This is a genomic window from Collinsella aerofaciens (genome assembly GCF_015558785.1).
Lineage (GTDB): Bacteria > Actinomycetota > Coriobacteriia > Coriobacteriales > Coriobacteriaceae > Collinsella > Collinsella aerofaciens_P.
On the sequence record NZ_JADMOP010000001.1, the window covers coordinates 1 to 115,343 of the forward strand.

Below are 115,343 nucleotides of genomic sequence, written 5' to 3' on the forward strand. Positions count from 1 at the left end.
GCCTGGGGTCCCTCATATACGGCCCTCCCGTCTCCTGCGCCCCTCCCGGAACTGTCCACATCAGTGTAGCCAATCCAAGCTGGCCCGCAGGGTCGTGGAGGCCGGGCGTTCGTGCTCGCTCACCACCGCCGTCCTGGAGGAGTGGTCGAGGCTCGGCACCCCGAAACAGGTGGAGTACCTGGCGGGCTACCTCGAGGCGGAGAGGTCCAGCCGCGAGGCCTCGAAGCGCGCGACGCTGCTCAGGCGCTGCGCGCTGCCGGCGCCCAAGACCTTCGACGGCTACGACTGGTCGGCCGTGTCGTGGCCGGAGGGCATGGGGCGCGAGTCGCTGCTCGCGCTCGACTTCGTCGAGCGCAGGGAGGACCTCGTGCTCATGGGCGACGTCGGCACCGGCAAGACGCACATGGCGTCGGCCCTCTGCGCGCTGGCGTGCGAGAGGAGGCTCGAGGCGCGCTTCTTCACGGCGTCCTCGCTCGTGATGCGCCTGAGGCGCGCCCGCGACGACGGGAGGCTCGACCGTGAGGCCGCGCTCATCGGCAAGGCCCGCCTGCTCGTCATCGACGAGCTCGGGTTTCTCCCGCTCGACGCGGACGGGGCGAGGCTGCTCTTCCAGGTCTTCGCCGACGCATACGAGAGGCAGTCGGTGGTAATCACCACGAACCTGGAGTTCAGCAGGTGGGGGTCGGTGTTCGGGGACGACCAGATGGCCGCCGCCGTGATCGACCGCATCGTCCACCACGGGAGGCTCGTCCAGTTCCGCGGCGAGTCCTACCGCGTCCGCCACGCCCTCATGCAGGAGGGCTAGCCGCTCAAAAATCGTGCGCGCTTCCGATGCTCAGGCTGCTCAATTTCCGATGCTCTTTTTGCTCAAGCCCTCTTGACGAAACACAGAAACTAGAAGATCTTTCCGATTCGCGGCTGTTCATGCTTGTAGAGCATCTAAAACAATAGGATGTTATTCTGGAATATGCCGGGTGCGTGAACTTGCCTGTCTTAGCCTTAATAAGGTATAGGGGAGTTTGGCTCAGGGGTTCCGTCTTGTTCTTCAGCGCAGTATTGTGGGACAGATTTGCTGAGATTGGCGCCTTACACCGCAGAGCGCACGGAAGGCTCTCGATTTGTGTTCTGGCCCCAGAATACAGGGCCTGATACTTACCAACTGTGGCATGGATGTAACATCTGTAGAAATCAACCCTTTTGTTGTCGACCTTTGTAAGAAAAACACTGCCATCAACTCTTTGGATGACGAAACTAGGGTGCTTGAGGGGAGCCTTTACTCCCCTCTGAGAGATGACTCATGTTTTTCGCTTGTCGTTGTGAATCCTCCGTTACTGCCGATTCCGGATGAGATTCCTTATCCCTTCGTTTGAGATGGAGGACAATCGGGTCTGGATAAAACACTTCGTATTCTTAAGGGTGGCGATACGCATTTAGAGAAAAACGGTAAATACTGCTAATAGGGGTGACGACGATGGTGCAGGGGCGACCCGCGATGCTCTCATCAATACGTCGGATACTTGGGAAATCAGGTCTAGATGCATGTATGATGATGCTGTGTGGCTATTCAATTAATCCGCGTTCCGAATGGGTGCAGGGTATAGCTGCGACATCGTATGCTTTTGACCCGGCGCGATACTCAGATATTTCTGAGGCGGTTGACGAAGTTTATACGCACTATGCCGCGCAAGGCGTTTCGGAAGTTTGCACATCTACGTTACGGGCTTAGGTTTCTTCAAGCGAGCAGGCCGGTTGCGTTATTTCGAGCGATTTTTCTAGTCTAGACGACAAAAGGCAAAGGATTTGATGGGTATAAAACGCGGACGTTTGTGGGCGGATGCTCAAATCTATTGTGGCAATCGGGCGGTTGAAAAAGATATTTCAACCGCCCGATTGCCAGGTTCGTCGGAGGAGATGTCCGATTCCGACTCTCTTGTAGGAAGAGCTTGAGATCGTATTGGCCCAAGGCAATCTTAAAGCAGTCTCATTGGCAAATCTTCGCTCCTGTTGTGTTGAGGTGTAAGGTATCAGTGATTGATGTTTTGTGGCGGGTAGATTGGGGCCTTCCTTGATTCGATGCGTTCTCTCGAGGTTCATCAGAGCAAAAGGGGCTTTCGTCTTCATTGCTATCACGGTGATTGGAACCGCTCTCTCCTATGCCATGCCATACGTGAACGGGAAATTCTTAGATTTTCTTCTCGGTAACCGCAGCGAAAGAGACGCCGTACTCTTCGCGCTCCTGGTTGCGTCAATAGGAGTTTTCTCCACCCTCTTTACTTATTTTGCAGGAACACTTTCCATTCGCATAACCACGAGACTTTCCTTTGATCTTCTCAGGGAGGCCGTCTTGCGTTTTGAAAGAGACGATTACTTGGTGAGTCGGACCATCGATCCAGCCTATACAACGCAACGGATTATTTCCGACTCCAGCGTGGTCTCATCCTTCGTTTTGGCGAATTTTATCAGTGCGCCGCTGTCCATTGTAGCCATTCCCATCGTATTGCTTATCATATGGTCAATTGATTCAACTCTCGCGGTGTTTTCCATCATTCTCCTCATCGTGTATTTCTGTGTAATTACTGGGTTGAGGAAACTTTTGTATAGGGTCACGTATGAGAAGAAAGAGGCGGACAGCGCCTTTTACGCCGCAATTGCATCGCAGCTTAATCAGATTCTCAACATTCAACTGACATCTTCGTACGGCAAGAGCGAACAAGCGCTCGACGCTGGGTTTAAGAGCTATTTTCCCAAAGTTTTGCGCTCCGGAAAGCTATCATATTCTCTGACATCGCTCGATGGTCTTTTCGCAGCGTTGTTTCAAGCGGTGATACTTGTTGTTTCCGGAGTACGAATCATTAACGGAACTATGTCAATAGGCGAGTACACTATCATCGGTACATACTTCGCGGTTCTCTTTAAGACTTTGAAAAGTATGATGTCATTGTTCAAATCCTATCAAGATGCCAAAGCATCATGGGATAGGACGGCTATCGCGACGAGAGAAAAGGAGAGATCGGGGTGGAATCGGACCGATTTAGCTAAACTCGATGAAATAAATGACATTTCGGTATCTGATTTGGAATTCTCGGTTGCCCTTCCAGACGGATCTGTCCGAGAGGTCCTCGGCGGGTTTTCTTTCAAGTTTTCCGGTCCTGGTACATATTGCATAGTTGGGGAAAACGGAAGAGGCAAGACGTCACTTCTTTACTTGATGCTCGGGCTATACTCATCGAAAGGCAAAGTAAAATACAACGGCGTGCCAATCGAAGAATGCGACTTGGATTACATACGTGCGAGAGAGATATCGTGCTGCCCACAGTCGTGCTTCGCGCCGGACGAAACGGTGAAAGAGCTGTTAGAGTATTTCGACACGCCCTTTTCTTCCTATCACCGGGGTGTAGATGGCCTACTTTCGCTGGAAAACAGCGTGAAGGAGTTGCTCGGGAAACGTTGCTCCGCGCTTTCGGGCGGTGAGCTGCGCCGAGTGTACTTATGGTCGGCGATTTCACGCAAGTCGTCAGTTTTGGTACTCGACGAGCCCACGACTGGGTTAGACGCTGTAAGCCGCGCCGAGCTTGCGGCCTATGTTAAGCGCAACAAGCAAAGCCAGCTGATCATCGTTGTCTCTCACGATGACGAGATGGTCGGCGCGGTAGAAGGGGTAGTGGATTTAGGCAGCATGTACCAGGGTAAATGATGACAAGTGTAGTGCTACCCAACTGGCAGAGATAACAAAAAGGCGATGCAGATGCACGTAGCATTCAGGCGGTTCGGACTCGGTGCCTTCACGCCATCGCAACGCTTTCAGATATAGTTCTCGTTCTCTTACTAAAGGAAACTTTAGTCTACGTCATCTTGTCGAGACAGAGGTGAAGCGAAGTGTTGTCGCGACGTATCTTATTCCAGGTGGCTCAGTATCAGCGTGAGAATCGCACCAAAGTGTACTTACGATTCTCGTGTCCCACGGACAACATGAGCTGAGCATTGAGGTTCCACCCTTTGCTGCAACTACACGGGGTTGGACGGCAATGAATATGCCGGGCCGCATACCACGCGCAGCGGGGGTCCATGTCCCAGTATGTTGCCTACAGCAGCCTCGATGTCCACGCACACATCATCTCTGCCTTCGCGTTCAATCCATTTGCCGGAGAGTGCGAGGGTTGCCAGGCCGTAGAATTCGAGCCGAACAAATGAAATGCGGTATCAGCGCATAGGATTAAACTGACGATTGCTTTGCACTGAGAATACGCTTGGAAAGCCGCTATGGGTGGCGGCCCGGGTTAAATAGAGAAGCCCGTCTGATCACTTTCATGTGGCGAACGGTCGGGCTTCTTATTCCACTTGCCAATGCTCGGCTCATATTGGAAGAAAGCTACGCTAATGTTTGCGTGACACTCCTATTTTCTCCGAAGAAAGAGTCGGATAATGAAGAATAGAATTAAAAAAGGTGCCAGATATAACGCAAGTATAAAGGCTAATCCAACGAGACCTTGCAATAATGGCATAACTCCTCCCAGACACTAGATTTTGGTATTTGTTCCCATCTTATTCTGAATTGGACCAAATAGTTCCTAGCCACAAAACTACTCGTCAACTGGATCGCACCAATCTGCTGGCAAAACACAGCTTGATTCTTTATCGACATAGCACCAATCCGCAACAGGGCACTCGGCGATGTCGTAAAAATTGCATATATCAACTCCAAGACAACAAGGCTCAACGGGAGGATGTTCATTTGAACCAACAGGATGGATATGCTTCATAACAGCTCCTCACCTTAATCCAATTAGAGACTACGTTTGATCAATGCCACAGTGATCTACAACGCAGATGCTGCCGCCATCCATGTCATAGTCGCAGTAATCGTATGCACCACAGCCATCTGCTTTATCATAAACAGTACAGATGTCAGTAATGCCCAAGAGGCAGTCAAAAGACATCGGCTTCACGCCTGCCTCGTCGCCACTTCCTGGATTAATCGGATGAATATGCTTCACGACTACCTCCCTTTGAGTGCAGAAAAACCTCAATATTGTGTATAACAAACCAAGATGTCTAGTTCACCATATTTCTAGAATGGTTTCGGCGAACGTAGCAATAAGCTTCGCAGACGGTAATCAGAAGAACGAACACCTCCACAATGGTGACAGCAATGCGCTGAACCGCTTATTCCGATACAGTAGCTTCTCGTTGATTTTTCTCCTGCGAAGATGAGTGGCGGGAAATAAGGTCAAAAGCCATCTCGTAGCACATTTTTCTATATTCACATGATGCAGGGTGTAGACTCTTGGGCAAGTAGCCGTGCTCGTCTGCAGCCTCCCAGCTACAGCCCCCACCACAGAAAGACCGAGCCCAACAGTCCGTACAGTCAATTCTTTTTTCGACACCCTGACTCCAGTTTTCAATATACCTAGTTTCGTCAATTCCGGTGACGATGTTGCCCATTTTGAATCGCATCATCCCGACAAACCTGTGACAGGGGTATACGTCCCCTTCGGGAGTCACGGAAATAAAACGCCTGCCAGCCCCGCATCCGACAAAGGCGATCCTGTTGCTCATAATCAAATCAACTGCAGTTTTCAATGTTCTAAACAAGGGCTTTTCCCCTTGATCAATCTGTTTGAGATATTGATCCGCCAAATCTATTAGGCCCGCCCTGATTTTGTTTAATGAGTGTTCGTCGAGTTTGATATTCTCATCGAATGAGCTCACGGGCGAGAAGTAAATCCTTCTGAAGCCCATCTCTTTAAACTGAAGATAGTCTTCAACAAGGTTACAGTTATTATTTGTTAAGGTCGCTCTTGCGCCGAAGGGGAACGACTCGGAAAAACGACGAACGTTTTTGTCGATATCGGAGAAAGAGCCGCCTCCCGTCTTGTACGGGCGCGATGCATCGTGCTTGCATCCTGTACCATCGAGACTAATCAGAACAGAAAACCCGTGCTCCTTGAAAGAATTCACAGCAGTGTCATTCAAAAGCGTTCCGTTGGTCGTAATAGAATAGGTAAAGTTTCTATTGGGGTATATTCTTTTTGAATAGTCGACCGTTTTCCATATCAGCGGCTCGTTAATCATGGGTTCCCCACCAAAAAAGACGATCGCAAGCGTTTCGTTTTCCGATGAACTTGCGACGAGGTAGTCGACCGCCTTGAAGGCTATCTCGTCTGTCATCAGCAGAGGAGACGTTCCATAATCTCCTTTACCGGCAAAACAGTAACTACAACCAAGGTTGCATGCATGTGAAACGTGGAGTTCGATGGATCTAAGTTTTCGAGGCGTGTCTTTTGTTAAGAAAGTCCGCTCAGACAATCGTTGATACTCATCAATGTCGTCTTCAAGTTCTGCTATGGTCGTTTGGTCGTAGCCTTTCGCAGCAAGTGACTTTGTTAGCAACTTCGAGTTGACCGTTCTTCCCGATGCTTCAAATATGCGAAGCGCATCTTCTGATGCTTGGTCAACCTGAAAGCAATTGCGAGTGACCTCATCGAAGCAGTAACGACGATCACTTACTGAGAAAAAATGCATACGTTCCTCAATTTCATGCTGGACTGGCACTAACCTTGTTTATTGTTGCGCAGCTATAAAAAACCACCAGCGGGGATTCGGTGTGCGGCCCAATCGGACTCCCAAAAGGTTCTATTTGAGACTGGCAAGCTTTGTGTTGTTGGCACTTCGACAGCGCTCTTTATTCCAACATGGAGCCTCGCAGTTTGAGTCGACTTGCCTCTGGAAGGTCCGATCTTAACTTGATTTAGGATGAAAACAGATTACAGGCGCGCTCCTCTAGAAAGAAAGGAAACCAATCGCCGCCTTTCGCCAGGAAAGTTTTTATAGCCCACCTCGAGCAAAATGAAAGATGCGAGAGCGATTGGGGAACAACGCGAATCTCCCCTTTTGGGTGGGAGCGAGCCTTCAGCCACCGGCGAACGACTCGCCCTGGTCAGAATCTGGAAGTGGTGCCGGGCCGCTTGGGCCTCCCCGGTGACTTCGTGGGGCTTACCTGCCTGACGTCGAGGAGTACATCCGCAAGATTCGTTCCCTATGCCGTTTGCTCTCACGCCCGCCTTGGTTCCAAGTCGGGCGAGCACGAGGTCGCGCCGGCGCATCCGCTGGGACTGCTGCGCGTGCAAAACGGCTACGCGGTGAGCGTCCCGCGCTGGATTCAGCCGAGTGAGGAAGGCGTCGAGATCGGCGCGCTGGCAACGGGGGAGGGCGGCATCACCGATGTGGGCGATGACGTTTCGGCTCGCCATGCCCACGTGTGGTGCGATGACCAAAATGTCTGGTACGTTGAGGACCTGTCGTCCACCAACGGAACCGTGGTGGTAAACGGCGCGACGAACGTCTGCACCCAGGTCGAGCCCGGCCGCTCCGCCCAGCTCAACCCCGGTGACGAGCTCAAGCTCGGAGAATCCACAACCTACGCCATCCTCCTCGGCGCCCTCTGACTCATCTCCTAAATAAGTTGCGGTGAAATAGGGGCTGTTTAAGGCTACGGCCGGCAAAAACAGTTCCTATTTCACCGCAGCTGCCATTTGGTCCCTCGGTGACGGAAGGATCAATTTTGCCCTTGATGGTCACTCGAGGTAAACCTTTACCGCCCGCCTATATTTGTCGAAATTACACTTGACGGCGGGGTACAATAAACCCGCATGCGGATTTCCGTTGCGGGCGCCTCCCATCGCCGGGGCGTGCCCGGGAGCATCCGGCATGCGGCCTTTGCGGCGCTCGGTCATGTGCAAGACGGGCGGTCGGGTCTGTGGGGCGCATCAGCTGTCCCTCGCCTCGGCATGTCTTCTCTCCACGCCACGTACCTGCTGCTGAGCCTGCCTGCCAGATGATTGGAAGCAACAGCGTAAATCCCATCACGCCAACATCCCGGCGATCGCCGGGGCCTGTATACCTATATGAGAGGAGAGGGGTATATGGCGCGTAAGTTTAAGTCTATGGACGGCAACGAGGCGGCCGCATATGTTTCGTATGCGTACACCGAGGTAGCGGGAATCTATCCCATTACGCCGTCCAGCCCGATGGCCGACCATGTCGACCAGTGGGCGGCCCAGGGTCGCAAGAACATCTTCGGCACCCCGGTCAAGGTCGTCGAGATGGAGTCCGAGGCAGGTGCAGCCGGTACCGTTCACGGTTCGCTGGGCGCCGGTGCTCTGACCACCACCTACACGGCTTCTCAGGGTCTGCTCCTGATGATCCCGAACATGTACAAGATCGCGGGCGAGCAGCTCCCGGGCGTCTTCCACGTCTCCGCGCGTTGCGTCGCTTCCCACGCCCTGAACATTTTTGGCGATCACTCCGACGTCATGGCCTGTCGTCAGACCGGCTTCGCCATGCTCGCCGAGGGCAACGTCCAGGAGGTCATGGACCTCTCGCCGGTGGCTCATCTTGCCGCCATCGAGGGTAAGACCCCGTTCCTTAACTTCTTCGACGGCTTCCGCACCAGCCACGAGATCCAGAAGGTCGCCATGTGGGACTACAAGGATCTGGCCGAGATGTGCGACATGGACGCCGTCCAGGCTTTCCGCGACCACGCGCTCAACCCTGAGCACCCGCACACCCGCGGCAGCCACGAGAACGGCGATATCTTCTTCCAGAACCGTGAGGCCTGCAACAAGGTCTACGACGAGCTTCCCGCCGTCGTCGAGGGCTACATGAAGAAGATCAACGAGAAGCTCGGCACCGATTACGGCCTGTTCAACTACTACGGCGCTCCCGATGCTGATCGCGTCGTCGTGTGCATGGGCTCCTTCTGCGACGTGCTTGAGGAAGTCATCGACTACCTCAACGCTCACGGCGAGAAGGTCGGCCTGGTCAAAGTTCGCCTGTTCCGTCCGTTCTCCATCAAGCACTTTGTCGACGTTCTCCCCGAGACCGTCCAGAAGATCGCCGTCATGGACCGTACCAAGGAGCCGGGTTCTATCGGCGAGCCGCTCTACCAGGACGTCGTCTCCGCTCTCTACGAGGCTGGCAAGACGGGCATCAAGGTCGTCGGCGGCCGTTATGGCCTGGGCAGCAAGGATACGCCTCCCGCGTCCGCGTTCGCTGTCTTCGAGGAGCTCAAGAAGGACGAGCCCAAGCGCGAATTCACCATCGGCATTGTCGATGACGTGACCAACCTGAGCCTGCCCGAGGCCGAGGATGCGCCCAACACCGCAGCCCCCGGCACCATCGAGTGCAAGTTCTGGGGTCTGGGTGGCGACGGTACCGTCGGCGCCAACAAGAACTCGATCAAGATCATCGGCGACCACACCGACAAGTACGTCCAGGCCTACTTCCAGTACGACTCCAAGAAGACCGGCGGCGTCACCGTCTCACACCTGCGCTTTGGTGATTCTCCGATCCGTTCGCCGTACTACGTGACCAAGGCCGACTTTGTTGCCTGCCATAACCCCAGCTACATCGTTAAGGGCTTCAAGATGGTCCGCGACGTCAAGCCGGGCGGCACCTTCCTGGTCAACTGCCAGTGGAGCGACGAGGAGTTCGCCGAGCACATGCCCGCCGTGGCCAAGCGCTACATCGCGAACAACAACGTCAACGTCTACCTGATCGACGCTATCGACCTGGCCGCCAAGGTCGGCATGGGCAAGCGCACCAACACGGTGCTCCAGTCCGCCTTCTTCGCGCTGGCCAAGGTCCTGCCCGCCGAGGACGCCCTGCAGTACATGAAGGACGCGGCTACCAAGTCCTACATGAAGAAGGGCCAGGCCATCGTCGACGCCAACCATAAGGCCATCGATGCCGGCGCTACCGCCTTCCGTAAGTTCGAGGTTCCGGCCGACTGGGCAACCGCCGAGGATGCCGCTCCCGTCGAGCTCTCCGAGGAGACCAAGTCCGCCATCGCCCAGCAGGTCAAGAACCTGCTCGAGCCCATCGATCGCATGGATGGCGACAGCCTGCCCGTTTCCGCCTTCGTTGGTTGCGCCGACGGCCAGTTTGAGCTGGGTGCCTCCGCATACGAGAAGCGCGGCGTCGCCGTCGTCGTTCCCCACTGGGACGAGACCAAGTGCATCCAGTGCAACCAGTGCGCCTACGTGTGCCCGCATGCCACCATCCGTCCGTTCGCGATGACCGAGGACGAGGCTGCCGCCGCGCCCGAGGCTACCCGCACGCTCGACGCCATGGGCCCCAAGGCCAAGGGCATGAAGTTCACCATGGCCGTGTCCCCGCTCGACTGCATGGGCTGCACCAACTGCGTCAAGGTCTGCCCCAAGGGCGCCCTCGAGATGGTTCCCACCGAGCAGGAGATGGACCAGCAGCCCGTTTGGGACTACATTGTCGAGAACGTCTCCGAGAAGAAGGAGCTCATCGCGGCCAACGTCAAGGGCAGCCAGTTTAAGCAGCCCTACCTGGAGTTCTCGGGCTCCTGCGCCGGCTGTGCCGAGACCGCCTATGCACGTCTGGTGACCCAGGTCGCCGGCGACCGCATGTTCATTTCCAACGCCACCGGCTGCTCCTCCATTTGGGGCAACCCCGCTGCCACCGCTCCTTACTGCAAGGACAAGGACGGTCACGGCCCGGCGTGGAACAACTCCCTGTTCGAGGACAATGCCGAGCACGGTCTGGGCATGGCCGTCGGTTACGAGGCCGTCCAGAAGAAGCTGATCGCCGCTACCCAGGACATCATCGCTGCCGATGGTCCGTCCGATGAGCTCAAGGCCGCCGGCCAGGCTTGGATCGACTCCGTCAACGACGCCGAGGCCTCCAAGACCGCTGCTGCTGCCTACGTCGCCGAGCTCAAGAAGTGCGGCTGCGATGCTTCCAAGGCGATCCTCGCCGACAAGGCTTACCTCACCAAGAAGTCCTTCTGGATCTTTGGCGGCGACGGCTGGGCCTACGACATCGGCTTCGGTGGCCTGGACCACGTCCTGGCTTCCGGCCACAACGTCAACGTCTTCGTCTTCGACACCGAGGTCTACTCCAACACTGGTGGTCAGGCCTCCAAGGCCTCGAACCTGGGCCAGGTCGCTCAGTTCGCCGCTGCCGGTAAGGTGACCAAGAAGAAGTCCCTGGCCGAGATCGCTATGAGCTATGGCTACGTCTACGTGGCGCAGGTCGCCATGGGCGCCAACCCGGCTCAGACCCTCAAGGCCATCCATGAGGCCGAGGCCTACGACGGCCCGTCCCTCATCATCGGCTACAGCCCCTGCGAGATGCACTCCATCAAGAAGGGCGGCATGCAGAACTGCCAGGCCGAGATGAAGAAGGCTGTCGAGTGCGGTTACTGGAACCTCTTCCGCTTCAACCCCGAGGCTGCTGCCGGTAAGAAGTTCTCGCTCGATTCCAAGGAGCCCGCGGGCGGCTATCAGGAGTTCCTGATGAACGAGGCCCGTTACGCTTCGCTGACGCGTTCCTTCCCCGAGCGCGCCGAGGAGCTCTTCAAGGAGAACGAGCAGGCCGCTATGGACCGCTACGCTCACCTGCTGAAGCTCAAGACGGTGTACAACGAGGCCTAGGTCTCCCACCGCAGGATCTGAGGGCTGACCTTCGCGGACGCCCTCGGACATGAAAGAACCCCCGCTGCGCACTACGTGCGGCGGGGGTTCTTTCGTCCTGCGGAGTGTCCGCGAAGGTCAGCCCTCAGATCCTGCTACGACTACGTCCTCGGATTGTGGGGGCGGATGAAGGACGTGGTTGTGGGGGCCTTTTGTCCCGGTCGCTGCTTCGCGGCTTTGCCGCGAAGCCTCGCGCCACTTTGGGGATGGATGGGGGACTTGGCTGTTGCCGCCTTTTCGGAGCCCTTCTTTATTCCTTATGCTGGATGAAAAGCCCCTTGTTTTTGCAGGGGTGCATACTCGACTTATAAGTGCATAGAATCTCGTATAGCGCGAGTAAGATATTGCGCTGTCCGTTTTGTGTTTAGCAGAGATGTAGTTTGCATAATCCGACATAATCCTCGCTGCATTTAAATAAAGTTGCACGTAAATGGCGTAGATATGTCTGAGCTGGTGTTCTGTACGCTGAGCGGACAAAAACGACCGTTCACCGTTCCGCTATTTTCAAAATGAATAAAATGAGCGATAAAGAGAATATAAACCTTAATAAACTCGCGTATCGCACGGACGCGGGTTATTAATGGGTTGTAGGCCTTTTACAGAAAGGATTCCAGCAATGTCTAAGCCTCTTGGCAAGCCCGATCGTATTGTCGTCGCCCTTGGCGGCAACGCCCTCGGCAACAACCCCGTCGAGCAGATCGAGGCCGTGAGCAACACCGCCCATGCCCTCCTCGGCCTCATCGAGCAGGGCAACGAGATCATCATCACCCACGGCAACGGCCCGCAGGTCGGCATGATCCAGAACGCCTTCGCCGCCGCCCACGACGCCATCGGCACCCCCGAGATGCCGCTGCCCGAGTGCGGCGCCATGTCCCAGGGCTACATCGGCTATCACCTGCAGCAGGGCATCGGCCGCGAGATGCACAAGCGCTATAAGCGTTGGCACGCCGCAACCGTCGTCACCCAGATCGAGTGCGACCCGGACGATCCTGCGTTCAAGAACCCGACCAAGCCGATCGGCCCCTTCTACACCGAGGAGCAGGCCAAGGAGTTCATGGCCGAGGATCCTTCCAAGGTCTTCGTCGAGGATTCCGGCCGCGGCTGGCGTCGCGTTGTCGCTTCCCCCGATCCCAAGAAGATCGTCGAGGCTGACTCCATCCTCAACCTGCTCGACAACGAGTTCATCGTCATCGCCTGCGGTGGCGGCGGCATCCCCGTCGTCCGCGACTACGAGAACAAGGGCTGCTACAAGGGCGTTCCCGCCGTCATCGACAAGGACCTGGGCGGCGAGCTGCTGGCCGAGGACTGCGACGCTGACGTTCTGTTCCTGCTGACCGCCGTTGAGCATGTCGCCATCAACTTTGGCAAGCCCAACCAGGAGGAGCTCGAGGACATCACCGCCGACGAGGCCGAGCGCCTGGCCGACGAGGGCCAGTTCGGCAAGGGTTCCATGGAGCCCAAGGTCCGCGCTGCCATCAAGTTCGCCCGTTCCCGCAAGGGCCGCACCTGCATCATCGGCGCTCTGGACAAGGCCGCCGAGACCATGGCCGGCCTCTCCGGTACCCGCATCCACGAGTAGCCTCTACTCCATTGCCTCTCTCGTGGGCGCCGGGCAAGGCGCCCGCAAACTAGCCTCTCTTCATGAGCCCCGCAGTCCGCTCCGACTGCGGGGCTTTTGCTATTGAGGTAGCTGTTCATGAAACCCGGCACTTGGGGACGTTCCCTTTCTGCCGGCAGCTTGGGACAGTCCTTAAAGGTAGCTCCTGACAGCTGGGAATGGGCCTATTCGTCCGCCCATGAGCGGCATCCGCAAGGGCTGTCCACAGTGGCTGGTCATTTATGTCTGTCCCCAATGACCACTCATTTAAGTCTGTCCCCAATGACTAGTAGGGGACGTTCTTAAATGACTAGTAGTAGGCCCACATGGCTTCGACTTCGTTGAGGACCTCTACGACGCCCCAGCGGCGGGCGCTGCGGCTGGCCGAGTTGGGGTCGTAGACGCCAATCTGGTTGGCATCGTCGATGCCGTAGAGCACGATGTAGTGGCCTACGTTGGTAAACGTACCGGGGCGCACTGCGGCGATGACGGGCGCACCCGAGCGAAGTGCTTGGGTAATCGATTCGCGATCGTTATAGAGCTGTGTTCCGTTGAGCCCTAGCTGCCACGCACCGCCTGTCATAAACGACCACTCGGTGGCACCGGTGGGGGCGTAGTTGCCGGCTTCGGCCAGTGCGCATATATCGACCGGCGTCTTATCGGTGTGGCCGGTCTTAAAGATATAGACCATGGTGAGGCAAGTGGGACCGCAAGCGTTTTCGCGAATAGTGCCACCGGCATAGGGCAGCTCCGACCATGCGGGGTCAATTTGGTAGATGTGGGGCATGGCGCCGGCCTGCCATTGCGAGCGTGGGGTCGAGAACGCAAAGGAGTAACCGGGCGCGACGGGAGCTTTAAGCAGCTTGTCCTCGGCAGTGGGCTCAAGACCGGCTGATCCGTGGGAGATACAGGATCCCAAAAACACAAAGACGAGGCAGGCGGCGATGGAGCAAAGCGCAAGGCGTAGGCGGCGGGCCGGAAGCGCGTGGCTTGTGGTGTGCGACGCGGGGTGAGGGGCGGAATTGCCGCGATCGCGTTGAGGTCGCGAAAAGGAGCGCTTGACGTAGTAGTCGGTCTTACGGCGATCGTAGCGGCGTGGTTGCAATGTGTCGGTCTGACGTTGGCGTGTGCTCGTACTCACGCGGTCTGACTGCTGCACGGTACGGCTTTGCTGCCGCGAAGAAGCCCCGGGCTGCTCTTGGGGGCGCTGCGGGTTGTCGTTGTCGGAGGTGCTTCTGGGCGTTGGCGTGGTGCGGCCGGCAAGGCGCACGCTTTGTGGCCGTTGGTCGCCGTCATTGTATCCGTATGCCATTCGAATCACCTTGCCTCATATGTAACTTGTCTATCCTACATAAAAAGATGCACGACACATGGGTATGTGCGCCAAAAGCCTGACAAATGGTATGAACGTTGCCGCGCCGCGCGCCAAGCGTCACGGCAACAGGTATTCAAAAGCAGACAAGATGAAAGCGTCCAAGACGAATGACGTCTCCCGCCGTTCGTCCCAAAAACGGTGCCGCTCGTTTTGCAGTTCTGCCTTCGGTCGAGCTACAAGCGGCGCTGCTGTGCCAAGGCCGTATCTTAAAGCCACGAAATAAAAGCGCGCGGCAAAACAGACCGCGCAAGGGGTGACGTCAAGGGGCGTCAAAAAGGAAAGGAGGGGAACAATGGCGGACAAGAACGCAGAAGTTGCAGTCGAGGATAACGGCGGCATGAAGAAAACGCTCTCGCTCTGGAACTTCTTCACCATCGGCTTCGGTGCCATCATCGGTACCGGTTGGGTTCTGCAGGTCGGCGACTGGATGGTCGTGGGCGGCGGTCCCGTTCCCGCTATGATCGCATTCCTCTTGGGTGCAATCTTCCTCGTGCCCGTCGGAGCTGTTTTCGGTGAGCTCACGGCTGCTATCCCCATTTCGGGTGGCATCGTCGAGTATGTCGATCGTAGCTTTGGCCGTACGCTGAGCTACATCACCGGATGGCTTTTGGCCCTGGGCAACGGCATCCTGTGCCCGTGGGAGGCCATCGCCATCTCGACCCTCGTGTCCGAGATGTTCGGTAGCCTGCCCGGTCTTGAGTGGCTGCGCGCCGTCAAGCTCTACACCATCCTGGGCGCCGACGTTTACCTGTTCCCGACGCTGATCGCGCTCGGCTTTGCAGTCTACGTCATCTTCCTCAATTTCCGCGGTGCCAGCTCGGCCGCCAAGCTCCAGGCCTTCCTGACCAAGGCCCTGCTCTGCGGCATGCTGCTCGCCATGGGCGTCTCGCTGTTCACCGGCTCGCCGGACAACGCCATGCCCGTGTTCTCCCAGGTCACCGGCGCTGGCGGCGGCAAGGCCGCTACCGAGAGCACCAGTCTGTTCGCCGGCATCGTGTCAGTCCTGGTTCTGACTCCGTTCTTCTACGCCGGCTTCGACACCATTCCTCAGCAGGCTGAGGAAGCAGCCGAGGGCCTCAACTGGAACAAGTTCGGCAAGATCATCTCCCTGGCACTGCTGGCCGCCGGCGGCTTCTACATGGTCTGTATCTACTCGTTCGGCACCATCCTCGACTGGCATGAGTTCGTTAAGAGCCCGGTTCCCGCGCTCGCCTGCCTCAAGGGCATCAATATGCTCCTGTACCTGGCCATGCTCGTCATCGCAACGCTTGGACCCATGGGCCCGATGAACTCCTTCTACGGCGCCACAAGCCGCATCATGCTCGCCATGGGCCGCAAGGGCCAGCTGCCCGAGCAGTTCGCCGAGGTCGACCCCAAGTCCGGCGCTCCCAAGCTCGCCTGCGTCGTTCTGGGCGTCATCACCGTCGTCGGTCCGTTCCTGGGCAAGAACATGCTCATCCCCCTGACCAACGTGTCGGCTCTCGCCTTCATCTTCTCCTGCGGCATGGTCGCCCTCGCTTGCCTGCGCATGCGCTTCACCGAGCCCGACCTGCCTCGTCCCTACGAGGTGCCCGGCGGCAAGTTTGGCATCGGCCTCGCTATCGCTGCCTGCGCCATCATCATCGGCCTGCTCGTGATTCCGTTCTCTCCCGCTTCCCTCAACATGGTGGAGTGGAGCATCGTGATCGGCTGGTTGGCTATTGGCCTGGCCCTCATGGCTTTCACCAATTCCCGCAAAAAGTAACGCCTAGCCGGGGCGGATCAGGTGCGCGGGCCCCTCTCTTCCGCGCACCGAACCCGGCACCACTTGGGTAGCTTTGTGAGGCCTTAACCCAACACGGTCTCGCCCACTATATGGATCCATAAGGAGGAACCATGTCCACTAAGTATGCAATCGTTGGCGGCAAGCTCATCGACGGTACCGGTGCCGAGCCGGTCGAGAACTCCCTCGTTCTCGTCGACGACAACGGCAAGATCGAGTACGCCGGCGCCATGCAGGACCTTCCCGAGGGCGTTGAGGTCATCGACGCCGCCGGCAAGACCGTCCTTCCCGGCCTGATCGACACCCACCTGCACTTCTCGGGCAACTTGACCGACGATGACACCGACTGGGTCATGCAGCCGCTCCTCGAGAAGCAGGCCGTCGCCGTCAAGCAGGCCTACGACTGCCTCACCCACGGCCTCACCACCGTCTGCGAGATCGGCCGCTTTGGTATCCAGATCCGTGACTGCATCGACAAGGGCGTCTTCAAGGGCCCGCGCGTTCTGGCCACCGGCCTTGGCTTCTGCCGCGTTGCCGGCCACGGCGACTCCCACCACTGCAGCCAGGAGCTCAACAAGGAATCGCACCCCTGGGGCGATCAGGTCGACGGTCCTTGGGATCTGCGCAAGGCCGTCCGTCGTCGCCTGCGTGAGAACCCTGATGCCATCAAGATCTGGGCTACCGGTGGCGGCATCTGGCGCTGGGACTCCGGCCGCGACCAGCACTACTGCTCCAAGGAGATTCAGGCTGTGGTCGAAGAGGCAAAGATGGTCGGCATCCCCGTGTGGAGCCACTGCTACAACAACCACGCCGCTGCCTACGATTCCGTTCGCTTTGGCTGCGAGCAGCTGATTCACGGCTTCGATATCGATGAGCGTACCATGGACCTCATGGCCGAGCAGGGCACCTTCTTCACCCCGACGATCGCCTTCCTGCCCACCTGGTACGCCACCTATCCGCCCGTCTACGTCCCCGAGCTGCACGACAAGTACGAGGGCACCCTGGTCGAGAAGGAGCTGCAGCGCAACTACGACTGCCTGCGCGAGGCCAAGAAGCGCGGCGTCGTCATGACGATCGGCTCCGACTCCTTCTCCTTCGTCACCCCGTACGGCACCTGCTCCATCGAGGAGATGTACGAGTTCGTCGACAAGATCGGCTTCACCCCGGTCGAGACCATCACCTGTGCCACTCTCAACGGTGCCAAGATGTGCCACATCGAGGACGAGACCGGTTCCATCGAGGCCGGCAAGTGCGCCGACCTGCTGGTCGTCAACGGTGACGTCGCCGCCGACATCCACGTGCTCAACACCGACAACATGGACGTCATCATGAAGGACGGCTGGATTGTCGAGGGCGGCACCTTCGGCGAGGCAAACAAGTACAGCGCCTAAGCTACCGTTCATCGATGGCTTGATGTAAAACACAGTATTTGATGCATAATGCAATGGAGAGGGTCGCTTGCGGCCCTCTTTATTGCTATGGGGTGCGTCAGTAAGAAGGAGATGACGGTGGATCTCAATAGGCTGATTCTGGGCAAGAGCTACAACTCTACCAAGGTCTTTCGTACCGCTCAGCATGTGGTTCAAGCCATCTTGCTCGGTATTGTCGTTCCGCTGCTTATCCTGCTGCTCATCTGGGATCTAACCGATAATCCCAATCCCGTTCCGGCCGTTGTTGTCATTGCCGGCTTGGTCATGCTGTGCTTCTTCTTCTCGTACGTCTTTGTCGTTCCCGACGACCTCACATCGAGCGCAACCGACCGCACGCTCGCCATCGCTTCAAAAATATTCGCCTACACGTCGCGCGGCCTTACGCCCGAAGCTGCCCTGGGCGCCTCTAAGATCATCCTGTCCGAAACGATCGCCTCTGCCATCTGCTTTACCGACGGCAAGCAGGTGTTGGCAAGCTGGGGCGAGGACTCGGCAAAATGCCCCGCGGGCACCCCGGTGGTGCTGCGGACTACGCTCAACGTGATCAACAGCGGTGAGCAAAGCGTGTTCTCGCGCGATGCCTCGACCGAGACAGGTGGCTACTTTCCGCGCCTGCGCGCCGGTATTGTCGCACCGCTTACCGTGCGCGGGCATTGCGTGGGCACGCTCGAGCTGTATTATCCCCGTCTGAGCAGCATCGATATGCGCCAGACGGCGCTTGCCTCGGGCTTTGCCGACCTCATTTCCACGCAGCTTGCGAGCTTTGAGCTCGAGCGCCAGGACGAGCTTACGGCCCGCGTGGAGCTGCGCGCCTTGCAATCGCAGGTCGATCCTCATTTTCTGTTTAACACCATCAGCACCATCGTGTCGCTCGTTCGAACCGAGCCCGACAAGGCGCGATCGCTGCTGATCGACTTCTCCAACTACTATCGTCAGACGCTTTCTGATTCCGATACGCTCACCACGCTCGAGCACGAGGTGGAACAGGGCACTCGCTATATCAATCTTATGCAGGCTCGTTATGGCGACGGCCGTCTGCGCATCTCGGTCGATATCGACTTTGAGGTGCGCGATTGCATGGTGCCGCCGTTTATCTTGCAGCCGTTGCTCGAAAACTGCATCAAGCATGCGCAGCGCGAGACCGAGCCGCTTTCTATTCATGTTAGGGCTTTCGAGACCGATGACGGTTTGGAGATCATCGTCGAGGACGATGGCATCGGTATGAGCGAAGAGGTCTGCGCGCATCTGTTTGAGCAACATCGCCTGGAGGAGCCCGAGAGCATTACCGCCGACGGCTCCGTCAAGCGAGGTTGCGGCCTGGCGCTCTTCAACGTGCTTCAGCGCATCCATTTCTTTTACGGAGAAGATTCCGGCATGCGCGTGAAGTCCCAGGAGGGCGTGGGAACGCAGGTCATCGTCGAGCTGAACGGCGAGCCGCATGAGCCCGCGCCGTTGACGGCGTAGCACGCGATTGGATTGAGAGAAAAAGAGGGGAAGCACATATGTCCGAAGGCTGGAACATCTTGGTGGTTGATGACGAACCTCCCATTAGGGCTGAGCTACGCTATCTGTTGGAAAAGGATACGCGTGTGGGCCAGATTGCCGAGGCGGGCAATGTCACCGAAGCCGTGGAGTCGATTCTGTCGAACAAGCCCGACGTGCTGTTTTTAGACATTACCATGCCCGGTCGCTCGGGAATTGAGCTTGCCGAGACGCTGCAGAACCTAAAGACGCCGCCGGTGGTTGTGTTTGTGACGGCGTTTGCCGAGTATGCGGCTGATGCCTATAACCTCGATGCCGTCGATTATGTCGTCAAGCCGGTCGAGGACGCACGCCTGTCAAAGGCACTCGACAAGATCGAGGCAGCCTTGGGTGTCCGTCGTGTTATCCACGCTCCGCGCCAGCCTTTGCGTCTGACGGTGGACCGCGGGGGCAAAAAGGTGTTCATTCCCGCCGCAGACGTCTGCTACTTTGAGGCGCGTGCCGATTTTTGCAATGCCATCTGCGCCGAGGGAACGTACCTGATCAATGAGTCGATCTCTTCGCTCGAGCGTCGCTTGGTCTCCGAGGGCTTTATTCGCGTTCATCGCAGCTATCTGGTCAATTTGGAAGACGTGCACAATGTCGAGATCGGTTCCACGGGTCTTATGGAGCTCAGACTCGATCGCGTAACCTCGACGGTGCCCGTGTCCCGCCGTCGCGCTGCCGAGGTTAAAGCACACTTGGGGCTTGCGTAGACGGTCTGCGTGCCGTCGTTTACCATCGCAGGTTTGGCATGGGCGCGCGGTGGGCATAATGGGTGGCATCGAATGAAATCGAAAGGATCATTATGCCCGCGCTTATCACCCATCATCTGTTTGGCGAGGAAAGCATCGACCGTCTTCCGCAGGGCGTCATCACGTCCGATGAAGAGCGCATTGCCTTTATCTTGGGCAACCAAGGCCCCGACCCGTTTTTCTTTCACATTCTGACACCGCGTGTTTCCGACTGCACGCTGCTGGCGCAGGTCATGCATCGGTCGCGCATGTCTCGTCAGTTTGCGTGCCTGCGCGACGGCGTGTCGCATCTGCTGCCGCGCGACGCCAGCTTGGGTCGTGCCTTTGCGCTGGGCCTGCTGTCTCATTACGTGCTCGACCGCAACGCTCATCCCTTTGTCTATGAGCAGCAGTTTGGCATTGTCGAGTCCGATTCAGAGCTTGAGGATTCGAGCAGTCAGGTCCATGCCGTGATCGAGAGCGACCTGGATGTGCTGATGCTGCAGCTTAAACGCGATGGCGCTACGGTTGACGATTACCCGCCGGCGGGCGAGATCGTCACCACTGATCGCATCAATCGCGTGGCCGGCGTGCTGATGAGCTATGTTGCCGGACGCGTGTACGGCATTGACATTCCGGCGGGGGAGTACGGTGCTGCCGTTGCCAATATGCAGCGACTTTACCGCGCGATTGAGCCGGCCGGCTCCGCAAAGACGCGCGCGATCTCGCTGGTTGAGGGCTTGGTGCACGATTACTCGCTGCTCGACGGCCTTGCTCATCGCGTGACGACGGAGTTGCCCGAGCGCACCGGTAACCTGGGCCATCTGACATGGAAGAATCCCTTTACCGACGAGGTCTCGAACGAGAGTTTCCCCGAGGTCTTTGATCGCGCGCTGGGCGATTACGAGTGCACGGTCGCACGTTTTATCGAGACCGGTGACATGGATGCCGTGACCAGTCACGTCAACTACAGCGGTCGCGTGCTCAATGCCGATGAGGAGTTCGACCGCGAGGAATAGGGCCCGTGCGTGCCCCTTTGCCGAATCCTTACCGGCGGTTCTGGACAATTGGGGTACGATGAACTGACTGCATATCGGGCGAATACGAAGGGTCCCTGTCCATGAAATACACCAAGCTCGAGCGTAACTGGGTTATGTATGATGTGGGCAATTCGGCCCTCGTGCTGCTCAATACCTCGGTGGTGCCCATTTACTTTAACGCCATCAATACCGGCGCTTCCTCGGCCGACCTGGTGGTCGCCTGGGGCAATGCACAGACGATCGCCTCGCTGGTCATCGCCATGCTCATGCCCATTCTGGGCGCACTTGCCGACTACGCTGGCAACAAAATCAAGTTCTTCTTGGGCTTCTTCCTCACGGGCCTGGTTCTTTGCCTGGCGCAGGCTATCCCAATGTCCGCCATGGCATTTTTGACCGTGTACGTGCTGTGCACCATCGGCCTTAACTCTTCTATGACGTTCTACGACGCCATGCTGCCCGACGTTACCACCGACGAGCGCATGGACGCCGTGTCCAGCTCGGGTTATGCCTGGGGCTACATCGGTTCCACCGTGCCGTTCGTCATCTGCCTGGCGCTCATCATGGGTGGCCCCGCTCTTGGCGTCCCCACCATGCTGGCAACGCGTCTGTCTTTTATCATCACTGGTGCCTGGTGGCTCATCTTTACCCTGCCGCTCATTCACACCTATAAGCAAAAGTATGGTCGCGAGCGCGGTCCCGAGGACACCATCGGCCACATCGTTGGCGGTGTGTTCTCCGAGGTCGGACACACCATGCGCGAGATCGCCCACAACAAGACCGTGCTGGTCTACATGATTGCGTTCTTCTTCTATATCGATGGCGTCCACACGGTCATTTCCATGGCAACCAGCTACGGATCGGCTTTGGGCATCGATTCGACCCAGCTGGTACTGGCGCTGCTCGTTACGCAGTTCGTGGCCTTTCCGTCCGCCATCATCTACGGCAAGCTCGCCGGACGCGTGGGCACGCTCAACATGATCCTGGTGGCGGTCGCCGCCTACATGGGCATTGTGCTGTTCGCCGCGTTCTTCCTAAAGACCGCCTTTGAGTTCTGGGTGCTTGCCATTATGGTCGGCCTGTTCCAGGGCGGCGTGCAGGCGCTCAGCCGTAGCTACTTTGGTCGCATTATCCCCAAGGAAAAGTCCAACGAGTACTACGGCTTCTTTGACATCTTTGGTCGTTATGCAAGCGTCATGGGTACCTTCCTTGTGTCGGTCGTTACCTCGCTGACCGGCAACCCGTCGCTGGGCGTCCTTTCTATTGGCGTGCTGCTGATCGTTGGCTTTATGCTGCTGGTTCGCCTGTCCCGCATGACTCGGGCAGCAGAGCATGCCGCATAGGAGCGAGCGGCTATTGTGCCTGTCCACGGTACTCTTTTGGGGTTATCCGCAATAAACATTGCGACTTGCGAGCAATGATTTGCCCAAGTGGGTATGATGGAATCAGCTAGGTCGCGGGGCGTCGCCTGTGTTTGGCGGCGTCCCGTTTTTGTGTTGCAGGGAGGGTAAGGCATGAACGCCACAGTCGTGATTCCAACGTATTGGGCGGGCGATGACGCTTGCGCAAACGCCCCTGGCACCTATGACCATTCGACGCGACTCAACGCCGACAATCCCGAACTCGACCGCTGCCTGGCCTCGCTTGAGCAGGTACGCGACATCCCGCGCATCATCCTTTTGGTGGTCTGTCCCGTTTCTGCCACAGCCGATGTGTCGCTGCGCGTGCGCGAGATTGTCGACGCGCATCCCACGCTCAAGGTCACCGTTGTCACCAACACCCAGGCCTCGCGCATCGCAGACCGGGTTGCTCAGATCGCGCCCAAGGGTTCGGGCGAGTGCGTGAGCCTGCGAGGCTACGGTGCCATCCGCAATATGGGGCTAGCCTGCGCCGCTGTGCTGGGGCATGACGCGGTTATCTTCTTGGATGACGATGAGACTGTCATCGACGCCGACTTTATGAAGCGCGCGACCTATGCGTTGGGGCAGCAGACGCGTCAGGGCTTGCCGATCTTGGTCAAGAGCGGCTATTTCTACGATCGCGACGGCTCGCCGCTGGCTCCCACGGACAAGGCGGGCATCTGCCATCGTTGGTGGACCAAGCGCATCGAGTTCAACCGTTGGATGAAAAAGGCGCTTTCGGGCACCCGCATCTCGCGCTCCAACTACGTGTGCGGCGGCCTGATGGCCCTGCACGCCCGCGCCTTTACGCGTGTGGCCTTTGACCCGTTTATCACCCGCGGCGAGGACTTGGATTACCTCTTTAACATGCGCATGTTTGGCTACGACGTGTGGTTCGATAACGAGTGGACCGTGCGCCATCTGCCTCCGGAGTCCGAAAAGCGCTCACCGCGCTTTATGCAGGATGTATACCGTTGGTACTACGAACGGGCCAAGTTGACATTCGCCGCGCATCAAAAGGAGCTCATTCCCGTTACGGCGGCATCGCTCATGCCCTACCCGGGCCCGTGGATTTCGCGCGAGCTCGACGACCGCGTGCGCAAGACCGCTATGGTCCGCAGCGTGTTTACCCGCGAGCATGAGGGCTACCTGCGCATCTGGCGCCATGGTATCGGCGAGGCAAAGGCCTATGCGCGCCAAAACGCTGCAAGCTACCTGCGTTTCCAGAGCTTTTGGCCCAAGATCATGGACGGACTTTGGCGTGACGCACAACTGATCAGTATCCTGGAGGGGGCCGAATGATCGACCGCCGCGCCCAGCGCGATAGTTCAATATCAATCTTTCGCATCATTGCCGTTGCCTGCGCCATTTGTGTGCTGGTGTACTTTATTTTTGCCTTGGTGACCGGTATCGAGCCGATCGCCACGGTGATTGCCTGCGCGCTGCTGTGCATCTTTCTGTGCATCTTTATCTTTTTGACGCTCAATCCCGATTCGGTGCGCTCCCAGTACACCGAGGAGACGCTCTCGGTGGCCTCGGCCATGCTCGAGGACATTAAGGGCGGTCTGACGCAGGAGTCGGCGCGTTTGGTGTGCCGGCGCATTTTGCCCGAGACGCGCGCCATGACGGTGGCCATCACCGACGAGGACAACGTGCTTGCCTGCGCGGGCGAGTTTGAGGAAAAACTGCTGCCCGATACTCCCATCCACACGCTTGCCACACGCTACGTTATCGAACATGGCATCGTGCAGTCGTTCAACCGTATGGTGGATGTCGTGGGCTCGGACGGCTCGCACAACCAAGTCCCCGCCGGCATTATCGCCCCCATCAAGGTGGGCGATCGTACCGTCGGCACGCTCAAGTTCTACTACAAGACCCCGCGCGCCGTCGACCGTACCCAGTATGCGCTTGCCTCGGGCTTTGCCGAGATCTTGTCCACGCAGCTCGCCATCCACGAGCTCGAGGTGCAAAAGGAACTCACGGCGCGCGCCGAGGTGCGTGCGCTGCAGGCGCAGATTAACCCGCACTTCCTGTTCAACACGCTGAACACCATTGCATCGTTTACGCGCACCGACCCGCTGCGGGCCCGCGAACTGCTTCGTGAGTTCTCATCGTTCTATCGTGCCACGCTCGACAACTCGGGATCGCTTATTCCGGTCTCGCGCGAGGTCGCACAGACCAAGCGCTACCTTACCTTTGAGAAGGCCCGCTTTGGCGAGGACCGCGTGCTTGCGACGTTCGATGTGTCCGAGGACGTGGAAGATACGCTGGTGCCGGCGTTCGTGATCCAGCCGATTGTCGAGAACGCCGTACGTCATGGTATGGGCGATGACGACGCCCTGAGGATCGACGTGACCGTTCACCAAGACGGCGAGGATGCAATCTTGATTGCCGTGGCCGATAATGGCGTGGGCATGGATGAGGGTACCGCCGCCAGACTGTTTGACGAGCGTTCTGCCCGTCCCGACGCCAGCTCTCCCCAGGGTGGCGGCGCCGGTGTGGCCATGCACAATATTTCGGAGCGCATCCATCGCTTTTATGGGCCGCACTCCTATACGCGTGTCGAATCGGCGCCGGGCAAGGGCACCAAAGTGCTCCTTCATCTTGATTTGTCAGAGAGCATCTTTGACATTCAAGAGTAAAATAAAAGGCTACGGGCTCAACGTCATGCGACGGATGCCCGGCGTAGTTAGTTGACGAAAGGTTTTATCCCTATGCTGCGTGCGATGATTGTGGATGATGAGGCGCCGGCTCGCTCGGAGCTTCGCTTCCTGCTCGAGCAAACGGGCAAGATCGGCACGATCACTGAGGCGTCGAGCGTCCGCTCCGCCATCGAGATGCTTATGGAAAGTCGCGTAGATGTCGTGTTTCTCGATATCTCGATGCCCGGTGCCTCGGGCCTGCAACTTGCCGAGGCGCTGCATAAGCTCAAAAATCCGCCGGCGATCGTGTTTGTGACTGCGTATAGTGACCATGCGGTCGAGGCATTCGACGTGGATGCCGTCGATTATCTGATGAAGCCGGTCGAGGAAGCTCGCTTGGATCGCGCGATCGAGAAGGTCATGCAACGCACCAAGCCGGTTACGGACAGCAAGGTGACCATCGAGCGTATCCCGGTGGAAAAGGGCGGCCGCAAGGTGCTCATTCCCGTGGACGACATTCGCTTTATCATGGCCAAGGACGATTACTCCTGCATCTATACCGTCGATGATCGCTTTTTGTCGACGACCTCGCTGGCGCAGTTTGAGGCCAAGCTCTGCGACTTTGGCTTCTTCCGTGTTCACCGCCGCTATATCGTCAACTTGGCGTGCGTCACGGATGTGGAGACGGTGCCCTCGGGCGCCATCCAGCTGGGCATTACGGGCGTCGACGAACGCGTGCCGGTTTCGCGCCGCCGCGTCGTGCCGCTCAAGAAGGCTCTGAGTCTCTAGCACACTGGCCCCGCAGCCCTGTAGACCCATCGTCTGCGGAGCCGTGGGGGCTTTTTGTATATACGTCGAATCGGTTTTGCAGAAGGGATCCCATGAACAGTGCAAGCGCCAAGCGCATCGACATCATCTCGGACACCCACGGCTATCTTTCGCCCGCGCTTCTGGACGAGCTCAAGGGCGCAGATCTGATCATCCACGCCGGAGACCTCACCTCAGAGATGGATTACGAGCATCTATGTACCATCGCCCCCGTGCGAGCGGTCCTAGGCAACAACGACTACTACCGCGACTACGGCCCGGATGTAGACCGTCTGGCCCTCTTCACCTACGAAGGCCTCAAATTTGCCGTAGCCCACTACCGCGAAGACCTTCCGGTGGGATCCGTAGACGTAGCCATCAACGGCCACACCCACGTAACCAAAGAAGCCCAAGTGGGTCGTTGCTTAGTCCTCAATCCGGGTAGCGCCAGCTACCCCAGAGGCACCCGAGGCCCCACCATGGCCAGAATGCTCGTCAAAGACGGCAAGATCATAAGCACTAAGTTTATTGACCTAGAGTAATCACAACAAAAACGGGGGATGCAGATGCGTCCCCCCGTTTCCATTTGAGCCAAAGGCGGAAGTTCAACAAGATCCATCAGACCAACCCCGCCGAGGAGCATGCGGGCTAGCCGCGCAGCGGCGCACGCCCGCAAAACTGATTGAACAATGTGACGGCAGGGAGGGTCTCCGGGGCTGAGGGCGGGGGTTAAGTTTGTCGCGAGTTCCGCACGCAAAGGAAAGCACTTAATGTGCTTTCCGTCTTGCGCAGGACTGTAGAGCAGCAAACTCAACCCGCGCCCGCCGGCCCCGGAGACCCTCCCGGAGGGACCGAAAAATTTTTTCAAAAAAGTTGTTGCGCGCCGGACAGACTTCTGTGTATACTAATCCCCGCAGCGCACGCGAGCGGAAACAAACGCGAACGACTGCCTGGGGAGTTAGCTCAGTTTGGTTAGAGCGCCGGCCTGTCACGTCGGAGGTCGCGGGTTCGAGCCCCGTACTTCCCGCCAACGCAATTAAAGCCACGTCTTCGGACGTGGCTTTTTGCGTTTGATGCACTTTGTTTCGATAGAACGATCGCCCTGGTGCATCTTCGCCCAGAATCCTCGCGCCTTCGGGAACGCAAGTAAAATCCAATAAGTATATCTGTCTGAACAACAGCTTTGTTGCGCAACACCTGTTCAACGAGACAGGGGGTTAGGTTATACTAAATTGCACTGTGCGCCGCATCTGATGCATTTCGCTCCAAGCGCGGCATTCAGTGGATATCCGATTTACCATTTGGATGTCCTGGCGGTCATTTAGCGTCTCGACACAAGCTCGGCCCCGGAGCTCGTTCGAGCTGTTCGTATTCCTTGAAAGGGGAAAAATGGACATATCGAGGAAGACTGATTACGCCCTTCGTATGCTGGCGATGCTTGCCGAGGATCCAGAGTGCTTACTTTCTGTTCGCACCGCTGCCGAAGAGGTCAATGTTCCGTATTCGTTTGCCCGCTCGATTCAGCACGGTTTGGTCCAGGCCGGTATTGTGGAGAGCCTGCGTGGCGTCCACGGTGGCATGCGTCTCAAGGTCAGTCCGGACGACGTCACTATCCGCCAGGTCGTCGAGGCCGTTCAGGGTCCTATGGTTATGAACGATTGCACCGCGCCCGATGGTGACTGTGCGCGCATGGGCGCGTGCTGCTATCATCCCCTGTGGGCCGGAGCCCAGGCGTTGATGCGCGACTACCTCGATTCCGTTTCGCTCGGCGACATCGTCGCTCACCGCCAGTTCCCGGCCGTCGATCCCAAGTTCGCCGACCGCGAAGCGTTTCCCGAGTACGCCACCTGCGCGTGCGCTTACCGGGAGGAATAGCGCCGCATAAGGAGCATAGCCATGATTCAGGACCCCTTTCGTTCGATGATTCGTTCGGAAGGGGTCCTGCGTTATCGCGACCTTCCGTGGCGCCGCACACGCGATCCGTACATCATTTGGCTTTCTGAGGTCATGCTGCAGCAAACGCAGGTGCCGCGTGTGGAGGCGCGCATGCCGGTGTGGCTCGATCGTTTTCCGACTGTGCAGGCGCTTGCCCAGGCCGCGCCTTCCGATGTTTTGGACGCTTGGCAGGGCATGGGCTACAACCGACGCGCTCTGGCGCTTCATGGGGCCGCTCAGCGCGTTGTAGAGGACTGGGACGGGGAGTTTCCGCGTGAGACGCGTGACTTGGTCGCTCTGCCCGGCATTGGCCCGGCAACGGCGCAGGGCATCCGTTCGTTTGCGTTTGATCTTCCAGGCGTGTATCTAGAGACCAATGTGCGCACGGTCTTTTTGCATCATTTCTTTCCCGATGTGCCGGCCGTTCCCGATCGCGAGCTGGTGCCGCTGATTCAAGCCGCCTGTCCGGCGGCCCCTGGTGCGGCGGCGGATGAGATTGCGCCCTTTGCCGTGCCTCAAGACGATGCCGACACGCCGCGCGCATGGTATTACGCGTTGCTGGATTACGGCGCGTATCTTAAAAAGACGCTGCCCAATCCGTCCAGGCGGTCGGCGGGCTATAGTCGTCAGTCCAAGTTTGAGGGCTCGCGTCGCCAAAAGCGCGCCCACATTGTGCGCATGCTGCTGGCGGCGCGCGATGGACAACCGGCAGGTATTACGCTCGATGAAGCCGTTGCAGGCGTTAACGAGATGGAGACGGCAGCCGGCCGAGAGCCGGTCGAGCGCGAGCTGGTCGCAAGCATTCTTGCCGATCTGGAGCGCGAGGGCTTTTGCGGCTCCGAGGGCGATCGTTGGCTGAGTGTGTAGCTCACTCGAATCTGAAGAACGGGATTGTAAGGTTTAAATTCTCGGCATGAGGGCATCCTTAAAGCAAGGCCGCTCAAAGTCTGTGGGCGGCATGCGTTGAAGGGAAGTACACCTATGGATTTTGAGAATTCCCAAACCAAGAAGAACCTCGAGACCGCTTTTGCCGGTGAGTCCCAGGCACACACCAAGTATCGCTACTATGCATCCAAGGCCAAAAAGGACGGCTACGTTCAGATCTCGAATATTTTTGCCGAGACGGCGGGCAACGAGTCCGAGCACGCCAAGCTGTGGTTTAAGTATCTGCACGACGGCGCCGTTCCGGGCACTCTGGACAACCTGCGCGACGCCGCTGCGGGCGAGAACTACGAGTGGACCACGATGTACGACGAGTTCGCCAAGACCGCCGAGGAGGAGGGCTTTGTCGAGATCGCCGAGAAGTTCCGTGGCGTCGCCGCCGTCGAGAAGGCCCACGAGGAGCGCTACAACAAACTCGTCGAGCGCATCGAGTCGGGCGAGGTGTTTGAGCGTGAGGGCGTGAAGGTGTGGAAGTGCCTGAACTGCGGGCACCTGCACGTTGGTGCCGAGGCGCCTGAGGTGTGCCCGGTGTGTAACCACCCGAAGGCGTACTTTGAGGAGCAGGTGGTGAACTACTAGCGCTTGGCGCTGGCGTGAGCTGGGCCGGGAGGGCCGGACTACCTTCCCTCCTCGCTCACGGCTTCGCAGGGTCGCGTTGAGGGAAGGTAGTCCGGCCCTCCCGGCCCGCTTTGGTTCGTTGCGTGCTCGCTACAGAAAAGCTGATAACTAAGTTTGTGTGCCGCCCCTATCGGGGCGGCACGTTTTTGTATGGGGACTGGTTGGGACGGCACCGTTCATGGGTGGGGTACACTGGGTGGCGACTTTTAGTTTATCTACTACCTGATGGGGTGTTTTTGTATGGGTAAGAAGTCTCGGGCTCGGGTTGCTGCGGCGGGAACTCGCAAGGATCCTGGTCGTCGGGTTGCCGAGGGTAAAAAGGTCGATCGTGTCGAGAAGGACAAGAAGGTTGGCGCGCATGCTCATCCTGAGTGGGCGCCTCACCTCAATACGGCTAGCGAGGATCTGACTGCTAAGTTGTTTACTCTGGTCGAGGTTATCTTGGGCGTGGTGCCCGTGGTGGTCATTGGCTTGTTCTTGGCTTCGAAAGATGCCACGAGTGTCGATAAACTCACCGATGTCTTTTCTCAGGACCCCTCGATGGTGGTTACGTTTATCTCTGCGTGCCTGCAGCCGTTTGTGGCGTACATGTTGTACATGATTTATCGCAAATACTGCGAGGGCGACGCTGGTTTTGCCGCCGGCAACCTGATCGGTCTTTTGTGCTCCGAGATCCTACTGCTCAATATCCCAGGCGTCATCGGTATGGGCATCTTGCTGTGGCGTGTTTGGCGCAACGTCGCCCCGCACTTTGAGAGCTGGTTGTTTGAGCGTCGTGCAATGGGCGTGCTGGCAGACATTGCGGGCTCGCTCGTGATTTTAGCCTTGGCGTTTATGTGCGCCACCGCCGCCCGCGGTCTCGCGGGCATGTAGTCTGTCCTCACCGACCACGGAGCGCAGGGCAACTGCTGGTTTCACCGCTCCGGACGTCAGACCCGCGGCGCATCCCTTTCCCTCTCGCTCACGGCTTCGCAGAGTCACGCGAGGCAAAGGCATGTGCCGCGGGTCTGACGACGCGGGCTTGCCAACGAGTTTTGGCTAATAGATTGGTTTGTGTGCCGCCCCTTTGGGGCGGCACTTTTTGTGTGGGGTCCCGGTCTCCACAATTTTCGTCAAGCTTTTGGTTAGATTTTGGTCAGTTGGCGTAAGGGTGGAAGGCCAAAAGATTGCTGGCGAAAAAAGCTCAGAGAAAGTGCTGGTAGGGGAGTTGTTGAGCTTTTCGACAGCTTTTGAGCAAAAGAAACTTTGTGGCTATTGCCGGCGATTGCGTTGTCGCGGTCATGGCGGTGCGGGATGCTGGTCGTAAGCGTCGAACGCTCCGATTTTGGAGGCCAACATGGACCTGTTTCTTGAGACCCCACAGCAACAAGCCGAGCGCATGCTGCGGCAGCAGCGGCGGCTTATAGAGATGCAAATGCAAGGGGTTGCCAACCAGGCGCCCGTGCAAAACGTCGTGCCCGCTGCTGTACCTGCAGCCGTGCCCGGGTGCGAATCGGCACCAGAGGCCTATTCCGTACAGCAAGATTCATATGCGCAGGAGCTCGCGTTCGACAAGCGTCGTGCGCGTCGTCGCCGCGTGGGCCAGCGCCTGCGCACATTGGCGATGATCGTGCTCATCCCGTTAGGGCTTGCGGCCATCTTTCTGGCGTCGTATGTCCTCACGTGCATCCTCAACGGCGCATCGCCCAACGAGGTGCTCCAACATCTGTCAGCCCTCGGCCAGCGCCTAGGCGATGTCGTAACAACCATTCGTGCCGGCTGGGAGAGCTAGCGTTTTAGCGTCCGCGGCTCTAAGAGAAATTTGTCTGCAAGGCAGTGAGTGATCCGTGTGTGTGACGGGGTAAGATTGATCGCGATTTTGATTGGTGCTCGATTGGGTTTGTTGGGCGGAGTTTATGTCTGCTATTGATATCGTGCTTGTTGTGATCGCCTTGGTGGCGGTGGGGGTTGCTGTGGCTTGCGCCCTCCAGCTCAAGAGCCTGCGTGCCGAGTTGCGGGAGCGTGGCGACAGTAGCGCGGAAACGCTGGCAGCACTCGAGCAGGCCAACAACGCGCTCGATGCCCTGAACGTCGCGCTGGCCGAAACTCGCCGCACGGCCAATGCCATCGCGCAGCAGCAGACGACAGATGCGGCCGTGGAGCAGCAACGTTACCTGACCATCGCACGCGAGTTCTCGCAAGCTGGTGACCGGATGGATGACCTGCGCCGCGAGACGGCCCAACAGCTCGGTGCCAACCGCGAGGGCATCGAGCACCGCCTGGACAAGGTGCGCGAGACGGTCGATGCCCAGCTGGGTGCTATCCGCAAAGACAACAACGTGCAACTCGATCAGATGCGCGCGACGGTGGACGAGAAGCTCTCCCGCACGCTCAACGATCGCCTGTCGGCATCGTTTAAGCAGGTGAGCGACCAGCTCGAGGCCGTGTACAAGGGGTTGGGCGACATGCAATCCATCGCCACCGGCGTGGGCGATCTTAAGCGTGTGCTGGGCAATGTGAAGGCGCGCGGTATTTTGGGCGAGGTGCAGCTGGGCGCAATTCTGGCGGACATCCTTACACCCGACCAGTATCTGGAAAACGTCGCCACCAGGCCCGGAGCCTCGGAGCGTGTTGAGTTTGCCGTCAAGCTGCCGGTGGACGAGGGCGACCCCGTGCTGCTGCCGATTGACTCCAAGTTTCCGGGCGACGCGTACGAGCACTTGCTCGACGCGCAGGAGTCGGGCGATGCGGAGACCGTGGCGGCTGCGCGCAAGACGCTCGACACCATGGTCAAGCGCGAGGCCAAGGACATCTGCGAAAAGTACCTGAGTGTGCCGGCAACGACCAACTTTGGCATCATGTTCGTGCCGTTTGAAGGACTGTACGCCGAGATCGTCAGCCGCCCCGGGCTTATCGAAACTCTGGGCCGCGACTATCACGTCAACGTTGCCGGTCCCAGCACCATGGCCGCCATTCTCAACAGCCTGCAGATGAGCTACCAGACGTTTAAATTGCAAAAACGTACCGACGACGTGCTGCGCGTGCTTTCCGCCGTCAAGGCCGAGCTGCCGCGCTATCAAAAGGCGCTGCGCCGCGCCCAGCAGCAGATCGAGACCGCGGGCAAAACGGTCGAGGGCATCATCACCACGCGCACCAACGTCATGGAGCGCAAGCTCAAGGACATCGACGCACTGGAAGACGTCGACCAAGCCGATGAGATCTTGGGACTCACGTCCGCGGACCTTCTCACAGACCAAGAAGACGAAGGCTAATTGCAACAAGACGGTGGGGCGCCGGCGCAAACGCGGGCGCCCCACCGCTTTTCGTATCGCACTTGTCTGGAGTGTGCTCCAATGTGCAACAATGGCGTTTCGCCCTATCAGACGCGAAAGGAAGCCCATGTCTCAGAGAAGCACCAGCCCGCTCAGCCGCTCCACCGTGCGCCGCACGCTGCAACGGTTTTGGGGTGTCACGCGCACGCAGCCGCTGATTGTCTTTCTCTCGGTGTTCTCGTCGGCGGGCTACATCTTCTTGCTGACGTTTGCCAATACCTATGTGATGGCCCTCATTGTCGACCGCGTTCAAGCCGGTCCCGTGGCGGGTGACCAGGTGTTTGAGGTCTTCGGCCCCTATATCCTGGCGCTCGTACTCGTTAATCTGGTGGGTCAGATCCTCTCCAAGCTACAGGACTACACCGTCTACAAGCTCGAGATCGCAGGCAACTATCACCTGGCGCGTCTATGCTTCGACACGCTCTCCAACCAATCCATGACATTTCACACCAGCCGCTTTGGCGGATCACTCGTGAGCCAGACGAGCCGTTTTATGAGCGGCTATACGGGGCTGGTGGACGTGACGGTGTATTCGCTCATCCCCACCATCACCTCGGTCGTCTGCACGGTGGCGGCGCTCGCTCCGGTGGTGCCGACGTTTACCGTGATCCTGGTGGGCATCATGGTCGTCTACATTGCGTTTGTCTGGCTTATGTACAAGCGCATCATGCCGCTTTCGGCCGCGACGTCCGCCGCTCAGAACAAACTGTCGGGCGTGCTGTCCGACGCGGTCACGAACATCCTGGCCGTCAAGACCTGTGGGCGCGAGGACTTTGAGCGCGACCTGTTCGATACCGCCGACCGCGCCGCGCGCGATGCTGAAACGGTTTCGATGCACGCCATGATGCAGCGCAACTTTACGACCTCGGGCCTTATCGTCATCACCATGGCCGTGGTGAGTGTGTTCGTCGCGGGTGGCAACGCGTGGTTTGGCATCTCGGCCGGCGCGCTCGTCATGATCTTTACCTACACCTATAACCTCACCATGCGCCTGAACTACGTAAGCTCCATGATGCAGCGCATCAACCGCGCGCTCGGCGATGCGGCCGAGATGACGCGCGTGCTGGACGAGCCACGTTTGGTGGCAGATGACCCGGACGCCCCCGAGCTCAAAGTGACCGAGGGCGCGATTGATTTTGAGCAGCTGAGCTTTGCGTACCGTGACGCTGCGGCGGGCGAGAGCGTGTTCGATGACCTGACACTTCATGTGGCGGCGGGCCAGCGCGTGGGCCTGGTGGGCAAATCGGGCTCGGGCAAGACGACGCTCACCAAGTTGTTGTTGCGCCTGGACGATGTACAGGGCGGCCGCGTGCTCGTGGACGGCCAGGACGTCTCGCGCTGCACGCAGCAGAGCCTGCGCCGTCAGGTTGCCTACGTGCCGCAGGAGGCGCTGCTGTTCCACCGCTCCATTCGCGAAAACATTGCCTACGGTCGTCCCAACGCCACTGATGAGCAGATTCGCGAGGCGGCTCGCTTGGCTAATGCGACCGAGTTTATCGACCGCTTGCCCCGTGGCTTTGACACTATGGTGGGCGAGCGCGGCGTCAAGCTCTCTGGCGGTCAGCGTCAGCGCGTGGCTATCGCCCGCGCCATCCTAACCGGCGCGCCGATTCTGGTGCTCGACGAGGCGACGTCTGCCTTGGACAGCGAGTCCGAGGCGTTGGTGCAGGAGGCGCTCGAGAATCTGATGCGCGGCCGCACCTCCATTGTGGTGGCGCACCGCCTGTCCACCGTGGCGGCGCTTGACCGCATTGTGGTGCTGGCCGATGGCGAGATTGTCGAGGACGGCACGCATACGCAGCTCGTCGAGGCGGGTGGCGAGTACGCGAGCCTGTGGAGCCGTCAGACCGGCGCATTCTTGGAGGCGTAAGCGTCTCGGACGTGGGACAATTGTGCCCATAAGTTTATTGTGCCGTTGAGCCGAGGAGTCGTTATGCCACGCGAGACCAATGCCGCCAAACGCGAGCGCGCCGTTGAGGTGTGTGAGCGCCTCAACCGTCGCTATGGCCCGGTCGAGTGCTTTTTGGACCACGAGAATCCCTTCCGCCTGCTGATCGCGGTGTTGCTCTCGGCGCAAACGACCGACGCGCAGGTCAACAAGGTGACGCCGAAGCTGTTTGCCCAGTGGCCCACGCCCGAGGCCATGGCCGGGGCGAGTGTGGCTGACGTGGCAGACACCATCAAGTCACTCGGCTTTTATAAGAGCAAGGCCAAGCACGCCGTGGAGGCCGCGCAGATGATCGTCGCCGACTATGGCGGCGAGGTGCCGGCCGACATGAAGGAACTCGTGAAGCTGCCGGGCGTGGGACGCAAGACGGCGAACATCGTGCTCAACGTGGGGTATGGCATCGTGGAGGGCATTGCGGTGGACACGCACGTCAACCGCATTGCGCATCGCCTGATGTTGAGTCCCAAGACACATGCCAAGGAGCCGCTCAAGACCGAGCAGGATCTGCTCAAGATTTTGCCGCACGAGTATTGGGAGTCGGTCAACCATCAGTGGATCACCTTCGGTCGCGAGATCTGCGACGCCCGCAAACCCAAGTGTGACGAGTGTCCGCTGGCAGATTTGTGCCCCAGCGTGCGCGTAGCGGGGTAGGGCGGAACGCATCTTCGTCTGGCGTTTTTTGCGGGGCTGGGTTTGCTCTTGAGCCGGAGTCCTCTCCATGCGCTACCATGACAGGCAATGAAATCCGCCGCATACCCGCCGAGCTTGCCCCGGCGGGCTTTTGGCGTTGCAATGCCGGAGGAACAGCATGCTCATTCACCGTATAGCCGCGCAGCTCTACACTGCCGAGGCCTTGCAGGCCGTCGAGGCCGGGCTCGATGCTGGCGAGGACGTGACGCTGGCTGTGTCGCAGTCGGGCCGCACGCTTATGGCGGCCGCCCAGTTTGCGCGCCGTCCGCGCCCGACGGTCTATATCGTGAGCGGCGAGGATGCGGCCGATCGCGCCGCGCGTAGCCTTGCCGCCTACGTGGGCCTGGCGCACGTGTGTCGTTTTCCTGAGCGCAAGGACTATCCGTGGCGCGAGCAGGCGCCGGACGACGCCGTGGTGGCGCAGCGCTGCGAGGCTCTGGGGCGCATCGTGCGCGGGGACAACTGCATCATGGTCGCCTCGGCTCGCGCGCTGCTGCGCTGCGTGCCGCCGGTCGAGAGCCGCTACTGGGAGTCCACTACTTTTGCGGTGGGCGAGGAGATTCCCTTTGACGAGGTGCCGCAGCGCTTGGTGGGCATGGGCTACACCAATGCCGGCGCCGCCGATGCGCCCGGCTTGTTTCGCGTTCACGGCGACACCGTCGAGGTGTTCCCCGCACAGGAAAAGGCACCCGTGCGCATCGAGTTCTTCGGCGACGAGATTGACCGCATCCGCCGCATGGTGAGCTCCACGGGGCAGACCATCGGCAACGAGGACAGCATCGAAATCTTTCCCTGCCGCGAACTGGCACTCACCGACGAGGCCGTCCACAACATGCATGTGGCGCTCTATCGCGCCAGCCAGGATGACAGCAAACTGGCGGCGCTGCTCGAGATGGTGGATGCGCGCATCGTCACGCCCGAGCTCGACCGCTTTTTGCCGGTGATGTACGGCCAGACCGTAAGCCCGTTGGCGCACGTGAGCGGCAAGGCGCTCGTGGTTCTGTCCGAGCCGCGCTCGCTGTTCGACGACTGCCTGCGCGCCTACGAGGATATCGAGGCGCGTGCCGGCGAGGCAGGGATTGACCGCCTGGATGGTCTGTACGTGCGCGCTCAACAGCTCGATTTTGGTGCCCAGCAGCGCTTGAACTACGTAAGCCTCATCCGTGCCGGCGGTGCGGTGACGGCCGAGCTCAAGATTGAGCAGCCTGCTATCGCAGGCTCGGACAACCGTTTTATGACGCGCGTTCAGGAAGTCGTGGGCAAGCGCTATGCCTGCGTGTTTGCCATTCCCGACCGCGGCGCGCGCGAGTCGATGGAGCTCACCTTTGGCGACGAGGGCATTACCTTTGAGGAATCGCTGACGGCCGCGCCCGAAAACGCCGGCGTCATTGGCGAGCGCGTGCGCGTGGCGGCGGCAGATTCTGCCGATCGTGCTGCCCGTCAGGATGCTCATGCTGCAATTCGCGAGCGTAAGGCTGACGCGCTCAACGCCCGCTCGCTCGAGGCGGGCGCGGCCCAGGCTGCCGCCGGTGCTGCCGTGCCCACTATCTCGCGCGGACGCGTGACCTTTGTCGATGCCGCCCTGCCGCAGGGCGTGGTGGTGCCCGATGCCAACCTGGCCGTGTTCTCGATCGCCGACCTCAACGCCCGTATGGATGCCAACCGCGCGCGCAGCCGCCGCAAGGTGGACATTACGCAGATCACGTTTCCGTTTAAGCCGGGCGACTACGTGGTGCACGCCACTCACGGCATCGCGCTCTTTAGCGAGATCGCGCGCCAGGAAGTGGGCGGCAAGGAGCGCGACTACTTTTTGCTGGAATATGCCGACGGCGACAAGCTCTACGTGCCGCTCGAGCAGGTCGACCGCATCACGCGCTATGTTGGCCCCGACGGCGACAAGCCGCGCCTGACCAGGCTCAACACCGCCGACTGGACGCGGGCTACCAACAAGGCGCGCAAGAATGCCAAAAAGCTGGCGTTTGACCTGGTCGACCTGTATACACGCCGCTCGTCGATTACCGGTATCGCCTGCCCGCCCGACACGCCCGAGCAGATCGAGATGGAGGAGAGCTTTCCCTACGACGAGACGCGCGACCAGCTGGAGGCTATTGCCGACATCAAGGCCGACATGGAAGCGCCCAAGCCCATGGACCGCCTGCTGTGCGGCGACGTGGGCTTTGGCAAGACCGAGGTTGCCCTGCGCGCGGCGTTTAAGTGCGTGGACTCCGGCCGCCAGGTCATGGTGCTCTGCCCCACGACCATTCTGGCCCAGCAGCACTATGAGACGTTCTTTGAGCGCTTTGCCCCGTTTGGCCTCGAGGTCGAAGTGCTCAGCCGCTTCCGCACCCCGGCGCAGCAAAAGCGCGCGCTTAAGGCGTTTGCCGAGGGCACGATCGACGTGCTCATCGGCACGCACCGCTTGCTTTCGGCCGATGTGAACCCCAAGAACCTGGGCATGGTGATCATCGACGAGGAGCAGCGCTTTGGTGTGCAGCACAAGGAGCAGCTCAAGAACCTGCGCGAGCAAATCGACGTGCTCGCGCTTTCGGCAACGCCTATTCCGCGAACCATGCAGATGGCCACGAGCGGCGTGCGCGACATGAGCCTGATCACCACACCGCCGACCGGGCGTCGTCCCGTGATCGTGCACGTGGGGGAGTACGACCCCGATGTGGTGAGCGCGGCGATTCGCCTGGAGGTGGGCCGCGGCGGCCAGGTGTACTACGTGTCCAACCGCGTTAAGACCATCGATGACGCCGTGGCGCGCGTGCATGAGGCCGCGCCCGAGGCGCGCGTGGGCGTGGCACACGGCAAGATGAGCCCGCGCGAGGTCGAGGACGTGATGATTGAGTTCGCGACCAAAAAGATCGATGTGCTCATCGCCACGACCATCGTGGAGAGCGGCATCGACAACGCAACGGCCAACACGCTGATCATCGAGGACTCGCAGCGCCTTGGCCTGGCGCAGCTCTACCAGCTCAAGGGCCGTGTGGGCCGCTCTGCCACGCAGGCCTACGCGTACTTTATGTTCCCCGGCGAGCTGCCGCTCACCGAGGAGGCAACGGCGCGCCTGACCGCACTTTCCGAGTTCCAGGACCTGGGCAGCGGCATGCGCATCGCCATGCGCGACCTAGAGATCCGTGGCGCCGGTTCGCTTATGGGAGCCGAGCAGCACGGCAACCTGTCGAGCGTGGGCTTTGATCTGTTTACGCAGATGCTGGGCCAGGCCGTGGCCGAGGCGCGCGGCGATGACGACGCCGGCGTGGAGGCGGCGAGCGTGGGTATTAACCTGCCGGCCGACTACTTCTTGTCCGAGGAGTACCTGCCGGCGGTGGACCAGCGCGTGCTCGTGTACCGTAAGCTCGCAGCGGCCGAGGACCTGGAGAGCATTGACGAGGTGCAGGAAGAGACCGAGGCCGCGCATGGTGAGCTGCCGTTGGCGGGACTCAACCTGTTCAATCGCGCGCGCATCCGCATTCGCGGCGAGCGCCTGGGGCTCGAGAGCGTCACGCTCAGCGGCGGTCGCATCACGTTTTTGGGCGTCGACGTGCCCAAGAAGGTGGCCTTTGAGCTTAAGACCCGCTATGGCGCGGTGAACTTCCCCAAGAGCCGCAAGCTATCGGTGCCCTACAAGGCGGGCGCCGGCGCGGGCAGCGGCCTGGGTCGCGGTCTCGACGCCAACGACGGCACCGGCCCCGTGGCGGCCGCGCTCATGCTGCTGCAACAGCTGGGTGCCAGCGACGACGACTAACGGGTCGACGCTGCAAACGCCCCATTTGGGCAATCTGGCTCCATCGAAAGGAAAGCATGTTCGGATACATCTATAAGAAGGATGTCGCCATTATCGCGGTTGTCCTGTGTCTTTGTCTGGGCGTGGGCAGCTTCTTCGATTATCAGATCTCGAGCGCGCTGTTCAATATCGGCAGCATGTACGGTCGCTTTATCGAGGCGGCCGGCGAGCTGCCGTTTGAGCTGACGGCGAGCATCGCGGGCGTTATGCTCGTGCGCGCGGTGCGTCCCGACTCCAGGGGGAGCAAATGGCTCGCCGTGCTCGGCATCCTCATCAACGTGGGCCTGCTCGGCTACGAGATCGTTTCGTCCCTGAGGGTTGGCGGCAAACTCATCGCGGCTCAGTTGGTGCTGACGTTTGTGCTGGTCATCGCCGCCAATCTTATCGTCTATCGTCTCACGCGCACGACCGAGCCCGACGAGCTCACGCGCTGGGCGTTGATGGTGCTTGTCGTGTGGGTCGCTCAGGCCATCATCCTCAACGTGATTGTCAAGCCGCTGTGGTCGCGCCCACGCATGCGCGTGATCGAGGTGACGCAGGGACTCGAGTTTCAGCCGTGGTGGGTGATCGGCAACCCTGACAAGTGGGCCTATATTGCCGCCGGTGTAGTCAAGGACGGCTTTAAGTCGTTTGCGAGCGGACACACGGCGCATGCGGCGATTGGCCTTATGCTCGCCGGGCTTCCCGCGGCAGCCTTTAAGGAAAAATCTTCGCGTCGCCGCGTGATCTTTTGGGCGGCGGCTGTGGTCGCGGCGCTCGTCGCGCTTGGCCGCATCGTGATCGGTGCACACTTTTTGAGCGACGTGAGCTGCGGTTTTGCCCTGGTACTGGCGCTTGAGTGCCTTGCCGCGCGCATTGCCTATCCCAACGGCGTACAATAGCTCCGTTTGAATCATCTGGCCGATACCCGGTAAGAGAGGATTGCCATGCTCGCGTTTAACAACGATTATTCCCACGGCGCACATCCGGCAGTGCTGCAGGCGCTCGTCGACACCAATATGGAGCCGCAGCCCGGCTACGGTACCGATGCGCACACCGAGCGTGCCAAGCAGCTTATCCGTGAGGCCTGTCAGGCCCCCGATGCCGACGTGTTTTTTCTGGTGGGCGGCACGCAGGCCAACGCGACGGTGATCGACATGCTGCTTGCGCCCTACGAGGGCGTCGTTGCTGCCGAGACTGGCCACGTCGCCTGCCACGAGGCGGGCGCCATCGAGTTTGGCGGCCACAAGGTGCTTACCATCCCCGGCTACGAGGGCAAGATGCACGCCGAGGACCTCGAGAACTATATCCAGGTGTTCTACGAAAACGAGAGCTACGAGCACACGGTGTTCCCGGGCGCCGTGTACGTGAGTCTGTCGACCGAGTACGGCACGCTGTACTCCAAGGCCGAGCTCGCGGCGATTCATGCGGTATGCCAGAAGCGTGAGATTCCGCTGTTTGTGGACGGCGCCCGCCTGGCCTATGCGCTGGCGTCCGATGAGTGCGATATTACCCTGCCCGAGCTGGCACAGCTGTGTGATGTGTTCTACATCGGCGGCACCAAGTGCGGCGCGCTCTGCGGCGAGGCTGTGGTGTTCTGCGGCATGCACGCTCCGGCGCATCCCATTCCGCGCATTAAGCAGCACGGTGCGTTGCTGGCCAAGGGCCGCCTGACGGGCGTGCAGTTTGAGGCGCTCTTTACCGACGGCCTGTATTTTGAGATTGGTCGCCAGGCGATCGAAACCGCGCAGGCGCTTCGTCGCGTGCTGCACGAGCGCGGTTACCAGTTCTTCTTGGAGACGCCCACAAACCAGCAGTTTGTGATTCTGCCCAACGAGGACATGGCCCGCATTCGCGAGCATGCCTCGATTGAGTACTGGGAAAAGTACGACGAGACCCACACCGTGGTGCGCTTTTGCACTAGCTGGGCCACGACGCAGGAGGACATCGACGCGCTGGCGGCTGTCCTGTAGCCTGATGTAATGACAAGGGGCCGCCCTGCGCCTGAGCTTGGCGCAGGGCGGCCTTTGCTTTTGGGGGAGAAGGGTTGTATGACCGAGATGTCCGAGCCGACGATTCGCCTGGCGACGCCCGATGACGCGTCGGCGTTGCTTGCCATCTATGAGCCGTATGTGCGCCAGACGGCGATTACCTGCGAATATGAGGTGCCGAGCGTTGAGGAGTTCGCCGGGCGCATCGAGCGTACGCTCAGGCGCTATCCGTATTTGGTGATGGAGTTGGACGGGCGTCCGGTGGGCTATGCCTATGCGAGCCCGCTTAACAGCCGCGAGGCATACGACTGGTCGGTCGAGACGTCGATCTACCTGGCGCGTGATGTGCGCCACGGCGGGCTGGGCCGCAAACTACATGACGCGCTCAAGCAGTGCCTGATCGCGATGGGCATCACCAACATGTGTGCCCTCATCGCCGTGCCGCACGACAAGGACGACGAGTACCTGACGCACAACAGCCAGGACTTCCATGCCCATATGGGGTATCGCCTGGTGGGTGCCTTTGACCGCTGCGCCCAAAAGTTCGGCCGCTGGTACGACATGTGCTGGATGGAGTTGGTCCTAGCCGAGCGCGTCCCCAACCAACCCAAACCAACCTGGTTCCCCGACCTCCCCAAACCTACCATTTAGGGACAGGTTTATTTTGGCAGGTTAGCCGATTGGCTCGGTGTATTTGGCGCGGTCGGTGCGTTGGATGCGCTTAGAGACATGGAGCGGTCGGCCGTCGGTGTCGTAGACGTAGTCGGTGATCAGGATCAGCGCCTGCCCGCGTTCGACGTTGAGCAAAAACGCCTCGTTTTGCGAGGCATAGCACACCTCAAAGGTCTTATGTCCCTGTGCTGGCGCGCGATGGAATTCTTGGCGCAGCGTCGCGTAGAGCGAACCGTTGATATCGCGATCGATGAGCGTCTCGAAGCTTGGCGGCAGGTAGGTGGTCTCCAGGCACAGCGGCACGTCGTCCAGGTAGCGCAGGCGGACAAGTTTGACGAGCTTGCTGCCCACGGCGGCGTCAAAGAACTTAGCTATGCTGCCGGCCGCCTTGGCAAAGCCCGAGTCCACGGTGCGCGTGGTGGGCTTCATGCCCTGACCTTCGACCTGCTTGGTATAGCTCGAAAACACTAGGTTGTTCTCGTGGAGCGCGGGCGTGTCGGCCACAAAGGCGCCACGCCCGCGCTCGGTGCGCACCAGGCCCTCATCAACGAGAACCTTAAGGGCGTGGCGCACGGTGCTGCGCGACAGCCCCGATTCGTCCATGAGCTCCATCTCGGACGGCAGCTTGTCTCCGCGTGCGTAGATGCCGGCGGCGATGCGGTCGCGAAGCGTACCCGCCAAGCGCTCGTATTGGCTCAGTTTCTTTTTAGATGAAGCGTTCATGCGATCAGCCTATATCTAACTTGTATGCTTATCTAAGCAAGCATGTATTCAACACAACAATAAAACCGCTGGTATCGAGCTACCGAAAACCTTACCAGCAAAATTTCTAAGACAAATATAGCATACAACTAGTCGACATAACCAAAACATGTATGTAACTTGTATGCCATCGAGAGCATCAAACGAGAAGAAAGGCTGATGCACGATGACTACTCAGGAACAGGTTAAGGACGTCGTCTCCCAGGTTTTGGCTGACAAGGCAGACAAGGGCGGCATCAAGCGCGTCGTGTGGATTGGCGCCGGCGGATCCAACGGCGGCAACTATCCTGCCCAGTACTTTATGGAGCACGAGGCCACGCAGGTCGTGAGCTCCAGCTACACCAGCAACGAGTTCGTGCACGCCACCCCGGCCTACGTCAACGAGAACACCCTGGCCGTCGTCGTGTCCATGCGCGGCACCAAGGAGACCATCGTTGCCGCCCAGGTCGCCAAGGACCACGGCGCCAGCACCATCGCCATCTATGTTGACGAGTCCGGCCTCACCGAGGTCTGCGACTACAAGATTCAGTACGACAGCCTGGCCGTCGACGAGTCCTGCATGGGCCGCACCAACTCCGCCGTCGTGACCATGATCGCCATGGAGCTTACGCAGCAGACCGAGGGCTATGCCGAGTACGAGACCGCTATGGCCGCCTTCGACTTGGTCGACCCCATCTATCGCAAGGCCGTCGAGTATACCCGTCCGCTCGCTGCCAAGTGGGCCGAGCAGAACGCCGACAAGCCCTGCATCAACGTCATGGCCCAGGGCCCGCTCTTTGGTGCCGCCTACGTCTTTAGCATCTGCAACGTGCAGGAGATGCTGCAGATCGACTCCTGCACCATCAACACCTGCGACTTCTTCCACGGCCCCTTCGAGATCCTGGACAAGCGCACCTCGCTGTTCCAGCTCATCAGCGTCGGCCGCAGCCGCTGCAACGACGAGCGCGGCATCCGCTTCGTCAACCAGTACGGTGGCGAGCGCGTCTATCAGCTCGACGCCAAGGAGCTCGGCCTCAACGACATCAAGGACAGCGTGAGCGAGTACTTCAACCACCTGATCTTTGCCCCGATCCTCAACAACGTGTATATGCGCGCGCTCTCCGCCGTCACCCACAAGGACTACATGACGCGCCGCTACATGTGGAAGCTCGACTACTAGGGGATAGAGCGGCCTAACAGCTCGATGTCCTCATAAGTTGCGGTGGAATAGTTCCTGTTTGGGGGCTTGAAGCCTCTATTTGGGAACTAGTCCACCGCAACCGCCAAGTAATCCGCTGAGGACGGAGGAAAACGGATCACTTTCCCGCTCGCCGATTTGTGTCTTGAAAAATGTATATAACGACTATAACGTAGTGTGAAACATATTGGAAACAATACCGAGGAGGCTGCGTTGAAGAAAAGCAATCTGGGCTATGTGCTGGTGCTGATCGCCGCGCTTATGTGGGGCAGCATCGGAATCTTTGTAAACGGCATCTCGGCCATGGGTGTTTCGTCTCAGAGCATGGCGGCCTTTCGCTTGTTGGTCGGAGCGCTTATCTTGGCGCCGGTCCTGATGTTTATGGGCTGCCGTCCGGGTGAGGGGTCTACCGTGGCTCAGGGTCCGCTGGCCCTGTTCAAGGCAAGCCCTAAAGAGCTTGTTCCCTGTGCGCTTGTCGGCATCGTCGGTTTGGCCGCCGCCAACACCTGTTATTACGAGTGCATGGGCGAGGTGGGCATGTCCACGGCCTCGGTGCTGCTCTACACCTCGCCGGTGTTTGGCGTCATGCTCGGCCGCGTGCTTTATCGCGAGGACGTGACCCCCAACAAGCTCGTTGCCATTGTCTTTAACATCGTAGGCTGCGTGCTTGCAGTGACCAATGGCGACCTTTCCGGTTTTCATTTTTCGGTTTGGGGCGTCACGTCGGGCGTGATTGCAGGCCTTTGTGGTGCGTCGCTCGCGGTGTTTAGCCGAATAGCAACCAAGACGGTCCACCCGCTGGCTGTCACGTTTTGGGGCTTTGTTTTTGGCGGTGCGGTTATGGCAGCTATCGCGGCTCCGTGGCCGGATGTCGCCGCGGCAATGTCGCCACAGCTGCTGCTGCTGTTCCTTGGCTTTGGACTCATCCCCACAGCCGTTGCTTACATCTTATATATGCAGGGTCTGTCCATGGGGCTCGAGACATCGAAAGTTCCCGTCGTAATGTCTTTCGAGACGGTCGTCACCGTACTGGTGGGCATTGGTGTCTACGCCGAGCCCGCCGGCGCGATTAAAGTCCTGGGCATCGTGTTGGTGCTCGCGTCCATCCTGATTATGAACACCGACTTCTCCAGGCTGCGCAACAGTGTGTTTGTCAGTCATGTCATTGAGAGCATGACCTTTAAGCCCAACGCGTGGTGGACCGAAAAATCTCAGGACATGGATCTGTTTAAGGAACGCACCGGCATTGCGCTGGAACCCACCGTACAGGAAAGCCCCTGGTACTTCGTGCGATAGGGGATTGCGCGCAGGGTCTGACCTGGGGTTATCCAGCTAGCGCCGGCCTACCCAGTCCAACGTTTCGAGTACGTTAAACCCGTCAACGGTCGATTTTCACCCGCGAACGGTCTTTATACTAATTAGCAATATAAGCAACGTATAAGACGTTATAATGACCATAACGAAAAGGAGGAGGCAAGATGAATCAGATCATTCTCGCATCTCATGGCGGCCTGGCCGCAGGCGCCAAAGACACGCTCGAGATGGTTCTCGGCGACGTGTCGAACGTCCACGTCGTGTCGCTTGCTCGTGACGACAAGGAGCCCATCACCAATAAGGTTGAGGCTATGATCGCCACGTTCAACGCGGACGACACCGTCTATGTGCTGACCGATATGCTCGGCAGCTCGGTCAACAACAACATGGTCGAGCTTTCCAAGAACGGCACGAAGTTCACGGTTGTCAGCGGTTTCAACATCCCGTTGGCGCTCACGCTTGCTATGAGCCCCGCCCCCGTCAAGGGCGCCGAGCTCGCGGCCCTCATCAATGAGGCCCGCACCGGTCTGACCAACCCCAACGCACCGGTCGAGGCCGCCGTGGCTCCCGCCAAGAAGGCCAAGGCGTCCCGTCACAGCTCCGGTCCCGCCAAGATCGTCCTCGCACGTCTTGACTACCGTCTGCTGCACGGCCAGGTCGTCTTTACTTGGACCACCAAGGTTCAGGCCGAGCGCATCATCGTCGTCGACAACGCTGCCGCCAACGATGACATCAAGAAGGGCGCTCTTAAGCTGGCCAAGCCCCAGGGCGTGCGCCTGAACGTCTTCACCGTCGAGCGTGCCCTCGCCAAGATGGATAAGCTCAACACCCTCGGCGAGCGCGTCATGTTCGTCTTTGGCAACACTGCCGAGATGCTGCAGTTCTGTCAGGGCTACAAGCTCGACGCCATCAACCTGGGCGCCACCGCCAACCACGACGGTGCCGATCAGGTCGGCGGCAAGGACAGCTCCGTCTTCCTCGACGCCACCCAGAAGGCCGACGTCAACCAGCTGCTCGACATGGGCATCAAGCTCTATGTCCAGCAGACCCCTACGTATCAGAGCGTCGACATCGACGCCAAGCTGTAATCAACCAGGCTTTTGCCTGACTGAAAGGAGAAGGGTATGAATACGTTCATCAGTGCGGTGCTCGTCGGCCTCGTCGGCGTGTTCTGCATGTGGGACTCCCGCCTGCTCGGTCGTCTTAACTTCGAGCAGCCCCTCGTTGGCGCTACGCTCGTCGGTCTGCTGCTGGGCGATGTGCCCACCGGCCTTGCCGTCGGTGCCGCCGTCGAGCTCGTGTCCATGGGCCTGGTGCAGGTCGGCGCCGCCGTTCCGCCCGATATGGTCCTGGGCGGCATCGTGGCCGCTGCCTTTGCGTGCCTGACCGATGCTTCTGCCGAGACCGCCATGACGATCGCCATCCCGGTCGCCGTCCTGGGTCAGCTCCTCGGCATCGTGTTCCGTTCCATCATCGCCGCCCTCACCCATGTGGCAGATAGCGCGATCGATAACGGAAAGTTCAAGACCGCCTACCGTATGCACATCTGCGCCGGCTCCGGTCTGTACGCCATCATGTACTTCCTGCCGATCTTCCTCGCCGTCTTTGTTGGCACCGACCTGGTTCAGGCCATCGTCAACATGGTTCCCGAGTGGCTGTCCACTGGTCTTAACGTTTCGACCAAGATCATGACCGCCTACGGCTTGGCCCTGCTGCTCACCATGATGATCAAGAAGGGTATGACTCCGTTCCTGTTCATCGGTTTCCTGCTCGCCGCTTACCTCAACCTGTCCGTCATCGCGGTCGCTCTGATCGGTGTGTGCCTGGCTGTCGTCTTCATGGGCTTCAAGTTCAACGGGTCCCATGCAGCCGCCGGTGTCGATTCCGACTACGATCCGCTCGAAGACGACGAAGACTAAGGAGGAACACACTATGGCAACCGCAACCAAGGACGTGTCCCTGAACAAGAAGGTCAGCCAGTTCTTCTGGCGCTCCTGGGCCATCCAGGCCTCTTGGAACTACGAGCGTCAGATGAACATGGGCTTCCTCTACGGTATGGTTCCCACGCTCGATCGCCTCTATCCGGACGAGTCCGACCCCAAGCAGCTTGCTGCTAAGAAAGAGGCTTACCACCGTCACATGGCGTTCTACAACTGCACCCCGCAGACGAGCGCTTTCATCCTGGGCCTCGCCGCCTCCATGGAGGAGGAGTACGCCAAGGATCCCGAGAACTTCAACCCCGATTCGATTAACGCGGTCAAGACCTCCCTTATGGGCCCGCTTTCCGGCATCGGTGACTCCTTCTTCCAGGGCACCATCCGCGTTATCGCCTTTGGCTTGGGCGTTCAGCTGGCTCAGCAGGGCTCCATCATGGGCCCGATCCTGGCCCTTCTCATCTCCATCGTCCCCTCCGTGCTGATCACTTGGTTCGCAGCCAAGATGGGATATCAGGGCGGCCACGAGTACCTGAGCAAGCTTCAGGGCGGCGACCTCATGGAGAAGCTCATGTATGTCTGCGGCATCGTGGGTCTTATGTCCGTGGGCGGCATGATCGCCACGCTGATCGGCGCCACCACCCCGCTGCAGTTCGCTGACGGCACCGTCGTGATCCAGGACATCCTGGACAGCATGATGCCCCAGATGATCTCCCTTGGCCTCACCGGCCTTATGTACTGGCTCATCAAGAAGAACGTCAACACCGGTTGGCTTCTCGTGATCGCCATTGTGGGCGGCATCGCCCTCTCCGCGGTCGGCATCCTGGCCTAGTCGCGACTAAGCGCCTAACCGCTTTCCCCCGGGGGCCTGCCTGGCATCCCATACCCCAGGCAGGCTTCCATCCCCAAAATGCGACAATGGGACAGTCCCTTTGTCGCATCCTCAATGGGCCGGCGACTCGGTCCAAACCACGGTAACCCTGCGAGCGCCCGGCAATGTGGCGCCGCAAAAAATGAAAGGAATGTGTCAGATGTACGAGATCGACCTTAACCTCCCTAAGCAGATCGTCGCTGACGTCCTGTCCAACCACGAGATCCACAGCGTCGCCTTCGTCGGCTGCGGTGCCTCCATGTCCGACCTTTACCCCGCCAAGTACTTCCTGGCCAACAACACGGACAAGCTGAACGTTCAGATCTTCACCGCTAACGAGTTCAACTACGACACGCCTTCCTGGGTCAACGAGCACACCTTCGTGATCACCTGCTCCCTCGGTGGCTCCACGCCCGAGACCGTCGAGGCCAACAAGACCGCCAAGAAGCACAACTGCCCGGTCGTCTCCCTTACCAACAAGGCTGGCTCCGCTCTGACCGTCGACGCTGACTACGTCATCGTTCACGGCTTCCACGCCAACTTCGCTGCCAAGTGCGAGAAGCCCGGCTATGCCATCGCTCTTGCTGTCGAGATCCTTCAGCAGACCGAGGGTTATGACCACTACGAGGACATGATCACCGGCCTCACCAACGTCTTCGAGCTCTGCGAGAACGCCGCTCAGTCCTGCAAGAAACTCGCCAAGAAGTTCGCCGAGGACTTCAAGGACGACAAGATGATCTACTTCATGGCTTCCGGTGCCTCCGAGAAGATGGCTTATTCTCACGCTGCCTTCCTGTTCACCGAGATGCAGTGGATCGACGCCGCCGCCTACAACACCGGCGAGTACTTCCACGGCCCGTTCGAGGTTTCCACCGAGGGTAAGCCCTACGTCTTCTTCATGTCCGATGGCGCTACCCGTCCGATGGACGCCCGCGCCCTCACCTTCCTTAAGCGCATGGGCGCCAAGGTCGCTCTGATCGACTCCAAGGACTACGGCCTGGCTGACGCCGTGCCCGCGAGCGTCGTCACCTACTTCAACCCGCTGCTGCACCTCGCCGTTATGCGCGAGTACGGCAACCAGATCGCCGAGGCCCGTCAGCACCCGCTGACCATGCGTCGCTACATGTGGAAGCTTTCCTACTAATCACAAGTAAGTAGACCTTACGGGTTGATTGAGAGGGGATGGGGTTTGCGCCCCGTCCCCTTTTTTGCTTTGGGGAGGGCACGCCTGTCGCGTCGCAAAACCCAAGATAAAACCTACCATAATAAACCTGTCTCTTTTTGGCAGGTGGGAGGAGATGCGTATGATCAAAGCAGTGCTGTTTGACATGGACGGCGTGCTGGTCGATACCGAGTGGTTCTACAACCGTCGTCGCGTGGCGTTTATGGAAGAGAAGGGGTTCCACTTTGACGAGATCCCCGATCTTTCGGGGTCTAACGAGCCTGCCATTTGGGAGGCACTGGTGCCCGACGATGTTGAGCTGCGCGAGCGCCTGCGCGTGGAGTACAAGCAGGTTTATAGCCCGGACCATCCCGTTCCGTATGCCGAGCTGCTCAACGAGCAGACGGAGCCGGTGATGCGCAAGCTGCACGAGCGTGGCGCGAAGTGTGCCATCGCGAGCTCGTCCTATCGCGAGTTGATCGACGAGCTGGTGGAGATTGCCGGTATCGCCGACGTGTTGGACTACACCATCAGCGGTCACGAGTGCAGTGCGTTTAAGCCCGACCCCGAGATCTACCTGCGTGCCATGGAGGCGCTAGGGGTGGAGCCTGCCGAGTGCCTGGTTATAGAGGATTCGCCTTTGGGCATCGAGGCTGGTAAGCGCTCCGGCGCCCGCGTCCTGGCGCTGCGTCCGCACGAGGGTGTCAACCTCGATCAATCGCGAGCCGATGTCGTTATCGATAATCTGACCGACATTTTGGCCGCTTTGTAGTGTCAATCCGCCGCGAGAAGCACTGATTCACGCGTCTTTTGCTGCGGATTGGCTTAATTTGTCATCTATTTGGATCCGTTTGGCTTCGATTCGGACTAAGTGAGTAGACTTTTTGGTGCAAGACGAGCACAAAGCGCATCTGCTCTAGTAAAACCGCAGGTCACAGGGGTGGCGGTTTTGGGTGTGCTCTGCAGGTCGCGTAAAGTCTACTCACTTGTTATTTGGGCCTTTGGTCGTGGGGTTGCTGGTCCCGCTTTGGTTGTCGAGGGAGGGTGAATTGAAGCGCCCCCGCATGCTCCGTGCTACAATCGCCGACATGCCTCACAACCAGATTTGCCTTCGAAAGGAGCCCGCGTGGCGAACGCCATCGATCAGCTCACGGACCGCGTGCTCGTGCTCGGCCGCCTTACCATCGTCCGCCGCGCCATTACTGCCGTGGCGGTCACGATTTCCGCCGTTCTCCAGACATTTCTGATCCAGGCGTTCATCCAGCCCGCCGACCTGCTTCCGAGCGGTCTTACCGGCGTCGCGGTCCTGCTCGATCGCGTTACCTCGCTCGGCGGCGTTCACGTCGACATCTCGCTCGGTATGCTCGCGCTCAACATTCCCGTGGCGCTCCTATGCTGGAGCGGCATTAGCAAGCGCTTCGTCATCTTCTCGATGATGCAGGTCGTGCTCTCGTCGCTGTTTCTCAACGTCTTTCACTTCGCGCCGTTTTTGGGCGACAAGATCATGCTCATCATTTTTGGCGGCGTGGTCTCGGGTCTGGGCGCTGCCATCGCACTTAAATCCGGCGCATCCACCGGCGGCACCGACTTTATCGCGCTGTGGGTCTCCAACCACACGGGCAAGACCATCTGGGGCGTCATCTTTGGTTTCAACTGCTTTATCCTGGCGATCTTTGGCTTTATGTTTGGCTGGGACAAGGCGGCGTATTCCATCGTGTTCCAGTTTATTTCGACCAAGACCATCGACAGTTTCTATCGTCGCTACGATCGCGTGACGCTGCAGATCACGACGCGCAAGGCAGACGAGGTCATGACCGCCTATGTTGACCATTTTCAGCATGGCATTAGCTGTGCCGAGGTCATTGGCGGATATAGCCGCGAAAAGATGTATCTGCTGCACGCCGTTGTCTCGACCTACGAGAGCCAGGACATTATCAAGCTGGTGTGCGACGTTGATCCCGGCGCCGTGATCAATGTGTTCCACACGCTCAACTTTGTGGGCGGCTGGTGGGGTGGTCATGTCGACGAGCCCATGCCCACGGCCGTTCCCGATCCCGACAAGCCCGCACGCATGGCCAGCAGGCAGGCGCGCCTCAGCGAACAGGACAGCCTGCAGCAGGACGACGGCAAGTAGGGTATTGGCATTTTGCCGGTCCTGCGCAACCCATCCGAACGAGCCCCCCCGAAAGCCCCGTTGCTTTCGAGAGGCTCTCGTTTGCCCAGATAAAACCTACCAAAATGAAGCTGTCGCTTTTTGGTAGGGAGGGTGTATCGTTTTATCATTATGAGGTAATATGAAACTAGACGTTATATACGTATTAGTTATTTCGATATTTCGATAAGAGTGATTAGATATGCCTGCGCCCAAAAATGCACCGCTTTACCAGCAGATTTACGACGAAATCAAGGATGCGATCGAGAAAGGTGTTTATGCACCCAAGGAGCGTATTCCGTCCGAGCTTGAGCTAGCCGAGCAGTACGACGTGAGCCGCATTACGGTGCGCCGCGCCGTCGAGGAGCTGTGCTCCGATGGCTACCTGGTTAAGCAGCAGGGCCGTGGCACCTTTGTCTCCACGCCGCACATCAACCGCCAGTTTCACGCCTCGACGCTGCAGACGTTTACCGCGCTGTGTGCCGGCAACGGCATGAAGGCCGGTGCGCACGTGATCGATCGCCAGATCGTTCCGGCGCGCCAAAACGAGATGGAGTTCTTTGGCCTGCAGAAGGATGCGCTGCTGCTGCATATCAAGCGCGTGCGTACGGCCGACGGCGAGCCCATCTTTGAGGAGAACATCTTTGTGCCGTTTGACGCCTACCGTGAGCTGTTGACGGCCGATCTTGAGGACAAGTCGATTTTTGCCGAGGTCGAGCGTGTTGGCGGAACGCCGATTGTCTCGGTTGGCTACCGCACGGTCGAGGCCGTTCGTGCCAATACCGAGCAGGCGGCCGAGCTGGGCATTGCTCCGCACGATCCGCTGCTCAACCTGCGTGCCGGCTTCACGGGCCCCAATGGCGAGCCGGTCCTGATGGGTAAGCAGTACTACGTGGGATCGCGCTACGTTATGGTCATGTAGCTCTAGTTGCGCGGTTTTCCAAACCGCGCAACGGCTCGACGCTGCAAGCCCGCCAGAGCGGCAATCTGCCTTTCAACTTCGGCGGCATGACCAGAAGGTCAATGCCGCCTCGTTTCAAGGCACCTTGCTCGCTCTGGCGGGCTTTCGCTGTCCGCGCCAAAACATCGGCGTTGCCGGGCCGGCACTTGGGGACGTTCCTTTTCTGCCGGCACCTGGGGACACTCCTTAGCCGTTGGGGGCGTTCTTAAACGACTAGTCTGGGCGGCGGCCGTGTGCTGCTGTCCGCGTGGCGGCGTATAATCGGCGGCAGATGACTTGGACGTTAGGAAACCATGACCGATAGCATGCAGCAGATGGCGCTCGACACGCTCGGCGCCTATTTTGGCTACACCTCGTTTCGCCCGGGGCAGGACCGCATGGTCGATGCGATTCTTGCCGGTCGCGATGCGCTGGGTGTTATGCCCACGGGCGCCGGCAAGTCCATTTGCTACCAGGTGCCCGCGCTCATGCTGCCCGGCATCACCTTTGTGGTGAGTCCGCTGCTGTCGCTTATGGAGGACCAGACCCGTGCGTTGCTCGCGGCGGGTGCGCGACCCAGCTATCTCAACTCCAGCCTTACTCCGGCCCAGCAAAACACCGTGCTCAAGCGGGCGCGCGAGGGCCGCTACCAGCTTATGTATGTGGCGCCCGAGCGCTTGCTCGAGCCGCGTTTTTTGGCCTTTGCGCAGGAGGCTGCGGGTTCCGCCGGCATTGGCGTGCCGCTCGTGGCCATTGACGAGGCCCACTGCGTGAGCCAATGGGGCCAGGATTTCCGTCCCGCTTACCTGCAGATTCGCGAGTTTATCGATTCCCTGCCGCAGCGCCCCATCGTGGCGGCCTTTACCGCTACGGCGACCGAGCGTGTGCGCGCGGACATTCAGCAGATGCTTGGCCTGCAAAACCCCGCGACGGTAGTGACGGGCTTCGATCGCAAGAACCTCTACTTTGGTTGCGAGGAGATGGGCGACAAGGCCAAGACTGCCTGGGTGCGCGACTACGTGATCGCGCATTCGAGCGAGAGCGGCATCGTGTATTGTTCGACCCGCAAGACAGTTGATGCGCTGGCGGGCGAGCTTGCCGAGGCACTGGGCCCCAGCGGCATTCGCGTTGGCCGCTACCATGCCGGCATGGGCAACGACGCCCGTCGCCAAAGCCAGCGCGCCTTTATCGACGACGATATCCAGGTGATGGTTGCCACCAACGCCTTTGGCATGGGCATCGACAAGCCCAACGTGCGCTACGTGATCCACAACAACGTGCCCGAGAGCATCGAAGCCTACTACCAGGAGGCGGGCCGCGCCGGCCGCGATGGCGACCCGGCCAGCTGCTACTTGCTGTGGAACGGCAACGATTTTCGCATGCGCCGCTTTCTGATCGACCGCGGCGATGCTGCCGATGAGGCGCTTGACGAAGAGCAGCGCGCGTGGGCGCTTCAGAACCGTTATCGCCTGCTCAGCCAGATGGAGGGCTACTGCAATACCACCGGCTGTCTGCGCGAATACATGCTGCGCTACTTTGGCGACGAGGCCGCGGCCGAGCATGCGGCTGCGGCCGGTGCGGGCAGCGCCGCCACGGACGATGCCGAGGGCTGCGGCAACTGCAGCAACTGCCTTACGCAGTTCGAGGCCGAGGACGTCACCGATATGGCCCGCGCCGCTGTGCGCTATGTGGCCAGGCGACCCATGCGCTTTGGCAAGTCGCTGATCGCCGACGTGCTCCACGGCGGCAACACCGAGCGCATTCGCCAGATGCATCTGGACGAGGACCGCGGCTACGGTGAGCTGTCGAGCGAATCGGTCGGGCGCATCAAGGACATCATCGGGCAGCTGTGCGGTCGCGGTTATTTGGCCACCTCGCAGGGGCAGTACCCGGTCGTGGGACTGGGTCCGCGTGCCGGCGAGGTCGAGGACGAGGCGTTCGCCTTTACCGTTAAGCGCCGCGCGTCCAAGCGCAAGGCCTCGGCCCGCGCCCGCCGCGCCGTCGATCTGCTGCGCGAGGAGGCCGAGCTGGACCAGCACCCGCGCGTTGGCGACGATGCCGAGCTGTTCGAGCGCCTGCGTGCTCTCCGCAAGGAGATCTCGACCGAGCTGGAGATGGCGCCGTATATGGTCTTTTCCGACAAGGCCCTGCGCGGCCTGTGCCGCCTGCGTCCGCAGACGCGCGAGGAGCTGATCCAGGTCAACGGCATTGGCGAGAAAAAAGCCGACGCCTTTGGCGAGCAGTTTATGGCGGCGATTGAAGAATTTGAGTCCGAGCATGCACGGAATGGAGCATAACGATGGCATCCGATGATAAAACCGAGCGCACTGAGGTGTCCGCTGTGCCGCTGTACCAGCAGGTTATGGACGACCTAAAGGGCGAGATCGCGCGTGGCGTGTACGCATCCGGCTCGCGCATTCCTTCCGAGATGGAGCTCGCGAAGTACTACGGCGTGGGACGCATCACCGTGCGTCGCGCAATCGAGGAGCTGTCGCGCGCGGGGTATCTCAACCGCCAGCAGGGGAGGGGCACGTTCGTGTGCGCGCCCAAGCTCAAGCGCAAGATTGTCCAGAAGGGTGATGTTCAGAGCTTTTCCGAGGGTTGCGCTGCCAACGACATGGTGCCGGGTGCGCGCCTGGTATCGCGCACGGTGGTTGCGGCGACGCGCGAGGACGCGGCGTTCTTTGGCGTAGAGCCCGGCTGCGAGCTTATCGTGGTCGAGCGCGTGCGCACGGCCGACGGCATCCCCGTCATGCTCGAGAACAACGCCTTTGTGCTGGCTGACCATCCCTATCTGCAGACACTTGCCGATAAGGACCTCACCGATAACTCGATCTTTGCGCTCGTTGCCGAGCATTCGGGCCGCGCGCCGCTCAAGTCCGACCCTTGCACCGTGGAGATTGCGCTTGCCGATGCTCAGGCGGCCCCGCTGTTGGAGGTGCCGGTCGGCGAGCCGCTCTTCTATATGGAGGCGTACTTTACCGATGCGGACGAGCGGCCCTTGCTGCTCGGACGCCAAAAGATCGTGGGCTCGCGCTACGTGTTCGACATCTAACGTCCATAGATAGAACAACATAGAACAAGTTTGGTGAAATGACTTCACGAGCGTCGTCGTGCGTGCTATAAATAGGACAACATAGAACGACCGCAGGTACGAGCTGTCGTCGTTCAAAACCGCCACACAAGGAGGAGCATCACCGTGAACGCACGCGATCTGGTTCAGGAAATTATCGAGCGCAAGGGCAAGATTGAGAACGTCTTTTGGATCGCCTGCGGCGGTTCGATGATCGACCTGATGCCGGCCAACGAGCTGCTCAAGCGCGAGGCCACCACGTTTGCCTCGACGGTCTACACGGCGCGCGAGTTTTGCCTGATGGCTCCCAAGAGTCTTGGCGAGAAATCACTCGTCATCGCCTGCAGCCACAGCGGCAATACGCAGGAGGTCGTCGACGGTTGCGAGATGGCGCTGGCAGCCGGCGCCGAGGTCGTGGCCATGACCGACTGCGAGGGCTCCAAGATTGATAACGGCAAGTGGACCACCTGGGTCTATCCGTGGGGCGAAGGCGTGCCGCAGGCCGAGGTTCCGCAAGGCATCGGCGTCCTGATGGCTGCCGAGCTGCTCGACCAGCAGGAGGGTTACGAGGCACTCGCCGACATGTACGCCGGCCTTAAGCAGATGGATGCGCTGTTGCCCGCTGCCCGTGAGAAGGTCAACGCCGAGCTGGGCGATCGCTTTGCCGAGCTCTGCCAGCAGCATAAGTTCTTCTATATCCTGGGTTCCGGCCCCAACTTTAGCCAGACCTATGCCATGGCCATCTGCTCGCTCATGGAGATGCAGTGGCAGCACTGCTGCTACATCCACTCCGGCGAGTACTTCCACGGCCCCTTCGAGGCCACCGAGCCCGGCGTGTTCTACTTTGTGCAGCTCGGATCGGGCGAGTGCCGCCCCATGGAGGAGCGCGCGCTGGCGTTCCTCAACACGCATACCGATACGGTAATGGTGCTCGACGCGCTCGAGTATGGCGTAGGCGACGTGCCCGCCAGCGTGCGTTCGTACCTGGAGCCGATCTTCTTCTACAACATGAGCTGCGAGCTGCGCGCCGCACGCGGCAAGGTGTTCGATCACAGCCCCGAGGTTCGTCGCTACATGGGCATCGAGCGGTACTAAGTAACGGGAAAAGCATTCACCTTCGATTCGCAAGCGTGCCGTGTGAGTCAAAAAGCGGGCCGCGCCGGTAGTATTCCGGCGCGGCCCGCTTGGTATCGCGCTTAGATTCGCGAGATTGCGGCGATTGACGGCCTACTTGCCGACAACGCCCTCGGCATCCCACCAGTCGAGCTGGGCGATGTTGTCGCGGATGTGCTGACAGCTCTTGTGGAAGCCCTCGAGCTCGTGCTCGGACAGGTCGAGCGTGTAGACCTCCTCGACGCCCTCGGCACCGATCACGCACGGCAGGGAGGTGAAGATGCCCTCCTCGCCATACTGGCCGGTCATAAGCGTAGAGGCCGAAAGCACGGCGTGCTCGTCGTGCAGCACGGCGGCGCAGACGCGAGCGGCGGAGTTGGCGACGGCGTACTCGGTGCACTGCTTGCCCTGGTAGGTTACGTAGCCGCCCTTGCGCGCGAGTTCCTCGGTCTCCATGTGGTCGAAGGCATACTTGTCGGGGTTCTCGGCCTGAAGTTCGTTGAGGCTCTTGCCGGCGATGGTTGCGGCCTTAAAGGCGGCGAGCTGGCTAAAGCCGTGCTCGCCGATCATGTAGGCGTCGATGGACTTGGGGCTCACGCCGACCTTCTTGGAGATCTCGGTGCGCAGGCGGGCGGAGTCCAGGCCGCAGCCCGAGCCGATGATCTTCTTGGGATCGTAGCCGGTCAGGTGCCACAGCTCGGTGCACACGACGTCGCAGGGGTTGGAGATGCTCACAAAGATGCCGTCAAAGCCGGCGTCGACGATGCGCTTGGCAAAGGTGCGGGCGGCGTCGGTGGTAAAGAACAGCTCGCCGTCGCGGTTGCCGGCGGCCAGCGCGACCTTGCCGGCGGCGTTGACGATGACGTCGCAGCAAGCAAGCTCCTCGTAGTGGTCGTAGCAGTTGACGATCTTGGTGTTGTACGGGACAAACGAAAGGGAGTCGCGCAGGTCCTGGACCTCGGACGTCACCTTGGCCTCGTTGATATCGCACAGGTACAGCTCATCGGCAATGCCCTGCATGAGCAGACTGTTGGCAACATGTGCTCCTACGTGGCCCTGGCCGACCACACCGATCTTACGCGTTTGGTACATATATGTATCCTTTCGGCCGAGTTTTTTGCGTCGAACCATTGTAGCGTCCTGCTGCCACTTTGCTATGCTAAAGCGCCATAGATTTTTGGGCATGCCTTAATCTCTACTTTTGGAGCGATTTGGGCCGCTGACGGTATCGCTGGGCGATGTGCTCGCGCGGACGGGGCCGCTCGTTGTACCATAGCTGCAACTGACTCGTAAGGAGCATCCATGCCCATTCGCATCCCCGACGCCCTCCCTGCCGCCGCGCAGCTCGAGAGCGAGAACATCTTTGTCATGACCGAGTACCGCGCGCTGCACCAAGACATCCGCCCGCTGCGCGTGCTCATCCTCAACCTCATGCCCACCAAGATTGCCACCGAGACGCAGATCATGCGCAAGCTCTCCAACACGCCGCTGCAGGTGGAGGTGGACCTGCTGCGCACCAAGACGCACGAGGCCACGCACGTGAGCGCCGGCCACTTGGAGACGTTCTACCGCACGTTCGACGACATCCGCGACATCCACTACGACGGCCTGATCATCACGGGCGCCCCGGTGGAGCAGATGCCGTTCGAGGAGGTCGACTACTGGCCCGAGCTCTGCCAGATCATGGATTGGTCCACCACGCACGTGCACTCTACGCTGCACATTTGCTGGGGTGCACAGGCCGGTCTGTACCATCATTACGGTATCCAGAAGTACGACCTGCCGGCAAAGGCGAGCGGTGTGTTCGAGCATTATCTGGTGAAGCCGCAAAGCCCGCTGGTCCGCGGCTTCGACGACCGTTTCTATGCCGTGCATTCGCGCAACACCGATGTGCGCCGCGAGGACGTGGAGGCCGAGCCGCAGCTTGAGGTCGTGGCCGTGTCCGACGAGGTGGGCTTGTACATCGTCAAGTCGACCGACAGCCGCCGCTTCTTTGTCTTTGGCCATCCCGAGTACGATACCGACACGTTGCGCTTGGAGTACGAGCGCGACGTGAAGCGCGGACTCAACCCCCAGGTGCCGGCGCATTACTTCCCGAATGACGACCCCACCGCCGAGCCGCGTAACGTCTGGCGCAGCCAGGCTCAGCTGTTCTACACCAACTGGCTCAACTACTACGTCTACCAGACCACGCCCTACGACCTGGCCCGCGCCGGCGAGGAGCACTAGGCTGTGATGGTACTGCTGTAGCCGTGGCTGCGGCTGTGCTCGTGGCATGACGAGCGTGGATTATCGGACACACGAGCGTGGATTTTCGGGCGTTTACAAATCGAGCGTGGATAATCTCCCACTTTTGGCTTGAAACTAGACTCAAAACGGGAGATTATCCACGCTCATTTTTTATATGTAGATGCCGATGGCTCGGCTAAGAGACGGTGCGTGAAGAGGCCAAGTCGCATTCGGCGTAGTCTCGTATCTCGACGGGTTTTTCTTTCTGATAATCCGATGGACACAGGCATCTAAATGTGGAGACAGGGACCTCTCGGTAAGGCTTCTGCCTGCAGATATAAGCCATCAGCCTAAAACGTCCAAAACCGTCAAGCATTTGGTCAGTGCCTGGACAGCATTTGGTTAGACTTCGCATGAAACCGTCTGGTACGTTTGCGCCGTTCCATGAGTTGGGAGGCGACATGGGAAACATGACGGCGAATCAAAGACTTACAAGTCACATTAAAGCATGCGAACAGCAGATGAGTTGCGTGTACGCGCGCACGGCGGCGGAGGCAAAGCAGATTGAGCGGCGGGCGGAGGCGGGAAGTCTAGAGGCGGTCATGCCGGGGCTGTATGCGCGTCCGGAATACTGGTCCGAGCTCAAGTTTCGGCAGCGTTATCTGCATCGGGTGCGGGCGCTTGCGCAAAAGCACCCCGACTGGACATTTTGCTCCTATACGGCGGCTGTTATCTATGGCCTTTCGGTTTCGCATGCCAATTTGACGCACATCCATATCGCCGCGATGCCGGCCCAATCGACGACGCCGGGCTCTCAGGTCATTCGTCATCGCTATGCTCGTCAAACACGGGCCACCCAGATGGATATCGCCGTAACCGATATCGATCAAACGATTACGGATTGCTTGGTCGATGCATCGTTTGTCGAGGGACTGATCATCGCGGATTCGGCACTCCATGAGCAACTTTTGTCGAAGGAGCATCTCGTTGAGACGGTCGATAAGCTTGGCCTGAATCGTCGCGGTGTTGTGATGGCGCGCAGGGTTGCGCGGTGTGCCGATGGCCTGTCGGAAAGCGGTGGCGAGTCCAAGGCACGTGCCCTGATGATTGAGCGCGGCTGGCAGATGCCGGAGCTGCAAGTTGAGCTGTTCGACCCGGTTGAGCCGGGACGGCCGTATCGCGTCGACTACTTGTGGCGCGTGGGCGACCAGCTGATTATCGGTGAGTTCGACGGATTCGTTAAAAGCGAGAAAGCGGCGGAGGAGGGCAAGCTCGCAAAGGCGCAGTTCGATGAGCGTCAGCGCGAGTCGAGGCTTTCGCTGCTTGATAACTGCAAGATCGTGCGCTTGTGCTGGGATGATCTAAGGGATCCGACAAAGCTCGATCGCAAGCTCAAGGTCGCCGGCGTGCCGCGTGCGTGCTGAGGCAGTTGCAAGGCGTTTGGCTGCACGAGCGTGGAAAATCAGACGGACGAGCGTGGAAATCTGGACGCTTGTTGAATGAGCGTGGATAATCTCCCACTTTTGGCTCGTAAGGGGGCCCAAAGTGGGAGATTATCCACGCTCATCTTGCGGGTGCGAAACAGCGGCGATCAGGCGCTGACGATGTGGGGCAGCGGCAGGTCGTGGGCGTCGGTGGGAACGTGGCCGACGCGCTGCTCGTCAAAGGCGATGCCGATGATTTGACATGCGGGCGAAAGCGTGGGTAGGTAGCGGTCGTAGCAACCGCCGCCGTAGCCCAGGCGCGCGCCGGTTTGGTCGAAGGCCACGAGCGGCACGATAATCATGTCGAGAACATCGGCAGGCACGATAGGGAAGCGATCGCTGTCGATGTCCATGGTCGTGAAGGCCCGCGTGGGGTGGGCGATAAACGGAGCCGCGGACGCATCGTCGACAGCAACTGCCCGCATGCACATGCGCTGGCCACAAGCTGTGGCTTCGGCTGCCGAGAGCATGCACGGATAGGCCACGCGCCAGTCGCGTTTGGCGGCCGCCGCGGCAAACGCGGCAGGATTGACTTCGGAACCCATCGCGGCATAGACGGCAACGGTGTGCGGTGCCGCGGGATCCGAGCGACCCAGTCGCTCAACAAGCCGCGCACAGATAACGGCAGACTTCGCCGCCCGCACATCCAAATCAATCGCATCGCGCCGGGCAATCACCGCTCGCCGCAATTTAGCCTTGTCCATCCCAACCTCCTCTAGCAAACCTGCCAAAAAGGGACAGGTTTATTTTGGCAGGTTTTATCTGGGCAAACAGCAAAACAACCACGAAGGGGATACATGCACCTTCGTGGTGGTCTGTGTTGTGATGGGTGTCTGCGGCGGTTTGTCTCGATCTGTAACAGTAACTCGGCAAAATTGGACTTAGATGTTACAGATTGAGACAAAGAGCTGGTGCCGTTCGGGAACGTCTCGATCTGTAACATCTGGAGCCGATATTGCCGTCTAGATGTTACGGATCGAGACAAACCGCCGCGGTGGGCTGCGCCGCCTCGCCCAAGCCGCAGAAAAAGGTAGATTTCCGGGCATGTTCCAAAAATCTACCTTTGTGCGTTAGCCCAGCAGGTCGACTACGTTAAAGCCGGCGTTGCTCTTGGCGATGACGTCTCGGCCGCCAAAAACACAGGTTGGCGATTCGGCCGCAATGCGCGTCACGTCGGCACCGAGCGAGCGAAGCTCACCGGGCGTGGCGGCGAGCATCTGGGCGCGGCGCTCCTCGCGTGCGTGCGGATCGAGCCCGGCCAGGTAGGTCGTGTTGCGGCGCTTGGTGAGCGCGTACGGCTTCACCGGCGCGTCCATGCCGCTCACGCAGCTTACGATAAAGCCCTCAAAGGCAGCCTCGTCGGGCTCAAAGCTGCCGAGCCATTCGCCTGCGCGCGCCACACGCTCAATCGAGGGGTCGATTGCTGGGTCGCGGTAGGTGTAGAACGCCGTCTGGCGCTCGCCGGCTGCGCGGAATCCGCAGCCGTACGCACCGCCCTTCACGCGAATCTCGTTCCACAGGTAGTCGTAGGAGAGCGCGTTGGCGGCAACCGCCCAGGCGCCCGTCACGTCGATGCCCAGGCGACGCGGGTCGGACGCGCTTGCCGCAAAGCAGATATCGCTGGGGATGACGAAAGCCTCGTGGCGGTCGCGCGGCGTCGGCACCACGAGAGCGTCGCGGCCGGCATCGGCACCATCGCCCGCACCCAGCCCCAGGTCGCCCGCGGCATCCCAGTATGCGTCAAAGTCCTCGTTGCTGCCGGTAAAGCTCGCCATGCAGCCATCGGCCACAAAGATGCGCTCCGCCAGCTCGGCAAGCTTGGTACGCAGCCCGTCCACGCGCTCGTCAAAGTGCTCGAGCAGATTGCGCAGGAACAGGTAGAAATCTACGCCCGAAAGCTGCTCGCGCACCACGGCCGAAGGCGAGCTGTAGCTCATCGCGCGACCCAGCGCCGCCGAGTGGCCGTTGTTGATAAAGCCCTGCTCAAGCCCAATGCGAATCTGCGTGAGCACGTCGCGAACGCGGTCGGCGTCGGCATCGAGCAAAAGCGTGCTCGACCACACCTCGCGCGGCAGGCTTACCAGTGCGTCGATCTTTTCGGACAGGGCGCCGGCGCTCACCAGCAGGTAGGGGCGCACGTCGTCCACGTCGGGCTGCGTCATGACCTCGGTCGTAAAGCTCAAAAAGCCGAGCTTGCCGGCGAGCAAGTTGTCGAGTTCCTCGGCCGAGTGCTCGCGCGTGGGCAGCTGCTTGAGCAGGCGGCAGAGCAACGTCACGTAGGGCAGGTCCTCAAATGCGACGCAGCTCAGGTCGAAGTACTGCATGGCGTAGGCCAGGCGGTTAGTGGGGATGCCATGGCGCAGGCAGGGGATGGGCGCGGTTGTGTCCACAACGAGCGGCGGCTCGGGGCGTGCCTCGCCAATGTCGGACACGCGCAGGCGCGGTAGCGTGGCCTTGGCCTCGGGCGTGTCCTCGGCCTCCTGCGCGGCACGCAGCGCGGCCGTGCGCTCGGTCACGTCCGCCAGCTCGGCATCGGTCATGGCGTCGCGCTTGGCAGCTAGCTCGGCAGCTTCGGCACTCTCCGCACCCTCGGCAGCGTCCACCGGCACCAGCTCGACCAGCGCCATGTGATCGTTTTCCAGCACGAGCTCGCGCAACAGGTCCTCAAAGTAAGTGCCGTTCAGCTCGCCGCGCAGCTTCTCGTACACCGGGCCGTACTTGAGCGCCAGCGTCGCGGCGTCGTCATCGTAGAGCCACGTGCTCAGTGCGTCGCACGCAATGGCCACGCCGTCGGCGATGCCATAGTCGCGCTGGCGCAGGTCGTATTCGTTGCTGCTGATGATGGCCTCCAGGCGCTCGCGCGGAACGCCGTGCTCACACAGGTCGCGGCAGGCGTCTTGGAACACGCGACGCAGCTCGCGCGCCACGCCGGGCTGCGCGTTTTGCAGCATGATGAGCTCGTAGGGCTGCAGGCTCTCGGCCGCGGTGTAGCTCACCACGTTGCCGCCCAGGCCGGCGGCCAGAATGGCCTTCTTAACCGGCGCTTCGTTGGAGCCCAGCAGTGCCTCAAACAGGATGTCCGCCGCGATCGTGCGCTTGCGATCGAGCGCACTGCCCAGCACCAGGCCCAGGCCCACCAGGGCGTTCTCGGGCGTGGTGGCCATCTCGATGCGCTTGTACTCGCAGGTCACGGGTACCTGCACGCCCAGTGGATTGGGTGCCAGCGCGGACGGGTCCTCGCCGGCGGCAACGGCGGCGTCCATGCGGCGGCTCGCAGCGCTCGGCTGCGACAGATAGCGCTCGTCCAAAAACGCCAGCGCGCGGTCCACATCCAGGTCGCCGTAGAGCGTTATATAAGAGTTGGAAGGATTGTAGTGGCGCGCGTGCGTGTCCAGGAACTGCTCGTAGGTGAGCGCGGGAATCGCGCGCGGGTCGCCACCGCTCTCGTGTGCATAGGCGGTGTCGGGATAGAGCGCGGCGTTGACGGCATCGTCCAGCACACTCATGGGGTCGGACAGCGCACCTTTCATCTCGTTGAACACCACGCCGTTATAGCGCAGCGTGCCCTCGCGCAGGCTCGCGGAGCCGCCCTCGCCCTCGCCCTCGACGCTCTCCGGCAGGTCCAGCTCGTAGTGCCAGCCCTCCTGCTCAAAAATGGTGGGCTTGGTATAGATGGCCGGGTTGAACACCGCGTCCAGGTACACGTCCATCAGGTTGTACAGATCCTGCTCGTTGGTGGTGGCAACGGGGTAGATGGTCTTGTCGGGGTAGGTCATGGCGTTGAGAAACGTCTGCATGGAGCTCTTGATCAGATCGACAAACGGCTCCTTGACGGGGAACTTAGCCGATCCGCACAGCACCGAGTGCTCAAGAATATGGAACACGCCGGTGGAATCGGCCGGCGGCGTCTTAAAGCCAATGGCAAAGGCCTTGTTTTCGTCGTCGCATGCCAGGTACAGCAGGCGAGCGCCCGAGGCAGTGTGTCGCAGCACGTAAGCGTCCGAGTCGAGCTCGGGCACGGTCTCGCGGCGCTCGACGGCAAAGCCGTGGCAGGTAGTGCCGGGCACCAGCAGTGTAGCGGCTGCGGCGCGCGGGTCGGTTGAGGTGGTGGGCATATGCAGTCTCCTTTGACGCCCCAGCGGGGGCGAATCGAGTCGAATCCTCGAGAGTATACCCATATGGGGCCGCGACCCTGCGGCGAACTGGAGACGATGCAGCCGGATTGGGCATAGGTCCCGCGTGCCCGCCGCACGAGCGTGGAAAATTGGACACTCGCCAAACGAGAGTGGATATTCGGACGGACGAGCGAGGATTTCCGGATACCTATCGAACGAGAGTGGATATTTGGACGGAATTTGCCGCAAAAGCCCCAAAAACCGTCCAAATATCCACTCTCGATATCCGACCGTCCGAAAATCCTCGCTCGTCCATCACTCGCGTATCTCTCGTCTCTCATTCGTCTCTAATATGAGAGATGACAGGAAGATGAGAGAAAAATATGAGAGATAACTGAGCAGCAAAGAGACAGGCAATCATGGTATTGTCTCAATACCGATTGTTCTACCAGCAAAAATATGTATAAATGAAGCAAATGGTAGACATTCCATCTCTATCTATCTCTTATCTCTAAGCCGAGAGATAGAGAGATAGATGAGAGATAATTACGAGAGATAACTGAGAGACGAAGGAAATCCATTCGCGGCATTCTTCGCAGAACCGAGCGAAAGGACGTGCAGATGAACGAAAACGAACTGACCGGTCTGCTCGAGTCTTTAAGGCGCATGGGCTCGGACGATCTTAACGTCGAGGTCAAGGAGAGCGCCACGACGCTTTCCCGCGACGTATGGGAAACGGTCAGCGCTTTCGCAAACACCGCCGGCGGCATCATCGTACTCGGAGTGAGCGAGCGCGCGGGTTTTGTCCCAGTTGCAAACTTTGAGACCGAGAAAGTGCTCAACCAATTCGTGGCGGGCATGGGTGATGCCGGCGGTCGCGGAAAGCTGGCCAATCCGCCCAAATACACCATTGAGCGCGTGGAGCTCCAGGGCACCGTGGTTCTGGTCATCACGATTGAGGAGCTCGACCCGTCGAGCAAGCCTTGCTATGTCATAGAGCGGGGCGCTCAAGGTGGCAGCTACAAACGCATCGATGACAAAGATGTCCCGCTTTCGTCGACCGAGGTGCTCGCATTGGCGTCATACGGTCGAGCGACTCCGAGTGATCGCGACGCGGTGGCGGGCGCGGGCGCGGACGATCTCGACGAGATGCTGGTCGACCGTACGATAGATCGGGCTTTCTCGTTGACGCCCCGGGCAATGCGCGGCGCGCCGGACAAACAAACGAAGCTGGAGCGCCTAAATTTCCTTGATTCCCAGGGCAATGTCACCAAGGCTGGACTCCTAGTTGCGGGCACCTACCCTCAGCAGTTTTATCCCAAGCTCTTTATCGACATGGCTGTCTATGCGGGGACCCGGAAAGGCACGGCGGGGTCGCTGAGGTTCATGGACCGCACAATCTGTGAGGGAACGTTGGGCGAGATGATCTCGGATGCTGTCGCGGCCGTCGCCAAGAATTTGCGGCGAACCTCGACCGTCCAAGGCGTCTCGCGTGTCGACTCGCTGGAGATTCCCGAGGAGGTTCTGCGCGAGGCAATCGCCAACGCCGTAATCCATCGAGAATACGGGGATCGGTTCTGTGGACAATCGATTGCCGTCGACGTCTTTGACGATCGTGTCGAGGTGACGAATCCTGGCGGCCTTTACGGGGGAAAGACTCGCGAGAACTTGTTTGACGGCAGCTCCCGATGCCGTAACGCGACGCTCGTGAAACTCATGTCGATTGTCCCGCTGCCGGATGGCGCAGGTTCGCCGGCTGAGGGCAATGGCTCGGGCATCCCGATGATGATCGATGCCATGCGCGCGCATGGTCTGGCCGAGCCCCTGTTCTGCCCGGGGTTCGATCGGTTCAAGGTCGTACTTTACCGTTCAAAGATCGAGCCGGTCGATCATGGCGGGGGCTTAATTGTGACGGCACTCAAACACTACGGCGAGCTGGGGACGCGTGAGCTGGCAGAACGTACGGGGCTTACGATTTCCCAGGTTAGGTCGCGCGTCAACGCGCTCATTGCTCAAGGCGAGCTTGAGCCCACGGCGCCGGCGACGAGCCGCAACCGCAAGTATCGACTGTCAGAGCGCGTGGAATAAATGCGTTAGTGGACGAGGCGACCCAATAATCGACCCTCGATTGGCGCCCACTAAGGCAAAGCGGTTGTTGCCCAGTCGACAGTGATGCTAAAGACTCGGCTTACGCCGGCATGGCCCCAAACCCGTCCATCAAGAACAGCCTAAGAACCAGCTTGATGACATATCCCGGTTTGACTTCAGCCGCGTCAAAGACGTGGCGCTCGGCGAGTTCGCTGCAGTATGCATAGATGTCGCGGATAAGGTCCGCGCCCGAAAGCGTAAACATGTAGCCTGCGTCCGAAAGTGCATTGGGCGCGGCGGGCAACTTGGCCATGTGGCAGAACGTTTGCAGGTCGGGCGCCATAACATTCTGGTAGTCGAGGTGGCCGTTGGCATCCTGTTCGGCAAGCTCCAATTGGCGCACAAAATCCAGCGCCGCTGCTAACACAAAGCTCGGTGTAGGCGCATTGACGTCCTGAGTGGTCGCCACAAGCCTGCCCGCCGCCTGCGTGACAAGCCAAGCGACCTCGCGCTGGCAGCGCACGGCCTTGCGCGTAACCGGCTTGATGGACGAAGAAGAAACGCTCCCCTTAGGCGGATTCGAAGCAGCCATAAGACCCTCCCATGAACAATCCGGTCCAACAAGCCCGGATGAAACACGTGCTACATCAGTATACAGGGGAGTGGGGTAGCGGGGTACGAGCGCGCCAGCGGCAAACCGAGAGCATCAACGATGTGCCGATCGCGGAATGAGATCTCGTAATAATTGACTCTCGGTCATATTATTGAGGGGCATGACTCGCGTTCGTATGGTTGTAGGTGCTGGCGATGAACGACATTGACCTTGCTGTTCCGTTGATGGATGGACCAAGCTATGACCGTGCCTGCAGTCTCGTGCCTTCTGAATACGTTGAGGCATGGGAGTGGTTTCTGGGTGAGGAGCAGCGCGGCGGCGTTTGGACCAGCCTTCCGCACCACACCAAGGAAGATAGCCCTCAGTATCAGTATCGTTTGAGAATTGGCTCGGACTTCTTTCCCGTAACGCGGGATTCAGGGATCTTCTGGCCGGGCCAGGATCGGGTGAAGCAAGATCCCAATAAGATCTTTGCGCTCTCGGTCCATAACTCTAAAAAGAGCTTCTACACCGATGTGCCTCCGCTCTATTTGGACGATGGTACGTGGGTCATTAAGTACTCGGTTCAAGCGCCGGGTACCGTTGGTTTTCGAGACCAGAATTACAACCGTAAAATGCTCAACTGCATGGAATGCGGCGTTCCAGTCGGAGTCATATTTGCAACCGAGGTGGGCTATAAGGTGCTCGGCCTTGCGTTTGTTGAGCGGTTCGAGCCCGAAAACGGATGGTTTGTTCTGCACGGTCCTGTTCATAAAGGCGGGCCGGACCCTCGTTTTGCGCCCGACATGAGTTATCTGAAGCGCATGCCCGTCGATATTGAGTTTGCCGGACAGGGTGCGACCGACGACGAAAAGGTCCGCTATGCGTTAAGGCGCGAGCGATTGGGGCAACAATGGTTCCGCAAGCAGCTCGTTGCCGCCTATGACGGCCGTTGCGCGGTGTCGGACTGTGGCGTCAGCGAAGCTCTGGAGGCTGCGCATATCGAGAATTACTCGGGACCCAAATCGCAGGTTGCCAGCAACGGCATTCTGCTTCGGCGCGACCTTCATTCCCTATTTGATGCTCACCTGATTTCGTTTGAGCCTGTTTGCGGCGAATATCGGCTGTGCGGATCGTACCTGCTGGATAAGACCGACTACGCTTCCTTTGCGGGTGCGACGCTAAGGCAGCCGAATGAGCGTCAGTGGCGACCCAATACGGTGTTTCTTGAGGCCCATCGCATTGAGTTCGATCGCTCGGAAAAGAAGCGTGAAAAGGCGGGGCTTCTGCCGTATTAGCGTATTTGGTTTTGGCATTCTTTGACGATCGTGTTGTTTGATCGGATCGCGTGGCGATGCAATCTCGCGCACGCCCGCCGGTGCATGCTCTTTCTGATTTGTATAGCGAGAGGGGAGCGTGTATGAGCTGGCGAGGCGATATTGCAATGGGGAAGTACGGAAAACTGCCGTGTGCCCTTATAGACAACAATATGTTTCCGAGCGTAGAGGTTGATTGCGGGTCGTTTGTCGTCGCCTGTCCTTGCTGCGGCTCGCAAATACCGTGTCTCGACATTCGGTTCATCGATGCGCGCGACAGGCTCAGCGACGAAGTGAGAAAACGGACAGGCGTTCATATGCCGGTGTATCCGGAGAAATGCCCTGTTTGTGGCCTCGATATCGTGTATGACGCCGGCGACGAGGGATAGGTGATGCGGAGGAGCTGGCTGTGAAGGCCTCTTCGTCTCTACAAATAAATCCCCTCACCGAGCTGCTTGTGGAACTCGGCGTGATGGTCGCGTGCCCAGGTAAAGAGCGCCTGGTCAAAGTCAGTGCGCGTGGCCGGGACGCCAAAGACGCCGGCAACTTCGACGCGCACAAACTCCAGTGCCGGCAGCTTGTTGATGGCAGTGAGGGCAAACGGGGACGAGGGCTCCTCGAACAGATAGCGGCTGCCTTGCAGCGCGTCGCAACTGGTGCACGTGTTGCCGAGCGACGGGGCTTTGGAGGTTCGCGCGCCTACGGGCTTGTAGCCGCAGCGCTTATGAAGGTAGTCGCGGATCTCGCCCGGCACACAGCCAAGAGCGGGCACGATGGCGAGCGCGTTGGCGTTGGCCGTGTCGATGGCAATGTGCCCGGCTTCGTTGGGTGCGTGCGCGATGGCGATGCTCTCGTCGTTATCGGTTCGATAGGGAATGCCGAAGGCCGCGACCGAGGTCTCTTTGTGACACTTCCAGCATTCGCGCTTGCCCAGTACTAGATATATATACGGCGCTGAGGGGTCGGATCGGTCAACACCGGGCAGCCATTCGGCAAAGGGCTCGGGGTTGACGCCGCTGGGTACATACCAGATCTTCTTGGTCCGGTCCCATTTGGCGCCCAGCGCCTTGGCTTCTTCTTTGTGCGAAAAGGGGACATCGAGCTCGGTGCGCATGGCGGCTCCTTGGTGCTGCAGGTGCAAGTGGCTCAAGGATACCGCAGGGTGTGGACGTTGTGGCGTTTTGCCGAGAAGCTGCGGCTCGGATGGGTTCGAGACGCGTTGGTCTCGGCCTCGGTGGCTATTGAGCGGTTGGAACAGCTTGCGGCGCAGTTTTGTGCCTGGCTATTGTTGCTGTTGGGGTATTGAATTTGTTTGGCAGCCATTCGTCAGGTGAATTGATGTTACGTTGCGATGACGGTTGGAGCTGCCAGCGGATTTGGCGACATAAAACAAAACAGCCCAGAGGACATAGCCTCTGGGCTGTGAACATTTGGTGGGCGTTAGAAGATTTGAACTTCTGACCTCTTCCGTGTCAGGGAAGCGCTCTCCCCCTGAGCTAAACGCCCGATCAAGGGTGCGCAAGCGCGCAAGGGATAATATAACGGAGCCTGAACTCGGTGGCAAGAACATTTTTAAAAATCGCTTACATTGTGGAATTCGGGGGCTTTGTCATATCCATTTCAAAAGAGCCTGCTGCCGCGATTTGGCTGTCGCATAATGCAAGCCCATTGTGGTATCGAGCTATGGAAAGACGTCTGCGGAATTGTCCTACCGATAAACGGACAAGCCTCCAGCTGGTGCCTTTGCCGTGGTAAGGTAAGCCGAATTGCTTCCAGACTGTTTCGGGGGAGTGGAATGAGCAAAGAGTGTGTCGAGCAGGTCGAAGGCGCAGGGGCTTCGGTGCCGATGACCGATATATCGAACATTGATGTGCCCGAGGGCACCGACGAGCTCAGCCGCAGCACCCGTCGCGCCTGGCGCGACCGTCTCAACGACGCCCAGACGCGCAAGATGATCACGGGTGTTTTAGCCACGCTGGTGGGCGGTTCGTTTTGGGGTTTCTCGGGTACCAGCGCGAGTTTTTTGTTCGATACCTACCATGTCGATACGCTGTGGCTTATGAGCATACGGCAGATTCTCGCCGGCCTGCTCTTTATGACTGTGGTTGTTACGCGCGACCGCGCACGCCTGGTCAAGCTTTGGACGACGCCCGCTGATCGCAAACAGCTGCTGTTCTTTACCGCCTTTGGCCTGCTCTTTAACCAGTTTTGTTATCTTTCGGCCGTGCGCCTGACCAATGCCGGAACTGCGACGGTGCTCCAGTGCCTGCAACTGGTCATCATTATGGGCTACACCTGCGTGGTCGACCATCGCATGCCTCGCGTGCGTGAGGCCGTTGGCATTGGGTTGGCCCTGGGCGGCACCTTTTTAATCGCTACCGGCGGCGACCCGACCAGTCTGAGCATATCGCCGCCTGGCCTGGTCGCAGGCCTTATGTGTGCGGTCAGCGCCACCTGCATGGCGGTGATTCCCGCCAAGATTCTGCCCGAATACGGCAGCCCTATTGTTACGGGCTCGGCTATGCTCACGGCGGGTGTCGTTTCGAGTGTCTTTGTGCAGCCGTGGGCTCATATGCCGGCCCTCGATGCTGCCGGCGTCGAAGCGCTCGCGGTGTTTGTGATCGTGGGCTCTTTCCTGGCGTATATGCTCTATATGGAGGGCGTCAAGGATATTGGCTCCGTACGCGCGAGTCTCATCGGAACTGTGGAGCCGGTCTCGGCAACCATCACCAGCGCCGTTATGCTGGGCACGGTGTTTTTGCCGACCGACTTAATTGGCTTTGCCATGATCATCGTGATGATGTTCCTGACGGTATAGCTCACGCCGCTTCCAAGACGGACACGGTGTTGCACCACAATTCCGCGAATTGGTGCCTGCATCTGGAGTTTAACTGACGATGCCAAATATGCCATAAACTAATAGCGTTATTGACTTTTAGTATTGCGAGGACTCCTCTATGGCTGGTAACCACTTTAAGAACGGCGACGGCGAGCGCTCTGCAGTTCCGCCGCGTTCAAATGGGGCTGGAAACGCTGGCGTACCGAGTGGATCCAGCCAAAACGGTGCTGGCAACCGTACGTCTCCGGGCGAAACGGCGATGTTTGCCGCTCTGTACGAACAGTCTCAAAAGGCAAAACAGGCTGGTCGCGTAGGCAGGCAGGCATTTCCGGGCGGGGCGGGCTCTGCGGCTTCGTCGGCCGGGGTCCGTCCGGCGCCAACGGGCGGTGCGAATGTTGCCGGTCCCACTGGCCCCGCTAACAACGCAAATCGCGCCCACAACGCCAGCCCCATCAACTCTGCCAATCCCGCCAATAGTGCTTCTTCTGCTGGAGACGCAGGGCTTACGGGTAACCTAGGCACCATCTATACAGGCGCTTCCGAAACCGGCACGTTTGCCCGTCTTGATGACGACGGTGCCGAGTTTAAGGGTTCGGGCTCTAAAGAAGATTATTACGATTTTGGCTTGAACTACGGCGGCGATTCCTCGACGAGCTCGACCTCGAACGGCCTGGTTCGTCATCGCCATCGCAAAGGCGAGCGCAAGAAGCGCCGCGTTACAGCCGTTGTCGCTGCCATCGTTGTGGTGGTTCTTGTCGCGTTTGGCGTGAGCGGCTTCATGCTGCTTAACTCGGCAAAAACCGTGAAGAGTCAGGCAAAGGAAACTGTCGAGATTGTCGGTGGCCTTAAGGACAAGGTCACGTCGGGCGATTTTTCGACCCTGCCCGACGATGCGAAAAAGATCGACGAGCTCTGCAGCAGCATGAAGAAGGAGACCTCGAGCCCGGTGTGGACGATGGCTTCATTCATCCCAGTGTACGGCAGCGACATTAACGCCGCCCGCACCATGGTCGACGCTCTGTCCGATGTTTCGAGCGGCGCGCTGGTCCCCATGGCCGATAATCTCGCTCAGGCAACGCCCGGCAAGCTGTTCCAGAACGGGACAATCAACGTGTCCGCGCTGCAGGCGGTCGCCGATTCGCTCTCCGATGGCTCAAAGGTGTTCAAGAGCGCCAACAAAAAGGTGCAGAGTATTGGCGATACGCATATCGCCCAGGTGACCGAGCTGGTCGATAAGGCAAAGGACGGCTTTGCCGTCCTGGACGGTGCAGTCGACGCGGCGGAGAAGGTCGCCCCCGTTCTGCCCCAGATGCTCGGCGCCAACGGCCAGACGCGCAACTATCTTGTGTACGCCATGAACAACGTCGAGATCCGTGCTTGCGGCGGTTTTGGTGGTTCGCAAGGTTTGATTTCAGTCACCGATGGCCAGATGTCAATCGGCGACTTTGTTCCCCGCATTGGACTCAGTGAGGACGAGGCGGTCGAGAGCGTCGACGAAGAGGACGAGGCGCTGTTTGGTGACCACAGTAACCTATACAACTCTGGTAACACGTATTCGCCCGATTGGCCCCGCAACTCGCAGCGTGTTGCCGCACTGTGGAAGTCCCAGTATGGGCAGGACGTCGATGGCGTCGTCGGCATCGATCCGGTGTTCTTGCAGTACCTGCTGGGCCTTGTCGGTAATGTCTCGCTGCCCGATGGCACGGTCGTCGACGGTACCAACGCGGCGAAGGTTCTCATGCACGATGTGTATTGGAACTATCCGGTCGAGGAATCGGACGGCATCTTTGCATCTGTTGCCAGCGCCGCCTTCGACAAGATTCTCGGTGGCATCGGTGACGTCGACGTTACGAAGCTTGTCGGTGCATTCGAGCGCGGTGCCGAAGAGGGCCGTCTGATTGCTTGGATGAGAAACGATGATGAGCAGAATGCCATCAAGGAGATGGGCATTGACGCTTCGCTGCCCGATCCGGATGACCCGAGTGCCGATCCCGTTGCCGGCGTTTACTTTAACAACCTGAGCTTCTCCAAGCTCGACTGGTACCTGAACGCCGACACGCAGATTGGCCAGGGCGTGAAGAACGGCGATGGCACGTACTCCTATCGCATCACCGTTACCCTGAAGAACATCATGACGCAGGAGGAGGCTGGCAAGCTGCCCGACTACGTTGCGGCGAGCGCACGCGATGCCGCACGTGACGACGAACGTCTGAATGTCTCGCTGTTTGCCCCGACGGGTGGCAGCATCAGTGACCTTACGGTTGAGGGGACCCAGTTTGGGCTAGGTGCCGCAACTTGGCATGGAATTCCCTTCTATTCGGGAACCGTTGACCTGCATGCGGGCGAGACGACAACGATCACGTATACGTTGACCACGTCGGCTGAGGCGGGGGACAAGCCGCTTGCGCTGCGTCAGACTCCTACGTGCCAGGCAGCTCGCGACAGCGCTTCGGCGTAGGGTTTTTCTGGTAGCCCAGATAATCGAGTACCATTTTGGGGCGGACAGGCAATCTGTTCGCCCCTGTTTTGTAAGGAGAGTACATGAAGTACTTTGGCACCGATGGCTTTCGCGGCGAGGCCAACGTTGGGCTGACGGTAGAGCACGCTTATAAGATCGGCCGCTTTGTGGGTTGGTATTACGGTGCCAACCGCGGGGCCAAGGCGCGCGTAATCGTGGGCAAGGACACGCGCCGCTCGAGCTATATGTTCGAGGCGGCGCTGGTGAGCGGTCTGGTCGCGAGCGGCGCAGACGCCTATATGCTGCACGTGATTCCCACGCCGGGCGTGGCACATCAGACCGTCGAGGGCTGCTTCGATTGCGGCATCATGATCAGTGCGAGCCACAATCCGTTTTGCGATAACGGCATTAAGCTCGTCAACAGCGACGGCTTTAAGATGGATGAGGACGTGCTGGAACTCATCGAGGACTATATCGATGGCAAGAGCGAGGTGCCGCTGGCCACGGGTAACCACATTGGTGCCACAGTGGACTACATGCAGGGTCGCAACCGCTATATTGCCTCGCTCATTGCAAGCGCGAACTTTTCGCTGCAGGGCGTCAAGATCGGTCTCGACTGTGCCAACGGCTCGGCTTCCTCGGTTGCCAAGCCGGTGTTCGATGCGCTGGGCGCCGATGTGCGTGTAATCAATGCCGCGCCCGATGGCTTTAACATTAACGTCGACTGCGGCTCCACGCATATGGAGCGCCTGCAGCGCCACGTGGTGGAGCAGGGCCTGGACGTGGGCTTTGCCTATGACGGCGATGCTGACCGCTGCCTGGCGGTGGATGAACGCGGCCGCGTGGTCGACGGCGACCAGATTCTGTACGTGTGCGGCGTGTATCTGAACAAGCACGGGCGTCTCTCGGGCGGTACCGTGGTGCCGACGATTGCCAGCAACTTTGGCCTGATCAAGTCACTGGAGCTTGCCGGCCTGAGCGCCGTGACCAGCGGCGTGGGCGACCGTCACGTGTATGCCAAGATGCGCGAGGGCGGCTACAGCCTGGGCGGCGAGCAGACGGGCCATACGATCTTTGGCGATATCGAGCGCACGGGCGACGGCATTATGACCTCGCTGCGCGTGATGGAAGTGATTCGTGCCGAGCGCGAGACGCTCTCGCAGCTTACGGCTCCGTGCAAGCTGCTGCCGCAGGCGCAGATTGCCGTGCGCGTGGCGGACAAGGACGCCGCGCTCGAGAACATGGGCGTGCAGAACGCCATCGCCGAGGCCGAGGCGTCGCTGGCGGATGAGGGCCGCGTGCTCGTGCGCAAGAGCGGAACCGAGTCGGTGATTCGTGTGCTGGCTGAGGCTCCGGACCAATCGGCCGCCGACGCCGCCATGAAGCGCATCGCCGCCGCACTGGAAGCTCTGTAGTTACGCGGTTTTACCAAACCGCGTAACTGCTCGACGTTGCCAAGACGTCGGCGTCAACCTAGTTGGCGTTCAAAGAGTAGTCATTGGGGACGTTCTTAAACGACTAGTCATCGGGGACACTCTTCGTCATCCGTGCTTCTGGCTGGCAAAGAGTGTCCCAAACGACTGGTCATTAAAGAACGTCCCCAACGACTAGGTGGAAAAAGGGGCGCCGCGGATAGATCCTGCGGCGCCCCTCTTGCGTTGGCGTGTTGCCTAGGCTTTACAGCTCGTAGAGCGTGGTGAACTTGTCCTGCAGGTAGCTGCAGTAGTAGCGGGCGTCGAATGCCATGCCGCAGGCGCCCTTGATGAGCTCCGGCGCGTCCTTGGCGCGGCCCCACTGCCAAATGTGCTCGCCCAGCCAGGCGCGGACGGGTGTCAGGTCGCCGCTCGCGCAGGCGCTGGTAAGGTCGACACCGTCGCGGCACATGGCCGGCACGAACATGGCGTCGTAGGCGCTGCCCAGCGCATAGGTGGGGAAGTAGCCAAACGAGCCGCCGCTCCAGTGCGTATCCTGCAGGCAGCCACGCGTGTCGTCGGGAACCGGAATGCCCAGGTACTCGTCCATAAAGCGATTCCAAAGCGCGGGGATATCCTTGGCTGTAGCCTCACCGGCAAACAGCATGCGCTCAATCTCGTAGCGCACCATAATATGCAGCGGGTAGGTGAGCTCGTCGGCCTCGGTACGGATCAGCGATGGCTGAGCGATGTTCACGGCGTGGTAGAGCGCATCTTCGTCCACGTTACCGTAGACCTCGGGCGCGTGACGGCGCAGCACCTCGAGCAGCGGTCCCATAAAGGCGCGGCTGCGACCCACGGTGTTCTCAAAGAAGCGGCTCTGGCTCTCGTGGATGCCCATGGAGGTGCCACCCTCCAGGCACGTGCGCGCATAGGCGGGGTTCACGCCCAGCTCGTACATGGTGTGACCGGCCTCGTGGATGATGCTGTAGACGTTGGAGATGCAGTCGTCCTCGTAGATGTGCGTGGCGATGCGCGCGTCACCCACGGCAAAGCCCTCGCTAAACGGATGCTCGGTAAAGGCAAGCGTGGTGTCGTCCAGGTCTAGGCCGACGAGCTTCATAAGGTCAAAGCTCATGGCGCGCTGGGCGGCCTCGGGCACGCGGGCATGCAAAAAGTCGGCAGCGGGCTGCTGGCCGCGCTCGCCGATGGCGTGCACGAGCGGCACGACCGTGGCCTTAACCTCCTCGCAAAACGCGTCGAAGCTCTTGGCAGAAAGGCCGCGCTCGTACTGGTCGAGCCAAACGTCGTATGGGTCGCGCTTGGGGTCCATGAGCTCGGCCTGATGCTTAAGCTGGGCGACGATTCTATCCACATAGGGCTCAAAGCTCGCCCAGTCATTGGCCGTCTTGGCCTTGTGCCACACGGCGTCGGCCTCGCAGGTGAGCCTGGTCCAGGCCTCGGCTTCTTCGGTGGGAATGGCGCTTGCCTCGCGCTGGTCGCGGCCGAGCACGCGAATCTCGTCGAGCAGCTGCGGGTCGTCGATCTTGCCGCCTGCAACCGTCTCACGCGCGAGAGAGAGCGCACGAGCTCAACGGACTTTTTGCTGGTCAGGAGCTTGTGATGTTCGCCGGCAAGGGTGCCCATAGCATCGGCGCGGGCCGCGGCGCCGTTGGCGGGGGCAATCGTCGCGCCATCGAACTCGGCAATCTTGAGCAGGTACTCGCGGGTCCACAGTTTGCCTTCGAGCTTGCGGAGCTTCTTGACGGCCTTGCCCGTCTTGGCGCTCTTAGAGGCCTTGGCCACGGCGGCCTTGGCCTTCTTATCGAGTTTCTTTCCCATACCTATATCCTTGATCTCGCAGACCGGACGCCACGGGTGGGCGTGCGGCCAGTTTGCACAGCTACCTGTCTTGTACCCAGTGCGAACAAAACGGAACGCGGCGATATACTCGCAGAATGTGTTATCCTATAGCCCAATGCGTTGACGGAGAGGGTTTTGCCCGCCGCGTCGCCGGCAAGAGAGGGAAGGTCATGGGCTGCAAGCCTTCCTACGGTGGCAAGGGCCAAGCGTTCACTCCCGAGCAGCAACCTCAACGGGCGCGCGGCCAGCGGCAGCGAAGCCCCAGTAGGGAAGCCGTGAGCCTCGCGATAAGGGGCGCAGAGTGGGCACGGCGGGCCAGACATCCGCCGGGTCAAACAAGGTGGTACCGCGGAATTCAACCGTCCTTGGGCAATGCACATGCCCGAGGGCGGTTTTTTGTTACCGAACCGGGCCGCGTTTTCGCAGCGCCAAGCGGCATCGGTCGCCCCGGCAAGCGAATGCGCGAGAGACGAAAGGGAAGACATGAGTCTGATTGATGATCTGGTCAAACTCGAGGAAGAGGCCAAGGAGCTCGTTGCAGGCGCCGACGACGCCGCCAAGCTCGAGGCTGCGCGCGTTGAGCTGCTCGGCCGCAAGGGCCGCATCACCGGCCTGATGCGCATGATGGGCAAGCTCGCCCCCGAGGATCGTCCCGTGATGGGCAAGCGCGCCAACGAGATGCGCCAGCTGATCGAGGGCATGTTCGACGAGCGCACTACCGAGATGAAGGCCGCCGCCCTCAAGCGCGCACTGGAGCACGACGCCGTCGACATCACGCTGCCGGGCATCCGTCCGCAGATCGGTCACCAGCACCTGATCAAGCAGATCATCGAGGAGGCCGAGGACATCTTCTGCGGCATCGGCTACACCGTCGAGTCCGGCCCCATGGTCGACACCTCCTACTACAACTTCACCGCGCTCAACGCCCCCATGGATCACCCGAGCCGCTCGGCCCGCGATACCTTCTACGTGGTCGACAACAACCCCGGCAGCGTCGCGCATCCCGAGGCTCACGCTCACGGCGAGTCCGACGTGCTGCTGCGCACCCAGACCTCGGGCGTGCAGATCCACACCATGGAGTCGCAGAAGCCGCCCATCTACATGATCTGCCCGGGCACTGTCTACCGTCCCGACACGGCCGACGCCTGTCACCTGCCGCAGTTCAACCAGATTGAGGGCCTGGTCGTCGACGAGGGTATCACCTTTGGCGATCTTAAGGGCACGCTTGACTACTTTGTTAAGTGCATGTTTGGCGAGGACCGCAAGACGCGCTACCGCCCGCACTTCTTCCCCTTCACCGAGCCCAGCTGCGAGGTGGACGTGAGCTGCCACGTCTGCGGCGGCAAGGGCTGCAACTTCTGCAAGCACAGCGGCTGGATTGAGATCCTGGGCTGCGGCATGGTCGACCCCAACGTTCTGATCAACTGCGGCATCGACCCCGAGAAGTACACCGGCTTCGCCTTTGGTATTGGCGCCGAGCGCGTCGCGGCACTGCGCTACGACTTGCCTGACCTTAGAACTCTCATGACTGGCGATATGCGCTTCTTGAATCAGTTCTAGGCTGCGGCTTGCCCAAGCACGACACCTCGGCGCTCATTCGTCGCTTGCGTACCAAAGTACGCGGCGCTCCTCTTTCGGGCCGATCTGCCGCACTTGGACAACCCTCGCTTTGTAAGGAATGTTCACAAAGTTGAAGTTTCCACCTGCATCTCTTCGCAGGCTTTCAGTATGAAAGGAGAGCTAGATGCGTGTTTCTTACGACTGGCTCAAGACCATGATCGATATTCCGGAGGATCCCAAGACCCTTTCGGACGAATATATCCGTACCGGCACCGAGGTCGAGGCGATCGACACCGTGGGCGAGTCCTTCGACCACGTGGTGACCGCCAAGGTGCTCACCAAGATCCCGCACCCCGATAGCGACCACATGTATGTGTGCTCGGTCGACGTGGGCGACAAGAATCTCGACGCCGACGGCAATCCCGCTCCGCTGCAGATCGTCTGCGGCGCGCAGAACTTCGAGGCCGGCGACCACATCGTCACGGCCATGATTGGCGCCGTGCTTCCCGGCGACGTCAAGATCAAGAAGAGCAAGCTTCGCGGCGTCGTGTCCATGGGCATGAACTGCTCCGCGCGCGAGCTCGGCCTGGGTGGCGACCACTCCGGCATTATGATCCTGCCCGAGGATACGCCCTGCGGCATGCCGTTTGCCGAGTACGTGGGCTCGAGCGACACCGTGCTCGACTGTGAGATCACGCCCAACCGTCCCGACTGCCTGTCCATGATCGGCATGGCCCGCGAGACCGGCGCCATCTTCGACCGCGATTTCCACGTTGAGCTGCCCGCCATCAAGGTCGAGACCGGCCGCGCGACCGACGACGAGCTTTCCGTCGAGATCGCCGACGAGGGCCTGTGCGACCGCTACGTTGCCCGCATCGTGCGCAACGTCAAGGTCGGCCCGTCGCCAGACTGGATGGTCAAGCGCCTCAACGCCCTAGGCGTGCGCCCGCACAACAACATCGTCGACATCACCAACTACGTGATGATGCTCACCGGTCAGCCGCTGCACGCCTTTGACCTGGACACCTTTGCCGAGCGCGATGGCCACCGTCGTGTGGTGGTTCGTGCCGCCCAGCAGGACGAGAAGTTCACGACGCTCGACGGCGAGGAGCGCGTGCTCGACGCCGGCATGGGCCTCATCACCGACGGCGAGCGCCCCGTGGCGTTGGCCGGCGTTATGGGTGGCATGGATTCCGAGATCGAGGACGATACCGTTGACGTGATGGTCGAGAGCGCCTGCTTCAACGCCGGCCGCACCTCGCACACCAGCCGCGACCTTTCGCTGATCTCCGACGCCTCCATTCGCTTTGAGCGCCAGGTTGACGAGACCGGCTGCGTGGATGTTGCCAACGTTACCTGTGCGCTGATTGAGGAGATCGCCGGCGGCGAGGTCGCTCCCGGCTATGTGGACGTGTTCCCCGCGCCCAAGACCATCGACAGCATCAAGCTGCGCCTGGCCCGCGTGCACGCCATCTGCGGTGCCGACATCGAGTCCGACTTTATCGAGCGCTCGCTCACCCGCCTGGGCTGCACCGTCGAGCGCGACGGCGAGGACTTTATGGTCACGCCGCCGAGCTTCCGTCCCGACCTGCCGCGTGAGATCGACCTGATCGAGGAGGTCTTGCGCTTATGGGGCATGGGCCGCGTGACGGCGACCATTCCGGCTGCCAAGAACCACATCGGCGGTCTGACCCGCGAGCAGAAGCTCACTCGTAAGGTCGGCGAGATCCTGCGCGCCTGCGGCCTCAACGAGACCACGACTTTTGGCTTTGCCGCCCCGGGCGACCTGGAGAAGATCGGTATGTCCACCGAGGGTCGCGGTTGCCCCGTGGTGCTCATGAACCCGCTGGTAGCCGAGCAGACCGAGATGCGCCGCTCGCTGTTGCCAGGCCTGTTGCAGTCTGTGGCCTACAACGAGGCCCACGGCACGCCCAACGTGCATCTGTACGAGGTCGGCAGCTTGTTCCACGGTCGCGAGAACGCCAGCCTGCCCAAGGAGACCAAGTCCGTGGCGGGCGTGCTCTCGGGCCAGTGGAGCGAGCGGTCCTGGAACATGAAGTACCGTAAGCTGCGCTTCTTCTTTGGCAAGGGCATTGTCGAGGAGCTGCTTGCTCAGCTGCGCATCGAGAAGGTTCGCTTCCGTCCCGTCGAGGGCGAGGGCTATGCCTTCCTGCAGCCGGGTCGTGCGGCTGAGGTTCTGTCCGGCGGCACCGTGCTGGGCTGGGTTGGCGAGATCCACCCCAAGGCGCGCGAGGCCATGGGCATCGACGAGGTCGTCGTTGCCTTTGAGCTCGACTTGGACAAGCTGATCAAGGGCGCCCGCAACCAGGAGAACTACCGCGAGTTCTCGCAGTACCCGGCCGTTGAGCACGACCTTGCTATCGTGGTCGACAACACTGTGACCTGCGAGGATCTTGAGCGCCGTATTACCAGCGCCGGAGGCAAGCTGCTCGAGGGCGTGCGCCTGTTCGACGTCTACCGCGATCCCGTCCGTATCGGTGCGGGCAAGAAGTCCATGGCCTTTGCGCTTACGTATCGCTCCGACGACCACACGCTCACCAGCGAAGAGGTCGAAAAAGCGCACCAGAAGATCGTCACCAAGGTGTGCAAGGGCGTAAACGGCGAGGTCCGCGGCTAGGTCCTGCGCTGGGGTATGGGTCAGCGGTGGCTGCTGCCGAGTCCTACGTGACTGCTGTGCCCGGTATAAGGCACCGTTGAGCCTGCATATATGACACGCGCATTACATAACGGCGTGCTGCTTTGTCGGCAGTGCGCCGTTTTGCTATGATAGCCCGCGGCGTGTTACGAATCTGACATTACGTAACACTGGAAAGGTGATTCAAGCGGCGTTGCAATTCCGTGCGCCGATAACCGGGAGGCGTACATGCACATTCCAGATAATTATCTGTCCCCGCAGACCGATGCCGTTATGGCGGTGGCGATGGTGCCCGTTTGGATCCACTGCATCAAGAAGGTGCGCGCCACGCTCGATCGCGAGCACATGGCGTTCCTGGGCATCTGCGCCGCGTTCTCCTTCCTGCTCATGATGTTCAACGTGCCGCTGCCTGGCGGCACCACAGGCCACGCCGTTGGTGGCGCACTCATCGCGCTGCTGCTGGGCCCCGAGGCCGCGGCTATCGCGGTTTCGGTCGCGCTGGCGCTGCAAGCGCTGCTGTTTGGCGACGGCGGCATCCTGTCCTTTGGCGCTAACTGCTTTAACATGACCTTCGTGTTGCCGTTTGCCGCAGCCATCGTGTTCCGCGCGCTTAACAGCCGTTTGCACGACAAGAGCTGGGGCACCTCGGTTTCGGCCATCGTAAGCGGCTGGGTCGGCCTGTGCCTGGCGGCCCTGTGCGCAGCAATCGAGTTTGGTATTCAGCCGATGCTTTTCACGAATGCTTCGGGCGCTCCGCTGTACTGCCCCTTCCCGCTGTCCATTGCCATTCCGGCCATGATGATCCCGCATATGTTGGTAGCCGGCGTGGTCGAGGGCGTGGCGACTGCCGCGATCTACGGCTTTATCAAGAAGACGGCGCCGAGCGTTATCGTCGGCCCCGAGGCCGCCGATGGACAGCTTGCTGCCGAGGGCGCTGCTGCCAAGAAGACCTCGCTGGTCCCCACGCTCATCTTGGTTGCCGTGCTTGTCGTGGCCACGCCGCTGGGCCTGCTGGCCACGGGTGACGCCTGGGGTGAGTGGGACGCCGAGGGCGCCGCGACCGCCGTTCAGGAGGTTGGCGACGACAGCCTGCAGGCTTCGGTCGGTCTCGACACCCCGACCTTTGCCGATGCGCTGCCTACGGGTGATTACCTGCAGGCCTATTCCGAGGAGCAGGGTCTCGGCTTTGCCGGTCAGGCTGCCATGTATATCCTGTCCGGCGTGATTGGCGTGGCGGTGCTCACCATCGCATTCCGTCTGATCTCGCTGACGGTCAAGGAAAGCGGTGCTCATGGCGATGGTCGAGCTGCCTAGCTGGCTTGCGGTCGAGCAGCGTTACGAGCCCACGGGCGCTCGTCATCGCGTGATGCAAAAGAACGTCCTGCACCTGGCGAGCCTGCTTGAGCGGGTTCGCCTGGGCGGGGGCGCGCACGAGGGCGGGTCGATGGTCGACCGCGCCCTTTCTTGCGTTTCGGCTCCGGTGCGCCTGGTGGGGATGTTCTTTTGCGTCCTGTGCGTGTGTCTGACGCAGAGCCCGCTGTACATCATGTTGATGGCGGCTATCGCGCTGGTGCTCGTTGCCGTGCGCCCTGTACGCGGGCTGCGCGCGACCTTTGTGCCGGCGTTGGCTGCCGCGGGGTTTGCCGTGGTTCTGGCACTGCCTGCCCTGCTGCTGGGCGCTTCTGCCGCGGGTGCCATGCTCAAAATTGCGCTTAAGACGTTCATTAACGTGTCGCTCGTGCTGGGTGTTTCGTGGACCCTCACGTGGAGCCGCATGTCGGCGGCGCTCAAGATGCTGCATCTACCCGACGAAGTTATCTTTACGTTTGATATGGCGCTCAAGCACATCGAGGTGCTGGGTCGTACGGCGCACGATCTGTGCGAATCGGTCATGCTGCGCAGCGTTGGCCGTGCGCCCGAGGGATTTTCGCGTACCGATTCGATCGCGGGTATCATGGGCATGACCTTTATCAAGGCGATGAAATGCAGCCGCGCGATGGACGAGGCTATGCTTTGCCGCGGCTTTGCCGGTGCGTATCCGGCTCCCGCGCGCGTCAGGTTTGGCTGGCGCGATGCGGCCTATGCGGCCGGCGTGGCGCTGCTGACAGTGTTGTGCGCCGTGCTGTAGGCGCTGCTGGTTCCGACTGGGGATGCAAATGGGGAAGGGCGACGTTTTGGCAAACGATACAAATGACGCGATGGGCGCGAGCGGTGCTGTTGGCGCCGAGGCAACGCCGCTCATCGAGTTTCGCGACGTGGTGTTTTCCTATGCGGGCCATACGGTGGTCGACGGCGTTTCGCTGCGCGTGGACCGTGGTGAACTCGTTGCCCTGCTCGGTCCCAACGGCTGCGGCAAGACGACGATTATGCGTCTTATTAACGGCCTTGAACTCGTGGATGCAGGGGCATACCTGTTTGACGGGCACGTGATCGATGAGGCGTTTCTAAAGGATTCCGCGGCCGCTCAGCGTTTTCATCAGCGCGTAGGTTTTGTGTTTCAGAATGCCGATGCTCAGCTGTTCTGCGCTACGGTGGGCGAGGAAGTTGCTTTTGGTCCCGCGCAGATGGGGCTGCCGGCAGACGAGCTCGAGCGCCGCGTGCGCGATGCCATGGGGCTGTTCCAGGTTGCCGACCTTGCCGACGCCTCTCCCTATCAGCTCTCGGGCGGGCAAAAGAAGCGCGTTGCGCTGGCTGCGGTGGTGTCGATGAACCCGGATATCTTGGTCCTCGACGAGCCTACCAATGGGCTCGACGAGGATTCATGCGACATTGTGGTCAACTTCTTGCTGGCCTACGTCGCGGCGGGTAAGACGGTCTTGATGAGCACACATCACCAGGATTTGGTGCGACGCCTGGGTGCCCGTGCAATCTATATCGATCGATATCACCATGTGATCGAGGCGCCTTCGCCGTCGTATGGAACCGAAAGCGGTGCTACGGACTAGTTGCTGCGTAGAGCGTGCGTAGCCGCCCGCGCGGCTTTGCCGTGATGGTATAGTTATCCAGGTTTTTTATGGGGGTGGCTATGCCAAGCTGGAACATTCATATCGCTCAGACGGAGCGTTTGCTGGAGCGCACCGGTGCGCTTGCCAATAGCGTGCGCGACCGCAATGCCTTTTTGTTTGGCTGCGTGGTTCCGGATATCTTCGTGGGCTATATGGTCCCTGGCATCGCCGATCCCATCCCGTACCGCATTACGCACTTTGCAAAGCCCGAGCCTATCCCTAAGCCTCGTGAGCATGAGTTCTGGGATACCTATGTGGCACCGTTGCTTAAAAGTTCGCCCACCGGTGCGCCAGCCGCGGCCACCTCGATTGTCGATGAGCGCGAGCGACTGAATCGCGTGCACTATCCCCAGCGCTACAGGGATGCCGAGCCGGTTGCCGGTCCCGGCGCCTGTGAGTTCTCGCTTGCATCCGAAGATGTGGCGCAGTCGTTGCTCGATTTGACACTGGGTGTCTGGTCGCATCTGGTGGCCGATACCGTATGGAATACGCGCGTGAATCAGTACCTGGAGGCGCACGGCGGCAAGCCGTGCGAGGAGTTCCGCATTAAAAAGCAAGGCGACTTTGACTGGTTTGGCAAGACGCTCGGCATTGTTTCGATTCCGCGCGCGACCGATCGCCTGTATACTGCGGCGACGCGTTTTGGGCAGTATCCCATCCATAAGGAGTATGTGCTCAAGACCATCGGCGTTATGCACGAGATCGTGCGCGAAAACCCCGGCGAGGCCGACCATCCGCCATACCGCCTGCTGACCGAGAAATTCTTCGACGCAACGTTTACCGAGGTCATCGAGCTGACCGAGGCGGGCTTTGCGGCTCGCGTTGCCGCTTCTGGCGTTCCCGCAGTCCCCCTGATTGCTAGCTGCTAGCCGGCCGGCTTAACGGTGAACAGTTCATCCCAATTGACCAACAGCTCCCGTCGCAGGGCATCTTCGGTGGTACGCTCGGCATCGGAAAGGTTCGCGACTGATCACAAATCGATGAAGCGGCATATGAAGTAGGCCCTAAAAAAGGGCCCGGAAGGCAAAGCCTTCCGGGCCCTTTGCAATGCAAGTGTGCTTGCAAGTGCGATTTAGCGCACCTGAGCGACGTAAGCAACGTTGGTCGAGGAGACCTTGTCCTCGAGCTGGACGCTCATGCGGGGATCGCCAGCGGTGGCGACGGTCAGGTCGCCGGCCTCGACGTAGCCGAGCTCCTTAGCGGTCTCGATCGCCTTGACGATCGTGCCGTTGACGGTGCCCTGGGTAATCTCGGCCTGGTGCGGGATAACGCCCCAGTACATGATCATCTGCTGGACGGCCCACTCGTGGCGGGAGAACGCGCAGATCGGCATGTTGGGACGGAAGTGCGAGATCAGGCGAGCAGTACGGCCGGTGGTCGTCGGCACGGTGATGCACTTGGCGCCAACGGTGGTAGCCATGTTCACAGCGGACATACCCACAACGTTGTTGACAACGCGGGTGCCGTGAGCGTCAGCCGGAACCTCGAGCGGAGCGTGAGCCGGGAGGTACTTCTCGGTCTCGAGAGCAATGCTGGCCTGCATCTTGACGGCCTCAACCGGGTACTTACCGGCAGCGGACTCGCCGGACAGCATGACGGCGTCGGTGCCGTCGTAGATGGCGTTAGCAACGTCGGCAACCTCGGCGCGCGTCGGGCGCGGGTTCTGCTGCATGGAGTCGAGCATCTGCGTAGCGGTGATGACGGGCTTGTAGGCCGCGTTGCACTTGGCGATGATCTCCTTCTGGATGTGGGGAACGAGCTCGGGCTTGATCTCGATGCCCAGGTCGCCACGGGCGACCATGATGCCGTCGGATGCCTCGAGGATCTCATCGAAGTTCTCGACGCCCAGGGCGCACTCGATCTTCGGGAAGATCGTCACGTGCTCGCCACCGTTCCCACGGCAAAGCTCGCGGATACCGCGGACGGACTCGCCGTCGCGGATGAAGGAAGCGGCGATGTAGTCGATGTTCTCGGTCAGGCCAAAGAGGATGTCCTGACGATCGCGCTCGGTGATAGCGGGCAGCGAGATGTTGACGTTGGGCATGTTGACGCCCTTGCGCTCGCCGATCAGGCCGTCGTTCTTGACGACGCAGGTCATGTCCTGGCCGTCGACGGACTCGACCTCGAGGGCAACCAGGCCGTCATCGATCAGGATGAGGGAGCCCTTCTCGACCTCGGAGGGCAGAGCCAGGTAGTCGAGGGAGATGTGCTCAGCGGTGCCGTGGAAATCCTCGGTCGTGGGCTGAGCGGTGACGACGATCTTGTCGCCGGTCTTGACGGCAACCTTCTTGCCATCGACCAGAAGACCGGTGCGGACCTCGGGGCCCTTGGTGTCGAGCAGGATGCCGACGGGCATACCGAGCTCCTTGGAAATACGACGGACGCGCTCGATGCGACCGTGGTGCTCGTCGTAGGAGCCGTGCGAGAAGTTAAAACGGGCGACGTTCATGCCCGCCTTGATCATCTCGCGGATGGTCTCGTCGCTATCGCAGGCGGGACCCATGGTGCATACAATCTTAGTGCGCTTGTACATTCAGACCTCCATCTGACATCGTCTTGCGCTGATAGATAAACCATAAGAAATAAAACCGAGTTGATTATAACGAAATGGCGTCCGAATACCCCAAAAAATCGACCGTATGCCGAATTAGAAGTTCATTTTTTGCGGAAAAACGGTATATGCAAAAACTTTACCAACCGTTCTAACCGCTGCTATCTGGGCGATATTTCAATTTGACGATGCGCCGAAGAAAAAACGTTTTATCAATGTTGAGCATCACACGGTCTGCATCGTTGCACTCGAGCCGTGTTTCCAATTGGAATGTTTTGGCTAGACGCGCCGCTTTGGGGTACCATAGCTCCACTATCAACTGCCGCTCAGCACGGCAGCCTTGATGAGCCCTTGCCCTTCTCCTGGGAATTATGATCGGGCATCAATCTGCTGAGTGGCCCGAATCCCAGGAGGGGACTCTATATGCAAAAGGAATACCTGTCCGCCGCGGCGGAGGTGCTCAGCGACCAAGGTGTCGATGAGAACCTCGGCCTGAGCGACGACGAGGCGTCGTCGCGCCTCGCTAAGACAGGCCCTAACAAGCTCGAGGAAGCCGAGAAGACGCCGCTGTGGAAGCGCTTCTTTGAGCAGATGGCAGATCCCATGGTCATCATGCTGATCGCAGCCGCGGTTATCAGCGCGCTCACGGGCCTGGTCAAGGGCGAGGCGGACTTTGCCGATGTCGCCATCATCATGTTCGTCGTTATCGTCAACTCGGTGCTGGGCGTGGTCCAGGAAGCCAAGAGCGAGGAGGCTCTCGAGGCCCTGCAGGAGATGAGCGCGGCGCAGTCCAAGGTGCTGCGCGACGGCAAGCTCGTGCACCTGCCGAGCGCCGAGCTCGTCCCCGGTGACGTGATCATGCTCGAGGCGGGCGACTCCGTCCCGGCCGACTGCCGCGTGCTCGAGAGCGCCACGATGAAGATCGAAGAGGCCGCACTCACCGGCGAGTCCGTGCCCGTAGAGAAGCACGCCAACGTGATCGAGCTTGCCGCGGGCACCGATGACGTGCCGCTCGGCGACCGCAAGAACATGTGCTACATGGGCTCCACCGTGGTGTACGGCCGCGGCCGCGCCGTCGTGGTCGGTACCGGCATGGATACCGAGATGGGCAAGATCGCCGGCGCCCTGGCCGAGGCCAAGGAAGAGCTTACGCCGCTGCAGGTGAAGCTTGCCGAGCTCAGCCGCATCCTTACCATCATGGTGATCGTCATCTGCGTTGTGATCTTTGGCGTCGACATCATCCGCCACGGCGTAGGCAACGTCCTTACCGACCCGACTGCCCTGCTCGACACCTTTATGGTCGCCGTCTCACTCGCCGTCGCTGCCATCCCCGAGGGCCTGGTCGCCGTCGTGACCATCGTGCTGTCGCTCGGCGTGACCAAGATGGCCAAGCGCCAGGCAATCATCCGCAAGCTCTCTGCCGTCGAGACTCTCGGCTGTACGCAGACCATCTGCTCCGACAAGACCGGCACCCTTACCCAAAACAAGATGACCGTCGTCAAGCGCGAGCTCGCCGCGCCTAAGGAGAAGTTCCTGGCCGGTATGGCCCTTTGCTCCGACGCCCAGTGGGACGAGGAGCTGGGCGAGGCCGTGGGCGAGCCGACCGAGTGCGCGCTCGTCAACGACGCCGGCAAGGCTGGTCTCACCGGTCTGACTGCCGAGCACCCGCGCGTGGGCGAGGCCCCGTTCGACTCGGGCCGCAAGATGATGTCCGTGGTCGTCGAGACCCTGGACGGCGAGTACGAGCAGTACACCAAGGGCGCGCCCGACGTGGTAATCGGCCTGTGCACCCACATCTACGAGGGCGATAGGGTCGTCCCCCTGACCGAGGAGCGTCGCGCCGAGCTCGTGGCCGCCAACAAGGCCATGGCCGACGAGGCCTTGCGCGTGTTGGCGCTGGCAAGCCGCACCTACACCGAGGTCCCGAGCGACTGCAGCCCCGCTGCGCTCGAGCACGACCTGGTCTTCTGCGGCCTGTCCGGCATGATTGACCCTGTCCGCCCCGAGGTCGCCGACGCCATCCGCGAGGCCCACGACGCCGGTATCCGCACCGTCATGATCACGGGTGACCATATCGACACCGCCGTGGCCATTGCCAAGCAGCTGGGAATCGTCACCGATCGCAGCCAGGCCATCACCGGTGCCGACCTCGATCGCATGAGCGACGAGGAACTCGACGCACACATCGAGGACTACGGCGTGTACGCTCGCGTCCAGCCTGAGCACAAGACCCGCATCGTCGAGGCATGGAAGTCGCGCGACCAGATTGTGGCCATGACGGGCGACGGCGTCAACGACGCCCCGTCCATCAAGCGCGCCGACATCGGCGTGGGCATGGGCATCACCGGCACCGACGTCACCAAGAACGTCGCCGACATGGTGCTCGCCGACGACAATTTCGCCACCATCATCGGTGCCTGCGAAGAGGGCCGTCGCATCTACGACAACATCCGCAAGGTCATCCAGTTCCTGCTTTCGGCTAACCTTGCCGAGGTCTTCTCGGTGTTTATCGCCACGCTCATCGGCTTTACCATCTTCCAGCCGGTGCAGCTGCTGTGGGTGAACCTGGTCACCGACTGTTTCCCCGCGCTTGCGCTGGGCATGGAGGATGCCGAGGGCGACATCATGAAGCGCAAGCCGCGCAACGCCAAGGACGGCGTCTTTGCCGGCAATATGGGTCTGGACTGCGTGGTCCAGGGCCTGATCATCACCGTGCTGGTGCTGGCGAGCTTCTTTGTGGGCGTGTACTTTGACATGGGCTACATCCACATCGCCGATATGATCGCCGGCAATGCCGACGAGGAAGGCGTGATGATGGCGTTCATCACGCTCAACATGGTCGAGATTTTCCACTGCTTCAATATGCGCAGCCGTCGTGCGTCGCTGTTCACCATGAAGAAGCAGAACAAGTGGCTGTGGGCTTCGGCCGCGCTGGCGCTGGTGCTGACGGTGATCGTGACCGTGCAGCCGACGCTTGCCGAGATGTTCTTTGGCCCCGTGACGCTTGAGCTCAAGGGCGTTCTTGCCGCGCTGGGCCTGGCCTTCCTGATCATCCCGCTGATGGAGATCTACAAGGCGATCATGCGCGCGGTCGAAAAAGAGTAACGTTCCTGTCCGGGCCCGACCGCCTGCGGGGTTTCCACGGGCACGTCCTCGCCGCTTTGCGGCTGCGGGATGTGCCCTTAGGAAACCCCTCCCGGCGGGCGGGCCCTGCGGTATCCTTGCTGGCTTTTCTCCCGTGCGGATGAAAAGGGCTGAGGGAAAGTTTGTGAGCTGGTCGGGCTTTGCCCGGCCAGCTCTTTTTGATTTAAAATACCTGCTCAGTTGTGATTTATGGTGCTGGGAGGCGCTTGTGGGCAAGGCTAAGGCTAAGGCGAAGAAAAAGACGACGGGGGCGCGGGCTAAGCGCGATCGTCGTCGGAAGCTTGCGACCGAGGCCCCCGCGTCTGCCGAGGAGCTGCTGGCAAGCGTACCGGGACTTGACGCGCTGCAGGACGTTCCGGCGTTTGATGACCTGCCGGTCGATGAAGCTCAGCAGGCGGCATTTGACGACTTTTGCGCACATGCCGAGGAACCCGAGCAGATGCGGCTGGGTGCCGTTATTCGCCTGGATCGCGGGTTTCCGCTGGTGGCGACTGCCGACGATACCTTCCGCGCCGAGCATGCCGTGGGGTTTGCCAAGTCGCGCGGCGAGGACGAGGTCCTGCTGCCTGCCGTGGGCGACCGTGTGGCGGTGCGCCGCGCTCCCGGGCACGATATGGGCGTGATTGAGTGCGTGCTGCCGCGCCGTACGAGCTTTGAGCGTTGGCGCGGCCGTGCCCGTGGAGAGCGCCAGGTGCTCTGCTCCAACGTGGATAGCGTGCTAATCGTGCAGGCGCTCGGTGCCGGTGAGGTGCTGCTCGACCGCGTGGCGCGCTCGCTGGTGTTGGCGCTTGACTGCGATGCCGAGCCGGTGGTGGTGCTTACCAAAGCTGACCGCTGCGATGCCGAGGAGCTCGAGCGCGATCTGGACCGCGTGCGCCGCCTGGTGGGTCCGGACGTGCGCGTGATCGTGACGTCCTCTGCCGAGGGCCGCGGCCTGGACGAGGTCCGTGCCTGCGTGCCTGCCGGGAGCTGCGCCATGATTCTGGGCGAGTCGGGTGCCGGCAAGTCGACGCTGCTCAATGCACTGCTGGGCCACGATACGTTGGCGACCGGCGGTGTGCGCGAACGCGACGACCAGGGCCGTCACACTACCGTCGCGCGCGTGATGGTGGCGCTGCCGGGCGACGCCGGCGTGATCGCCGATGCCCCGGGCCTGCGCAGTCTACCGCTCGTGGGTCACGAGCGGGGTCTGGCGCGCGCCTTCCCCGAGATTGTCGAGGCATCGCGCGCGTGCCGGTTTGGCGATTGCACACATACCCATGAGCCGGGCTGCGCCGTTCGCGAGGCCGAGGACGCCGGGCAGATCGACAGCCTGCGGCTGGAAACGTTCCAAAACCTGGCGTCATCCATGCGCGTGAGCGCTCAAATACTCGATCCCGATGTTCATCTGTAATTGATTTTTCCTATGACAGCCGTCTCCCAACTGTTCGGGAGACGGCTTTTTTGCTGCGGAAAAGCCTCGAAACATGCAGTTTGCTGACGTGCTGGCCAAAACCTTGCCACGAGCTTGACGGGCTGGTCAGCTTTTGGTCAGCGATTGGTTTGACATCGAAAACCAAGATCGCGATTGCGCCGCTTTGCGCTCTGACCGCCCAGACAATGGTGGTACGGGCATTCGCCCGGCACTGCCATGAGAGGAGCGGCCGTGAACAAGAGCAAGCGCATCGCCATCAGTCTGGTCGCGGGCGTGCTCGCTGCTCTGCTCTGCATGGTTTACGGCTCGTCGATCCGCTCGCAAGCCGAACAGGTCCAGGCTGAGACCTTGGCCAAGTACGGTGGCGATCGCGTCGAGGTATGCGTCGCGGCGCGTGATATCGATGTGGGCGAGACCCTCGATGAGACCAATGTCATAACCCAGGAATGGCTGACGAGCCTGCTGCCGCGTGACGCGGCGACCGAGCTGCGCCAGGTGCGCGGCGACGTGACGACTTCGCGTATTCCCAAAAACGCCGTGATCTGCAATGTCTACACCAAGGCCGAGAGCCACAAGCTCGAGGTGCCTAAGGGCAAGGTCGCCGTTTCGGTGGCGGTCGATGCCGAGCACTCGGTCGGCGGTGCCACGGGCGTGGGCAGCTATGTGGACGTGTACGTGCAAAAAGATGGCGTAACCGATCGACTGTGCGGCGCGCACGTGATCGATACCAGTGAGAATTCCGGTGCCACGCGCGAGGGCAAGATCGAATGGGTGACGCTGGCGGCTGACCCCGAAGACGTCAAGGAACTGCTGGGAGCCTCGGGCAAGGGAACGGTCAGCTTGACGATTCCCGCCACGGCGCGCGGCAAAAAGAGCGGAGGCGACGAGTGATGAAGGCGATCTGGCTTGCGTGCTGCGCGTGCGGCGATTACGGGCTGTTGCAGCAGGAAGTCGAGGGCCGTGATGCGGGTGCACAGGTGCTTCGCGTTGGTGACCTGGACGGGCTGGTTTCCATGGCGCGGGCGTTTCCGTCGCGCCGCGGGGCTGCCATCATCGAGGCGTCTCTGTTTGATATCGAAGATGTGCGCAAGACTGTTGCGCGCCTGACGGCCGAAGGCCGCGTGAGTCGCGTGGTCGTGTTGATAGAAGCGCTCGATCCGTCGGATATCGAGGGACTGTTTCGCGCGGGGGCGACCGAGGTCATCGCTGCGCACAGTATATGCGGCAACGGGCGCGCGGGCGAGGGAGCGGTTGATTCCGATCGGCGCATGACGATTGAGCCCGATGCTTTTGTTGATAGGGAACCCGGGGCGCCTCGCGCTACAAGAGGCCCGCGTGTTGATGATTATGGAAAAGCGGAAGCCGAGCATGGTCGGCGCCCCCGGAACCCCCTTGTATACGATGACGCTGGAGGGCCGGCACAGCATGCTGGCGACTCCCCGGCTGTAGATATGGGATACGTGCACGGCGTGAATCTGGCGGATGAACTCGACGAAGTTGAGGGCTTTGCCGGGTGCGGCGAGTTGTCGCTGATGCGGCATGAGCAGATTGCACAGAACGAGCCTGCCTCGCAGACCGAACAAGCCGCCATGCCGGCTTGGACGCAGCGTGTGGTTGCGGCAGGGGAGACGGGGACGCTGTCGCCGACGCCCGCCCCGCCGCCTCCGATGCCGCCGGCAGACGCTGCCGCTCCGCAGCATCGAGCTCCGGTCATCTGCGCCATTTCGGGTTCGGGCGGTTGCGGCAAGTCGACGATCGTTGCCACCATGGCACACACATCGTCGCTGTTGGGCTTGCGTGCCGCCGTGCTCGACCTGGACCTGATGTTTGGAAACCTTTACGACTTGTTAGGCGTCGATGCTCCGCGCGATATGGCGGCACTTATCGAGCCGGCGGCGGCGGGCGCGCTCACCGAGCCGGATATCGTAGCCACATCGATGCGCGTGGCGCCAGGCGTTACGCTCTGGGGTCCCGTTGCGGCGCCCGAGCAAGCCGAGCTCATGGCACGTCCGGTGGAGCTACTGCTTGATGTTTTGCGTCGCGAATCCGACGTAGTCTTTATCGATACCTCGGTCTTTTGGGGCGACGCCGTGGCGGCTGCGGTGGCGGCGAGCGACCGCTGCCTGATCGTTGGCGATGCTGCGGTGTCGTCCGCGACATCGGCGTCGCGCGTCATTGAACTGGCAAGTCGAGTAGGTGTGCCGCGCACGCGCATGAGCGCCGTGTTCAACCGGTTCGGTGCGCGCGGGGCAGACGAGGACGTCGCCATGCGCTTTGAGATTGCCTGTGCGTTGAGCTCCAAGATTCGTATCGCCGATGGCGGGCAGGATCTCGCCGCGCTCATGGCGTTTGGGCGCGCTGATGAGGCAGTGGGGCAGACCAGCGCTTTTGCGACCAGCGTGCGCGAGGCCACGCGCGAGATGCTCGTGGAACTGGGGTGCGCCGTCGGCCCTTGGAGCGATATGGTCGCCGACCGTGCAACGCGCACCGAACGCCCGCGTATCCGCCTTCCCTGGTCGCGCGAGGGTGATCAGCGATGAGCCTGCAAACGAGGATTAAGGCTGCCGGCGCTGCAGCGGGGGCAGCGCCTGTAGATGCGGGGCGTCGCCGCGCGGTGAAACGACGCACCAAGTGCGCCGTGATGGACCGCATGGGTTACGACGAAGTGGCGCGTATCAGCGCCTATATCGACCCGGCACTTGCCCGCTCGGAATTGCGTCCCGCGGTGGAGGCGGCGCTCAATGTTGAGGAACCGACCGATCTCGCGACGACCGAGCGCGAGACCATCATCGACGAGATTTTGGATGACGTAGTGGGCCTGGGGCCGTTGCAGCCGCTCATCGAGGACGACACCGTTACCGAGATCATGATCAACGGCTGCCGCTCGGCTTTCTTTGAACGCGGCGGCGTCTTGCACCCCATCGAGCATGCGTTTGAGGATGATGAACAGATCCGTGTGCTTATCGACCGCATCATCTCGCCACTTGGCCGCCGTATCGACGAGCGCAGCCCCATCGTCAACGCCCGCCTCAAAACGGGCTATCGCGTCAACGCGGTGATTCCGCCTGTGGCGATTGACGGACCGATTCTCACCATCCGAAAGTTCTCGGACCGCATCTGCTCGCTGGACGAGCTTGTGGGGCTGGGGTCGCTGCCGCTTTGGTATGCGCAGCTGTTGTCGTGCGCGGTGTCGCTGCGACAGGACCTGGCGGTTGCGGGAGGCACGGGATCTGGTAAGACCACCCTGCTCAACGCGTTGTCATGTGAGATTTCCACCGGCGAGCGCATCGTGACGATCGAGGACTCTGCCGAGCTCAAGTTTGCGCATCATCCGCACGTGGTGCGTCTAGAGGCGCGCGAGGCTTCAATTGAGGGCGAGGGCGCGGTGACGATCCGCGACCTGGTGACCAATGCCCTGCGCATGCGCCCCGACCGCATCGTGGTGGGCGAGGTGCGCGGTGCCGAGTGCTGCGACATGTTGCAGGCCATGAACACGGGCCACGACGGGTCGCTCACCACGCTTCATGCGGGTTCCGAGCAGGAGACCGTGGTGCGTCTGACGTTGCTTGCACGTTATGGCATCGATCTGCCGAGCGAGCTCATCGAAGAGCAGATTGCCATGGCGCTCGACGGCATCGTGATGTCCGAGCGCCACGCCGATGGCAGGCGCTTCGTCTCCTCGTATTCGGGGGTGCGTCGCGCCGCGTCGGGCGGCGTAGAGCTCGAGCGCTATGTGACTTTCGATGCCGCCGAGCGCACCTGGACGCTTGACCGCGAGCCGCCGTTTATCGCAGAAGGCCTGCGGTCGGGGACGCTCACACAAGAGGAGGTGGACGAATGGAGGTCGCTGTGCCCCTCGTCGTAGGGGGTTTGGCAGGGTTTTCTGCCGCGGTGGCGTGCGGGGCGGAGCCTCGTGTGTCGCGCGTGCCGCCGGCGGAACTGGTCAGCCATGCGCTTGAGTCGGTTGCCGAGAGGCTGCCGCGCGAGTTGGTAGAAAACGACCTGCTAAAAAAGATTACCCGCTCCTGGGCGGCGCTGGTTCCAGCACATCGCCTTGGCCTTGTTATCGAGGATGACGAGGCGCGCCTGGCATGCTTGCTGCTATCGAGTGGTGTCTGCGGCATTGCCCTGACTGTCGTATCGCTGTCGCCCATCGGCTTTGTCCTGGGGCTGCTCGCACCGTTTGGCGTAGGCGCCGCTCGCGACACCTTCGACCGTCGCCGCGAGCAACACGATGTGGAAGAAGCCATGCCCGAGGCCTTTACGGCACTCTCTATGTCGCTCGCCTCGGGTCATTCGCTGGCCCAGGGCATGAGGTTTGTGGGAACTCACGCGCAAGAGCCAGTGCATACCGAGTTTTTGCGCGTGGCGACGGCGATCGACTGCGGCGTCTCGGCGACTGATGCGTTGGATGACCTACTCGACCGTATCGATGCCCCCGGCCTTTCGCTTGTCACCTTGGCGCTCAAGGTGTCGCAGCGAACCGGTGCCCCGCTTGCCGACCTGTTGTCCGAGGCGTCGAGCATGGTGGGGGAGCGCATTGAGCTCAAGCGCCGCCTGGATGTTAAGACGTCGCAGGCTCGCATGTCTGCGCATATGGTCGCGGCGATGCCGGCGGGCATGTGCGCGGTGTTGGCGCTGCTTTCGGCAGATTTTCGTCGCGGTCTTGCGACGCCTGCCGGTGCGGGCGCTGTGGTGCTGGGTCTAGCCCTCAACGTCGTTGCCCTGGTGGTTATCCGGCGCATTATGCGGGTGGAGCTATGAGCGCCCTGGTTGCAGTTGTGGCTTGCCTGTGTGCCCTGAGTGTATTTGTCGCGACGGGTTTGGATCGGGCGGATGCGCGCAAGATCGCAGGGGCCTGCAAGCGCGAGGCGGTGCTGGTCGCTGCCGCGGGTCGCTCGGTGGTCGATGCCCTGACCGCGCGAGTGAAGGGCGCGGTTGGAGCGGGCGGCCCGGCGCGAGTGTCGCTCGGCGAAGTGTCCGAGATGATCGATGTTGTGCGCTTGGGTCTTTCGGCCGGCCTTTCGTTTGATGCGGCGCTTGAGATTTTCTGCGCCAACCGCCGGTCAGTGCTGGCTCTTCGCCTTGAGCGGGCCTGCATGGCGTGGCAGGTGGGCGTGGGCACGCGTGAGGACGAGTTGTTGGCCGCCGCGCGCGACCTGGACGTGCGAGCGCTCGAGACCTTTGCCATTACGGTGGGGCAGGCACTCGCCCTGGGTGCCCCACTTGCCGAGACACTGGCCGCTCAAAGTCGCGAGATCCGTGCGGCTCATCGCGCCGCGGTCGAGCGCGAGATTGAGCGTGCGCCCGTCAAGCTGCTGATTCCCACCGGCACGCTCATCTTGCCGGCGTTGCTTCTGTCCATATTGGGCCCGCTGCTGGGAGCAGGCGGGATGATGTAGGGAGGAATACATGAACACGATGACTGACGCTGCTGGCAAGGTCCAGGGCTGGGCGTTTTGCCGGGCGGCACATGTTCGTCAGCGCGCCAAGGAGCTACTGCAGGAGGAGAGTGCACAGGGTACCACCGAGTATGCCATCTTGGTCGGCGTGCTCGTGGTGATCGCGATTATCGCCATCGTCGCATTTAAGGGCAAGGTCCAAGATCTATGGAACGCTATCAGCGAGGGCATCAACAGCCTGTAGAGGGCGAGCGCCCCATCGGGGTGCTGCTGGTGTTTGCTTGCCTGACCGTGGCGATAGCGGCGGTGCTTTGGGGGCTTAACGCCGCGCGGCAGCAGCGTCCTGGGGCCGCCTTCGATTCGGGCTCAGATTCGGCGGTGGCGTCTCAAAAAGATGAGATGCGAGATGCGGACGATTCGGATGTCGCTGTCACGGCGCAAACCTTTCTGCGGACGCTCGACAAGCGGTCTGGCACTGCGACGGATTCGCCTGGGGACAACGCGATTACGGTCCGGCTTGCATGGTCTGAGGACCGACCGATGACCGAGGCAGCGGCGGATATGTTACGCGCCTACCGCGAGGTGCCAACGGCCCAGCTCGCCCTGAGCGGCTATCTTGATATTAAGGGCAACGTATGGGGCGCCATCGTGCGCGATGGGCGCGGCTGGGTCGATATGGTGACGGTTGCCGCGGATGCCGGCGATGCCTCGTGCCGCCTGCGCGTGATCCGCCTGAGCCCGCAGGCATCGAACTCAAAGGAGGGGTCGTGAAATGCATGACGTCCTGCGCGAGGAATCTGCCCAAGCGACTGTGGAATACGCCATCGTCACGGTGGCGCTGTTATCGATCGTGCTGGCGATTGTGGGACTTTGGCGTGCTGGCACCGATGGACGCTTGGCGGCGCTGGTTGAGCGGGCGGCATCCCATGGCGTTGCCTCGACGTCGGTTATCGACGCCGCTGCGGGCGCTAAGGACATCGCGTTGTATTGATATCGCGCGCGAGGACTGGGCGCAGTCTACGGTCGAGGCCGCTTTTTTGCTGCCGACGTTTCTGACGCTCATCCTTCTCGCACTGCAACCGGTGTGCCTGCTTTATACGCGCGCGGTCATGGAGTCTGCCGCCGCCGAGACCGCGCGGCTCATGATCACGACGACGGCGGAGGACGACGATCTTAAGGAGTTCACCCGCCGCCGGCTTGCCGCAGTGCCCAACGTTTCGATCTTTCATGCCGGCGGGCCGTTGTCGTGGGATATTGAGCTTAGCCGGGCCGATGCGGGTGGCGTCTCGTCCGTGTCCGTTTCCGGCGAGGTCAAGCCGTTGCCTGTGATCGGTGCGTTTGCGCAGGCTATGGGTGGTACCGCCGAGGGTGGCTACGTTGAGCTCAAGGTCGATGTCTCGTATCAATCACGTCCCGAATGGCTGGAGGGAGATTATGATTCGTGGATTGCTGCATGGGATTAAGCGTTTCTGGTCTAGACGCGTTTTGACGCGCCGTCCGAGCTGCCATCGCAAGCGAGGCGGCTTTATGGGCCGCGCCGGTATCGACCTGTTTATCGAAGACGGTGCCTACACCACGCTTTCTTCTGCCGTGGTCATCCTAGTGGTGCTCACGTTGTTGTTTTCGTCGACCGCGGCGATATGGAGCATGTCGCGCGCGGGGGACACCCAGGTGGCGGCCGATAGCGGCGCGCTGGCGGGTGCCAACGTAGTGTCGTCCTATCACACGGCTGCCACGGTGGTTGATGCGAGCATCTTGAGTCTGGGGCTAGCGGGGTTTGCCACGATCGGGACGGGCCTGGTCGCCATCCTCATCCCGGGTGCCGAACCAGTTGCCGGCAATATGGTCGACACCGGGATTGAGATCATTAAAACGCGCAACAAGTTTGCCAAAAGCGCATCGGAAGGCTTGCAGAAAATCGAGACGGCTCTGCCGTATCTGATTGCCGCGCGTGCCACGCAGGCGGTGTCGGCGCAGGATACCGATAGTGTGACCTATACCGGTACGGCGCTTGCCGTGCCCAGGACGTCCGAGTCGGATTTCGTTGCGCTCGAGGGTTCTGAGATCTCGACCGATGCCATTAAAGACACATCGAAAGATCTGGAGCGCGCAGCAGATGAGCTGCAGAAGGCCTTGGAGGAGACGGCGAAAGCAAAAGAACGCGCCTGGCTTGCGGATTGCGGTGGATCGGTTCCGGCTTCGGTCGGTAGCTGTTCATGCATGTGGGAACGTACGAGGAGTTTGGCAAAGCTCTCGGGTGAGCAGAACCCGCATTATGCCTCGAGCATTTCGTGGGAGCCACAGGTGGCGCTCGACCGCGCGAAGACCTACTACCGTCAACGCCTGGCAGACGAAAAACCGCAGGGTTCAAGCGTCGAGACGAAGGCGGAGTCGGCGGCGCGCAAGGCGTTTTACACCTATGCGAGTACAGAGGTCAATCGTGCATATGTAACCGAGGACGGAGATGAAGTCGCTTCCTATATCCCGCTGTTGCCGCGCAACACTGACGAGGTGCGAGCGACGGAACTCTATACCGATACGGTGTGGCCAACCAGTGCCATCGATGGCAAGACGTATCTGCATTACGGAACGAGTTGCCCCAACTATAAGAAGGGGGCGCCATGCGGGCTGGCCTCGGTTGCTGCTTATGACGGGCAGGACAAATGCAATAGATGCCATTTTGGTGTTTCGTCGCTCGGTGCCGTTGCGGCTCCTTCGACTTCTATCGAAAACGGCTTTGAGTACCACTTTGATCGATTCAAAGAGGCTCTGGAAGACTACGTCGAATGCCGCAACAAAGAACTCGAACTTGAGCGTCAGACCGAGGATGAGGCCGACCGTGCGGGCAATGCGTTTGACCAGGCCATTAAAGCGCTTTCCGGCGAGCGCCCGCGTATCGCCCCACCTGGCCGCAACGGCGTGGTCGCCTTTGCAGTTTCGGGTGACATTACCAGCCCCGATCAACTTAACTCCTCGTTTAACGCGGCAGTCAGGCTTGGCGATCGCGGTGCTATCTCTGCCGCGGTGCTGGCGCCCGATGAGGCGACGGCGCAAAACAACGTGCTTTCGCGATTTTTCTCGACATTGAAGGAACGCTCGGGCGGCGTTGCCGGCGTGCTCGACGGCGTCATGGATGTTTGGGGACGGCTACTCGTGGGATACGGAGACATCCAAGGTTCGGCCGACGAACTTATGGACGAGATGATTAAAGACCTAGGAGGGGGCAGCGGTGCGTTGGGCTCCATTGCATCGTGGCTCGGCGATACCGTTTCGGCGTCCGTGGCGGCGCTGGGACTCGAACCGTGCGATTTGCGTCTGAGAAAACCGGTGCTGACCGATACCGCCAATGTCATCAAAAGTCCGGGGTCCGATATCGCAGGCATCTCCAAAACTCAAGATATCCTGCGAAAAATCCCCTTGGGTGTGACTGACCCTAAGGCACTTTGCGAGGCCTTGGAATATCACGTCGAGCGCACCATCAGCAGCGCGGTGTTCACGCTTGCGGAGATCCCGCTGCCCGGTGGCCGCTCCATCCCGCTCACTGTCGATGTTGCCACGCTGGTGGGAGCTTTTGGCGGTGGGTCGTAATGGGCATTCGCGCGGGCTTGCGCGAGGAGCGTGCCCAGGCGACGGTCGAGATGGCCGTGGTCACGCCTGTCCTGCTCGTGCTGGCTCTCGTCGCGTACAACGTCATGATCTTTGCAGGCGCGGTCGCGCGCTTCGACCGCGTGGTGCCCGACATCGTGTTGGCGCACGCCGTGGCGTCGGAGGGGGAGGGCGACGAAAGCTCTGCCGATGCCTCGGCGACGGTTCAGACTCAAATTCTGAATGCCATGGAAGGCTATGACTTGCAGATCGAAGTGTCGAGCGAGCAAGGCGCGGAGGCATCGGATGGTGGCCTGCTCTCCCTATCCGGTACGTTTAGGACCTACACCTGCACCATGCACTATGAGCCGTGGCCGGCTTCTCTCAGCATCGCTGGCGTTCCGCTGGGGGCGCCGACAACGTTGTCGCACGAGCGTGCGGTGACGGTCGATCCATGGCGTCCGGGGGTGGTCATGTGACCGCGGTCTCGTCCTACATCGTCTACGCGCGGGCACTCAATAGGCTGGGTTGGACGCCGGCCGAGTTTGTGGTGGCGGAGTCGTTTGTCGTGCGCCTGCGCGGCATGCTGGGACGGCGTCCGGTTGCCGCCAACGGCCTGCCGCTCGTCATGGCGTTTCCACGCTGCTCTTCGGTCCATACGTGTTTTATGGCCTATCCCATCGACATCGCCTTCATCGATCGCGACGGCAATATCCTCGCGCGCTACGAAAACGTCCGCCCTTGGCGCATGTGCTCCTGCCCCGGCGCCTGGGCCGTACTAGAGCGTCCTTCAATCATTGTTTCGACCCCTGCTCTCCAACGCGTGCCGGCTTAAGAATTGGCGACAGTGGACTTTCGTCATACGAAATTGGGTAAGATGGAGGAGAAGATGCATGGATGTTGAGATTCATCCCAACGCTAAAAAGCACCTGACGGAAAAGCAGGTGCTTAGCGCTTGGCTTGCGGTTACTGAGTGCATTCGTCGCGAGTCGAAGGACGAGCCGCCGAGATGGCTTGCGATTGGATGGCTCCCAGACGGACGAAGCGTGGAGCTTGTCGCGGTCGAGCTTGTCCGTGGGTGGCTTATCATTCATGCCTTGTCTCCAGTCCAGAAGAAATTTTGGCAGGAGATTGAACAGGCTCGGCAAAGGGGTCGATGATGGGCAAGACGTATACGGCCGCTAATGGTCAGGTTGTAACGGATGAAATGATTGACGCGTGGTGCGAGTCGTACGAGCGCGGAGAGTTTCCGGATGGCGAACACACCGTTGGTGGGATCGTGCATGGACGGCCCCCGCTCTCAGGTGAGGGGACGGCAACGCTGTCGGTCAAGATTCCTCTGGGAATGAAGGAGGCCATTCGTCGACGGGCGGCTGCCGAGGGGATGACGCCAAGTGAGTTTGCCCGTGCGGCTCTGAGTGAAAAACTTCTTGCTGCCGGCTGATGCCTCTGACGTGCCGATTTATAGAACCGAGGCTGTGCTCAAAAACTTTTTTAAAATTCTCGGTTGACCGGAACGCGTCCTTGGTTATACTAATCAAGCCTTGAAACAAGGCACACCTCAAATGGCTGGGTAGCTCAGTTGGTAGAGCAGAGGACTGAAAATCCTCGTGTCAGGGGTTCGATTCCCTTCCCCGCCACCTTGAATTGACTAGGACCTCTGCAAAGGGGTCCTTTTCTTTTATACAGCCCCCACATGGAATCGAACCCCGTGAGGGCGCGGAGCTGAGGAAACGCGTAAGCGTTTGCCAGCGCAGCTCGCAAGGCGCGTAAGCGCCGCAGCGGTCCGTCCGCGCAGCGCGCGGACGCGATTCCCTTCCCCGCCACCTTGAATTGTTTAGGACCTCTGCAAAGGGGTCCTTTTCTTTTATGTGGACCCGCGGAAAATGCATCCCAGTCTTTTGCGAAAAACGGGACGCGCTTTCCGGCGCTTACTTCCGACGTGCGTGCACATCTCGGGCCCGCCCGCTCAGACATTCCTCCCGCTTTTGCGCCACTTTACAGACCGTTCGGTCGTCTGTCCGCATGCGCGGGTATACTCAAAACGATACTTTTCCTATGCAATACGATGCAGGCTCGGCCTGCACGATCCGAAGGGGGCAGTGATGGAGAGGATACTCGGCGTTAATCTCTCTGGCTGGTTTATTCCCGAGCCTTGGGTGACCCCGTCGCTATACGCGGCGACCGGTGCATCCAACGCGGCCGAGCTGCAGAAGGCCATGGGCACCGCCGCCTATAACGAGCGCATGCGCCGTCATTACGAGACGTTTGTGAGCGAGGACGATTTCCGTCGCATGGCGCAGATCGGCCTCAACGCCGTGCGCCTGCCGGTGCCTTGGTATGCCTTTGGCTCACAGGAGTCCGATGCCTCCTACATCTCGGTTGTCGATTACATCGACCGCGCGATTGAGTGGGCTGCCAAGTACAACATTCGCGTGCTGCTTGACCTGGCGACTGTGCCCGGTGGCCAGGGCGATTCCAACGATTCGCCCGCCACGCCGGAGGCTGTTGCCGAGTGGCATTCGTCCACCAACGGTCGTCATGTCGCACTCGACGTGCTCGAGCGCTTGGCCGATCGCTACGGCGAGGCCGAGAGCCTGCTGGGTATTGAGCTGCTGGATACGCCGCAGATGAGTGTCCGCAAGAGCCTCTTCACCATGACGGATGGCATTCCTGCTCACTACCTGCGCAATTTCTATCGCGATGCTTACGAGCTCGTCCGTTCGTATATGCCCGAGGATAAGATCGTCGTTTTCTCGTCGTCGGGGCATCCCAGCGAGTGGAAGCATTTTATGCGCGGCGCCAAGTACAAGAACGTCTACATGGACCTTCACCTGTACCATTACCGCGACGAGCATGCGCTCGACATCACGAGCCCCCGCGGGCTGACGACGGCGATTTCGCGTAACAAGCGCGAGCTTAAAGAAGCGATTTCAACTGGGTTCCCCGTGCTGGTGGGCGAATGGTCGGGCGCGGCGATCTTTGCCAACTCGTCGGTTACGCCCGAGGGCCGCAATGCCTACGAGCGCGTGTTTATCGCCAATCAGCTGGCTTCGTTTGCGCCGGCTGCCGGTTGGTTCTTCCAAACGTGGAAGACCGAGAAGCGCATTGCAGCATGGGACGCCCGCGCGGCGCTCGGCACGCTCGAGCGCGGCATGATTGAATAGGTTGATATGACGCAAAACAGCGCCCATACGGGCAAACTCTATGTGGTCGGCACGCCCATCGGCAACCTGGGCGACCTGTCCCCGCGCGTTGGCGAAGCCTTTGCCGCTGCCGATGTCATCTGCTGCGAAGACACGCGTGTGACGTCAAAGCTGCTGATGCACCTGGGCATTTCCAAGCCGCTTGTCCGTTGCGACGAGAATGTGATCGCCAGCCGCGCCGCCGGCCTGGTCGACCGCCTGCTGGCGGGGGAGACCCTCGCCTTTGCCTCGGACGCCGGCATGCCGAGCGTGTCCGATCCCGGCCAGGCGCTGGTCGAGGCGGCGCGTGAGGCCGATGTGCCCGTCGAAGTTATTCCCGGGCCTTCTGCTTGCGTCACGGCGCTCGTTTCGTCCGGCATTCCCTGCGAGCATTTCTTCTTCGAAGGCTTTTTGGGTCGCAAGCACGGCGACCGCGTGCGCCGACTGCAGCGTCTTGCCGTGGTGCCCGGCGCACTCATCTTCTACGAGTCTCCACATCGCATCGTGGCGACGCTCGAGGCCGTGGCGGAGGTCTTTCCCCAACGTGAGGTTGCCGTCTGCCGCGAACTCACCAAGCTGCACGAGGAGGTCTTGCGCGGGCCCGCCGCCCAGCTCGCCGAGGAGCTGCGTGCTCGCGGCGAGGTAAAGGGCGAGATTGCGCTGGTCATCGCGCCGCCGAGCGAAGATGAGGAGGCCGGTATCGTGCCGGTTGGCGCCGCGGCAGCGGATCCCGACGAGGCTCTGCGCGAGGATATCCGCGCCGCGCTCGAGGAGGGAGAGCCCGCCTCTGCGGTGGCCAAGCGCCTGTCGCAGAAGTACTCGCGCCGTAAGCGCGATGTCTATGCCATGGTGCTCGATATGCAATAGATGGAGGATATCCAGCCCTTGCGCTAGAATCATCCCCTGTATGCAACGTTTTTCTGGAGGACAAACCCCATGGATCAAAGTAAGCCTTCGTTCTTTATCACGACGCCCATCTACTACGTCAACGCCGATCCGCACCTGGGCACGGCTTATTCCACCATCATCGCCGACGTTCAGGCCCGTTATCGTCGCTCCGCCGGCTATAACGTCAAGTTCCTGACCGGCATGGACGAGCACGGCGAGAAGGTCGCCGAGGCCGCAGCCAAGCACAACATGACGCCGCAGGAGTGGACCGACAGCCAGGCTCCGCACTTCAAGGAGCTTTGGAGCAAGCTCGAGATCTCCAACGACGACTTCATCCGCACCACCGAGCCGCGCCAGCATCATGCCGTGCAGTACCTGTGGGAGCGCATGAAGGAGTCCGGCTACCTGTATAAGGGCAGCTACGACGGTTGGTATTGCGTGCCTGACGAGACCTACTTCACCGATACGCAGGTCCAGAAGGGCGACGAGGAGTACGGCAGCGTCGGCCAGCACCTGTGCCCCGACTGCCACCGTCCGCTTGAGCGCGTGCAGGAGGAGTCCTACTTCTTTAAGCTTTCCGCTTTCCAGGACAAGCTGCTCAAGCTTTACGACGAGCACCCCGACTTTGTCGAGCCTGCGTTCCGCATGAACGAGGTACGTAGCTTTGTCGAGGGCGGCCTTAATGACCTTTCCGTGAGCCGTACGAGCTTTGACTGGGGCATTCAGGTCCCGTTTGACGAGGGTCACGTGACCTACGTGTGGTTCGATGCGCTGCTCAACTATATGACGGCCGTCGGCTACGGTGTCGACACCGACGAGGCGCGTGCCGAGCTGGCCTATCGCTGGCCCGCGCAGTTCCACATCGTGGGCAAGGACATCATCCGCTTCCACTGCGTCATTTGGCCCGCCATGCTCATGGCCATCGGCGAGGCCCTGCCCGAGCACGTCTTTGCCCACGGCTTCCTGACCGTGCGCAATGCCGAGACCGGCAAGGCCGAGAAGATGTCCAAGAGCCGCGGCAACGCCATCGCTCCGCAGGACGTTATCGACATGTTGGGCGTCGAGGGCTATCGCTACTACTTTATGACCGACGTCGTCCCCGGCACCGACGGTGCCATCAGCTTCGATCGCATGGAGCAGGTCTACAACGCCGACCTGGCCAACAGCTGGGGCAACCTTATCTCGCGTTCGCTCAACATGAGCGGCAAGTACTTTGATGGTTGCGCGCCCGCCAAGCCCGCATCGTTCGATGCGTTCGACAACCCGCTGGCAAAGATCGCCGATGGTCTGGTCGAGCGCTACATGGCCAAGATGGACGTGCTCGATTATGGTGGAGCTAAGGACGAGGTCATGGAGCTCATCCATGCCGCCAACCACTACATCGAGGACTCCGAGCCCTGGGCGCTTGCCAAGGACGAGGCCAAGGCTGACGAGCTGGCGTTTGTGATCTACAACCTGCTCGAGGCCATCCGCATTGCCGCTCACCTGCTGATGCCGCTCATGCCCCAGACTTCTGCCGAGGCCCTGCGCCGCCTGTCCTGCGAGGACGAGGCCGCGAGCGACGACCTCAAGGGCATTTGCGCTTGGGGCCTGCTTGCCGGTGGTCAGCCCGTCGAGAAGGGCGAGCCGCTGTTCCCGCGTCTGGGCTAAGCCGCTGCGCGCCATATCGGCAATTTGCTGTTTAGCTGTAAGGGCATGGCCGCAACGGTCCATGCCCTTTTGCTTTACGATGCAGCCACCATGTTAAGGAGGCAACCATGACAACTTCGCCTTTGGCAAACCCCACGGCAACTAGGGAGCTGCTAGAGGAGTTTGGCCTTGCGACCAAGCATCGCCTGGGCCAGAACTTCCTGATCGACAACCATGTGATCGAACGTATCTGTGAGCTCGCTGAGCTTGCGGGCGATGAGCGCGTGCTCGAGGTCGGCCCGGGTTGCGGCACGCTGACGTTGGCCCTGCTGCAGGAGGCGGCGTGCGTTACGTCGATTGAGGCAGATCCCGAGCTCGAGCCGGTGCTCGATGCTCACGCCGCCGACTACGCCAACTTCCGCTTTATCATGGGCGACGCGCTTAAGGTGGGCCCGGAGCAGATTGAGCAGGCCGCCGGCGGCGAGCCCACGGTATTTGTCGCGAACTTGCCCTATAACGTGGCGGCGACGATCATCTTGCAGTTTTTTCAGACGATGCCCGCGCTCAAGCGCGCCGTGGTCATGGTGCAAAAGGAGGTTGCCGATCGCATTGCCGCAGTGCCGGGCAACAAGACCTATGGCGGCTATACGGCAAAGCTCGGCCTGTATGCGCAGGTGACGGGTCGCTTTGAGGTGCCGCCGCGTTGCTTTATGCCAGCGCCGCACGTGGACTCGGCCGTCGTGCGTATCGACCGTGTTGACGGCGTGGTGCCCGAGGGGCTCGATCGCGAGTTCGTGGCTCGTGTGATCGACGCTGCATTTGCTCAGCGGCGCAAGACCGTCCGAAATTCCATGAGCGCCAACGGTTTTGCCAAGGACGTGCTCGATGCCGCTTTTGAGGTTTGCGGTATCGCACCCACTATGCGCGCCGAGACGCTCGATGTTGCCGACTTTGTCCGTCTGGCCCGGGAGCTAATCCATGACGCCTAATGCCGAACGCGTGACGTTTACCAAGAAAAAGAAGACGGTTGCTTGTCCCGTGCCCTTGGCGCCGCTTGCCGACACGCATGCACATCTGCTTTCGTTTTGGGGCAAGGATGTGCCCGAGACGCTCGTGCGCGCCAAAGCCGCGGGCGTCGACCTGTTGGTGACGATGTTCGACCCCATTGCCGACAAGCGCAGCGTGGCGGACTATAGCGACTGGCTGGTGCGCGAGATTCTTCCGATGCAGGATATCCCGCAGATCAAGTATCTTGCCGGCGTGCATCCGTATGGCGCGCCGGACTATACCGACGACGTTCATGCACAGGTCGTTGCGGCACTTGATGACCCCTTATGCGCCGGTATTGGCGAAATCGGCCTGGACTATCACATGGACTATGACGACGATATCGCGCCGGCACCCCATAACGTGCAGATTGATTGCATGGCGCGCCAGCTCGAGCTTGCCGTGCGCCGCAATGTGCCGGTGGAGCTGCACCTGCGTCACGAGGACTCGGATGGGGAGCGCACCTCGCACGTTGATGCGTACAACGTACTGCGCGAGGTGGGTGTGCCCCAGGCTGGTTGTGTGCTGCACTGTTTTGGCGAGGACCGCGCCACGATGGAGCGCTTTGTGGATTTGGGCTGCTATATCGCCTATGGCGGTGCGGCCACCTTTAAGCGCAACGACGATGTGCGCGAGGCATTTGCGGCAACCCCACTCGATCGAATTTTGTTCGAGACGGATTGCCCGTATATGGCTCCGGAGCCCATCCGCGGTCTTGAATGCGAGCCCGCAATGATCTCCATTACGGCAAACACGCTGGTCAACGACCGTGTCGATCGTACCGGCGAGGATGCTGAGGCAATCGCGCGAGCAGCTTGGGAAAATGCCTGCAAACTTTTTCAAAAATAGTTCTTGCGTTCGCGATGGCGCTCCGTTATTCTAATTCCTGCACGCGGGCGTGGCGGAATTGGCAGACGCGTACGGTTCAGGTCCGTATGGGGGCAACCCCATGAAGGTTCAAGTCCTTTCGCCCGCACCATTAAATGAAAGAGCTCCCAGCAATGGGAGCTTTTTTGTTATGGGCCGTTTTTGGCAGATTTGACATATCGATTTCGCGCGGTAGATGCCCCTGTGGTCAAAAAGTGGCAAATATGAGTACTGACATGAAAATAGAGACATTTCATGAAGCCATTTTTGCTCATTTTACGCAACAGATGTACGCTAATTTGGCTCAACCTTGAGACAAAATGAAGTAATTTCGATAGACCTCGGGTTCAACGAGGCGATTTTGACCCAAATACGCTGTTACTAAACTGGTAACAGTACTCATATTTGGCCTTTTTTGACCACGGGTCCTCTTGTTGGTGTCACATAGCTGCTTCGTGCGGGTATCCTAATGCCAACGTGTGCCTATCAGAGGAGAGACCATGCTGTTGTCCGGTATCATCGCCGCCCTTACCAGCCTTTTGATTCCCATCATCATTCTGTTGCTGCTGCTTCCCAACGCCTGCTATGTCGTTGAACAACAGCATGCCGTGATCATCGAACGTCTGGGCAAGTTTAACCGCATCGTCAACGCGGGCTTCCACATGAAGGTGCCCGTGATCGACCGCAAGGCCGCTACGGTGAGTCTGCGCACCATGAAAAACGGTTTTGGCATCGACGTTAAGACCCAGGACAACGTGACCATCGGCCTTGAGGTCTCTGCTCAGTACCACGTGAGCTATGACATGGGCGCCGGCCCGGCAGATTCGGGCATCTACAAGAGCTACTACATGCTGCAGGAGCCCGTCGACCAGATGCGTGACTTCATCACCGACGCCCTGCGCTCTTCGATCCCCGTCTACACACTCGATGAGGTCTTTGCCAAGAAGGATGACATCGCCAAGGATGTCAACGCTACCGTTTCCGAGCAGATGGCCGCCTACGGCTTCACTCTCGTGTCGACGCTAATCACCAAAATCGCACTGCCGACCGAGGTTGAGAACTCCATGAACGACATCAACGCTGCCCAGCGCAAGCGCGCTGCGGCACAGGAGCTCGCCGAGGCCGACCGCATCAAGCGCGTCACCGAGGCGACCGCCGAGGCCGAGGCAATGGAAAAGGCGGGCGAGGGCATCGCCAACCAGCGCAAGGCCATCGCGCTGGGTATCAAAGATTCGCTCGAGATCATCCAGGAGACGGGTGTCGGCAATGACGAGGCCAACCAACTGTTCATGTTTACGCAGTGGTCCGAGATGATGACGGAGTTCGCTCGCACGGGTAAAACCTCGACGGTCGTGCTGCCGAGCGACTTTTCGCAGTCGTCCTCTATGTTCGAGCAGATGCTGACTGCCGGTAAGGTTCAGAACGAGTCAAAGGAGTAGACACGCGTGAAATACACCGTCGTTTGTGTTGGTAAGCTCAAGGAGCGCTTTTGGAAGGACGCGTGCGCTGAGTACACCAAGCGCCTAGGTGCCTATGCCAAGGTTGATATCCGCGAGGTGGCCGATATCGACCCGGCTATGGCGGGCGGCGTGGATGCCGCGCGCGACAAGGAGGGGGCGGCAATTCTTGCTGCCCTGCCGTCTCGAGCGCATGTGATCCTGCTGGCCATTGAGGGCAAAGAGCGCTCGAGCGAGGAGTTTTCGGCGAGGCTCGACGATCTTATGCTGCGAGGCAGCAGCGACATCGCCTTTGTGATTGGCGGATCGGACGGCGTGAGCGATGACGTGCGCGCACGAGCCGACGAGATGCTCAGCTTTGGACGCATTACCTTGCCGCATAACCTGGCGCGTGTGGTGCTGCTAGAGCAGATTTACCGTGCCTGCAAGATCAGTCGTGGCGAGCCGTATCACAAATAGGTCGGCAATACGAAACAATGGCGTGGGACAATAGCTTTCGTTTTGAGGAATGTGTCTGAAAGGACTATGCGATATGAAGATTGGGTTTGTCGGTTTTGGCAATATGGCGAGCGCTATGGCCGATGGCTGGATCGCTGCCGGTGTAGCTGCGAGCGACATGTGCGCCTGTGCGGGTCGCTACGACGCACTGGTTGAGCGCTGCGAGGCGCGCGGCATGGTCGCCTGCCACGATGCCGCCGAGGTTGTCGCCGCATCCGATATCGTGGTCGCTGCGGTCAAACCGTACATGATCGAGAAGATATTCGCCCCGCTCAAGGATGCTCTTGCCAAAAAGGTCGTTCTGTCGGTTGCCTGGACCTGGGACAGTGCCAAGTGGGAGCAAGTCCTGCCGGGCGTCGCGCATATCTCGACGGTGCCCAACACACCGGTTTCGGTGGGCGAGGGCGTCATCGCTTGCGAGAAGGCTTCCACGCTTAGTGATGAGCAGAGCGCAGTGGTGCTTGATCTGCTTGGCAAGCTCGGTGCGGTGGTCGAGCTCGATACGAGCCTGCTGTTTGTGGGCGGCACGGTGGGTGGTTGCGCTCCGGCATTTGTCGCTATGGCAATCGAGGCCCTGGGCGATGCGGCGGTCAAGCACGGTATCCCGCGTGCCGATGCCTATCGCATTGTGAGCCAGATGGTGCTGGGTACGGCAAAGCTGCAGCTTGCAACTGGTCAGCATCCTGCGGCGATGAAGGATGCCGTATGCTCGCCCGGTGGTGCCACCATCAAGGGTGTCGTTGCGCTCGAGGACGCCGGCATGCGCAGCGCCCTGGTCAAGGCAATCGACGCAACTCTCCAGTAAAACCGACCAAAAAAGACAGGTTTATTTTGGCAGGTTTTTCCTGCGGTTTTGTCGTATGTGCGAAAAGCGCCCCGCAACCGGATCGTTACCGGTTGCGGGGCGCTTGCGTTTGCCCAGATAAAACCGACCAAAATAAACCTGTCCCTTTTTGGCAGGTTAGTCCCAGAAGCTGTCTTCCTCATCCTCGGACTTGGGGCCGCGGTCGACGTACATCTTATGGGTACGCTTCTCCATTACAAAGGCAAGAATCGCAAATAGCAGGATGCCGCCGGCGAAAAGGATGGCAAAACCGGTGCGGGTGCCAAACAAAAAGGAAAAAACTGCGTCCATTGGGTGCCTTCTTGCGTAGTTGAGTTGGGTCGTAAACGCTCATAAGTATATACTTGCCCATACATGTACAAGGTTGCAACCTAAATGGAATGTATATCGCCGGAGGATCTAATGCTTGATATCAAGTTTGTTCGCGAGAACCCCGATGCCATCGATGTCGCCATGGCTAACCGCCAGACGTCTTGGGATCGCGAGAAGTTCTTTGAGCTCGACGACGAGCGCCGTGCCGTCATCACCGAGGTCGAGGAGCTCCAGGCTACGCGCAATGCCGAGTCCAAGAAGATCGGCGCTCTGATGAAGGAGGGCAAGAAGGACGAGGCCGAGGCCGCCAAGGAGGCCGTGCGCGCCGTCAACGAGAAGATTGACGGTCTGGCCGAGCGCCGCACTGCTCTCGAGCAGGAGCAGTACGACTTCATGGCTCACCTGCCCAACATTCCTTGCGAGGCCACGCCGTACGGCAAGGACGAGGACGAGAACATCGAGCGCCGTCGTTGGGGCACCCCGCGCGAGTTCGACTTCGACTTTAAGCCGCACTGGGATTTGGGCACCGATCTGGACATCCTCGACTTCGAGCGTGGCAACAAGCTCTCCGGCAGCCGCTTCACCGTTCTCGGTGGCGCCGGCGCCCGTCTTGAGCGCGCCCTCATCAACTTCTTCCTCGATACGCACATCAGCCGTGGTTTTAAGGAGTGGTGGCCGCCCATCGTCGTCAAGCGTCAGACCATGTTTGGCACGGGTCAGCTGCCCAAGTTCGAGGACGACGCCTATCACGTCTCGGGTGACAACTTCCTGATCCCCACCGCCGAGGTCGTGCTCACCAACCTGCACGCCGGCGAGGTCCTCGATGCCGACACCCTGCCGCGCCGCTACACCGCCTTCACCCCCTGCTTCCGTGAGGAGGCCGGTTCCGCCGGCCGTGACACCCGCGGCATCATTCGTCAGCACGAGTTCGACAAGGTCGAGATGGTCAAGTTCGCTAAGCCGGAGGAGTCCGACGAGGAGCTCGAGAGCATGACCGCCGAGGCCGAGTACCTGCTGCAGCAGCTGGGCCTTCCGTATCGCGTGATTAGCCTGTGCACCGGCGACTTGGGCTTCTCTGCCCGTCAGACCTACGACGTCGAGGTCTGGCTGCCGAGCTACAACGCCTACAAGGAGATCAGCTCCTGCTCCAACTGCGGCGACTTCCAGGCCCGTCGTGCCAACATCAAGTATCGCGACCCCGAGAACTTCAAGGGTTCGCGCTACCTGCACACTCTCAACGGTTCCGGCCTACCGGCCGGCCGCACCATGGCCGCCATTCTGGAGAACTACCAGAACGCCGACGGCACCATCACGATTCCCGAGGTTCTGCGTCCTTACATGGGCGGCCTCGAGAAGATCGAGCCGGTCGCGTAACTTGGCTGCATAGGGGATATGCAAGGGCGCTCCTTCGGGGGCGCCCTATTTCGTGCGCAGGCCCATACCATGCCGTGCGGACAGCTCAATAGAAAACACGCGAACAACTGTTCTGTATACAGCCATCTACCTGCTATGCTTTTGCTAAATAAGAGCGAGAGAAAGGGGACGCGATGGAGCTGTTTGATGATCGGGTGGTTTTGTTTGAGAGCGACGAGGGCGGGGAGTACCTGCTTGTAACGTGTGAGCCGTCTGGCATGGGCGGCCTGGTGGTTCGGCAGACGAGTGAGGGTCCGTTGACACAATGGTGCTTTGAGGAGTCGCCGCATGTGGTCGAGACCTTTGTGACGCACGAGGGACTTGTGGCGCTGGAGCATTTCTATGGAGTTGGGACTTCCAACCAGGTCGCGCGCATGCTGAGCATCTCGTTTGCCGATTATGATTGTGCCCAGCGGGTGAGATCGCTCCTGAGGGAACTTGATGCTAAGTTCGACGTGATCGAAAAGCCAATCGATCGTACGGGGAACGGCGGTATATGCGGAGCAGCATGACAAAACTGCGTTCCACAAAAAAGTTTGAGATTGTGCTTGACTCCAATAAGCTAAAGTGGTTTTATATGTCTTGCGCTGCGGCGTTACCTCAGCTGGATAGAGGGTCTGACTACGAATCAGAACGTCATAGGTTCGAATCCTATACGCCGCACCAATTGAACTTGAAGCCTCCGGCAACGGGGGCTTTTCTTTTACGCCGGCACCGCACGGATTCGAACCTCGGTCGAGGCGCGAGCATCTTAATCATCACTTCGTAAAATTTTTCCAAATTGTCGCTTGACCCATCGAGGGGTCACGTGCATAATAATCCGTGCGTTGCGGCGTTACCTCAGCTGGATAGAGGGTCTGACTACGAATCAGAACGTCATAGGTTCGAATCCTATACGCCGCACCAATTGATTTTAAAGCTCCCGGCAACGGGAGCTTTTCTTTTACGCCGGCACCGCACGGATTCGAACCTCGGTCGAGGCGCGAGCATCTTAATCATCACTTCGTAAAATTTTTCCAAATTGTCGCTTGACCCATCGAGGGGTCACGTGCATAATAATCCGTGCGTCGCGGCGTTACCTCAGCTGGATAGAGGGTCTGACTACGAATCAGAACGTCATAGGTTCGAATCCTATACGCCGCACCAATCGAACTTCAAGCCTCCGGCAACGGGGGCTTTTCTTTTATGGCAACACCGCATGGATTCGAACCTCGGTCGAGGCGCGGGCGTGAAGCGGACGATTTCTTATCGACTCGTGTAAGATTCCGAGTAGGTGTCGCGGCCCATCCGCGACCACTCCTTCTCTCAACGACTGATCAGGGTGATATTTCGTGGCAGAGCGTCCGACATACAAGCTCAGGTTTCTCGATCCCAAGAAGCGCTTTCCGGCGATGCCCGAGCAGCCTGCGGGGCGCTCATATGGCGTGGTCTGGAAACTCTTTGGCGAGGACCAGCATGAATCTTGTTATGTCGTCGAATTCGTTGGCAAAAGCCATGTGTCGCTTTTGGGCTACGTAAGCGTTTCGGGTGAGGTGTACAAGGTGGACCGCCCCGTTAGCGAGGCTCCGCTGCCCAACGATCCCGACATGGAGCTGGTCCTTGACGAGTCGGATTCCGGTATTGGTGAGATTATGGTAAGGGAGGCCAACGGTGCAATGCGCGCGTGCGCGCAAACTGCCGGCTCTCCCGAAGGCCCCATGCGCGAGCAGTCCGACCACGAGACATGGAATTCGATCCGCGCCCTTCCTTACGGCGAGTTCATGGCATCGATGTTCCTGCGCTACGTGATATTCGCTGACTCCGAAAATGCCATTGCGAGCACGGCGAACGCCGGCGGACTCGACGAGGGTATGCAAAATGTTGTCGACAAGATCAAGCTCGTAAAGTTGCCCGAGCCGGTCGAATTGTTTTTGGGCTTTAACACGGCACCGCTACCTGACGCTATCGAGACGCTGCTCTACCGCGTTGACCATGCCGAGAATCCGAGCGGTATCGAGCGTTATGCCGCCGCCCTTATGAGTGAAATTGACTTGCCCCGCCTGCGCACCATCGCTGCCAAGTCCGAGATGAGCTTGGCTCGCATTGATCGCTCAAAGCTTTTCTATCTCAATTTTGATCGTAGCCTGCTGGACCAGGACGAGATTGACATGCTGCTTGCAATAGAGTGCCGTCTCAACCGTCTTTCCGGCATCCTTGAGCGCATCGGGGCTGGATTGGCCCCCGCGGCATCCTCGCCGAGTCTTGAGGGCTGTGCACTCTTTGATTCGTGGCATATCGCTAAGACGACCAACGATGTTCCCCGACTGCTCGATACGGCCTCGAGCGATAACCCGTGGGCAAAGCCGGGAACGGTTTCGTGCCAACCGGGCGGCGAGTGGGACGTGCGCACCCGTTTTGCGCGAATCGTTGAGGTGCTCAACGTGGTCACGCGGCTCGACTATACCTATCGAGTAAACGTTGCCGAGGGGATTATGCTCGTTCGGTTTGGGCAGTCTGTCGTTGATGCCATGCCGCAACGTGAATACGACGCTCAAGATGACGCCTGGCGCGAGCTGGACAAGGACACGCGCGCGATCTGGGCCGCGGAGCACGATGCACGTGTGGCACTCACGCTTGCGGCAGCGTGTTTTGCCGCGGGCACCTGCATCACGCGCTGCTATGTGCAGATTGCTGCTACCGACAGTGAGCAGGGCGAGCGCGTTGTCGCAACGTATTTCTTTGGGCGCGCGGCCTATCTGGCCGATTGCGTGCCTGTCGCCAAGGATCTTGAGAGCATGGACATGGACGATATGCCGTGCAAGCGTGTGCTTGAGGCGTATGAGTCAACCGCTCCGGAGACGATTGAGCCTGCGGAGGTTCATGCTCGTCCGCGTGATGACCATCGCACGCTGCCGCCGGCGCTGCGCGATCTGCTGCTTGCCGATACGGCTGATGAGTTGGAGGTCATGGAAGAGGACGACGACCCATACGTGGCCCGTGTTGTTGAATTGCGCGAGCAGGCAAAAGTCGACCGTACAGGTGCTTTTGAAGGCTTTTCCCGTCTTGTTGAGGAGTTGGAGGCTAAGTGCGCCGTTGCCGAGCTTTTGGCGACAGGTCCGGTTCAAACGCAGTTTTGCGATAACCAGCTGGTGCGCATGGTGCTACCGGTGTTGGAAGAAGACCGCTCTGTGCGAATCCTTCGTGCGCCCGATGCGCTGTACTTTGCCCAGCACGAGATCTGCAGCTTTTACGTCGAGCAAGAGGACTTTGAACGAGCGCTGCCCGAGGTGCGCCATCTTTACGATCTGGCGCGCTCGTCCATGCAATCGCA

At 60.1% G+C, this 115,343-nt stretch carries 92 protein-coding genes, 7 tRNA genes and 1 pseudogene (1 of these 100 running past the window's edge); 86 read left to right on the forward strand and 14 right to left on the reverse strand.

Features of this window, described 5'->3' with window-relative positions; genetic code table 11:
• The first annotated feature begins 94 nt into the window (after positions 1-94).
• The 3 genes and pseudogenes from istB (at position 95) to I2G40_RS00015 (ending at position 3,694) form a co-directional block, all read left to right on the forward strand.
• Positions 95-805, forward strand: coding sequence for an IS21-like element helper ATPase IstB (gene istB / locus I2G40_RS00005; RefSeq protein ID WP_324252548.1), 711 nt, complete (start codon positions 95-97; stop codon positions 803-805).
• Between the two features lie 298 nt (positions 806-1,103).
• A pseudogene (locus I2G40_RS09795) lies at positions 1,104-1,370 on the forward strand (methyltransferase); the annotation flags it as partial.
• 695 nt (positions 1,371-2,065) lie between these two features.
• On the forward strand, positions 2,066-3,694 hold the full coding sequence (locus I2G40_RS00015; protein ID WP_117564924.1) for an ATP-binding cassette domain-containing protein: 1,629 nt from the start codon (positions 2,066-2,068) through the stop codon (positions 3,692-3,694).
• Between the two features lie 886 nt (positions 3,695-4,580).
• On the opposite strand, the gene I2G40_RS00020 is transcribed toward I2G40_RS00015, so the two are convergent.
• The 3 genes from I2G40_RS00020 to I2G40_RS00030 form a co-directional block, all read right to left on the reverse strand.
• On the reverse strand, positions 4,581-4,760 hold the full coding sequence (locus I2G40_RS00020) for a hypothetical protein (RefSeq protein ID WP_147324165.1): 180 nt from the start codon (positions 4,758-4,760) through the stop codon (positions 4,581-4,583).
• Between the two features lie 30 nt (positions 4,761-4,790).
• The gene (locus I2G40_RS00025; protein ID WP_124785779.1) at positions 4,791-4,994 is read right to left on the reverse strand and encodes a hypothetical protein; all 204 of its coding nucleotides are present in this window, start codon (positions 4,992-4,994) and stop codon (positions 4,791-4,793) included.
• Positions 4,995-5,163: 169 nt separating this feature from the next.
• Positions 5,164-6,522 carry a radical SAM/SPASM domain-containing protein gene (locus I2G40_RS00030; protein WP_082421808.1) on the reverse strand — a complete coding sequence of 453 codons (1,359 nt, stop codon included), beginning with the start codon at positions 6,520-6,522 and terminating at the stop codon, positions 5,164-5,166.
• Between the two features lie 443 nt (positions 6,523-6,965).
• Here I2G40_RS00030 and I2G40_RS00035 point away from each other — a divergent pair, with 443 nt between their 5' ends.
• The 3 genes from I2G40_RS00035 (at position 6,966) to arcC (ending at position 13,080) form a co-directional block, all read left to right on the forward strand.
• Positions 6,966-7,445: an FHA domain-containing protein gene (locus I2G40_RS00035; RefSeq protein ID WP_229090550.1), complete on the forward strand. Its 480-nt coding sequence runs from the start codon at positions 6,966-6,968 to the stop codon at positions 7,443-7,445.
• Between the two features lie 477 nt (positions 7,446-7,922).
• Positions 7,923-11,462, forward strand: a complete 3,540-nt coding sequence (nifJ, locus tag I2G40_RS00040; RefSeq protein WP_195543774.1) for a pyruvate:ferredoxin (flavodoxin) oxidoreductase — start codon at positions 7,923-7,925, stop codon at positions 11,460-11,462.
• A gap of 655 nt (positions 11,463-12,117) precedes the next feature.
• Positions 12,118-13,080 (forward strand): carbamate kinase, encoded by a 963-nt coding sequence (arcC, locus tag I2G40_RS00045; protein ID WP_055310076.1) that lies wholly within the window; start codon positions 12,118-12,120, stop codon positions 13,078-13,080.
• A 328-nt stretch (positions 13,081-13,408) separates the two neighbouring features.
• Here arcC and I2G40_RS09515 read toward each other — a convergent pair whose 3' ends face one another.
• Complete coding sequence (locus tag I2G40_RS09515; protein WP_229090551.1) at positions 13,409-14,410, reverse strand: C39 family peptidase; 1,002 nt, start codon at positions 14,408-14,410, stop codon at positions 13,409-13,411.
• Between the two features lie 355 nt (positions 14,411-14,765).
• Here I2G40_RS09515 and I2G40_RS00055 point away from each other — a divergent pair, with 355 nt between their 5' ends.
• The 23 genes from I2G40_RS00055 (at position 14,766) to I2G40_RS00165 (ending at position 41,661) form a co-directional block, all read left to right on the forward strand.
• Positions 14,766-16,217, forward strand: a complete 1,452-nt coding sequence (locus I2G40_RS00055) for an APC family permease (protein WP_055285287.1) — start codon at positions 14,766-14,768, stop codon at positions 16,215-16,217.
• Between the two features lie 131 nt (positions 16,218-16,348).
• The gene (locus I2G40_RS00060; protein ID WP_195543775.1) at positions 16,349-17,626 is read left to right on the forward strand and encodes a metal-dependent hydrolase family protein; all 1,278 of its coding nucleotides are present in this window, start codon (positions 16,349-16,351) and stop codon (positions 17,624-17,626) included.
• Positions 17,627-17,737: 111 nt separating this feature from the next.
• Positions 17,738-19,129, forward strand: a complete 1,392-nt coding sequence (locus tag I2G40_RS00065; protein ID WP_229090552.1) for a sensor histidine kinase — start codon at positions 17,738-17,740, stop codon at positions 19,127-19,129.
• A 38-nt stretch (positions 19,130-19,167) separates the two neighbouring features.
• A complete protein-coding gene (locus I2G40_RS00070) occupies positions 19,168-19,902 on the forward strand; it encodes a LytR/AlgR family response regulator transcription factor (protein WP_117743933.1) in 735 nt (244 codons plus the stop codon).
• A gap of 92 nt (positions 19,903-19,994) precedes the next feature.
• Positions 19,995-20,939 (forward strand): zinc dependent phospholipase C family protein, encoded by a 945-nt coding sequence (locus tag I2G40_RS00075; protein ID WP_117848797.1) that lies wholly within the window; start codon positions 19,995-19,997, stop codon positions 20,937-20,939.
• 101 nt (positions 20,940-21,040) lie between these two features.
• Positions 21,041-22,300 (forward strand): MFS transporter, encoded by a 1,260-nt coding sequence (locus I2G40_RS00080; RefSeq protein ID WP_195363431.1) that lies wholly within the window; start codon positions 21,041-21,043, stop codon positions 22,298-22,300.
• Positions 22,301-22,471: 171 nt separating this feature from the next.
• Positions 22,472-23,659 carry a glycosyltransferase gene (locus I2G40_RS00085; protein ID WP_035136756.1) on the forward strand — a complete coding sequence of 396 codons (1,188 nt, stop codon included), beginning with the start codon at positions 22,472-22,474 and terminating at the stop codon, positions 23,657-23,659.
• Positions 23,656-24,999 (forward strand): histidine kinase, encoded by a 1,344-nt coding sequence (locus I2G40_RS00090; RefSeq protein ID WP_006235157.1) that lies wholly within the window; start codon positions 23,656-23,658, stop codon positions 24,997-24,999. Before I2G40_RS00085 ends, I2G40_RS00090 begins: the two co-directional genes overlap by 4 nt.
• A 72-nt stretch (positions 25,000-25,071) precedes the next feature.
• Positions 25,072-25,788: a LytR/AlgR family response regulator transcription factor gene (locus tag I2G40_RS00095; protein WP_022094115.1), complete on the forward strand. Its 717-nt coding sequence runs from the start codon at positions 25,072-25,074 to the stop codon at positions 25,786-25,788.
• Positions 25,789-25,880: 92 nt separating this feature from the next.
• Complete coding sequence (locus I2G40_RS00100; protein ID WP_195543777.1) at positions 25,881-26,348, forward strand: YfcE family phosphodiesterase; 468 nt, start codon at positions 25,881-25,883, stop codon at positions 26,346-26,348.
• A 410-nt stretch (positions 26,349-26,758) separates the two neighbouring features.
• Positions 26,759-26,836, forward strand: a tRNA-Asp gene (locus tag I2G40_RS00105).
• Between the two features lie 359 nt (positions 26,837-27,195).
• Positions 27,196-27,681 (forward strand): RrF2 family transcriptional regulator, encoded by a 486-nt coding sequence (locus I2G40_RS00110; protein WP_022094514.1) that lies wholly within the window; start codon positions 27,196-27,198, stop codon positions 27,679-27,681.
• A 21-nt stretch (positions 27,682-27,702) separates the two neighbouring features.
• The gene (locus tag I2G40_RS00115) at positions 27,703-28,608 is read left to right on the forward strand and encodes an HhH-GPD family protein (RefSeq protein ID WP_055285277.1); all 906 of its coding nucleotides are present in this window, start codon (positions 27,703-27,705) and stop codon (positions 28,606-28,608) included.
• Between the two features lie 114 nt (positions 28,609-28,722).
• Complete coding sequence (rbr, locus tag I2G40_RS00120) at positions 28,723-29,262, forward strand: rubrerythrin (protein ID WP_055285276.1); 540 nt, start codon at positions 28,723-28,725, stop codon at positions 29,260-29,262.
• Positions 29,263-29,541: 279 nt separating this feature from the next.
• The gene (locus I2G40_RS00125) at positions 29,542-30,174 is read left to right on the forward strand and encodes a hypothetical protein (protein WP_117746790.1); all 633 of its coding nucleotides are present in this window, start codon (positions 29,542-29,544) and stop codon (positions 30,172-30,174) included.
• A 463-nt stretch (positions 30,175-30,637) separates the two neighbouring features.
• Positions 30,638-31,072: a hypothetical protein gene (locus I2G40_RS00130; protein WP_195543778.1), complete on the forward strand. Its 435-nt coding sequence runs from the start codon at positions 30,638-30,640 to the stop codon at positions 31,070-31,072.
• A 124-nt stretch (positions 31,073-31,196) separates the two neighbouring features.
• Positions 31,197-32,552, forward strand: a complete 1,356-nt coding sequence (locus tag I2G40_RS00135; protein WP_195543779.1) for a DNA recombination protein RmuC — start codon at positions 31,197-31,199, stop codon at positions 32,550-32,552.
• 127 nt (positions 32,553-32,679) lie between these two features.
• Entirely contained in the window at positions 32,680-34,482 is a 1,803-nt protein-coding gene (locus I2G40_RS00140) for an ABC transporter ATP-binding protein (RefSeq protein ID WP_195543780.1), read from the forward strand.
• A gap of 63 nt (positions 34,483-34,545) precedes the next feature.
• Complete coding sequence (gene nth, locus I2G40_RS00145; RefSeq protein ID WP_006235145.1) at positions 34,546-35,211, forward strand: endonuclease III; 666 nt, start codon at positions 34,546-34,548, stop codon at positions 35,209-35,211.
• Positions 35,212-35,368: 157 nt separating this feature from the next.
• The gene (mfd, locus tag I2G40_RS00150; RefSeq protein WP_195543781.1) at positions 35,369-39,001 is read left to right on the forward strand and encodes a transcription-repair coupling factor; all 3,633 of its coding nucleotides are present in this window, start codon (positions 35,369-35,371) and stop codon (positions 38,999-39,001) included.
• Between the two features lie 56 nt (positions 39,002-39,057).
• Complete coding sequence (locus tag I2G40_RS00155; RefSeq protein WP_006235143.1) at positions 39,058-39,921, forward strand: phosphatase PAP2 family protein; 864 nt, start codon at positions 39,058-39,060, stop codon at positions 39,919-39,921.
• A 45-nt stretch (positions 39,922-39,966) separates the two neighbouring features.
• Complete coding sequence (locus I2G40_RS00160) at positions 39,967-40,992, forward strand: threonine aldolase family protein (protein WP_195543782.1); 1,026 nt, start codon at positions 39,967-39,969, stop codon at positions 40,990-40,992.
• Between the two features lie 78 nt (positions 40,993-41,070).
• A complete protein-coding gene (locus I2G40_RS00165) occupies positions 41,071-41,661 on the forward strand; it encodes a GNAT family N-acetyltransferase (RefSeq protein ID WP_195247001.1) in 591 nt (196 codons plus the stop codon).
• A gap of 21 nt (positions 41,662-41,682) precedes the next feature.
• Here I2G40_RS00165 and I2G40_RS00170 read toward each other — a convergent pair whose 3' ends face one another.
• On the reverse strand, positions 41,683-42,405 hold the full coding sequence (locus tag I2G40_RS00170; protein ID WP_195247000.1) for a GntR family transcriptional regulator: 723 nt from the start codon (positions 42,403-42,405) through the stop codon (positions 41,683-41,685).
• 205 nt (positions 42,406-42,610) lie between these two features.
• Between I2G40_RS00170 and I2G40_RS00175 the strand changes: the two genes are divergently transcribed.
• From I2G40_RS00175 to I2G40_RS00230, 12 genes are all read left to right on the forward strand, one after another.
• Positions 42,611-43,603: an SIS domain-containing protein gene (locus I2G40_RS00175; RefSeq protein WP_006235139.1), complete on the forward strand. Its 993-nt coding sequence runs from the start codon at positions 42,611-42,613 to the stop codon at positions 43,601-43,603.
• Between the two features lie 231 nt (positions 43,604-43,834).
• On the forward strand, positions 43,835-44,917 hold the full coding sequence (locus I2G40_RS00180; RefSeq protein ID WP_195543783.1) for a DMT family transporter: 1,083 nt from the start codon (positions 43,835-43,837) through the stop codon (positions 44,915-44,917).
• Positions 44,918-45,099: 182 nt separating this feature from the next.
• A complete protein-coding gene (locus I2G40_RS00185) occupies positions 45,100-46,023 on the forward strand; it encodes a PTS mannose/fructose/sorbose transporter subunit IIAB (protein ID WP_195543784.1) in 924 nt (307 codons plus the stop codon).
• A gap of 36 nt (positions 46,024-46,059) precedes the next feature.
• Positions 46,060-46,854 carry a PTS mannose/fructose/sorbose/N-acetylgalactosamine transporter subunit IIC gene (locus I2G40_RS00190; RefSeq protein ID WP_022095161.1) on the forward strand — a complete coding sequence of 265 codons (795 nt, stop codon included), beginning with the start codon at positions 46,060-46,062 and terminating at the stop codon, positions 46,852-46,854.
• 13 nt (positions 46,855-46,867) lie between these two features.
• Complete coding sequence (locus tag I2G40_RS00195; protein ID WP_161115155.1) at positions 46,868-47,701, forward strand: PTS system mannose/fructose/sorbose family transporter subunit IID; 834 nt, start codon at positions 46,868-46,870, stop codon at positions 47,699-47,701.
• A gap of 199 nt (positions 47,702-47,900) precedes the next feature.
• On the forward strand, positions 47,901-48,884 hold the full coding sequence (locus I2G40_RS00200) for an SIS domain-containing protein (RefSeq protein WP_035136781.1): 984 nt from the start codon (positions 47,901-47,903) through the stop codon (positions 48,882-48,884).
• Positions 48,885-49,044: 160 nt separating this feature from the next.
• Positions 49,045-49,674: an HAD family hydrolase gene (locus I2G40_RS00205; protein ID WP_195543785.1), complete on the forward strand. Its 630-nt coding sequence runs from the start codon at positions 49,045-49,047 to the stop codon at positions 49,672-49,674.
• Between the two features lie 354 nt (positions 49,675-50,028).
• On the forward strand, positions 50,029-51,036 hold the full coding sequence (locus I2G40_RS00210; RefSeq protein ID WP_195543786.1) for a YitT family protein: 1,008 nt from the start codon (positions 50,029-50,031) through the stop codon (positions 51,034-51,036).
• 220 nt (positions 51,037-51,256) lie between these two features.
• Complete coding sequence (locus I2G40_RS00215; protein ID WP_055310102.1) at positions 51,257-51,976, forward strand: GntR family transcriptional regulator; 720 nt, start codon at positions 51,257-51,259, stop codon at positions 51,974-51,976.
• Positions 51,977-52,308: 332 nt separating this feature from the next.
• Positions 52,309-54,291 carry a RecQ family ATP-dependent DNA helicase gene (locus I2G40_RS00220; RefSeq protein ID WP_195543787.1) on the forward strand — a complete coding sequence of 661 codons (1,983 nt, stop codon included), beginning with the start codon at positions 52,309-52,311 and terminating at the stop codon, positions 54,289-54,291.
• A gap of 2 nt (positions 54,292-54,293) precedes the next feature.
• Entirely contained in the window at positions 54,294-55,049 is a 756-nt protein-coding gene (locus I2G40_RS00225; RefSeq protein ID WP_148332768.1) for a GntR family transcriptional regulator, read from the forward strand.
• A 144-nt stretch (positions 55,050-55,193) separates the two neighbouring features.
• Positions 55,194-56,162, forward strand: a complete 969-nt coding sequence (locus I2G40_RS00230) for an SIS domain-containing protein (protein ID WP_195543788.1) — start codon at positions 55,194-55,196, stop codon at positions 56,160-56,162.
• A 132-nt stretch (positions 56,163-56,294) separates the two neighbouring features.
• Here I2G40_RS00230 and I2G40_RS00235 read toward each other — a convergent pair whose 3' ends face one another.
• Positions 56,295-57,272, reverse strand: coding sequence for an L-lactate dehydrogenase (locus tag I2G40_RS00235; protein WP_195543789.1), 978 nt, complete (start codon positions 57,270-57,272; stop codon positions 56,295-56,297).
• A gap of 210 nt (positions 57,273-57,482) precedes the next feature.
• On the opposite strand from I2G40_RS00235, the gene metA reads away from it, so the two are divergent.
• Together metA and I2G40_RS00245 are read left to right on the forward strand one after the other, a co-directional pair.
• Entirely contained in the window at positions 57,483-58,409 is a 927-nt protein-coding gene (metA, locus tag I2G40_RS00240; RefSeq protein ID WP_117583845.1) for a homoserine O-acetyltransferase MetA, read from the forward strand.
• Positions 58,410-58,870: 461 nt separating this feature from the next.
• Positions 58,871-59,833 carry a hypothetical protein gene (locus I2G40_RS00245; protein WP_195543790.1) on the forward strand — a complete coding sequence of 321 codons (963 nt, stop codon included), beginning with the start codon at positions 58,871-58,873 and terminating at the stop codon, positions 59,831-59,833.
• A 167-nt stretch (positions 59,834-60,000) separates the two neighbouring features.
• Here I2G40_RS00245 and I2G40_RS00250 read toward each other — a convergent pair whose 3' ends face one another.
• Positions 60,001-60,597 carry a 5-formyltetrahydrofolate cyclo-ligase gene (locus I2G40_RS00250; protein WP_195543791.1) on the reverse strand — a complete coding sequence of 199 codons (597 nt, stop codon included), beginning with the start codon at positions 60,595-60,597 and terminating at the stop codon, positions 60,001-60,003.
• A gap of 366 nt (positions 60,598-60,963) precedes the next feature.
• The gene (locus tag I2G40_RS00255) at positions 60,964-64,008 is read right to left on the reverse strand and encodes an insulinase family protein (protein WP_195543792.1); all 3,045 of its coding nucleotides are present in this window, start codon (positions 64,006-64,008) and stop codon (positions 60,964-60,966) included.
• A 621-nt stretch (positions 64,009-64,629) separates the two neighbouring features.
• On the opposite strand from I2G40_RS00255, the gene I2G40_RS00260 reads away from it, so the two are divergent.
• Complete coding sequence (locus tag I2G40_RS00260; protein WP_195543793.1) at positions 64,630-66,096, forward strand: ATP-binding protein; 1,467 nt, start codon at positions 64,630-64,632, stop codon at positions 66,094-66,096.
• A 100-nt stretch (positions 66,097-66,196) separates the two neighbouring features.
• On the opposite strand, the gene I2G40_RS00265 is transcribed toward I2G40_RS00260, so the two are convergent.
• The gene (locus tag I2G40_RS00265) at positions 66,197-66,688 is read right to left on the reverse strand and encodes a hypothetical protein (protein ID WP_195543794.1); all 492 of its coding nucleotides are present in this window, start codon (positions 66,686-66,688) and stop codon (positions 66,197-66,199) included.
• Positions 66,689-66,903: 215 nt separating this feature from the next.
• On the opposite strand from I2G40_RS00265, the gene I2G40_RS00270 reads away from it, so the two are divergent.
• A complete protein-coding gene (locus I2G40_RS00270) occupies positions 66,904-67,986 on the forward strand; it encodes an HNH endonuclease (RefSeq protein WP_195543795.1) in 1,083 nt (360 codons plus the stop codon).
• A gap of 445 nt (positions 67,987-68,431) precedes the next feature.
• Here the strand turns inward: I2G40_RS00270 and I2G40_RS00275 are convergent, their stop codons facing one another.
• Both I2G40_RS00275 and I2G40_RS00280 read right to left on the reverse strand, forming a co-directional pair.
• The gene (locus I2G40_RS00275; protein ID WP_195543796.1) at positions 68,432-69,118 is read right to left on the reverse strand and encodes a DUF5710 domain-containing protein; all 687 of its coding nucleotides are present in this window, start codon (positions 69,116-69,118) and stop codon (positions 68,432-68,434) included.
• A gap of 317 nt (positions 69,119-69,435) precedes the next feature.
• Positions 69,436-69,510: transfer RNA gene (locus I2G40_RS00280), tRNA-Val, on the reverse strand.
• Between the two features lie 289 nt (positions 69,511-69,799).
• Between I2G40_RS00280 and I2G40_RS00285 the strand changes: the two genes are divergently transcribed.
• The 3 genes from I2G40_RS00285 to glmM all read left to right on the forward strand — a co-directional run bounded on the left by I2G40_RS00285 (position 69,800) and on the right by glmM (position 74,716).
• Positions 69,800-70,822, forward strand: coding sequence for a DMT family transporter (locus tag I2G40_RS00285; protein WP_195543797.1), 1,023 nt, complete (start codon positions 69,800-69,802; stop codon positions 70,820-70,822).
• Positions 70,823-70,961: 139 nt separating this feature from the next.
• Positions 70,962-73,301: a DUF4012 domain-containing protein gene (locus I2G40_RS00290; protein ID WP_195543798.1), complete on the forward strand. Its 2,340-nt coding sequence runs from the start codon at positions 70,962-70,964 to the stop codon at positions 73,299-73,301.
• 83 nt (positions 73,302-73,384) lie between these two features.
• Positions 73,385-74,716 (forward strand): phosphoglucosamine mutase, encoded by a 1,332-nt coding sequence (glmM, locus tag I2G40_RS00295; protein ID WP_195543799.1) that lies wholly within the window; start codon positions 73,385-73,387, stop codon positions 74,714-74,716.
• Positions 74,717-74,978: 262 nt separating this feature from the next.
• Here the strand turns inward: glmM and I2G40_RS00300 are convergent, their stop codons facing one another.
• On the reverse strand, positions 74,979-76,226 hold the full coding sequence (locus I2G40_RS00300; protein ID WP_324252541.1) for a carboxypeptidase M32: 1,248 nt from the start codon (positions 76,224-76,226) through the stop codon (positions 74,979-74,981).
• A gap of 110 nt (positions 76,227-76,336) precedes the next feature.
• On the opposite strand from I2G40_RS00300, the gene I2G40_RS09520 reads away from it, so the two are divergent.
• The 7 genes from I2G40_RS09520 (at position 76,337) to I2G40_RS00330 (ending at position 84,666) form a co-directional block, all read left to right on the forward strand.
• Positions 76,337-76,687 carry a hypothetical protein gene (locus I2G40_RS09520; RefSeq protein WP_229090554.1) on the forward strand — a complete coding sequence of 117 codons (351 nt, stop codon included), beginning with the start codon at positions 76,337-76,339 and terminating at the stop codon, positions 76,685-76,687.
• Between the two features lie 372 nt (positions 76,688-77,059).
• A complete protein-coding gene (gene pheS, locus I2G40_RS00305) occupies positions 77,060-78,136 on the forward strand; it encodes a phenylalanine--tRNA ligase subunit alpha (protein ID WP_195543800.1) in 1,077 nt (358 codons plus the stop codon).
• 184 nt (positions 78,137-78,320) lie between these two features.
• Positions 78,321-80,774 carry a phenylalanine--tRNA ligase subunit beta gene (pheT, locus tag I2G40_RS00310; protein WP_195543801.1) on the forward strand — a complete coding sequence of 818 codons (2,454 nt, stop codon included), beginning with the start codon at positions 78,321-78,323 and terminating at the stop codon, positions 80,772-80,774.
• 246 nt (positions 80,775-81,020) lie between these two features.
• On the forward strand, positions 81,021-82,106 hold the full coding sequence (cbiM, locus tag I2G40_RS00315) for a cobalt transporter CbiM (protein ID WP_195543802.1): 1,086 nt from the start codon (positions 81,021-81,023) through the stop codon (positions 82,104-82,106).
• Positions 82,084-82,920: an energy-coupling factor transporter transmembrane component T gene (locus I2G40_RS00320; protein WP_195543803.1), complete on the forward strand. Its 837-nt coding sequence runs from the start codon at positions 82,084-82,086 to the stop codon at positions 82,918-82,920. The genes cbiM and I2G40_RS00320 overlap by 23 nt, the downstream gene beginning before the upstream one ends.
• 46 nt (positions 82,921-82,966) lie before the next feature.
• Complete coding sequence (locus I2G40_RS00325) at positions 82,967-83,737, forward strand: energy-coupling factor ABC transporter ATP-binding protein (RefSeq protein ID WP_229090555.1); 771 nt, start codon at positions 82,967-82,969, stop codon at positions 83,735-83,737.
• An 80-nt stretch (positions 83,738-83,817) separates the two neighbouring features.
• Positions 83,818-84,666, forward strand: a complete 849-nt coding sequence (locus tag I2G40_RS00330; RefSeq protein WP_229090556.1) for a hypothetical protein — start codon at positions 83,818-83,820, stop codon at positions 84,664-84,666.
• A gap of 203 nt (positions 84,667-84,869) precedes the next feature.
• Here I2G40_RS00330 and pyk read toward each other — a convergent pair whose 3' ends face one another.
• Entirely contained in the window at positions 84,870-86,330 is a 1,461-nt protein-coding gene (gene pyk / locus I2G40_RS00335; RefSeq protein WP_195543806.1) for a pyruvate kinase, read from the reverse strand.
• A gap of 441 nt (positions 86,331-86,771) precedes the next feature.
• Between pyk and I2G40_RS00340 the strand changes: the two genes are divergently transcribed.
• The 25 genes from I2G40_RS00340 to proC all read left to right on the forward strand — a co-directional run bounded on the left by I2G40_RS00340 (position 86,772) and on the right by proC (position 110,269).
• On the forward strand, positions 86,772-89,453 hold the full coding sequence (locus I2G40_RS00340) for a cation-translocating P-type ATPase (protein WP_195543807.1): 2,682 nt from the start codon (positions 86,772-86,774) through the stop codon (positions 89,451-89,453).
• Positions 89,454-89,931: 478 nt separating this feature from the next.
• Positions 89,932-90,885, forward strand: coding sequence for a ribosome small subunit-dependent GTPase A (gene rsgA, locus I2G40_RS00345; protein WP_195503935.1), 954 nt, complete (start codon positions 89,932-89,934; stop codon positions 90,883-90,885).
• Positions 90,886-91,137: 252 nt separating this feature from the next.
• Positions 91,138-91,797: a Flp pilus assembly protein CpaB gene (cpaB, locus tag I2G40_RS00350; RefSeq protein WP_227790272.1), complete on the forward strand. Its 660-nt coding sequence runs from the start codon at positions 91,138-91,140 to the stop codon at positions 91,795-91,797.
• Positions 91,797-93,446: a nucleotide-binding protein gene (locus tag I2G40_RS00355; protein ID WP_195543808.1), complete on the forward strand. Its 1,650-nt coding sequence runs from the start codon at positions 91,797-91,799 to the stop codon at positions 93,444-93,446. Before cpaB ends, I2G40_RS00355 begins: the two co-directional genes overlap by 1 nt.
• A complete protein-coding gene (locus I2G40_RS00360) occupies positions 93,443-94,771 on the forward strand; it encodes a CpaF family protein (RefSeq protein ID WP_138113966.1) in 1,329 nt (442 codons plus the stop codon). The genes I2G40_RS00355 and I2G40_RS00360 overlap by 4 nt, the downstream gene beginning before the upstream one ends.
• Entirely contained in the window at positions 94,744-95,670 is a 927-nt protein-coding gene (locus tag I2G40_RS00365) for a type II secretion system F family protein (RefSeq protein WP_195543809.1), read from the forward strand. The genes I2G40_RS00360 and I2G40_RS00365 overlap by 28 nt, the downstream gene beginning before the upstream one ends.
• Positions 95,667-96,308 carry a type II secretion system F family protein gene (locus tag I2G40_RS00370; RefSeq protein WP_117746903.1) on the forward strand — a complete coding sequence of 214 codons (642 nt, stop codon included), beginning with the start codon at positions 95,667-95,669 and terminating at the stop codon, positions 96,306-96,308. Before I2G40_RS00365 ends, I2G40_RS00370 begins: the two co-directional genes overlap by 4 nt.
• 10 nt (positions 96,309-96,318) lie before the next feature.
• Positions 96,319-96,552 (forward strand): hypothetical protein, encoded by a 234-nt coding sequence (locus I2G40_RS00375; protein WP_089572694.1) that lies wholly within the window; start codon positions 96,319-96,321, stop codon positions 96,550-96,552.
• A 296-nt stretch (positions 96,553-96,848) separates the two neighbouring features.
• Positions 96,849-97,079, forward strand: coding sequence for a hypothetical protein (locus I2G40_RS00380; RefSeq protein WP_138113970.1), 231 nt, complete (start codon positions 96,849-96,851; stop codon positions 97,077-97,079).
• Between the two features lies 1 nt (position 97,080).
• Positions 97,081-97,299 (forward strand): hypothetical protein, encoded by a 219-nt coding sequence (locus tag I2G40_RS00385; RefSeq protein ID WP_138113972.1) that lies wholly within the window; start codon positions 97,081-97,083, stop codon positions 97,297-97,299.
• Positions 97,235-97,771 carry a TadE/TadG family type IV pilus assembly protein gene (locus I2G40_RS00390; protein WP_138113974.1) on the forward strand — a complete coding sequence of 179 codons (537 nt, stop codon included), beginning with the start codon at positions 97,235-97,237 and terminating at the stop codon, positions 97,769-97,771. The genes I2G40_RS00385 and I2G40_RS00390 overlap by 65 nt, the downstream gene beginning before the upstream one ends.
• The gene (locus tag I2G40_RS00395) at positions 97,743-99,896 is read left to right on the forward strand and encodes a hypothetical protein (protein ID WP_229090557.1); all 2,154 of its coding nucleotides are present in this window, start codon (positions 97,743-97,745) and stop codon (positions 99,894-99,896) included. The genes I2G40_RS00390 and I2G40_RS00395 overlap by 29 nt, the downstream gene beginning before the upstream one ends.
• Positions 99,896-100,372 carry a TadE/TadG family type IV pilus assembly protein gene (locus tag I2G40_RS00400; protein ID WP_195543810.1) on the forward strand — a complete coding sequence of 159 codons (477 nt, stop codon included), beginning with the start codon at positions 99,896-99,898 and terminating at the stop codon, positions 100,370-100,372. The genes I2G40_RS00395 and I2G40_RS00400 overlap by 1 nt, the downstream gene beginning before the upstream one ends.
• Positions 100,369-100,728: a DUF192 domain-containing protein gene (locus tag I2G40_RS00405; protein WP_238025108.1), complete on the forward strand. Its 360-nt coding sequence runs from the start codon at positions 100,369-100,371 to the stop codon at positions 100,726-100,728. Before I2G40_RS00400 ends, I2G40_RS00405 begins: the two co-directional genes overlap by 4 nt.
• A 324-nt stretch (positions 100,729-101,052) precedes the next feature.
• Positions 101,053-101,337, forward strand: coding sequence for an ATP-binding protein (locus tag I2G40_RS00410; RefSeq protein WP_035137167.1), 285 nt, complete (start codon positions 101,053-101,055; stop codon positions 101,335-101,337).
• Between the two features lie 123 nt (positions 101,338-101,460).
• Positions 101,461-101,533, forward strand: a tRNA-Phe gene (locus I2G40_RS00415).
• Positions 101,534-101,998: 465 nt separating this feature from the next.
• The gene (locus I2G40_RS00420) at positions 101,999-103,060 is read left to right on the forward strand and encodes a glycoside hydrolase family 5 protein (RefSeq protein ID WP_195543811.1); all 1,062 of its coding nucleotides are present in this window, start codon (positions 101,999-102,001) and stop codon (positions 103,058-103,060) included.
• Positions 103,061-103,066: 6 nt separating this feature from the next.
• Positions 103,067-103,945 (forward strand): 16S rRNA (cytidine(1402)-2'-O)-methyltransferase, encoded by an 879-nt coding sequence (gene rsmI / locus I2G40_RS00425; RefSeq protein ID WP_035136820.1) that lies wholly within the window; start codon positions 103,067-103,069, stop codon positions 103,943-103,945.
• A gap of 69 nt (positions 103,946-104,014) precedes the next feature.
• Positions 104,015-105,616: a methionine--tRNA ligase gene (gene metG / locus I2G40_RS00430; RefSeq protein ID WP_161145124.1), complete on the forward strand. Its 1,602-nt coding sequence runs from the start codon at positions 104,015-104,017 to the stop codon at positions 105,614-105,616.
• Positions 105,617-105,723: 107 nt separating this feature from the next.
• The gene (rsmA, locus tag I2G40_RS00435) at positions 105,724-106,584 is read left to right on the forward strand and encodes a 16S rRNA (adenine(1518)-N(6)/adenine(1519)-N(6))-dimethyltransferase RsmA (protein WP_195543812.1); all 861 of its coding nucleotides are present in this window, start codon (positions 105,724-105,726) and stop codon (positions 106,582-106,584) included.
• Positions 106,574-107,491 (forward strand): TatD family hydrolase, encoded by a 918-nt coding sequence (locus I2G40_RS00440; protein WP_055285924.1) that lies wholly within the window; start codon positions 106,574-106,576, stop codon positions 107,489-107,491. Before rsmA ends, I2G40_RS00440 begins: the two co-directional genes overlap by 11 nt.
• A 43-nt stretch (positions 107,492-107,534) precedes the next feature.
• Positions 107,535-107,621, forward strand: a tRNA-Leu gene (locus tag I2G40_RS00445).
• Between the two features lie 388 nt (positions 107,622-108,009).
• The gene (locus I2G40_RS00450) at positions 108,010-108,948 is read left to right on the forward strand and encodes an SPFH domain-containing protein (RefSeq protein WP_195543813.1); all 939 of its coding nucleotides are present in this window, start codon (positions 108,010-108,012) and stop codon (positions 108,946-108,948) included.
• Between the two features lie 6 nt (positions 108,949-108,954).
• Positions 108,955-109,425, forward strand: coding sequence for a 23S rRNA (pseudouridine(1915)-N(3))-methyltransferase RlmH (gene rlmH, locus I2G40_RS00455; RefSeq protein ID WP_195543814.1), 471 nt, complete (start codon positions 108,955-108,957; stop codon positions 109,423-109,425).
• A gap of 73 nt (positions 109,426-109,498) precedes the next feature.
• Positions 109,499-110,269 (forward strand): pyrroline-5-carboxylate reductase, encoded by a 771-nt coding sequence (proC, locus tag I2G40_RS00460; RefSeq protein WP_195543815.1) that lies wholly within the window; start codon positions 109,499-109,501, stop codon positions 110,267-110,269.
• 156 nt (positions 110,270-110,425) lie between these two features.
• On the opposite strand, the gene I2G40_RS00465 is transcribed toward proC, so the two are convergent.
• A complete protein-coding gene (locus tag I2G40_RS00465; protein ID WP_006235069.1) occupies positions 110,426-110,599 on the reverse strand; it encodes a DUF6724 family protein in 174 nt (57 codons plus the stop codon).
• A 111-nt stretch (positions 110,600-110,710) separates the two neighbouring features.
• On the opposite strand from I2G40_RS00465, the gene serS reads away from it, so the two are divergent.
• The 6 genes from serS to I2G40_RS00495 form a co-directional block, all read left to right on the forward strand.
• The gene (gene serS, locus I2G40_RS00470) at positions 110,711-111,994 is read left to right on the forward strand and encodes a serine--tRNA ligase (protein ID WP_195193244.1); all 1,284 of its coding nucleotides are present in this window, start codon (positions 110,711-110,713) and stop codon (positions 111,992-111,994) included.
• Between the two features lie 173 nt (positions 111,995-112,167).
• Positions 112,168-112,545, forward strand: coding sequence for a hypothetical protein (locus I2G40_RS00475; RefSeq protein ID WP_138113992.1), 378 nt, complete (start codon positions 112,168-112,170; stop codon positions 112,543-112,545).
• A gap of 77 nt (positions 112,546-112,622) precedes the next feature.
• Positions 112,623-112,699: transfer RNA gene (locus I2G40_RS00480), tRNA-Arg, on the forward strand.
• A gap of 163 nt (positions 112,700-112,862) precedes the next feature.
• A tRNA-Arg gene (locus tag I2G40_RS00485) sits at positions 112,863-112,939 on the forward strand.
• Between the two features lie 163 nt (positions 112,940-113,102).
• A tRNA-Arg gene (locus tag I2G40_RS00490) sits at positions 113,103-113,179 on the forward strand.
• A 185-nt stretch (positions 113,180-113,364) separates the two neighbouring features.
• On the forward strand, positions 113,365-115,343 hold the 5' portion of the coding sequence (locus I2G40_RS00495; RefSeq protein WP_195543816.1) for a tetratricopeptide repeat protein. It continues 463 nt past the right edge of the window; the window shows 1,979 of its 2,442 coding nt (coding positions 1-1,979); its start codon is at positions 113,365-113,367; its stop codon lies beyond the right edge, outside the window.

Coding starts and splice junctions, on each gene's coding strand:
- I2G40_RS00420 (WP_195543811.1), top strand. CDS start 101,999: ATGGAGAGGATACTCGGCGTTAATCTCTCTGGCTGGTTTATTCCCGAG.
- I2G40_RS00380 (WP_138113970.1), top strand. CDS start 96,849: ATGACCGAGGCAGCGGCGGATATGTTACGCGCCTACCGCGAGGTGCCA.
- proC (WP_195543815.1), top strand. CDS start 109,499: ATGAAGATTGGGTTTGTCGGTTTTGGCAATATGGCGAGCGCTATGGCC.
- I2G40_RS00265 (WP_195543794.1), bottom strand. CDS start 66,688: ATGGCTGCTTCGAATCCGCCTAAGGGGAGCGTTTCTTCTTCGTCCATC.
- nth (WP_006235145.1), top strand. CDS start 34,546: ATGCCACGCGAGACCAATGCCGCCAAACGCGAGCGCGCCGTTGAGGTG.
- I2G40_RS00245 (WP_195543790.1), top strand. CDS start 58,871: ATGGGAAACATGACGGCGAATCAAAGACTTACAAGTCACATTAAAGCA.
- serS (WP_195193244.1), top strand. CDS start 110,711: ATGCTTGATATCAAGTTTGTTCGCGAGAACCCCGATGCCATCGATGTC.
- glmM (WP_195543799.1), top strand. CDS start 73,385: ATGAAGTACTTTGGCACCGATGGCTTTCGCGGCGAGGCCAACGTTGGG.
- I2G40_RS00410 (WP_035137167.1), top strand. CDS start 101,053: ATGGGCAAGACGTATACGGCCGCTAATGGTCAGGTTGTAACGGATGAA.
- I2G40_RS00330 (WP_229090556.1), top strand. CDS start 83,818: ATGCCAAGCTGGAACATTCATATCGCTCAGACGGAGCGTTTGCTGGAG.
- pheT (WP_195543801.1), top strand. CDS start 78,321: ATGCGTGTTTCTTACGACTGGCTCAAGACCATGATCGATATTCCGGAG.
- nifJ (WP_195543774.1), top strand. CDS start 7,923: ATGGCGCGTAAGTTTAAGTCTATGGACGGCAACGAGGCGGCCGCATAT.
- mfd (WP_195543781.1), top strand. CDS start 35,369: ATGCTCATTCACCGTATAGCCGCGCAGCTCTACACTGCCGAGGCCTTG.
- rsmA (WP_195543812.1), top strand. CDS start 105,724: ATGACAACTTCGCCTTTGGCAAACCCCACGGCAACTAGGGAGCTGCTA.
- I2G40_RS09520 (WP_229090554.1), top strand. CDS start 76,337: ATGTTCGCCGGCAAGGGTGCCCATAGCATCGGCGCGGGCCGCGGCGCC.
- I2G40_RS00170 (WP_195247000.1), bottom strand. CDS start 42,405: ATGAACGCTTCATCTAAAAAGAAACTGAGCCAATACGAGCGCTTGGCG.
- I2G40_RS00110 (WP_022094514.1), top strand. CDS start 27,196: ATGGACATATCGAGGAAGACTGATTACGCCCTTCGTATGCTGGCGATG.
- cbiM (WP_195543802.1), top strand. CDS start 81,021: ATGCACATTCCAGATAATTATCTGTCCCCGCAGACCGATGCCGTTATG.
- I2G40_RS00070 (WP_117743933.1), top strand. CDS start 19,168: ATGTCCGAAGGCTGGAACATCTTGGTGGTTGATGACGAACCTCCCATT.
- I2G40_RS00065 (WP_229090552.1), top strand. CDS start 17,738: ATGACGGTGGATCTCAATAGGCTGATTCTGGGCAAGAGCTACAACTCT.
- I2G40_RS00375 (WP_089572694.1), top strand. CDS start 96,319: ATGAACACGATGACTGACGCTGCTGGCAAGGTCCAGGGCTGGGCGTTT.
- I2G40_RS00360 (WP_138113966.1), top strand. CDS start 93,443: ATGAGCCTGCAAACGAGGATTAAGGCTGCCGGCGCTGCAGCGGGGGCA.
- I2G40_RS00175 (WP_006235139.1), top strand. CDS start 42,611: ATGACTACTCAGGAACAGGTTAAGGACGTCGTCTCCCAGGTTTTGGCT.
- I2G40_RS00055 (WP_055285287.1), top strand. CDS start 14,766: ATGGCGGACAAGAACGCAGAAGTTGCAGTCGAGGATAACGGCGGCATG.
- I2G40_RS00270 (WP_195543795.1), top strand. CDS start 66,904: ATGAACGACATTGACCTTGCTGTTCCGTTGATGGATGGACCAAGCTAT.
- I2G40_RS00465 (WP_006235069.1), bottom strand. CDS start 110,599: ATGGACGCAGTTTTTTCCTTTTTGTTTGGCACCCGCACCGGTTTTGCC.
- rbr (WP_055285276.1), top strand. CDS start 28,723: ATGGATTTTGAGAATTCCCAAACCAAGAAGAACCTCGAGACCGCTTTT.
- I2G40_RS00450 (WP_195543813.1), top strand. CDS start 108,010: ATGCTGTTGTCCGGTATCATCGCCGCCCTTACCAGCCTTTTGATTCCC.
- I2G40_RS00320 (WP_195543803.1), top strand. CDS start 82,084: ATGGCGATGGTCGAGCTGCCTAGCTGGCTTGCGGTCGAGCAGCGTTAC.
- I2G40_RS00155 (WP_006235143.1), top strand. CDS start 39,058: ATGTTCGGATACATCTATAAGAAGGATGTCGCCATTATCGCGGTTGTC.
- I2G40_RS00115 (WP_055285277.1), top strand. CDS start 27,703: ATGATTCAGGACCCCTTTCGTTCGATGATTCGTTCGGAAGGGGTCCTG.
- I2G40_RS00400 (WP_195543810.1), top strand. CDS start 99,896: ATGGGCATTCGCGCGGGCTTGCGCGAGGAGCGTGCCCAGGCGACGGTC.
- I2G40_RS00020 (WP_147324165.1), bottom strand. CDS start 4,760: ATGAAGCATATCCATCCTGTTGGTTCAAATGAACATCCTCCCGTTGAG.
- I2G40_RS00275 (WP_195543796.1), bottom strand. CDS start 69,118: ATGCGCACCGAGCTCGATGTCCCCTTTTCGCACAAAGAAGAAGCCAAG.
- I2G40_RS00220 (WP_195543787.1), top strand. CDS start 52,309: ATGACCGATAGCATGCAGCAGATGGCGCTCGACACGCTCGGCGCCTAT.
- I2G40_RS00135 (WP_195543779.1), top strand. CDS start 31,197: ATGTCTGCTATTGATATCGTGCTTGTTGTGATCGCCTTGGTGGCGGTG.
- I2G40_RS00205 (WP_195543785.1), top strand. CDS start 49,045: ATGATCAAAGCAGTGCTGTTTGACATGGACGGCGTGCTGGTCGATACC.
- rsmI (WP_035136820.1), top strand. CDS start 103,067: ATGACGCAAAACAGCGCCCATACGGGCAAACTCTATGTGGTCGGCACG.
- I2G40_RS09515 (WP_229090551.1), bottom strand. CDS start 14,410: ATGGCATACGGATACAATGACGGCGACCAACGGCCACAAAGCGTGCGC.
- arcC (WP_055310076.1), top strand. CDS start 12,118: ATGTCTAAGCCTCTTGGCAAGCCCGATCGTATTGTCGTCGCCCTTGGC.
- I2G40_RS00060 (WP_195543775.1), top strand. CDS start 16,349: ATGTCCACTAAGTATGCAATCGTTGGCGGCAAGCTCATCGACGGTACC.
- I2G40_RS00200 (WP_035136781.1), top strand. CDS start 47,901: ATGTACGAGATCGACCTTAACCTCCCTAAGCAGATCGTCGCTGACGTC.
- I2G40_RS00290 (WP_195543798.1), top strand. CDS start 70,962: ATGGCTGGTAACCACTTTAAGAACGGCGACGGCGAGCGCTCTGCAGTT.
- pyk (WP_195543806.1), bottom strand. CDS start 86,330: ATGTACAAGCGCACTAAGATTGTATGCACCATGGGTCCCGCCTGCGAT.
- I2G40_RS00260 (WP_195543793.1), top strand. CDS start 64,630: ATGAACGAAAACGAACTGACCGGTCTGCTCGAGTCTTTAAGGCGCATG.
- I2G40_RS00075 (WP_117848797.1), top strand. CDS start 19,995: ATGCCCGCGCTTATCACCCATCATCTGTTTGGCGAGGAAAGCATCGAC.
- I2G40_RS00355 (WP_195543808.1), top strand. CDS start 91,797: ATGAAGGCGATCTGGCTTGCGTGCTGCGCGTGCGGCGATTACGGGCTG.
- I2G40_RS00195 (WP_161115155.1), top strand. CDS start 46,868: ATGGCAACCGCAACCAAGGACGTGTCCCTGAACAAGAAGGTCAGCCAG.
- I2G40_RS00475 (WP_138113992.1), top strand. CDS start 112,168: ATGGAGCTGTTTGATGATCGGGTGGTTTTGTTTGAGAGCGACGAGGGC.
- I2G40_RS00250 (WP_195543791.1), bottom strand. CDS start 60,597: ATGGACAAGGCTAAATTGCGGCGAGCGGTGATTGCCCGGCGCGATGCG.
- I2G40_RS00125 (WP_117746790.1), top strand. CDS start 29,542: ATGGGTAAGAAGTCTCGGGCTCGGGTTGCTGCGGCGGGAACTCGCAAG.
- I2G40_RS00365 (WP_195543809.1), top strand. CDS start 94,744: ATGGAGGTCGCTGTGCCCCTCGTCGTAGGGGGTTTGGCAGGGTTTTCT.
- I2G40_RS00090 (WP_006235157.1), top strand. CDS start 23,656: ATGATCGACCGCCGCGCCCAGCGCGATAGTTCAATATCAATCTTTCGC.
- I2G40_RS00255 (WP_195543792.1), bottom strand. CDS start 64,008: ATGCCCACCACCTCAACCGACCCGCGCGCCGCAGCCGCTACACTGCTG.
- metG (WP_161145124.1), top strand. CDS start 104,015: ATGGATCAAAGTAAGCCTTCGTTCTTTATCACGACGCCCATCTACTAC.
- I2G40_RS00030 (WP_082421808.1), bottom strand. CDS start 6,522: ATGCATTTTTTCTCAGTAAGTGATCGTCGTTACTGCTTCGATGAGGTC.
- I2G40_RS00440 (WP_055285924.1), top strand. CDS start 106,574: ATGACGCCTAATGCCGAACGCGTGACGTTTACCAAGAAAAAGAAGACG.
- pheS (WP_195543800.1), top strand. CDS start 77,060: ATGAGTCTGATTGATGATCTGGTCAAACTCGAGGAAGAGGCCAAGGAG.
- I2G40_RS00385 (WP_138113972.1), top strand. CDS start 97,081: ATGCATGACGTCCTGCGCGAGGAATCTGCCCAAGCGACTGTGGAATAC.
- I2G40_RS00095 (WP_022094115.1), top strand. CDS start 25,072: ATGCTGCGTGCGATGATTGTGGATGATGAGGCGCCGGCTCGCTCGGAG.
- I2G40_RS00340 (WP_195543807.1), top strand. CDS start 86,772: ATGCAAAAGGAATACCTGTCCGCCGCGGCGGAGGTGCTCAGCGACCAA.
- metA (WP_117583845.1), top strand. CDS start 57,483: ATGCCCATTCGCATCCCCGACGCCCTCCCTGCCGCCGCGCAGCTCGAG.
- I2G40_RS00235 (WP_195543789.1), bottom strand. CDS start 57,272: ATGTACCAAACGCGTAAGATCGGTGTGGTCGGCCAGGGCCACGTAGGA.
- I2G40_RS00080 (WP_195363431.1), top strand. CDS start 21,041: ATGAAATACACCAAGCTCGAGCGTAACTGGGTTATGTATGATGTGGGC.
- I2G40_RS00100 (WP_195543777.1), top strand. CDS start 25,881: ATGAACAGTGCAAGCGCCAAGCGCATCGACATCATCTCGGACACCCAC.
- rsgA (WP_195503935.1), top strand. CDS start 89,932: ATGCGGCTGGGTGCCGTTATTCGCCTGGATCGCGGGTTTCCGCTGGTG.
- I2G40_RS00215 (WP_055310102.1), top strand. CDS start 51,257: ATGCCTGCGCCCAAAAATGCACCGCTTTACCAGCAGATTTACGACGAA.
- I2G40_RS00225 (WP_148332768.1), top strand. CDS start 54,294: ATGGCATCCGATGATAAAACCGAGCGCACTGAGGTGTCCGCTGTGCCG.
- I2G40_RS00190 (WP_022095161.1), top strand. CDS start 46,060: ATGAATACGTTCATCAGTGCGGTGCTCGTCGGCCTCGTCGGCGTGTTC.
- I2G40_RS00370 (WP_117746903.1), top strand. CDS start 95,667: ATGAGCGCCCTGGTTGCAGTTGTGGCTTGCCTGTGTGCCCTGAGTGTA.
- I2G40_RS00085 (WP_035136756.1), top strand. CDS start 22,472: ATGAACGCCACAGTCGTGATTCCAACGTATTGGGCGGGCGATGACGCT.
- I2G40_RS00160 (WP_195543782.1), top strand. CDS start 39,967: ATGCTCGCGTTTAACAACGATTATTCCCACGGCGCACATCCGGCAGTG.
- I2G40_RS00285 (WP_195543797.1), top strand. CDS start 69,800: ATGAGCAAAGAGTGTGTCGAGCAGGTCGAAGGCGCAGGGGCTTCGGTG.
- I2G40_RS00390 (WP_138113974.1), top strand. CDS start 97,235: ATGGCGTTGCCTCGACGTCGGTTATCGACGCCGCTGCGGGCGCTAAGG.
- I2G40_RS00395 (WP_229090557.1), top strand. CDS start 97,743: ATGATTCGTGGATTGCTGCATGGGATTAAGCGTTTCTGGTCTAGACGC.
- I2G40_RS00130 (WP_195543778.1), top strand. CDS start 30,638: ATGGACCTGTTTCTTGAGACCCCACAGCAACAAGCCGAGCGCATGCTG.
- I2G40_RS00165 (WP_195247001.1), top strand. CDS start 41,071: ATGACCGAGATGTCCGAGCCGACGATTCGCCTGGCGACGCCCGATGAC.
- I2G40_RS00185 (WP_195543784.1), top strand. CDS start 45,100: ATGAATCAGATCATTCTCGCATCTCATGGCGGCCTGGCCGCAGGCGCC.
- I2G40_RS00140 (WP_195543780.1), top strand. CDS start 32,680: ATGTCTCAGAGAAGCACCAGCCCGCTCAGCCGCTCCACCGTGCGCCGC.